Below are 115,343 nucleotides of genomic sequence, written 5' to 3' on the forward strand. Positions count from 1 at the left end.
AGGCCCGGTCGGTCAAGAAGAATTTAACTTTTATTTCAATGATCTCTGAGTGTTAACCCAGTGTCGCTACATCTCTGCAGCGCGGAATCGGAAAGTATGTAATTCCCGTTTAGAAGTCAACCGTTTTGTGACCGGTCAGTCATAATAAACTCTCGGAGACGCTGTGCCGTTAAGGCGTTGCTGACCCGAGAAAGAGGTTCTATGTAAAACGCTGCTCCACGTCAATAGGTTTCTGCGTTATTATGGATATCTATTAGGATTTGTTTTGATTAGTTTGGTTCATAGCGATGTAGGGGGGATGCCTCCGGCGGCTTGACCCCTTTTGGGAAAAGGGGTCAAGGCTCCCAAAACTTTTTAATGGGGGGGGGAAGGTGTTATATGTATAGATTGTAAAAGAGGTTAGTTACTATCTATTTATATGGAGAATGCTATTAGAGTCAGCTCGCAAGCATTAATACAGTGTATATACACAAGACACTACCAATCTCTTCCCATATATAATGATTCAAATTCAGAATTGAGCAAAAAAAAGAAGCGGCCTAAACCGCTTCTTATTAAATAGCTACTAGAGAGACACTTTTATATGGCTCTGCTTACTTAGTTTCACTTCCAAGCAACGTATCAAGTGCGTCAATAGCCTGAACAGGATTCACGCTCACACTGCCTTTTACTTTAGTTTCAGAACTCTTCTTAGTCCATGTATTGCCATTGACTGATTCACTAGAGGAACCACTCTTACCCGTCACTCCACCGTGTATAGTCGGAGCGGCACCAATTGCGGCAGCTTTGGCCGCATCCTTAAGAAAAGTATCAGAGTTCATCTGCGCAGGCTGAGCGGTCTGAGTATCTGAAGGAGATGATGTCACCATAGATGTCGATGCCCCATTCCCTAATATATCCCAACTTCCGCCACCGGCCCTACTTGCCTTAGCATCGTACATGGAACTGTGGCCCATTGAGGTCATCTTTAAAGAAAAGGCTCTTGTCGGAGCCGTATACCCGGGAACAGTACCATGCGCTTTCATAAAATATTGAATACCTGTTTGAGAATTTGTCCAACTAAACTGAGAACCCGTTTTTAAAGTCTCAAGCACATAACTTATTTGCTTACGGTCTGTGGCGGTGAGGCTTTGCATGTCAGGAGCTAGTGTGCCTGTTTGATCTAGACGAGCCTGAGGAGTCATAGGAACAAGTGTAACTGCAACAGCTGAAGGAGAGAGAACATACGCTTCGCCAGTATCTTCTTGCCTATCAATGGAGTTCACACCACTGCTAACGCCCCACGCAGTTTTATCGCCCATCATCATAGATGAGGTATTCATTCCTGACGAAACAGCTTTCATCAAAACCTTTTCCTGCTGGTAAACTCTTTTGATTATAATATCCTGTTGGCGGTACTGATCTTTTTTGAAGGTCAAAATATGATCCGCGTTACGCGCTAGACTGACAGTGCAGGGGGCGACACACGCTTCCTTACCATCAGCAAGGACAGTGGCGCCCATAGGATTAGATGAAACAGGAACTGACTGCATTGCAATCTGCGGCGCGCACCCTGAAATAAATCCCGCCATCATAACAGAAACAGCTAAGCTCTTATAAAATTTCATATGACCTCTTGATAATTGTATTAAGACCAATATACCGAAAAAAGGCGTGGAAAGCCACGCCTTAGATTTTACTTAACTACCGATTTGATCTGATTGCCCTCTCCAAGGAGAACAACCTTTGGCTTATGAAGGCCGAGTTCATCATCATCAAGCCAGGTGTATGTACATATGATAATCTTCTGACCTGCCTTACCCTTGTGGGCAGCAGCACCATTTAAACAAAATTCACCCTCAGTACCCTCAATGGCATAAGTAGTGAGTCTTTCACCATTATCGATATTTAAAACATCCACCCTTTCAAAAGGGAGAATTCCTGCTTTTTCCAGTAAATTAATATCAATAGATATAGAACCTTCATAGTCTACATTGGCTTCCGTAATAGTAGCCCTATGAATTTTAGACTTTAAGAGACAGCGACTGCCCATATTGTCCTCCTTGTGGAGAATTAAAATTGATAACCAAGTTGATTAGCGGGTATCACGCAATTTTGCACTTGGCAATTCAATAACGCAAGACTCAAAAAAGTAGCGCCGTTTTTATTTACCCCAAAAAAAAAGCCGGATAAGTCCGGCTTTAAAATATCGCTTGGTAAAACTACGCGCGGGAGAACTTTTTCTTCAAAACAGCTAAGAGTGACAGTCCCCCTCCCAGTAGGAGAAGTGCCCCAGGAAGAGGTGTCGGGGTATTAGATATTTCCCCCTGAGTGAAAGACCAGCTCTTGCCTTCGTAAAAATTTGTCCCTGTTAACACATCTGAACCTGCAATCTCTGCCCATTCAACAGAAAAATCAGTCTTCTTCGGTGTATCGAACTTAATTTCAGTAATAACATCATTCATACTTGCAGTTGCAGGCCCGGAAAAAATTATACTGCTTTTGGAATCTCCATCATATGCCCAAGACCATCCTGCAGCGGAGTGCTTATCAAATGAGACTTCTTTGATTGAAATATCTGGGTTAGTAACCCATATCTGCATAGCCTTTACGCCACTACCTTCATTACCCCAGCCTTTCGCCGTGATCGAAGAAGCCTGTGCAATGGTCGCCAACAACAAACACAAAGTGAGTGCCGCAACCGAAATTTTTAATAAATTCTTCATATCTTACCCCCTCCCAAATCAATAAATCAAGTTAACGGATCAGCCACCACCAACAGCAGGAAAGACTCCGACCCTATCTCCATCCGCCAACCTTGCATCAAGCTCCGCTGAAACTCCATTTACAAAAACTATTTTAACTTCGTCTAAGGGTATTCCGACTTTCTCAACAATATCTTTGATAGTTTCACCGTCAGAAATCGGATAATTATTCGCATTCTCAGGGCTCTTGTCAGCAAAAGTAGCATAGCAAAGAATCTGTATATTCATGATACCCCTTTAAATAACTATGTTTTATTTAGTAAAAAGAAAAACACTTACGCTAAGCACGACAAGTCCGTCATGAAAGCGACAGCATGCTTTAAACCTTGCAAAAATCAAACCATCCGAAACAGAGGGTGATTTTTTTCGTACAACGGTATTTATCACTAAAGAAAAAATAAGAAGATGGCAATAGTCCACTTTCGAGGCAAGACAAAAAAACCAAATAAAAAGCCCGGCAAGGTAAACCTTGCCGGGCTAAATCAAGCTTAAAAAACTTGTACTGAATTCGATTAAGCAGAGAATGCTTTTTCGAAGTTAGGTACAACCTGTTTTTTACGGCTCATTACGCCTTCGAGGTACACGGATGTGCCTGCAGGTGCAACGCCGAATGCTTTTTCAACAACGGAAGGATCATCAGAAACGATAAGCATTTCAGAACCTTCTTTCATGATGTCGGTGAGAAGCAAGAAACAGCTATGACGTCCGTCAGCTTTAACTTTTTCAAGTTCAGCGTAGAGGTCAGCTTTGATGTCATCGAAAACGGAGAGGTCAACAACTTCAAGCTGGCCAACACCAATCTTGTTGCCGGACATATTGAAATCTTTGTAATCACGGAAAATGAGGTCGTTCATGGAAGCACCTGCAACAGCAGATTTAACATTGAACATTTCCATTCCGAGAGCCATTACATCAGAAACGCCAGCGATCTTAGCGAGTTCTTCAACTGCTACTTTGTCAGCGTCAGTTGTTGTAACAGACTTGAACATTACGGTATCACTAAGGATAGCGCAAAGTACGATTCCAGCAATGTTTTTAGGAACTTCTACATTGTAGAATTTGTACATTGCATTGATAACAGTACCGGTACATCCTACTGGCCATACCCACATTTCGAGAGGGTTGGAAGTAGTAACGTCACCAAGTTTGTGATGGTCAACAACTGCAACAACTTCACCTTTATCAAGGTTGTCCATGGACTGAGCTAGGTCAGAATGGTCAACAAGGATGAACTGTTTGTCAGTAGCGTCAGTCATGATTGCAGGAGCAGCACAACCGAATTTTTCTAGTACAAACTTAGTTTCAGGAGCGAGTTCGCCCTGAGATACTGCTTCTGTAGCTTCTTTAACTTTAGACCAGAGATCAGCGACAGCGATTGCAGATGCGATAGTATCAGTATCGGGATTTTTGTGTCCAACAGCATAAATAGTCATAATAAAATTCCTCCTAAGAAATTTGTAACGTAATTGAGATTGTGTTTTCTATCACAATCTTTTTATTCTGCCAAGTCATACTAAGCCAGCAAGAATAATGAAGCCGAAAAGAACTACGCCAAATACGAAAGTAGCGTAAGCTTTACGCAGTCTCAGAGCTAAAAGCCCACCAAGACTGGCGGCGATCCATAAATAAGACCATTGCATCTCCACAGAAGTGACAACGCCACCCCATTTGTGAAAAAATATACGAAGTACATAATGAAGGATGACCGTACTTGTCCAGAAAAAAAGCCACGATGTTGTCAATGTTCTTAAAATAGATCGCGCAACTAGCTTCTGAGGCAGATTATCACCCACTTCTCCCTTCCTCGCCCAGTTCAATAAATCGTTATAACCACGGTTATGCCACTGCCTCAGGCCGTACTCGAGCCATGCTCCGAGCTTAGCCAAAGGAAGACAGGCCAGCAAAATAACCATAATCTGCGGAGCCTCGGTAAAACCAAATGAAGTGGTCAACGCTAGAGCTGCGACAGTTGAAGCTAGAATATGAGGGGGAATATATGTTCCGGCAGGTATGTTATCCAGCCAGAATAATTCAAAAAAAACAGCAATCTTTAAACTTGTTGCATAGTCTCCAGTAAAAACACCCCAGATAAAACCAACAACAAGCGGCCTTTCAAGAAGTCCGATATTTATTGAAAATCTGAACAGACAAAAAACTGCAAAAAAAAACCGATCACCGCAGTCCATACGGGGAAAGGTAGAGCGAAAGCTTGCAATAGGTTCATGAGAACCTCACTTGCACGGGATCATTTGGTACGCATCTAAAGTCTAATTCTATCCCTTTACCTTTGAAATAATGTAAACAAGATTCGTCATCAGAACTTAGGGCGACACTTGGAGAAATTTGTTTTTTACCAGGGCCATAATGAATGTTGCCTATATTGACTGAGCTAAATTTAAATCCAGCCTCAAAGGCTTTGCGAACATCTTCGCATGAAGAAAAAAGAATAATCGTGTTTCCAGCACTGGAGCAGCCACCGAGCGACATGACCGTCTCTGACAGGTCTTCAACTGTTGAAAACGAACACGTAATAGAATGAGGAATTGCAAGTGACATTATTTGTTGCTGTAAAGCATCACCAGCCACAGCATCATTAGCAACAACGATATGCTTAGCATGAGTATACGGCAGCCATGTTTCAATGATCTGCCCATGCACAAGTCTATTATCTATTCTGACCCAAACCATGCTTAACCCTTTGAAGTTCGTTTTCGAAGCATTTCACCAGCAACAACAATACCCTTAACGCCTGCTCTGCTTATTTCTTCGGCCATTATCTGCAGAGATTCAGTGCGTTTCTGGAGAGCCTTTAAGAGCATTGGCAGACTCACGCCGGTGATAACTTCCATATCATCACTTTTAAGAAGTGAAAGACTTAAATTGGTAGGCGTACCACCGAACATATCTGTAAGAATTAAAATACCGGCACCGGTATTAACTTTGGAAATATTTTTTTTGAGCTCTTTAACAGCAACATCTATCTCTTTGGTACCATCGACGCTAAGAGGCAACACGTTATCCTGAGGACCAACAATCAACTCGGCGGCCTCGATTAGTGCCTTGCCGAAGTTTCCATGAGTTAAAATCACTATTCCGACTTTATTTGCTTCCGTGTCCATTGATATTCCTAATATTAACGTCCGCAACTAAAGTACGGCCTTATTCTAAATTTATATGCTTATGTTCAAGATTTGCAGAGTACCCACTATTCTTGAGTGTGGCAAATATGCGTTCGGCCACTGCAACCGACCTATGACGACCGCCAGTGCAGCCGACAGCTATTGTCAGTCGATATCTTCCCTCTTCTGCGTATAGAGGAAGAATATACTGAAGGAAATCTAAATATTTCTCAATAAAAATAGATCCTGTCTTTGACCCTAACACGTAATCAGAAATGGCTTTATCTTTGCCAGACAAGGGTCTGAGTTCCTTTTCAAAGTAAGGATTAGGTAAGAATCTTAAGTCCATAACCATGTCCGCTTCCGTCGGAACATCGTGTTTAAACCCAAAAGAAATAACATTAACTCTAAGACCGGAAGCACCTTCAGTAAGCTCAGACCACTTTTCCTGAATGCGGCGTCTGAGATCATGAATCGAGTAAGTGGTAGTGTCAATTACTAAGTCGGAAGCTTTGCGAAGAGGTTCAAGAAGTGCCTTCTCCTCTTCAAGAGCCTGCTCAAGACCAAGTTCTCTTGATTCGAGAGGATGAGGCCTGCGAGTGGTGGCGTAACGCCTGACTAATTCCGGCAATCTTGCTTCAAGAAAAATGAGACTCGGACAAACTCCGCCTGAACCTAGTTCCATACAGGTGGACTGCCATTCACCAACGAAATCTTGTTGCCGTAAATCCATACCAAGTACAAGTCCTCGATAATCGTCATCCTTTCCTGTAAAAAGCTGAACGAGCCTAGGCAACATACTTGCCGGAAGCCCGTCAACGCAGAAAAAACGTAAATCTTCGAAAACTTTTAAAACAGTAGATTTACCTGCACCAGATAAACCACTGACAACTATAACGGGAAATGCGCCATCTCTATCCACCTAATCCCCCTCCACTACGGCCTCATTAAGTAAGATTGAGCAGACCAAGCAATTCTTGCTGGTCCTTCGCGCCCTTGAATGCATCTCTGAATGCTTCATCTTTTAGTTGTCGGGATATCTGAGCAAGAACTTTTAAATGAGTTCCTGTCCCTTGCTCGGGGGCCAGAACCATAAAGAATATGTGACAAGGCAGCATATCGAGGGCTTCGTAGTCAATTCCACGACCACTTCTACCAACAACCACAACTATCTCATCTAAACACTCTAATTTACCGTGGGGGATGGCAATGCCATCCCCTATACCGGTAGTTCCGAGTTTTTCGCGACTCATGAGGACCTGGAGAGCTTCTTCGACATCAACCTCAAGCCCTTTGGCTTTAAGAGTTGAAACCATTTCTCTCAGAACTCCGCTCTTATCAGAGCTAGCGAGTTCATAAACAACAAGTCCCTTATCCAAATTATCATTTATTATCATCAGTTAGTATCCTGGATCAATCAATCCAAAATCGCCATTATTGCGACGGTAAATAACATTTATAGCTTCGGTATCAGCATTTCTAAAGACGAGGAACTCACTAGTAAGAGTCTGAAGCTGCATTGCGGCTTCGTCTACAGACATAGGCTTTGGCACAAAGTGATCAGTCTCAACAATAGTAGGTTCGTTATTCTCTTCTTCTGGCTCAGGGTAACTAAGAACGTCCATACGAGCAGGAGCTGTGTCCCTACGCCTGTGACTTCTCATCTTTTCGCGCATGCGTCTAAGCTGCACTTCAAGCTTATCAAGAACCAAATCCACGGTAGAGTACATATCTTCAGAGGCTTCGTAGGCCGAGATATGAATGTTATCAGTGCTTAAGACCACTTCCGCAACGTGCCGAAACTTATCTACTGACAAATTTACCTGAATATCAGTATTGTCCGGGTTTGTTATAAACTTATCAAGCTTACCAAACTTAGCGTTAGCGTATTCCTTCAAGTGGTCAGAAGCGTCAAAGTTCTTAAAGGTAAATGCAACATTCATACGGAACTCCTTGAATAAAGGGTGAATATGCTCTCTACTGAACTGCTAGAATACTTTTTTCCTCTTCGATGAGGACAGAATTCCCATTGCAGTCCGGTACTTAGCTACAGTCCTTCTGGCGATGTTGACCTCAAGTTTGTCCTTGAGCGTCTCGGCAATTTTTTCATCACTCAGAGGTTTTTTACTGTTTTCATCGCCGATCAACTGTTTGATCAGAGCCTTAACCGATTCGGACCCGACCTGAGAACCATCATCAAGTCCGAGTGCACTATTAAAGAAAAATTTAAGTTCATAAATCCCATGTGGAGTCGAAACATACTTACTGGTAGTTATTCGACTAACTGTTGATTCATGCATTTCAATATCTTCTGCCACCTCTTTGAGAATAAGCGGTTTAAGCTTGGTGACACCACTTTGAAAGAACCCCCGCTGAAACCTTACAATGGAATCCAAAACCTTATAAAGTGTACGCTGCCTCTGATAAAGACTCTTCATAAGCCACTGTGCAGATCTCATCTTATCCTGAAAATACTCTTTATCTTCACCCTTGGTTGACGCCAGAGTCTCTACATAAAAAGAATTCATCTGCAACTTTGGAAGACCGTCCTCGTTTAAGACTATAACAAAGTCTCCATCATATTCATACACATATGCATCCGGACTGACATAGAAAGAATCTCCCCCTGAAAAGCTTGCCCCTGGTAGAGGATCAAGAGTCTGCATCAGATCAAGATAACTCTTCAGGTCCTCCATACTGAGCTTAAACTTTCTTGCGAGAGGCTTATACCTTTTCTTCTCCAGATCTTCCAAATGATCTTTGACAAGAGAAACCAGTATAGGATCATCATCAAGCTTCAAAACCTCAAGCTGAATCAGTAAACATTCCTGAGGAGTACGAGCTGCCACTCCGAGAGGATCAAATCTTTGTATTCGAGAAAGAACATTTTCGACATCTTCGATTTGAGCGTAACAGGTTTCGCAAATTTCATCCAACCCTATCCGCAAATATCCGCCTGCACTGAGATTACCTAAGATACACTCACCAATGACCACTTCCTTCTCAGTAAAATCAGAAAGACACATCTGCCATGCGAGGTGTCCCTCGAGAGAAGTCTGCTTTGTTAGTCTAGCCTCAAAAGACATCCCCTCTTCCTGAGATTCAGACTCGCGAGTGCCTGCCTGCTTGGAAGTACTCGAAAACTCACCGAGATAATTCTCCCAGTCAGCATCACGTGAAATTTCTGCTTCTTCAGCAGTGGCAGTGCCGGATTCAGCATCCGCACTGTCTGTGCGTTCAACAGCTTCGGCTTCTTCCAGTATCGGATTTTCAAGAAGCTCCTGCTGAACAGTATCGAGCAGCTCCAATCTGGAAAGCTGCAACAACTTAATAGCCTGCTGCAACTGAGGTGTCATCACCAGTTGCTGCGAAAGCTTGAGTTGTTGTCTAAGTTCCAGTCCCATAATTCTGTGCCACCCTATGATACAATTAAAAGTATCTTTTAAACTTTTTAAACCGCTGAATAACGTTCGCTCAACAAATCTTTAAAAAAAATATTATTTAATTGGATTTGTTCTTGATTAAAGTATGCCACACTCCAGAAACCCATGCAAGAAATAGTACAGATTTATCCGTAATTTCAGGATATTTTAATCTTATGCAATGTACATGAAAAAACTGTACCAATGTTCGGGCTTGCTGTAAATCAGCAAACCCAAATTTTATGAATCGTGAGTATATTTATAAAAAAATAGGGAGAAAATATGGAGAAGATAAGAGAGAAAAAAGGGAGGCAAAAAACATGAAAAAGCTAAGCTGGACGGAGTGATCAGAGACTAAAACTATCCCCTAGATACAGCCTGCGAGCTTTCGTATTTTTAACGATATTTTCAGGTGCACCATTAAGAATAACACGCCCTTCGTATACCAAATAGGCTCGATCACAAATGGATAAGGTTTCGCGCACGTTGTGATCGGAGATCAAAATACCGAGCCCCATATCTTTGAGGGAGGAGATTATGTCCTGAATTTCAATAACGGCAATAGGGTCGATACCCGCGAAAGGCTCATCAAGCAAAATAAATTTGGGGTCATTAATCAAAGCTCGAGCAATTTCAAGCCTGCGACGTTCACCACCGGAAAGATAAAGCGCTGTCTGGTCTGCAAGGCGCAATATGCCAAGCTGATCTAGAAGCTCATCTGCTCTGTTGCCGATTTGTTTACCGGATAATCCAGTATGCTCGATAATTATTTCAAGATTTTTGCGAACAGAAAGTTTCTTGAAAATTGAGCTTTCCTGCGGAAGATAACTAATGCCGTGTCTTGCTCTTTCATGCAAAGGCCAGCGCGTAATCTGATTCTTATTGAGGTACACATCACCGGAAGTGGGCTTCACAACACCGACAAGCATATAGAAAGTGGTAGTCTTCCCTGCTCCGTTAGGACCAAGTAGACCAACAACTTCACCTTCTTTAACATTAAGGCTGATACCACGGACAACTTCTTTCTGCCCGTAGTTCTTAACTAGCTTGGTGGCTATTATCGAAGACATATAATTCCTGTAGAATTGAACATTAAATTACTATGGAGAGACATTATTAGGTGTATAGAAAATAGCCTCTACAGGCTTATTACCACCGACAACTTCTGAACGGTTATCTTTGAGATAGAACTTAATAAGTTCGCCCTGCACAAGATTAGGACCATCCTTAAGCTTCGCGTTACCTTCCATATATATGATAGAATCAGCTACAACATAGGTAAGCGTATCACATGAACCCTTGCGGTTATTCATTACAACCTTAACCCTGCCGTTAGCCACAATTTTTTTAATTTTATCCTGAGTATCTTTAAGAGAATCTCCACCAGCTCTAAGGTGTGCTGTAAGAGTATCAGAAGTGAGAGTAACTTCAAGACGGACAACCTTTACGTCGCCGGAAAAAGTAATGCGGTTCTTATTCTCACTGAAAGTCATTTTCTTAGAAGTAATCTTGATAGGCACATCGTCTGAAGCGCCCGCCACGCGTGCCTTCTTGGGTTTATCTTTTTTAGCTTTATCAGGAGCTACAATCGTCAAATATGCTTTGTATACATACCCGATAATCTTAGCCTCGCCCCCGGAAGTTGCGCCACCTTTATAAATCGGAAACCACTTCCCTTGAACTGGACCTACAAGCACAGCCTGCCCTACTTCCAGCTTATCCACTATAAGGGATTTTGCATTGGGCTGAGACCTTACATTAAGTACAGCCTCAGAATACATCGTACTGGTTACGATAGGAGCATTAAGAACATCTTCCATAGCTTCATCCATAGAGGCTAAAGCAGTAGCACGCTCTTGAAGTTCGACATCCTTCTTTTCAGCGGCAGCGGCAATATCAGCTTTGCGGGTATCTATTCCCGCCATTTTTTTCTCTTCTAAATTTTTAGGGTAGGCAGCTAAAAACGGCCCCCATGCATATCCCCAAACAGGTGTACCTTTCTTAACTATCGTATCAATACGATAGAGAGCGTACATTCCGCCTTTCTCTTTGCCTACCTGCGCTCTATGCCCGGGATTAAGAACCCCGACAGCTTTAGAACTTGCAACAGGCTTCTGAATTACGCTCACCTTACGGACAGCATACCGCACTCTTGCATCTTTAGATTTAAGATCTACAGAGCTTTTCTTTACAAAACCGAGTGCATCACTTTCAGCAGTAACAGGCTTATCAGCCTTGAAAATTGCATACCAATCGCCGCGCAAAAAGCCGACTTTTATCTTACTACCTTCATCCAAAGTTCCGGCAACAGCCGATTTCGATGATCGCTTAGCACGGTAATCAAGTTTACTGCCAATATACCTAACATCACCCCAGTCAACGACAGAATTACCCTGCGCAGCTGAAATTACTATTTTCTTTGAGATATATCCTACCGGTTTTTCAGACAAATCTGACGAAGCAGGATAAACTCCGAACCAGCCGCCTTTTTCCTTGCCAACTAAAAAGCTTTCACCCGGAGATAAAACCCATATAACAGGAGCTTTAAGCGAAGCGCTTTCTCTGACATTCGCGATAGATTTAGTGTTTTTGAGATTTGCTTTATCGTCGCAATAGGCAGCAGAGCTTAAAGAAATAGAAACAAGGAAAAGCGCTACACCGAAAAGTGCAGGTGCAATAGATGCAGAGAAACTGCGAAACAAGGAGTCTTTATCAAATATACTAATCAAATGTATGCTCGCTTCTATTGTGGCATTACCACCATATTCGGTGCTATCAGGGCTTCCATACCGTCTTCGATCATTATTTCTCTAGTCGCCAGATCAACTTTAACTTTTTGAGAAGTTATGTAGATCGTGGGGCTTTGCACTTTGACATTACCTTCAAGAAACATCAGATTTTCTTTAGACTTAAAGTCCAAAGTATCAGCTTGAAGTTTCATATCTTCGTAATCGCCTTCAACATTGTCCCACAACTTCAAACCTTCACCCTTCTGGCCAACTTCACCATGAAGAGCGCGGATAAGAACTTCTTTTCTATCTCGTCCTAAATAATAAGTGACCCGGGGTTTATCCGCTATAACCAGACCGCTGTCTTGATCATAGTCGGCACTACCAGCGCGAAGTATCCATTCGATATCGCCTCCAGTGCCCTGTATCAATTCAATCTCTTCAGCAGAAATATCAGATTCGCTACCGGCCCCCAAAGGAGGCGGTTCAACGAATTCCCGTACCATATGAGGATACGGCGCAAACTTGCTCCCAAGCATTGTGCCGACAACAAGCCCCGCACACAGCACTGCAAGTAGGATTAAAACAGAGCGAATCCGCCCCATCTACTCAGCCCACTCGCGCCAAATATCTTCAAGAAGTCCCTGACTTTCCAGTAAAAAAGAAATAGCTTCTCTGACCGCGCCATGACCACCGGGCTTTTTAGACACCCATTTGGCAATGCCGATAATCTCAGGTTGAGCGTTGCAGACAGACATAGGAAGTCCGACTTTAAGCATCACGGGAGCATCAATCCAGTCATCGCCAATATAAGCAACCTCTTCCGGCTTCAGTCCTTTTTCTTGAATAAGCTTTTCATAAAATGGAACTTTATCGCGCTGACCAGGATAATATTCGGTAATACCAAGTTCTGTCACACGAGACTCTACAGCTCCGTGATTCAGACCAGTTATAACCGCAAGATCAAGCCCCGCCTGTTGCGCGAATTTGATACCGAGACCATCCTGAACATTAAAACGTTTAGTTACGTTACCGTCATGGTCATAGTACAGACCACCATCGGTAAGAACTCCGTCAACATCCAGAATAAGGAGTTTAATCTTTGCAGCTAATTCATCAACACGCATAATCAATGCTCCACGCGGCAAGTAAATCTTTAATGAGATCTTCAGTTCTATCTAAGGGCCAGCTGTTCGGACCATCGCAAAGAGCTGTGTCAGGATCGGGGTGGACTTCCATAAATACACCGGAAGCGCCAGCTGCAACAGCCGAGCGAGCCAAGACAGGAACAAATTCCCGCTGTCCACCGGATTTACCATCAAGGCCGCTTGGAAGCTGCACAGAATGGGTAGCGTCAAACACAACAGGACATCCGAGATCTTTCATAATGGATAGACCGCGCATATCAACCACTAGGTTGTGATAGCCAAAGCTTGATCCACGCTCGGTTAACCAGATGCGTTCATTACCTGTGGAACGGATTTTACCGACCACATGGCGCATATCCTGCGGCGCAACAAACTGTCCCTTTTTAACATTAATCACGCGCCCTGTATTTCCAGCGGCAACCAGTAAATCTGTCTGCCTGCACAAAAATGCTGGAATTTGCAAAACATCGGCAACGGCAGAAACAGGCTCAGCCTGCTCAGGAGAGTGGATATCGGTAACGATAGGTAGACCGGTCTCTTCTTTAATGCGAGCCAGCCACTTAATACCTTCATCAAGTCCCGGACCTCTAAAGGATTCCACGGACGTTCTATTAGCTTTGTCAAAAGAACTTTTAAATATAACCGTCAAATCAAGACGCGAAGCTATATCCGCAAGAACTTTTGCCGCTTGCATTGCGACATCAAAACTTTCAAGCGCACAAGGACCCGCTAAGATAAACGGGCCTTGTACACATTTGTTATATAATTCATCGGGGGTCAAAATAAATTACCTCCCTGTATTTCATTCTTTCTATCAAGAATACTCTTATTTGTTGTCGCGAGAAGCTTTAATGAAGTCTCTGAACAACGGATGGGGATTCATTGGAGTTGATTTAAATTCCGGATGGAACTGACAACCAACAAACCAAGGATGTTCCGGAACTTCAACGATCTCAATAAGAGTCTCATCAGGAGATGTTCCGCTCAGCATAAGACCTGCTTCCACAAACTTCGCTACGTAACCATCTTTATTGAACTCGTAACGATGACGATGACGTTCCTGAATTTCAGCCTTGCCGTAAGCATCCATAGATTTGGATCCTTCAACAATCTTACAAGGGTAAGCGCCGAGACGCATGGTTCCACCCTTATCGCTATCTTCGCAACGAGATTCAGTTTTCTTAGTGCGGTAATCGTACCATTCTTTGATCAGGTAGATAACGGAATCAGGGCCATCTTTATCGAACTCTTCAGAATTCGCATTAGTAAGTCCCATAACGTTTCTAGCGTACTCAATAACAGCACACTGCATGCCCAGACAAATTCCGAAAAACGGCACTTTGTTTTCACGAGCGTACTGAATTGCAGTAATCTTACCTTCAACTCCACGAGAACCAAATCCGCCAGGAACGAGCACTCCGTCAAGTCCTTTGAGCTTTGCTTTAACATTCTTAGGAGTAATTTCTTCAGAATTAACATAGCGCAATTTAACAGCTACTTCATTAGCAACTCCGCCATGAATCAGCGCTTCGTGCAAGCTCTTGTAAGCTTCCTTCAGGTCAACATACTTACCGATAATACCGATTGTAGTCTCACCTTTTGGATTATTGAGTTTGTAATTAAGTTCTTTCCAAGGCTCAAGATTACAGTTCTTTGCAGGTAGCTTGAGCATGATAGCAATCTTCTGATCAAGTCCTTCCTGATAAAATTTCAATGGAACTTCATAAATAGATTCAACGTCTACTGCGGTGAAAACTGCGTCGCGGTCAACATCACAGAAAAGTGCGATTTTGCGTTTGATGCTTTCTTCCAGCTCAACTTCACTGCGGCAAAGAATGATATCAGGATGAATACCGATGCTGCGGAGTTCCTTTACACTGTGCTGTGTAGGCTTAGTCTTAACTTCGCCGGCAGCTTTCAGGTAAGGAACAAGTGTCAAATGAATGTATAAAACATTTTCGCTTCCCAGTTCAGAGCGGAGCTGACGAATGGCTTCAAGGAAAGGCAGTCCTTCGATATCACCGACTGTGCCGCCGATTTCGATAAGTGCGACATCTTCACCTTTAGCAACGCCAAGTACAGCTTGCTTAATCTCATCAGTAACATGAGGAATAACCTGAACAGTACCACCAAGGTAGTCACCACGACGTTCTTTAGTGATGACAGAATGGTAAATACGACCAGAGGTAAAGTTGTTGTTCTGGTTAAGCGGAACATCAAGGTAACGCTCATAATGACCTAGATCGAGATCAGTCTCAGCGCCATCGTCCGTCACATAAACTTCGCCATGCTGAAAGGGATTCATGGTTCCGGGGTCGACGTTAATATAAGGATCAAGCTTCTGAATTGTAGCTGTCAGCCCTCTGGCTTTAAGAAGTGCGCCGATTGAGGCCGCAGCCAGACCCTTGCCCAGAGAGGACAAAACGCCCCCGGTAATAAAAATAAACTTGGTTTTCATGATGCTCCCATCCAAGATGGATTGTGTATTTTAAAATCTCGCTGATACATAAAACAAAATGCTCAACGTATAAAGTCGTATTTAAAAAAAAAGTAAAAAGGCGCCATCCCAGTAAACACCCCGTATTCAGGCGTATCCGACATCAATTAATTGTGTTAGCGGTACGTCCTGAGGAATATAGGTTGTTGACGGAAAGCGACCTCGCAATTATGTTCCATTCTTCGAAACACGGACAAACTAGTCTCTGACCATTTCGATTGTCAACACGTATAGATAAAAATGAAGGAGAAAATATATGGCCGACGTCAAAGTTCTAGTCATTACTGGCTATGGAACCAACTGTGAACAGGAATCAGCATACGCTGCAAAAAAAGCAGGTGCGGATCAAGTTGATATTACTTTTTTCTCTGACCTAGCCGCAGGCAAAACTAGTCTCGAAGGATACAATTACTTAATCTTTCCAGGCGGTTTCCTAGATGGTGACGATCTCGGAGCAGCTCAGGCAGCAGCCCTTCGTTGGAAGCATGCACAGACAGCAGACGGTCATCCATTGGTTGATCAGATCAAAAAATTCTTTGAAGATGGCGGAATTATTCTCGGCATCTGCAACGGATTTCAGCTTCTTGTTAAACTTGGATTACTTCCAGCCGTCGGCGGAGAATACTTCACACGTCAGGTTTCTCTTAGCCACAACGATTCCGCAAAATACGAAGATCGTTGGGTTCATCTTAAAGCTAATCCAAATTCTCCATGTGTTTTCACCAAAGAAATCACCACCCTCAACGTGCCAATTCGTCACGGTGAAGGAAAAATCATTCCCGCTGATGATGCAATGCTAGAAAAGATTGTCGAAAACAACCTGATCGCACTCCAGTACGTGGATGAAAAAACTCAGGAAGTAACTCTCGAGTACCCAGCCAACCCGAATGGTTCACCACTCGGCATCGCCGGACTCACAGACCCTACAGGGCGCATCCTTGGCCTTATGCCGCACCCTGAAGCGTTCAACCACGTCACCAATCATCCTAAGTGGACGCGCGGCGACGTGCCTACTCTCGGGCTTGCACTGCTTGAAGGTGGCGTGAAATACCTTAAGTCTGTTTAAATAATTTATGTTCAGAAAAATGGAGGGGGAATTTATATTCTCCCTCCTCTTTTATTTTTATGACGAATCCTGACGAAATAATCATTCGCGGCAAACCTCCTGTCGAGCCTCCGCAAGGTCAAACTTGGCGAGCCATGATGGATGTTGCCATGCGGCAAGGATTCGAAGCGCGCAGTAATGATGAAGTACCAATCGGCGCAGCACTATTTTCGGCTGATGGCGAATTACTTGGCACAGGAAGCAACAGTCCTGTGAATGATCAAGACCCCACCGCCCACGCAGAAATTAAATGCCTGCGCTCGGCCTGCAAGAATCTGGACAACTACAGACTACCACACGGCACAATCTTAGCCGTAACCCTCGAGCCATGCATAATGTGCCTCGGTGCAATAATTCACGCGCGCGTAGCAGGGATAGTTTTCGGAGCTGCAGACACTAAAGCGGGCGCAGTTGTTTCGAACCTAGAAGGAACGGAACTCCCCTTCGTTAATCACAAATTTTGGGCATTAGGCGGAGTACGCGCCGATGAGTGCAGGACTATGCTGCAAAGTTTTTTTATGCAGAGACGAAAGTAAAATTTGCTTGCGTGCCGGATAAAGAATGGATATGACTACCACTTCCCCAAGGCTGGAAGTCCTTTTTCAGCCATTACATATATTAGGAAAGGTAGCGAAGTCCGGCCGTAACGCGCTCGACTCGAAATCGAGTTAGGTGTCAAAGCCTACGTGGGTTCGAATCCCACCCTTTCCGCCAGTTTTTATAAGGGCTTAGGTGTTAAAACCTAAGCCCTTATCTTTTGGAAAAACACTTATATACGTGATTTAATAGGTGATTAATAAAAAAAAGCACCTATTTCCACCCTATATTATTCTTCTATTTCATTATTTTTATATTTGCACTTTACGATTAATGACATTATTATGAACCATTATGACTACAAACGATAACAGGATTATTCGAGGTGATATCATGGGAACATTAAGCACAAGTTTTCGCACTAGCCCAGAAACTCTTTCTTCTTTGGATATTATAGCCAAAGACCTTGGCAGAAGCCGTAATTGGGTGCTCAATAAAGCCGTTCAGGACTTCCTTGAACATCAGGCATGGTTCAAGCAACAAGTTCAGGAAGGAATTAAAGCTGCGGATAATGGAGAATTTGCTACAGAAGAAGAAATGACAAAACTTTTCAGCAAATTCGGGGCTTAGCATGCCCAAGTGGACTAAGCCTGCCCAACAAGATTTAATATCTCAGCTTGAATATATTCAACAAGAAAATCCCGACATTATAAGCCGCATTGCGGCACAAATTAAAAAAGCGACAAGTGCGCTAGACAGTTTTCCGCAACTTGGCCGCGATGGATCTGTAGAAGGTACAAAAGAACTAATTATCCCGAATCTTCCATTCATATGCGTATACCGCTGGCATAATGATCAAGTTGAAATTTTGCGTTTTTTACATGATCGGATGCGGTGGCCTCTGTAGATAGTGAAGAGTTTAAGCAACTCACTCGACTCGAAATCGAGTTAAGGGTCAAACTTACACCTAAATTCCCACCCACAAAAAAAAGCCTGAACGCCCAAAAAGACGCTCAGGCTCTGCTAAAATCATATACCTCCCTCAAATTGTCGACCTGCCTTAACTCTATCCCTCGGAGAAACTGACAACCTAACTATTAGGCTGACATATTCAAGATATCACTACCTCGTAACTGATCTTACTTCCTATCCCAAACAATAAAGCGCACTTGCCATATACTGACAAGTGCGCCCATTTCATTCTCTACAAATACTTTTTTGATTTCTATAGCTATTAATAGATTAGCGAACCAAAACCTCTACCCGTCTGTTCTTGGGCTGACTATGTCCATCCGGTGTTGGTATAAGTGGATTTTCCTCGCCATGAGAAACAGTCTGGATTTGATCGTCAGGAATACCCTGTTTCATTAGCATCTTGCTTATTTTCTGTGCGCGCCTAAGCGATAGGCCGTAGTTGTAAGTATTATCGCCTACAGCATCAGTATGGCCGATAACGGACACATCTGTGGAAGAGCGATCTTTGTAGGCTTCAAGTATTGCTGGTAGCAGTTTTTTAGATTTGGGCTTCATCTTGGTTGAATCGTGATAGAAATAGAGCAAAAATCTTTCTGTGCGTTTGGGCTGAGCAGCCAAAGCTCCCGAAAAAGTTTTTTCAATCTCACTTTCAGACATAACGTACGACTGCGGTTTAGTGCCGACAGCTTGATGCGGTTCATCAAGCACCACAGTCTCACCATCATGCATAGTAACAGTAACTGCTCCGACATGACCATCGAGGTCGGGCAAAAGCACTACAGTCTGTCCGCAACCAGCCAAGAACAAAGTACATATAATAAGTAGTAATATTTTTTTCATAATTTCACCTAATCAACCTTAACTAGAAATCTGGTGCCACGAATACCGATAGTAGCAAGAGGAGTTTCAACACTCATTCTCTCCGGAGCAATCTTTGACATCTGCCCGGTTATGAACTGAGCGGTTCCTTTACCGACATTTGCCAAAAACGCCATAGCATCATCTGCGGGATTAAAGACAAACTCATCAATACGGACTTCGGTTTTAGGCCCTAAAGAAAGAATAGTGTCATCACGAAAAATAACTCCGATCGAAGAAGAAGACGCAGTAACAAGTGTATCTCCTTGATACAAATGATCCCCAACTGAGGCCGAAGTTCGCGCCTTGTCACGAATAAGGTACGCATCACCGGAAACTGTTTTTACTGACCCAATAAAATCTACTTGAGAGGCGGTAGGAGCAGTCGCAACGGCTCCCGCACTAGCGACAACAGCAAGAACCATCATTATAAGCATTGCTAATAATACACGTCGAAAAATCCTGATTAATCTCATACGATCTCCTTTTCACTTTAATCACAAAAATGATAATTTACTGTTACATAGTAGAATATCTAAGTAAACAATATAAACTTTCGCATTTATAACATAACTATATCTAGGCTGTAATCGCATGAAAAGTTGCAACACTTAGCAACTAAGTATAATTGAGATTCTCATAAACCACAGTTCAGCCAATACATCAAAAAAAGGAGCTATATAATGTCACCAACTAAAGTAGCCGTTATTACGGCAGGCGGAAGCGGAATGGGCGCTGGAGCAGCTAGAAAGTTAGCGTCAGAAGGATATCAAGTAGCGATTCTTTCTTCATCTGGTAAGGGAGAAGCTCTGGCGAAAGAGCTTGGCGGGCTCGGTTTCACAGGATCTAACAGATCTCCTGAAGATATTTCAAACTTTATCAATGCTGTTATGGAAAAATATGGCCGAATTGACGTAGCCGTGAACAGTGCTGGACATGGCCCTAAAGGTGATATTCTCGAAATGAAAGATGAAGACTGGATTGCCGGTATGGAAGTATACCTGCTTAACGTCATTCGCGTAGTCAGGCTCGTTACTCCGATCATGCTTGAACAGGGTTCAGGCTCAATAGTTAATGTTTCTACATACGCTTGCTTCGAGCCGGAAGCACTATTCCCGACCTCAGGAGTATTTCGCTCAGGACTGGCCGCATTCAGCAAGCTTTTCGCAGACCAGTACGCAGCGAAGGGAATCCGGATTAACAACATCCTTCCCGGGTTTATCGATAGCCTTCCCGAAACAGATGAACGCCGTAATCGCATCCCTATGGGCCGCTATGGCAAAGTTGAAGAAATCGCTGAAGCTATTGCCTTCCTCGCATCTGAAAAATCCAGCTACATAACAGGGCAGAACCTGCGCGTAGATGGCGGAATTACTCGCTCAGTTTAAAGAAGCCCAAGCGCAGTGCATTTAAAAATCTATTTCTCATAATAAAACGAGGCCGGATTAAGATCCGACCTCGTTTTTTATGTAAAAGATATTAACGACACAGTAATTCTCTTTTAATATGCCAAAGATAATAGTATGAAAAGAGATCAAAAACACGGAGGAAGTTATGAGTATTACTAAAGACGAGGTTCGAAATCTGTTCAGCCATCTTGAAACCGGAGATGCAGACTCCTTTTTCAATCACGTAAGCCCTGATGTTGACTGGACTGTTATGGGAACCCACCCACTTGCAGGTCGTTACACCAGCCTTGAGATTTTTCGTCAAAAAACATTTAACCGTTTGGCCCCATGTTTAACAGCTCCCATCAGGCTTTCTCTGAAAACTGTTTTCATTGACGGGAACACAGCTATTGTTGAATTGATAGCAACATCTCAAGCCTTGCAAGGCTGGGATTTCGACAACAAATACTGCTGGATTATCGAGTTCGAAGAAAAAACAATAATTCGCGTACGGGCATATCTCGACTCAAACATGGTCGACCGCTTAATTGCAGAAGGCGAGGCGGCCAGTGAGTATTACTATAGAGGCTAGAGCCTTGCTTTCAGGAAAGCGATCAATTCGAGAAGTGGCATTGGCTTACCAAATAGATATCCCTGCCCCTTTGCACAGCCGAACTTGCGAAGCATTTCTGCCTGCTCTTCTGTCTCTACACCCTCAGCAACGACATCAAGTCCTAGATTGTGGCTCATATTAACCACAGTCTGAACAATCTGTGCGTCATCCTTATCATGCGTAATATCCATTACAAAAGAACGATCAACTTTTAAAGTCGTGAGCGGGAAAGTTTTGAGATACGCAAGAGAGGAATACCCTGTTCCAAAGTCATCAATGGACAGTGAAAAACCCATTGCTGTAATATTATTCAAAGTATCCACAGTCTTATCAATGTCGTTCATAAGCACGGATTCTGTTATTTCAAATTCCAGCATATTTGGATCGGCATTACAGGAATTGACGACTTCTTTTACGGTCTGCAAAAGATTTTCCTCTTGAAACTGCCTTGCAGATAGATTGATAGAAATCATCAAATCATGTCCGCCCTTATTTCTTATTTCATGCTGATCCATGCAGGAGTGTTCCATGACAGTGCGCCCTATGGGAACAATTAGTCCTGTTTCCTCGGCAAGTGGAATAAATTCCAAAGGCGATATAACCTCACCATCTTGGCGAATCCAACGAACCAAAGCTTCAAGCCCTATGACATGACCTGAATTAAGATCAACCTTAGGCTGATAATATACAACAAATTCTTGCTTCTGCACGGCTGTACGAAGAGCATTCTCCAACTGAAGGCGACGTTCCACACGGTCATGCATTTCCTGGCGGAACATGTGATATCCGTTCTTCCCTTCGCCCTTTGCCTGATACATCGCCATATCTGCGTTTTTAATCAGTGTTCCGGGATCGTCTCCGTCGTCAGGAAAGACAGTAATACCGAGACTGGTTGTAACATGAAGTTCATTTCCATCGATTTCAAACGGAGCAGAAAAAGCCATTAGAAGGCGTTTGGCCTGATTAATCAAATGGCGCTCATCTGTAACATCTTCAACCATAATGACAAACTCATCTCCACCAAGTCTTGCAATGGTATCCTGTTCGCGAAACACATTAGAAATTCTAGTGGTGGTACGCTGTAAAAGGCGATCCCCTAAAGCGTGCCCAAGTGAATCATTAATCGTTTTAAAATTATCCAGATCTATAAAAAAGAGTGCAATGCGTGTCTCGAGACGTTTAGCATGCGCAATGGCAATCGTAATACGATCGAGCAAAAGGGCACGATTAGGCAAGCCTGTTAAAGCATCATGATGAGCCTGAAACTGAAGTTGTTCCTCTTTGCTCTTCATCTCGGTTATATCATGGAACACAGCTACATAATGAGTAGGCTCACCGGAAGAATTGCGGATAGCACTAATGCTGAGCATTTCAGGGTAGGATTCACCATTTTTGCGCCTATTCCAGATTTCGCCAACCCAATGTCCGTCAAGTGCAAGCTTTGACCACATCTGATCATAAAAAGACTTATCATGCTTATCGGACTTTAAGACACTAGGATTCTTGCCGATAACTTCATCAACTTCATAACCAGTAATGGTCGTAAATCCGGGATTAGCAGCGACGATGTTACCCTTAATATCTGTTATTGAAATACCCTCTAGAGCATTATTAAACACTTCTTCAAAAAGGCGACGTTGATATTCTGATTCCTGGCGTATTCCGACTTCAACATTGAGATTTTTCTCGACAGTGTCCAAATGATCCATAAAAGCATTAAATTTGCGGGACAAAATACCAATCTCATCTGGAGCACTGTTCTCAGAACGGATTGCCATATCCCCTTCTGCAGCCTTGGAAAAAAGTCCCACAAGCCTTTCTACCGGACGTGTAATACTTAATCCGAGCACAGCACTTAAGGGTAAAGCAACAAGCAGAGACAAAAACACTGAGATAAGTACTAAATAAATAATATTATCTAGTGGCTCATAGATTTCATCTGCATAGACAGAAGCGGCTACAATCCAGTCCATCTCAGGAAAATATTTAAAAACGGCTATTTTGTCACGAACCACATCACTGTCAAGATCCTTCCATTCATAATATAATTGCCCACTCTTCTGCTCATAAATATCCCGCATAAAAGAGTAGCCAAGAACATCTGCGTAATTACTGAAATTACCTTCAACCCATGGATGAAGAATGGTTTGACCATTTTTACCTACAATAAAAATGTAACCACTTTCTCCGAGCTTGATCTCCGCAATTTGAGAACGAAAGTCGTCAACATCAATAAGAGAATCAAATTCTTCACGATAAGACGAGGCAGATATAATCCAATCCCACGGCTTAAAGTAGGTCATATAAAGAGCTTTAGGCCTGGTTTTAGATTCACCGGGATTCGCCCATTCGTATTCTAAATAGCCTGTCTTTTTAGCAATCTGTCTACGGACAATATCCCTGCTTGTCAGGTCTTGAAGCTTCAAAGCTTCACTGGGATGCACCTCAACACGTCCGTTGCTATTGAGGCAATAGACATACCCAGTGCGGCCAATTGGCTGGCTGGATAAAAGTTTTTCCGCGGTTTCTTTAGCATCTTTCTCAGTTATCTCACCACGCTCATATTGATTATATAAAGATGTAACAATATCATGGTTTTTCTCAGCAACAGCACGCAAATAATTGCGAACTGAAACATCAACAGCAACCTTGATCATGTTGATCGTCGTCGTTGTCGTATTAGCCAGTTCTTCCTCAATGTTATCCTGAATAACACTGCGCACTAAAGGGTATATGGTCGACCCGCAGAGTATCAGAGAAAACACGAGCAACATACTGAACACAATAATCAGACGTGCTTTGATTCTAAAACGGGAAAGAAAATTATAAAATTTCATAAGTTCACTATTATTTGAGATATTTAAAAACATCTATAATCATATATTGGAATCAGTAAGATACATCAACAACGAATAAACCTGTAGTTATTTATACACCACAAACATATAATAAACAGACAGCAATGTAACTAGGCAAAAGATAATAACACAAAAATAACACTATGATAAAGTTTCATTAACTATTCTAACAACAATCCTTGACACCTATAGCTGTCAGGCATATTTTTTTGCCCCGCAAGACCTGCGTACACTTGAAAATATCAGCTTAAACGCTCCACCTCGAGCCTGACTCAATTTAGTCTAACTTTGGAATAATACTCATGCCCAATTTACTGTTATTGGCACTCCTCGCCACATTCCCTGCAATGTCTACAGACATGTATTTGCCAGCAATTCCAACGCTCCAAAAGATCTGGGGGATTAGCTTGGTAGAGGCGAACGTATCATTAGTAGCCTTTTTTCTGAGTTTTAGTGGATTCTTACTAATCCATGGTCCACTTTCCGATAGGGTCGGGCGTAAGCCTGTTCTGTTGGGAGGAATTACCATTTTCATAATTGGCTGCCTGCTCTGCTCCACAGCCCAATCAATTACATGGCTTGTTGCAGCACGAATTATCCAGGCGGCAGGTGCGGCTGCGGCCTTCACCCTATCACTGGCACTATCCAAAGATCTTTACGAAGGACCGGAAAGACAAAAAATTCTGGCTTGGGTAGGTGTTATTTTAGCTCTTTCTCCAATGCTAGCACCTACTCTAGGAAGCTGGCTGCTTCTGGTCGCATCATGGCGTTGGATTTTTGTGTGTCAGGCTATTCTGGCTGTGATTTCGTTATACGGATCTTTCAAGCTTGAGGAGCCCCTCAAAGTTAAAACTCGTGGAGGAGTTTTTGCCGTTGCCTCGCGTTATTTAATCTTACTCAAAAACACACGATATCTAGTATACACGCTGTCTTTTTCACTGATGACACTTGGACACTTTGCCTTTATCGGAGGCTCACCTGATATTTTCATCACGGGATATGGAGTTTCGGCTCAAGCATTCGGATACTACTTCGGGCTAAATGCTTTGGGATTAATGCTTGGCTCTTTCACATGCTCTAGATTTTGTGGAGGCTTGAAACCACTCCAAATACTGACCATTTCATTATCAGGGATGCTTGTAGCTGCCACATTTTTAACCATCGAAGGCGGCTCTTCACCCATCTGGTTTGTAGGACCAATGCTAGTGATGTCTTACCTTCTTGGGCTGAGTCGTCCAATCAGCAACAACATGATCTTGGAAGAAGTGGATCAAGACGTAGGCACAGCATCATCATTTCTGACATTCACCATTTTCATAATAGGTGCAGTGTCGATGCAATTCATAGCATTCGACTGGTCAAATAAACCTGCTATGATAGGGAAACTAGCACTCATAGGTGTCTCAATACCCTTAATAACAATGTGGGCAATGAATGTCATTACCCGTAGAAGAGTATTAAAAAGCAATAAATAATACAACGCGAATGAACACTATATCCCCTCGGATAAACGTGGAGACTAGCGCAAGACAAGGTTTCTAATGAGTTTTGTGTAATCCTAGAACCGCTGCTTAAGTAAGCTCGAGATCTAGCGTAGAGGACATATTTATCATTGCAAAAAGAAAGATAGCATCCTGCCTGTTTGTTAGTCTGCGGCAAAACACTAAAAAGAATTGGTGAAAAAACTGTGGTAGAAAAACGGGGAAAGGCTTAATTCGTGAGAATTTGACATGAAATAGAAATAAGGAAGGGAGTGGTCTAGGCGACTGCTCCTTTTTTTATGAGGAATATCGAGCTGCTTGTTTTACTGTCAGTTAAATCGGTTCATCCGGTTCAGAGTTAATCAATGAACCGGATGAACCCGCTTCTAACTTCTGACCAGACATTTAGTCCGCCACCGAGCCATCGTCTACGATATCAACAGCTTCGCCCTTTTCAGCTTGGCTTGCTTGTTTCTTCGCTAACTGGCGTTGTTTCTTTTCTTCTTTCTTTTTCGCCTTCGCTAAATCCTTCTGACGTTTTTCAAACTTATAATTGCGATTAGGTGGCAATGAACTCTCCCAGTAAAACATTTTGGTCTATAGACCGAAAACGCCCGCCTCCCATAAAGAGAGACGGGCGCTGTACCAACTAGTGTTTAACTAAAAACTACCAGCGTGGACGCTCTTCACGTGGCTTAGCTTCGTTAACCTTAAGGTTACGTCCGCCGAAATCTTTTCCGTCCATGTTCGCGATAACTTCGAGAGCACCGGAATCGTCCATTTCAACAAAGCCAAATCCGCGAGGACGGCCAGTTTCACGATCTTCGATAAGATTGATAGAAATTACTTCACCGTAAGCTTCGAAAGCGGAACGGATTTCATCTTCAGTAGCAGACCAAGGCAAGTTTCCAACATAAAGTTTTTTAGACATTATATATTCTCCTAAAAAATTGTTTGAGAGCTGACACTTTCGCACCAACAAAAAAAAAGAGCAGTGTACAAGATGCACATTGCTCCTCGATATACCTGTTTTATAAGCTAGCTTTGGTCACATTCGGACCACGCCTCCACGGGCGTTGCTTGCGTCTAGAAATCTTAAATCCACCAATGCGGAACAAATGTCAAGACATTTAGTTTTTATTTATGATTTTTCTACTTATAATCTCTTTTAGTTTTTAGAATTCAATTTAATTTTTGCGCGAAACAACAACGTGATAACAATGTTACATTCGCTATAAAACCTAACTAAACCTTGATCTGACGCGGGAATAGGAATAGGACTTTAAAAAAACAAGGGGATACAAAATGCCAATATTGACCTGGAAAAACGATTACTCTGTTGGAGTAAAAAAAATAGACGACGAACATAAAACTCTTATTGATATGATCAACAAAGCTTATGATTCTGTTGAAGCAATGAAAGAAGAAGAAATACTAGCTGAATTAGTCGATGAAATGCGTAATTATGCCATGACCCATTTCGCGACAGAGGAAATGTACATGAAACATCATAAATACCCTCACGCAGAAACACACAGAAAGCAGCATAATGAGTTCATGATTCATGTAGCTTCTACCGACAACCTGTTATCCTCGGACAAAAACGAAATAGATCCTATAAAGGTCTTTAAGTATCTTGCAGACTGGCTGCGAAACCACATACTTATTACTGATAAGAAGTTTGGCGCGTTTTTAAATGAAAAGGGACTAGAGTAGATTTCATGGTAAAATTTTCAGAGAATATTCTTCTCGCCCCTGAGAGTGAGCAAGTTTGTTACTGCTTAAACATCACAAAAGGACAGATTCAGCATGCTATAGCTGGTGGAGCTGACACCTTAGCTAAAATTAAGGGCGCCACAGGGGCCTGCTTAGCTGCCAGATGCAAAGAAATGAATCCACGCGGACGGTGATGCTCAATAGAGATAAATGAGCTCCTAGGTGAGGAGACTACTTCCCTGCACGAATTATAAACAAAGAAAGGCGCGATCATAATGACCGCGCCTTTCTCAAATCTATTTTAAATAAACTTTATCTTCCGTTCTTCCAAGTTTCCCACTCTTTCTTGCTAAGCTTGCCATCTTTATTCAAATCAGCTTCACGCATAATACGTTCTGCATTCAAAGGATATACATTCACGATTTCGGAACGAATTATTGTTTTGTTTCCATCTTTATCTATATCAACAAATCCTCTGGTGAAGCGAACTCTTTCCAATTGGTAATGCATGGCTTTAGCCTTTCTACCGCTTTCCAGATAATAAAGAGACATAGTCTGCTTGCCGGTAATTGTTCCCTGAGTATACCCTTCTTCGCCTTCAGCGAAATAAAGTTTAACTCCATCCTCATCAATAACCCCACAGAAAGGTTCGGTTAGCGCGTTATCTTTCTTATCTGCAAACCAGATTTTGTAACCGGAAAAAACAGCATCTTCCTGTTTATTAATAACAAAGACAGCTTTGTTATCGCTTACATCTCCGTCTTTAGTGATCATTTTTACGATTCCGCCCCATGTTCCGCGGACTTCAGGATAATCAGCAGCAAACGCATAAGAACTAAAAGCCATTAAAACTAGAGCTACAAGGCTGCAACAAATCAATTTTTTCATAATGTGAAAACTCCATAAAAAGTTAAATATTCAGCAGATACTTAAACTTATTCTGCAAATACAACGCTCAGTCAAGTACTTATAGATTTTTACCCCATAAAAAAAGCGGCATCTCTAAAGAGAGGCCGCTTAAAAAAGTACTTACAGTTCGAAATTAAAGGTGCGAAACTACTTTACCTAAAAAGTCCTTCAACCTCGGATTTTTGGGATTGGAAAAAAAGTCGTCAGGAGTCCCTTCTTCCTGAATTACGCCTTCATCAATAAATATAACCCTGTCAGCCACTTCTTTTGCAAAACCCATCTCATGAGTCACTACAACCATTGTCATGCCCTCCTTAGCGAGTTTTTGCATAACATCAAGAACCTCACCTACTAACTCAGGATCAAGAGCGGATGTAGGCTCATCAAAAAGAATAACTTTAGGTTGCAGCGCAAGGGAGCGAGCAATTGCAACACGCTGTTTCTGTCCACCGGAAAGTTGATCTGGATAATTTTCAGCTTTATCTTTTAAGCCTACCTTATCGAGAAGTTTGAACCCAAGTTCATCAGCATCAACCTTGTTCATATTGCGAACTTTAAGAGGACCTAATGTAACATTCTCCAAAATAGACATATGCGGAAAAAGATTAAACTGCTGAAAAACCATACCGGCCTCAGCTCTAACTTCATTAATATTGGTCTGCTTATCCATAATGTCATGGCCGTCTACAGCAATAGAACCCGAGCTAGGCACCTCAAGCTTGTTTATGCATCTCAGCACAGTCGACTTACCAGAACCGGAAGGCCCGATAATACAAACGACTTCACCGGATTTTACATGAAGATCAATTCCCTTAATAACTTGTAGATCGTCGAAATTTTTATGTAAATTTTTAATATTAATCACAACATTATCTCCGGGAGGTGTTCAGCTTTTTCTCAAGCATTTTCATACCTTGAGCGATTGAAAGAGTCATAACAAGATATACACAGGCAACGGCAAGATAGACTTCAAAAGCCCTGAAATTAACAGAAGTAATTTCCTGACCAGTTCGCATGAGTTCGCCAACACCAATAACCATTAATAATGAAGTATCCTTCAAGCTGATTATAAACTGATTACCCAGGGGTGGAATCATGCGTTTCAAAGCTTGAGGCCAAACAACGTAGAGCATTGTCTGAGTTCGGGTAAGCCCGATTGAACGCCCTGCTTCAACCTGACCGGGATTAATCGACTGCACGGCACCACGTACGATTTCAGCAATATATGCACCTGAATTAACAGCAATAATTACAATACCGGCGGTAATAGGTGATATCCTAACCCCGATTGCCATAGGCACACCGTAATACAGAAACATAGCTTGAACCAGCATAGGAGTTCCACGAATTGCTTCAACATAAACTCCGGCAAGCTTTCTTACAACCAAAGACCGGGCTAGTTTCATTAAGCCAGCTAAGCTTCCAAGGATAAACCCGAAAAAGAGCCCACCAACGGCTATCTGAACTGTAAGTTTCAAGCCACGCATAAGCATAGGGAAAGTGTCCCAAAATACTGAAGTTTCAAATACGAATGCCATTACTTCCTCTGTCTTTTAAAAGAATAAGAGGCGGCAAAAGCCGCCCCTGAATTACAATGAAACCGAATAATTTATTTAGGTTCTGATCCGAACCACTTAATGTAGAGTGTACGGTATTCACCGCTATCGCGAAGGCTTTTCAGAGCAGTGTTAACCTTAGCAACAAGTTTGCTTCCTTTAGGAAATGCGATTCCGTAAGACTGTCCCTGATATAAAGGACCTACAACTTTAACCTGTCCTTTAGATGCTTTGCGGGCAAAGTCACCAATAACAGGGGAATCAAACATTACAGCATCAGCACCGCCAGCCATGAGTTCCATGAACATAGCGTCACTGTTAGGGAAAAGCTTAACTTCTTTAGCTCCGCAATTTGCTTTTACAAAGTCAGCAGAAGTTGTTCCAAGTTTAGTTGCAACAATTTTGCCTTTAAGATCTTTAATATCTTTAATGGAGTTTTCATCGTTTTTAACAAGAATGAGCAGACCAGCATTATAGTAAGGATCAGAGAAATCTACAACTTTGGAACGTTCAGGCTTAATTGTAATACCTGCGATACCAACATCAACCTGATCCGACTGAAGGCCAGGAATAATTCCGTTGAAATCCATAGGCTGCAAAGTATATTCTGCACCAATCTTCTTAGCAATAGCATCCCACAATTCTACATCAAAACCAGTATGCGTTCCAGTTTCAGGGTCTTTGAATTCGAAAGGGGGAAAGCTAGTATCACAAGCAACTATAAGTTTATCAGCAAAAGCTGATCCTACCATAGCTAAGGTAAGCACAGCAGCAATGATAAGTGACAATAATTTCTTCATGCAACCTCCAAAAATGGCGCAAATTAATAAATGGACCTTCATTCTACAATTACGAAGGCAATCAGCACAACTCGCATATTTTCAACAAATAATACGTAATCGTTATTTTATAGCACTTTTAATTCAAGATTTCAAGATTTCAGAATATTACGCCAAAATATGAATTTGACAAAAGAATCATTTTTGTCGTGAAAATATGTCTTCAAATCAATTCTAAATTTGCAAATTCCTACTATATATAATAGGAACCGACTTAAATAAGTTCTTTTGCTTCATTTAAGCAGCAAAAGACAGACAATGTGAGTAATTGAATCCTTCTTTAGTGCACTATTTAAGACAATATCAAAAGAAAATGACATTAATGTAGATTTCACACTTTAGTTTACAGCCATTTTCAACGTTTTTGTTAAATTCATCTTACTGAGTTACTCCTAATTAGCACCAAGACACTGTTTTTAAAGAATATAATTACTTCGGCACACTCTCTGCTATATTCTAAACAAATTTTTGCTAATTAAGTTTCCATTCTCTGTGCAACCAGAGATTAATTTTAAATAAGATCAAGGAGCTTTTTCAAAATGAGTTCAAACCAAACTCGCCAGAGCGCAATTTCAGCTGTAACTAATTATACCCCACCAGCCACTCCTCTTAACTTTGCAGAGCAGAAGCCAACAGACCTATTCGGCTGCAATGTTTTTAACGACGTAGTTATGCAGGAAAGACTTCCTAAAGACGTATATAAATCACTCAAAAAAACCATCGACGAAGGACAGAAAGTTGATCCTTCAATAGCTGATACAGTTGCAAATGCGATGAAAGAATGGGCTCTTGAAAAAGGTGCAACTCACTACACACATGTATTTTACCCACTCACCGGGCTGACTGCAGAAAAACATGACGGTTTCCTAACACCTGATGGAAAAGGAAGTGCTATTGCTGAATTCGAAGGCAAGCTTCTCATTCAGGGTGAGCCAGATGCATCCAGCTTCCCTAACGGCGGACTACGCACAACTTTCGAAGCGCGCGGATACACAGCATGGGATGTAACAAGCCCAGCTTACATTCTTGAAAATCCTAATGGAACTTTCCTCTGTATCCCGACTGCATTCATCTCATGGACAGGCGAAGCTCTTGATAAAAAGACTCCTCTCCTTAGATCTAATCAGGTTGTAAACGTTCAGGCTCAGAGAATTTTGAAAATTTTCGGTGATGATTCAGGAAACCGTGTTGTATCAAACGCAGGACCTGAGCAGGAATATTTCCTCATCGACAGAAACTTCTACTTTGCTCGTCCAGATCTCCAGCTTGCAGGAAGAACACTCTTCGGCTCAAAACCTGCTAAAGGTCAGGAACTAGACGATCATTACTTCGGTGCAATTCCACGCCGCGTTCTATCCTTCATGATGGATGCAGAAAACGAACTGTACAAACTCGGAGTACCAGTAAAAACTCGTCATAACGAAGTTGCTCCTGGACAGTTCGAACTTGCTCCTCTTTACGAGCACGCAAACCTAGCAACTGACCATAACCAGATGATCATGACTACTCTGAAGAGTACTGCTAAAAAACATGGTATGGCTTGCCTGCTTCACGAAAAACCATTTGCTGGAATTAACGGTTCCGGTAAACACCTTAACTTTTCATTAGGTTGTGCTGGTCACGGTAGCCTCTTTGATCCAGGCAAAAACCCACACAAAAATGCTCAGTTCCTGATCTTCTGTGCTGCTATCATCCGTTCAGTACACCTACACAGCAAACTTCTGCGCGCAGTTGTTGCTTCTGTAAGTAATGACCATCGTTTGGGTGCTAACGAAGCTCCTCCAGCGATCATGTCTATCTTCATGGGATCACACCTCACAGAAATATTCCAGAAAATAAAAGAAGGTAATTCCCCTACTCCTACGAGTTCCGGATTCCTTAAAGTTGGCGTTGACACATTGCCTCCGCTTCCTAGAGACGCAGGCGACCGTAACCGCACCAGCCCATTCGCTTTCACAGGCAACCGCTTCGAATTCAGAGCTGTTGGTTCTAATGCATCTATCGCAGGACCTCAGGTTGCAATCAACACAATGCTTGCTGAATCTCTCGACTTCATCGCAACTGAACTCGAATCAGTAACCAAAGGTGACCAATCCAAACTCAACGAAGCTGTTCAGAAAGTTATCAAAGACATCATGGACAAACATGATTCTATCCTCTTTGATGGCGACGGTTACTCTGATGAGTGGCATAAAGAAGCAACAGAAGAACGTGGCCTTCCAAACCTTCCAACATCAGCAGAAGCAATTCCAGCTTTAACTGACCCTGCAGTCATTGAACTTTTCACTAAGTACAATGTATTCTCCAAGGAAGAGCTAGAAAGCCGCGAAGAAATCTACCTTGAGCAATACAATCAGGCTGTTGTAACTGAAGCTGCTCTTGTTGTTAAACTTGCTAAGACTCTCATCTTCCCTAGTGGAGTTCGCTACCAGAAAGAACTTGCTGACACATGTGCAAGCATGAAAGCAATCGGCGTTCCATTCACTACTGACGTACTTGAAGACGTAACTGAAAACCTGAGAAAAATGCAGGCTGCAATAGTTGCTCTTGAGAAAGTCATGGAAGAAAACACAGCAGAAGATCAGGGTAAAGAAGCAACTTACCTATGCTACACAGCATTGCCAGCAATGCTTGAAGTACGTAAATATGCTGATTACCTCGAAGACGTAGTAGCTGATGACCTATGGACACTTCCTAGCTACTCTGAAATGCTCTTCATCAAATAATTTACGCCCCTCATTCCACAAACTAGAAAGCCCTGCTCTAATAAAGCAGGGCTTTCTGTATTTTAAGCTACTTCTGAGAATAACCACAACCGTTGATGGATCTATCAACCCTACCCACGCAGCAAAACAATTTCACTCATACTGCGACCAAATAAATCATTTCATATTTTGTATGACAGAAGCGATCTTAACTGATTTTTCTCCAAAATCATTCTCGAGCCGCTCCAGATCTCGTTCAATTATTTTCGAGACTGCGGATTTTGAATACTTCGATTCAAGTTTAAGTATGTTTCCTTCTCCGCTACCTCTTGAGCTAGAATTCTTGAAAGCTGCCGCACCTGTTTTACGCTTATGTAAAACCTGTAAGCTACCCTGATAAACAGCCGTTTTACCCGCAACTGCTAACATAAAATCATGGTCCACATCATCATACTGCGTGGGAGAATATCTAAGATCGAAATCTCCAATCTCCGCAAGAACCGATCTTTTAAATAGATGAAAACATCCTGTAACGGAGACGCACGGCCTGCAATAGTCATACTGTCCATAATCAAGATCTTGATTATATGGATCAAGATATGAAAATTCAAACTCACGCGTTTTATCTTTAAAGCCCTTTTCTGTTTCGCGCAGATGCAAATCGGCGTGCTGAATAATTTCTTTTTGGCCGTCATTAACAACCTTGCAGCCCCATACACCAGCATCAGGATAATTCGCAACAGCATAACTAAAGTAGGTCTGCCAATCTTCAGGGATTACAGCATCATCATCTAAATAGGCAATATACTCGAAGCTCTTCATTTCATCTAAATTTTTCAGCCAGTTTCTAGCTGCCGGAGCACCAATGTTCACGGGCAAATCAATTGCAGTAAAACGTGAACCAAGTTTATCATGCCATGATTTTAACACTTGAGAAGTATCGTCAGAGCTTCCATTATTGAGAGCAAAGATATGGACATTATCAAGAGGAGAGGCGGCGATTGACGCAATTGATCTATTAACGTCGTCGGATTTGCCATAAGTATAAAGGCACACAGCAACAGTGCCGCTTAGCACATCACTGCCGGAGCTGTGCAGTACTTTATCATGCACATTAAGCCACGTGTTAACCTGCCACGGACGTGCTCGCATGCGGTCCCGCCACAAAATAAGAGCCTCTTCCCTGCGCCCCATACGATCAAGAGCTTCCGCAAGTCGCAAAAGACTGTCACCGAGAATTAAGGTATTACCCGAGACATCGGCATAAGTATCCTCTGCACGTTGATAATCTCCAGTACAAAAAGCAATATCACCACAATATTTATTTTGAATGATCTTCATAGCAGAAGGCCAACCTCTGGAAATCGCTTCCTGAGCTATGTCATATCGTCCTGTAAAAAAAGCAAGGTCAAGAAAATGGGACAACCAGAAAACATTTTCAGGCTCCCGTACTGTTTTCTGCCCCAGATAATCAAGAAGCTTTTCCTTATCATCAAGAGCTATTATGCGTTTCAAATAGCTTATGTTCTCAGGAACAATATTATTTGATGAAACAAAAGACATAGTGTCTACCAACTGATCAGGCAAAAATTTAAGTTTCTGATTAATGGACAGAAGATTGGTTGCAAGCTGTCCATCCAGAGGACTAGATTCCCACGCTGCGAGAAGAATATCTATACCTAGATCTATAAGTGACCCGTTAGCTTTTCCTGTTTCAGCAAGACTTAAAACCCTGCTGGCAGTATCCATCAAGTGAGGCTTTCCATGGCCAGACACTAGCAACCTATAACGAGTTGCGGTATCAAGAAAATCCCAAAAACTACCTGTCATACTGACTCCTTACCCAAAGGTCTTCCGCATTTTATCTAAAAGTTCCATCAGCCTGTGTTCATATGTATGTTCAGCTAAAATTCTTTTCCTAGCCGCACCGCTTACCTTCTTTCTCATCTGTGTATCTTTAAGGCATCTTTCCATGATATCTGGAATATCTTCAACACAACTGTAAGATATAATTTCACGCTCAGGCTCAAAAAGATCATCCATCTGTTCGCGATGGTCTGTAAGAACGAACCCGCCACACGATGGAACATCAAAAATTCGCTGGTTAACCGCACCTTTCATCTGGCGACTGGTGCAATTAAAACTGACATCAGACATCGCATAAAAGATGGGTAAATCGGCATAATAGTCCAGCGATGCAAGATAGTTCCAGCCCCCCTTCTCCAAAAGGCTATGCCACCCGCTATCCCCGACAATAAGCGGAGAATACTTGATAATAGCATGAATGCACGACAACCGATACTGACGAGTTGCTTCCCAAGTAATCAAAGCCTCGTAAGACAATTTCTGCTCGTCAGTTGCAAAATTTTCCATCTTTTCCAGAATATCGGGATGGCTGTTCTTCAGAAATTTTTCCACTGAGATATCATTCGCTGCACCGAACTCGGAAGCAAGCCCTGTGTACCCAGCTTGCATATCTGAAGGAAGACGAGCTTCCTTAAAAGCCTTCGAAACAGCCTCAACCATAGAGTTTCCGACAAAGGACACTTTGGATCGCCACTTCTCATTTGAACCAAGCCCCGTCTTAAACCTATGAGGGTCAGTTGCAAGCGGCAAATAAAACACATTATCAAAGCCCTTCTCACGCATGATCGACAAGTTTCCAGCATCATAAGTAAAAATAGAAGTAAGCTCAGCTGAAATATTTTCGTACCGGTAAAGAATGAGCTGCGGATTATCTACAAACCATGAGGCGAGCGGCAACTTTATCTTTAACAAAAGGTCTGTAAGCTTACCTTCTCTGTCCACACCAAAATGATTAACCGTAAGAGCAAAATCAGGCTTGAAATCCACAACGGCTTTCAATAAATCTTCAACAAAACCGTCACGAACAGTACCCCCCATGCCAATTTCAACACTACGGTAAGATACACCGAGACGCTCAAGTGCAGCTGTTATTTCTCCCGTCAAAAAATAAGGGCGGTTAAAAAAAAGAACTCGGGGTTTTGCATTATTAAATTTAGGGTAATCAACCTGCTCCCAGAAGTCAGGAACCGGGTCAGCGCTTTGCATAGCCTCAACATTGGCCGCAATCATTTTATACCAATCAGGATCAAGGCGCATGTACAATGGTATTTTTATTATCTCAAACGAAGCTCCACCATTGCAACTCTGCCACGCTTTAAGCTCGGAAAGAACATCAGCGGGTTCACCATCAAGCCATAAAACCTGAGGATGATCTTTAAAACTATCCGCTCCTGTCAGGGCCGAAATATCAGGTTCATTATCTACAACGGCAACAGGTCCACGCTCGAGAAGCTTCGCAATACAGATTCCTAACCCAGCACCAAACAGCACAGGAAGCACTAATGGGTCACTCTCTACCAGACAATTCGGAATGAGCGAAAGTTCCCGTTCAGTACCCTTGCGCCCCCAGAGATGCCAAACCTTCCCTTCGGTCAGAATTCGTACGTCCGTGAGCACCTTTGCGTCGGAGACTGGTTCCACTGTATATGATCGTTTTGTCATAATGATTCATTAAGTCATTTCAGTTAGGTGTGACAATGGCTGAATTACATTTTTCCAATTTGCGGTCATTTCATGCACGAAATACAACTTGCCATTAACAAGAATATCACTATCGTACTTTACCAGTTTACTTAAATACAAGCAGCACGGATAAACAAATGACCAATACACAGAACATCACAATTTCGACAAACAGCAATAAGCAGAATATAGATATGGATAGTTGGGAAAGGCGCGAGCATTTCAACTTTTTTCAATCATTAAAATCCTGCCAGTACGCTGTTACAGTACAACAAGACATCAGCAAATTTTGTGCTTACAGACGAAAGATAAATTCAAATGATAAGATCATTCGCTTTTCTGATGCTCTATACTTTTTTGCGACAAAAGCAGCTAACGCCATACCAGAATTCAGAACTAGAATGGTAGACGGAAAACCAGTCATCTTTGACAAGGTCCACCCTGCCTTCACTTACATTCCCAAAGGCAAAAATCTACACGCAAACTGCCTAGCTGAATATTCTGAAAATTACATAGAGCAAGCAAAAAATATCGAAATTTCCAGAGCAAATGCCGACAAAAACCCATCGTTAACTCCGAAAGGCGGAGATAAGCAAAACCTGCTCTACTTCAGCATCGCTGCGGGAATATCATTCACTGCAGCCACCAACCCATGGGGTGACTGCAACGTAGACTCTGTGCCAAGAATATTGTTTGGACAAACAACAAAAACTGTCGAGGGAAAAGAAACTATTCCCATCTCAATAGAGCTACTTCATAGCCTAGCAGACGGAAAACACATCGCCGACTTCTTAAAATTGTTCAACGCTATGTGCATAGACCCCGAACAATATCTAAATATTTAATATAAACGCCCCCCATCCCAAACTACTAAAAAGTTTTGGGAGTCTCGACCCCTTTTCCCAAAAGGGTTCGAGCCGCCGGAGGCATCCCCCAAATATTATCTTTTCGGTACCGGGGTACCATTTTCTTTCATATCTTTAATCAGTAGCTCACGCATACGTATTGCAACGGGACCGGGCCTTACATCGTGAATCGGCTTCTCATTAAACCGAACAACACCGACAGCATCAATCGTCGTTCCACAAACTATGACTTCTTTTGCCATAAGAATTTCATCTTCAGATATTGCACAATAATCTACTGGAACTTCATCAGCTATAAGCGTGATTGCGCGCAGAAGTGTAGTTCCGGCAAGAGCATTGGTGAACTCGGGAATTAAAAGAGTTCCATTACTGTCAACTATACACACATTTTCTGTGGCACCTTCAGCCAAAAAGCTCATTCCATCGAAGCAAAAAGGTAAATCGAAACCTTTCTCTATCGCTTCGCGTTTCATCAAAACATTGGGCAAATAATCAATAGATTTAATCGTAGCCAAGTAAGGCTGCTTTGCTGGAATTGAGGTTTTAAAAGCTGTAATGCCTTTTTTATACCACTCATCCGATTTGGTACTAAGTTTTGTAACGACTATATATAATGAAGGAACTGGACATTCGTAAGGGCTGATACCAAAGCCACCGCCACCGCGTCCCAAAAAGACTCGGACCACACCAGAATCACATCCAGATGCTCCGCATACATCTAAAATAATATCTGAAAGTTCATCCCACGAACATGGTGGCTCAAGGAAAATTGTAGCCGACGACCTTTTCATTCTGCGTAAATGCGGCTCAAGCTGATATAACTTTCCATCCACAAACTTCATAGCTTCAAAAACACCATCTCCGCGATGAACAAGATGATCGTCCCAAGGCATAAGCATCAGTTTGGGATCAGTACAAATAAGTCCGATCCTATGCTCGTAAAAAGCGCAAATAGAATCTGTCCCTGCCCGCATGGATGAAAGCATTGCATCAATATACTCTTCGCTATTAACTTTTTTAATCAACGTAAGCTCCGTAAATATTATTTGTATCCCCTCAAAAGTGTTTATTAACTTACAGAACAATGGAGCATCTCGGCAAGGGATTAGGGCATAAAAAAAAGGCCGTCCTTCGATTTTTCGAAGAACGGCCTAACTTGAACTAGTAAAAGCTGATTTATACTACGCGAACAAGGTCGCGTGCAATGAGAGTCTCAGCAATCTGCACGGTGTTAAGAGCTGCACCTTTGCGGATGTTATCAGCAACAACCCAAAGATTAAGGCCATTATCGATGCTTTCGTCTTCGCGAATTCTACCAACGAACACGTCATCTGCGCCTGCACAGTCGATAGCCATCGGGTAGTGACTCTTCTCAGGGTAATCAATAATGGTGATACCCGGAGAATTTGCAAGAAGATTTCTACAATCTTTAGCGGATAGCTTTTCTTCTGTTTCAATGTTTACAGCCTCGGAATGACAGAAGAAAACGGGTACGCGTACTGTTGTACAAGTAAGCTTGATGGAATCATCACCCATGATCTTTTTAGTTTCATTCACCATCTTCATCTCTTCCTTGGTGTAATCATTATCAAGGAAAACATCGATTTGCGGTAGGCAGTTGAAAGCAATCTGGTGCGGGTAAACATCAGACACAATTTCTTTACCGTTAAAGAGCCTGCTAACTTGAGTTTCAAGTTCCGCAATAGCTTTCTGACCTGAGCCGGAGACAGCCTGATATGTAGAAACAACCAAGCGCTTGATTGTAGCTTTATCATGAATAGGCTTTAGCGCTACAACCAACTGAATTGTGGAACAGTTAGGGTTAGCAATAATACCGGGATGCCAGTCGAGATCTTCAGGGTTAACTTCAGGCACAACGAGTGGAATCTTTGGATCCATTCTCCACGCACTGGAGTTATCTACAACAACACATCCGGCCTTAGCAGCGAGAGGTGCAAATTTTTCTGAAGTTCCGCCACCAGCAGAAAATAGCGCTAGATCGAATCCTTCAAAAGAATCTTCTTTAAGCTCAACAACGGTTAATTCTCCTCCCATGTATGAAACTTTCGTTCCTGCTGAACGGGAAGAAGAAAAAGGAACAACTTCAGATGCGGGAAATTGTCTCTGCTCAAGAACTTTAAGCATTTCACGACCAACCGCCCCTGTAGCGCCAACCACTGCAACTCTAGGATTTTTAGTACCCATCTGTGTTTCCTCCGTATTTTTGATCTGAACCTCAAAGAGTTATCAGATTTAATTTTTAATATTAACGATCAAATAATGATCTGGTCCTAACAAATATCCGAAAAGTCAGGGAAACCTTACTACTTCTATCTATTATAATTTCAAGGCCTGCCCAATTTCAAGGCATGCTTTGGCTCTATTCAAAGTATATAAATGGACACCGGGAGCTCCTCCGTCAAGAAGTCCTTGGGCCTGCTTTGTAGCATAATCTATTCCAAGACGGTAAACAGCGTCATCTCCGCCCTCAGCATGCGCTTTTTCAAGAGCACTAAGAAACTTTCCTGGAATAGCAGCACCGCAAAGTGAAAGAATAAATTTGGCAGACTTAAGGCTCATAATAGGGAGTACGCCTGGAACTATAGGAACATTAATTCCCATTTCAGTAAGTCTGTTACAGAAGTCAAAATACATTCTGTTATCAAAAAACAACTGTGTAAGGATGAACTGTCCGCCCTCATCAACCTTATATTTCATCCACTCGAAATCTTCTTTAATTGAAGGAGATTCAAGGTGCGCTTCAGGATAGCCGGCAACGCCGATTCCCATACCCGCATGATTATCTTTTACATAAGTAACGAGATCAGAACCATGCTTAAATTCTTGATCACTAAAATCAAAACCTTCAACATTGGCTGGAGCATCCCCGCGCAGAGCAAGAATATTTTCAACACCTGCTTCACGCAGCGAATTAATGAATTCGCTTATATTTTCTGGACTTGCACCAACACACGTCAAATGAGCTAAAGGCTCAATACCTGCATTCTGCTTCATCTGTTTAACTATTTCAAGAGAGTTGTCTTGCGTTCCGCCTCCAGCTCCGTATGTAACGGAAGCAAAAAGGGGATTCAGCACTTTCAATTTCTCTACTACTTCAAAAAATTTAGGCCAAGATTCTTTATCTTTAGGCGGAAAAAATTCTAAGGAAATAAACGGTTTATTTTTTTCAATCAAATCAACTATTTTCATGCAGTCTCCTTGGCGAGGCAACGGCGGACAAGCCCCTTTCCCTTTCTTTCAATAGTTCAAGTATCTCATAATTAACAGGTAAAAATTTTACATCAACTACATTATCAAGTTCAAACCAGTCAAACTTTTGTTTTTCCATAGATGTAACTTTTCCTGAAAAATCCCATATATCAAAGAAATTTAATTTAACCGTGTATTCTGGATATTCGACAATCTTATCCATCCAAAAATCATACTTAAGAGGCGTAATACCAAGCTCTTCCTGCAATTCACGAACAAGCGCATCAGCTAAGGACTCACCCTGCTCCACTTTGCCACCGGGAAACTCCCACCAGCCCGCATAATCTTTGCCGATTGGACGCTCAGCAGATAGAAAAAGACCATCTCTCCAGATAATCCCTGCGACAACGGATATAGGAGCGCGCTCACCCATGAAAGCTAACCCTCGTCCAAAATCTCTTTTTTACGCACTTCAAGCTCAGCAATTTCTTCTTCCAGCTCAGCCATCTGCTCCATTAAGCTCTCAGACCATGAGCATGCTTCAGAATAATTTGAATTAAGCTCAATGGCCGCCCCCGGATTATTATATAATGCAGGATCATTCAATTTACCTTCAAGCCCGGCCTGCTCTTCCATAACTTTTTCAAGATCCTTCTCAAGCTTCGCATATTCCGCAAGGCGCGGTTTCAGATCTTTATAAATAGCATTACGGATATCAGCCTGTTTCCGTTTTTCTTCTTTTGAAAGTTTACGTTTGGCAGGCTTATATTCTTCCACAACTTCTTTCGATGCAGGACTACTGGTACCAATTCCGGCAAGCGCATTTTTGCGATGCTTGTCATAACCTTTGAAGGTCTGGAAAACTTCAACTCCAGTATCGGTTAATGCCCAGATTTCTTCTGCAATTTCCGTAAGAAGATGACGATCATGCGCTACAAAAAAGATTGTCCCGTCATAATCCTTAAGTGCAGAAATAAGGCCTTCGCGGCTTTCGAGATCAAGATGGTTAGTAGGTTCATCGAGAATCAGCAGATTCGCTCTTGATAGAAATAAACTTGCAAGTATAAGCCTGTTCTTTTCACCACCGGAAAGCGCTGAAACCTTACGTTCGAAATATTTTTGACCAAGCAAGAAAAGCCCGAGCACGCCTTTAAGCTGCTCTTCAGTAGTGTCAGGATCGCAAAGCCTTCTTATTTCAGAAAGAGCGGTAGCTTCACTTCGCAGAATTTCACTCTGATGCTGGCTAAAATATGCAAGACTGGTATTCTGACCAATGGTCGCGTACCCAGCATTTGGCTCCAATTGCCCGAGGATGACCTTTAGCAAAGTTGATTTACCAGCTCCGTTAGGCGCGGCAAGTGCAACTTTTTTACCACGGAACAACTGAAAATTAAGGATCGGCCAAAGTGATGGACGTTTGCCATCATATGAAAATTCCAGATCAACAACGGATATGGCAGCCTTATCACCGCGAGATGTACGAGGCATATTAAACGAAAGAGTTCTACCAGCGCGATGGCTATCAGTTTCAAGCTTAATCTGTGCAAGCTCTTCTTCGAGCTTAACTACTTTTTTAAGCTTAGACTGAGCCTGTGCGGCCTTACGTGCCTGAGCTTTAAAACGGTTAATATATGAATATTCGCTTTCAATTTTAGCGGATAATTTCACAGCTTCGCGAGATCTCTGAGAAGCATTCTCCGCGCGCCATTCCAAAAATTGTGTAAATGAACCACGCCTGACTACAGCTTTCCCTGCTCCCAAGTACAAAACGTGCGTACCTACGCGGTTAAGGAAAACAAGATCATGCGCGACGTAAACAACTACGCCCCTGAAAGAAAGCAAGTAGCTTTCAAGCCACTCGACAGCTTCAAGGTCAAGATGGTTAGTAGGCTCATCAAGCAGAAGAACATCGGCCCCTTGCAACAAAACTCTGCCTAGCTTGGCCCTTTCGCGCCATCCACCACTAAGCTCTTCAATCTTGCTGAGCATACTGTGCTCAGAAAAACCAAGTCCTGTCAGAATTGTGCGAGCTTTATGTTCAGGGTTATATCCGAACTGATTTTCGAGGTCGGCCTGACGCTGCGAAAGCTTCTCCATTAATGCGTGATCTTTTGTAGCCGCGGCATGTTCCCAGTCTTCCCAAAGAGTATTCCATGATGGCAAAGCGGCAAGCACCCAACTAAGGAGGCCATGCTCGAGATCTTCATCAGTAAATTCCTGAGCGACATATCCGACACGGGCATTTTTTGAAATGGCAAGAACGCCCTGATCCGGTTTGATCTTTCCGGCTATAAGCTTGAGGAGCGTAGATTTACCACATCCGTTAGGACCAGTTACAGCAAGCCGCGTTCCGGCAACAACTTCAAACGAAAGATCATGAAACAGATCTTGACCGCTATAAGATTTTCCAAGGGATGATATAGTAACTTTAGGCATTGACTCTCCGATTAGGGGATTTGGCTGAAAAAAGCTGAGAAATTTGTATAGTACTCATGGCATATCGGCTTCAATCAGCAGTCGCCCTTCAAATATGTATAAAAACAGATCTCAAACTAGGTCATGGTTAAGCAGGGCAAAATATATGGATGCGCGAAGGAAAGCAAGGTAAATGGTGCCATATTGGCTAGCGAGTCAACGATTTCAAGGGATTCTTTCCGTTTTGAACGCCAAAATTGTCAAACTTTCTATATTTTGACCTTACGGCAGGTCCAGAGTATGGACCAAGCATGAAAACATGGCATGTATATCTACTGCGCTGCAGCGACAATTCTCTGTATTGCGGAGTAACCACCGACCCCGAGCGCAGACTCGCTGAGCACAACAAAGGTGGCAAAAAAGGGGCTAAATACACCCGCGCGAGGCGACCAGTCGCAATCGAAATTGTAGAAGAACTGCCAGACAAAAAGTCTGCCTATCAACTCGAATACGCTGTAAAAAAACAACAGGCTTCACAAAAAGTGGCCTTCTTAAAAAAGACGGCCCTTAAAATGCGTGAAGAGTATCAACCGGACGAAACCTAATTCGCAATTAATCTTAGCGAATAAAAAAATAACAATTTTGAAGCACTACGTGCTTTTTAATAGATGATTTCGTCTCCGACGGCCAAAGGGGTACTACCCCTTATGGAATCCCATTTAAGGGGAGGGTTAGAACCTTTTTTGCGGAGCTAAGGAAATCGCCATATTTTAAAAACAATTTTCACTAATTTGAGTGATCTAAGCCGATTTCAAATCAGCTTACAGCAGAAGCCGTAAGCAGCATCAACGAAAGATATTGCGTCTTCTCAGGGACATCATCGATATCTTCGTAAATGGATTCGCCGTCCAAGCCCAAACGCGTATAAAATTTAACATCGATATCTGGAATTTCTTTCACAGTTTTACGAAGCTCAGGAAAATTACGGTAAGCTTTCAAAATGACAGCATTATCTACCGTAGCGAGAGTTTCCGCAAACTTGTCCGTATCCGCAACGCCTGATGTCAGCAGTAGATCCTGCCCTGATTCAACAAGCACCTGACATGACCTTGCAGCAGCAGCCTGATATGATGTTATACCCGGCACAACTTCGACTTCAATTTCAGAGTACATTCTGCGCAAAGTCTGGAGCATATAGCCAAAAGTTGAATAGATCAGCGGATCTCCAAGTGTAAGAAAAGCCGCGCTTTTTCCGTCAGCGAGATAAGTAGCAGCAAGCTTACAATTCTCATCCCACGCAGCCTGTAAATCCGTTTTGTCACGAGTCATAGGATAGCCAAGTTTTACAACTTCACATCTATCATTCAAATATTCTTTAGCGATCTCTAGCGAATGCGAATAGTCATTCTTGGTGGAACACGCGGCGAAAACCACATCTACTTTTTCAAGGGTGCGTACAGCTCTCACTGTCAGCAAATCAGGATCACCGGGACCAACACCAATACCATATATTTTACCGTAATTACTCATTAATATACTCGTTTTAAGTTCACTGATTAAACAGTGACAGCAAATGTTTTGAAGAGATTCACTCTAATTATTACTATATAAAAAATCGGCCAAAGTTTCCACAGCATCAACATTGCGTGGGCCGGGACGAGAAAATACAGATTCGTCTACCTCCAAAATCCTACCAGATCGAACTGCCTTAATCATTTTAAAATGACCACGCTCAGCAGGCGGTACAGGAGATTGATTCATGCGGCCGGACTGGTAAACATAATTTTCAGGATCGAGCCGAAGAAGTTCTTCTTCACCCATGCGAACGATCTTTTTGTTATTCTTTACACAATTGAGCCCGCCAGCTTTTCGTATAATATCCGATACAATCGAACCTTTTCCTGCAGCCAAAAGATTCGGGTAACGAATCTCAAAGAACACCTCAGGCTTATCGTTAATATCGGTGTACTTTTCTTTCACTTTATCAAGACGCATAGCCATGGACTGCACAAGCTTTTCTGCGCGCTTAGGCTCTGCGGTCAAAATGCCGATTCTGTGAATCAGGGAATACAACTCGTCAAACGAGGTCACCTGAAACATAGCGGTCGGAATACCCCGCACCTTTAACGGCTCTAGCGGCGCCTTGGCTTGCGAGCGCCCCGCCATCTGTAAAACTAAATCAGGGTTTAAGGCGACAATAAGCTCTGGATTAGGGCGCATGTGAGTTCCTATGGATGGTAGCATCACTATCTTTGCAGGATAGTCATCACCGGCTGTGCGGGCAACTATTCTGTCACCTAAATCCATCGCAAAAAGAATCTCATTAAAAGATCCGTAAAGTGCGACAATCCGCTTTGCTGGCCCCTTAAGCACAACCTTATCCCCGAAGTCATCAATCACAGAAATTTCTGCAAAAGCCAAATTACAGGGTAAAATCACCAGAAGGAGAAAAAAGGACTTGAGGAACACCAAGTTCCGGATGTTCAACAATTGAAACAGATGTTTTATAAACATTCGAAATATTATCCTTCGTAATAACTTCCGCAGGTGGACCGTCCAGCACAGCTTTTCCCTCTGACAAGAACACAAGACGGTCAAAATAAAGTGATGCAAGATTCAAATCGTGGATCACGCAAATTATGGTCGCGCCCTGTTTATTCAGCGTTTTGAGCATATCAAAAAGCTCAATTTTACCGGCAACATCAACTCCTGATGCGGCCTCATCAAGAACCATTATTTTCGACTGCTGTGAAACTGTACGAGCCATCAAAACTCGCTGAAACTCGCCGCCCGAAAGTTCAGATACAGGACGATCCGTCAGATGGGTAATTCCAACCCGCTGAATAGCTTCGGCACAAATATTCTCATCGTCATCATCGTATCCGAAAAAACCTGAACCATGCGCGTATCTGCCCATCATAACCATTGACTTCACAGTCAGCCCGAAAGCAGGTTCAACCTTTTGCGGAAGGACAGACATAATTTCAGCAAGCTCACGAGGGCGATAATCCCGAACATCTTTTCCGGCAACCTTTATCTTTCCTGATAAAGGATTCAAAACCCCCGAGATAGATGAAACAAGAGTAGTTTTGCCGCTCCCGTTAGGCCCGAGGACAGCTGTCATCGTTCCTTCATAAAAATGTAAATTCATATCGCTGAGGACTTTGCGCTTGCCATATCCGGCAGAAATATTTTCCACACCGATCATGACTTTGTCCCCCTGAATCCGCCCCGTAAAACTATGCAGAAAAACGGTCCGCCTAGAAGTGCTGTCACAACTCCAACAGGCAATTCTTCGCCGCCGGGAAGTAGTGAGCGGGCAATAACATCTGACCACACAAGAAGCAGTCCACCGAGCAATGAGGATGAAAGGAGCAAAGGCCTGTGTTCCGCTCCCTGAAACATACGAACCAAATGAGGAACAATCAGTCCCACAAATCCGATAATTCCAGAAACAGCAACAGCCGCTCCCGTCAACAGCCCCGATCCCACAAGCAAATATAATCTAACTCGGGACACATCCATACCAAGATGACGTGCCTGAGTTTCACCGAGTGACAAAATATCCAGTTCACGAGAATAATAAATGATTGGTATCATCCCAAGAATAAAATACGGTAGAAACAGCGCAACGTGATCCCAACCGCGCCCTTGAAAACTGCCCATTATCCAAAAGACAATGCTTGTCACGGAATCTTCGTCCAGCGACTTAAGCAAGGAGATCAAAGCCGAGAGGAAAGTCGCAACGACAATCCCAGCAAGCACCATAGTCTCACGGCGCAAACTGCCGCCGATTCGCCCGAGCATAAGAACCGCACCAAGAGCCGCCATAGCACCCGCAAGAGCTGCCAGCGGTAGAAAGAGCGATCCGAACTTAAGCCATAGCCCCGCCCCGAGGACGGTTGATCCAGAAAATATAGCTAGACTTGCGCCAAATGCGGCCCCGCTACTAACGCCTAATGTGAAAGGGTCAGCCAATGGATTTCGCAAAATACCTTGATATACGGTTCCGGCAACAGCAAGCGACATACCCACCAAAAAAGACAGGCATATTCTACTGAGCCTTAAATCTGTAACTATAAAAGATAGCGACGACTTCGTACTTTCCGCATCTCCGAAGATCGCAGATTTGAACACGCCAAAAACTTGCTCAACCGACGTATCATATGCACCAAACAAGCAGGCGGCAAAAATAGAAACAGGGACAAGAGACAAGAGTACAGCAACAGCCTTAACTCTCCTTTTTTCCAATGTTTCCATATTTTACCGCCCCTTGAATTAATTCAGCTTAAGAATCTAGATTTTTAAAAGCTACTTTAAGATGATCGACCCAGATATCTACGACCTGCGGGAGTTCTGCACTACCTTTAAGAACAGGTACGCATTTATAGCCAGCTTTGGTCAACTCTGACATCCAAGAATCAGCCTCGTCACCAGCCATGTCGTTACGTGCATGGTCACCAGCAACAGACATATATGGTATCAGGTAGACTTTCTTAGCCTTGCTTTTGGCAAGTTTATTTTTGACATCATCAAGAGTAGGAGAACCTTCAACGGTTCCTACAAATATTTTAGGGTCAATGTTTGAAAAATAATATTGAGATCCAGGATAGTAAATATTGGCACTATGATGCGTTCCATGTCCCATTAGAACAACAGCATCTTTAGCTTTGCGTTCTTTAGGGATATTGGCAGCAATAGCTGTCGCTGTTCGAACCATATCTTCATCCGAATAAAGAAGAGGCTTGCCAACAGTAACCTTAGACATCCCCTTAGGCATGCCCTCAAACCTTTTAGCCGTCTCAAGGATGCCGAAATATTCTTTGCCGGGAATGGTGTGCAATGACTGAACAGCAACATGCGTGAAGCCGTCATCCATCATTTTTGAAAGGGCCGTCACAGGCGAATCAATGACACGCCCTTTTTCAGCTAGTACCTTTCGAATAATGGCAGATGAAAATGACCACCGTACAGGAACGTCAGTAAAAGACTTTTTAACAGCGGCATCTAAGTTATCGAAAGACACCTGCGCTTCATCCATAGTTGATCCAAAAGCAATCAGAAGAATGCCTTTCTTAACAGCCGCAGGTTCGCCATGTCCGGCGAGAACAATTGAGGGAAGAATGAGTAGAAAAAGAAGGATAAAAGCAGAAAGTGCTTTTTGTTTAACCCCAAAACGATACTGCATAACAGTCTCCATTTATTTGGGGGCTTAAAATAAAACAGCCCGCACCTACACATGCAAAGCACGCGTAGCTATACGGATTTTTCAATAGATAAAAGCCCCGTTATCTATCAAAGCATAGCATATCATCAGTGTTGGCAGGTCTTCCGACTTGTCCCATCTTACCCGGCCTTCCCGAAATAAAATTTCAGTGACACGCTAAGCCTGATTAAAATCGGCTACGGGGTTCAATTATATAGGACTCACGGCGGCGGGTCCGCTCCTGATTTAAACAGGATTCCCTTTTAAGCTCGTAAGAGCACCACTGAAAAAATTGATATTCGTGATCTCTCCTGCTGTCAATGCCGAGATCAATATTCGCAGCAATAGTTATTGCCGATTCCTATTTGAAAAAAAATCGTTTATAAATAATTCTAACGGTAACATCCTACAGAACTTAGCTGGATGCCTTAATGCAAACAAGTCATAAATACAACTCATTCTTTAAGTATGACAGCATCATAATACCCCAAAATAAAAGGACAAAATGGACACTTCTCTGAAAATAATTGGATATGTACAATCGGACTTTAAAAAAAGATCTGATACGCCGAGACAGGGAGATGAAGGTGGAATTGTTGCGACCTTACGGATTGAAGAAGAATTTTCTGATGCAATGGATGGTCTCAAGGTCGGGATGGAGATCGTTTTACTGACATGGCTGCATGAAGCGGACAGAAACTATTTAAAGGTACACCCACGCGGCAATGAATCAATCCCCATGCGTGGAGTGTTTTCTACACGTTCACCTGATCGCCCTAACCCCATTGGTATGCATCCGGTAACAATTACGCACATAGAAGGGCAAACTATCAAAGTTACGCCTTTAGAAGCAATAAACGGAACCCCGCTACTGGATATAAAGAACGCATAAAAGCCCTCAAAAAAAGGGCGCAAAAAAAAGGAAGAGAAATTTACACTACTCTTCCCACGGGGCCGTCTATATTAGAGCGACCCCGCGTGGGGAATATTTTAGCGATATTCAAACCGCTAAAATCTACCGACTAGTACTTAACGAGGACGGTAAGTAATTCTGCCGCGAGTCAAGTCGTACGGAGAAAGTTCAACCGTAACTTTATCACCGGGCATTACTCTGATGCGGAATTTACGCATTTTACCAGAAATATGTGCCAATACTACGTGACCGTTTTCGAGCTCTACTCTGAACATAGCATTCGGGAGTGCTTCTTCTACGGTGCCATTAACTGCAATGCCTTCTTCTTTTGCCAAAATATTTTCCGTGTTTTAAAAATGAATACGAGAAGCCTGCTAACGCTTAAGTAACAGCAGGCTTTATTATTGATATTTCCGTATATCGGAAACTACTATCAAGACTGTCTTTAGGTATAATTCGGAAATGGCGAAAAAAGTTTTTCTCACCAGCACAAAGGGGCTTTATACCAAATCGCAACGAATTACCAGCGCAAATATTTAAAGGAATCTACCAAAACACCGTGAACATTAAAACAGCTAATACTAATATTGACAGACTTTTCCAATTCTACAAACCACTTGCGCCCTTTTATAACAAATCCCTATACAGACAATCTATGATATTAAGCTGACACTAAGCTCTCTAATAAGTCATGTAGCTTGCATAAATAAAATAGAAAAAAGAATAGCCCGCAATAAAAAAGTGAATGGATCATCTTTTTATTGCGGGCTAAATTTAAATCAAACTAAATCAGCTGGACTATTTTTTAAGCCAGCTCATCATTTTGCGAAGATCAGCTCCAACGACTTCAACCGGATGCTCTGCATTAATGCGGCGCATTGCGTTGAAATGAGCTTTACCAGACATATTTTCAACGATGAATTCTTTAGCAAATTCACCCTGCTGGATTTCTTTGAGGATCTTTTTCATTTCTTTACGGCTTTCTGCGTTAATGACTCTTGGTCCGCGAGTAAGGTCGCCGTATTCAGCTGTATCACTGATGGAGCTGCGCATGTTGGATAGACCACCTTCATAAATGAGGTCGATGGTCAATTTGAGTTCGTGCAGACACTCAAAGTATGCGATTTCAGGCTGGTATCCAGCTTCAACCAAAGTTTCGAAACCAGCTTTGATAAGCTCACTTACACCACCACAAAGAACTGCCTGCTCACCGAAAAGGTCAGTTTCAGTTTCTTCACGGAAGTTAGTTTCGATAACACCTGAACGAGTTGCGCCAATACCTTTTGCGTAAGCAAGAGCGATATCAAAAGCTTTACCGGAAACGTTCTGGTAAACAGCAGCGATTGCTGGAACAGCTCCGCCTTCAGTGTATGTGCGACGAACAAGATGACCCGGTCCCTTAGGAGCGATCATGATTACGTCGTTGTCATCGTTAGGAACGATCTGGTCAAAATGAATATTGAAACCATGGCCGAAAGCGAGGATATCACCTGGCTTTAGGTTAGGAAGAATGTCTTCCTTATAAATAGCACCCTGAACTTGGTCAGGTAGAAGAATCATAATAAGATCAGCTGCTGCTGTTGCTTCTGCTGCACTTACAGGCTCAAAACCATGTTCTTTTGCTAGCTCGTAGTTAGCTCCGCCGGGACGCTGTCCAACAACAACCTTAACGCCTGAATCACGTAGATTCTGTGCGTGTGCATGTCCCTGGCTACCGTAACCGATGATGGCTACAGTTTTGTCTTTCAAAAGGCTTAAATCCGCATCATCTTCGTAATAAACTTTCATTTAAATCTCCTAATTTTCGCTTTCCTTCGGACACGAAACCATAATAGTTTCCCAGCTAGTTTTAACACCCGATTAAAACCTGCCGGAGAGCACTTCTATGCCGAAATAATGATTGAAATATAATTAAGCTTGCAAGGCTCGCTTCATAGCGACTGTACCTGTACGGGCAGTTTCCTTAATACCAAATCTAGCCAGCAGATTAATCAAAGCTTCGATTTTACCGTGGTCGCCTGTTACCTCAAGGGTCAGCTCGTCCACGCTTACATCAACTACTTTACATCTGAATATATCAACTATGCGCAGAATTTCTGCACGCTTAGCGTCTTCGGCATTAACTTTAAGCATGACCATTTCTCTCTCAACAGCTTTTAATTCTGTGAGATCAACTACCTTAATGACCGTAACCAGCTTTCTAAGCTGTTTTACAATCTGCTCAATGATCTGTTCATCACCGACAGTAGTTATAGTCATGAGGGACACGCCCTCTTCCAGAGTGGGAGCAACATTAAGGGACTCAATGTTGAATCCACGTCCGCTAAACAACCCAACGACCCTGGATAGAACTCCCGGCTCGTTTTCAACACTGACGGACAGAGTATGTCTCATTATTCTATCCTCCTAAACGAGCAACATGTCGGTTAAAGAAGCGCCTGCGGGAACCATCGGATAAACATTTTCCTCTGGATCAACGCGAACATCGATAATACAAGTCTTCGGAAGAGCAAAAGCTTCCGTAAGAACAGGTACGACATCTTTCTCTTCAGTAACCCTGAACCCTGCGGCACCGTAAGCTTCAGCTAATTTAACGAAATCAGGCTGAGCATCCATACAGGTTTCGCAATAGTTCCGATTATAAAAAAGTTCCTGCCACTGACGAACCATGCCGAGATAGCCATTATTTAAAATAACGATTTTAATCGGCAGATTGTTACAGACAGCAGTCATCATTTCCTGAATATTCATCTGAATAGAACCGTCCCCGGCAATATTCACTACGAGCTTATCGGGGAACGCCATTTGTGCACCGATTGCGGCAGGAAGTCCATACCCCATCGTTCCCAAACCGCCAGAAGACAGAAAAGATTTTGACTTTTTAAATTTGTAAAATTGAGCAGCCCACATCTGATTCTGACCAACTTCAGTAGCGACAATAGCGTCACCTTTGCTGATTTCATATATCTTTTCAACAACATACTGAGGCTTAATGTGCTTGCTACCTTTCTTATAACGCAGCGGATGAGTCTCAGACCATTGCTGAACCTGACGAACCCAGACAGCATGATCTTCTTCAGCTTTTACAGCATCCAAGTTCGGTTCCATTTCAGCCTTCAGAGCAGAAAGGGCGCTTTTACAATCAGCAACGAGAGGAACGTGAACAGCTACATTCTTCTGAATTGAAGTCGGATCAATATCAATATGAACAAGAGTAGCTTTCGGGGCAAAAGTATCAACTTTACCCGTAACACGGTCGTCGAACCTCGCTCCAATTGCCAGAACGAGGTCCGCGTTATTGATTGCCATGTTTGCGGCATAAGTTCCGTGCATTCCTAGCATTCCGAGCCAAAGTGGATCGTTGCCCGGAAAAGAACCCAGCCCCATGAGAGTTGCCGTCACTGGTATGTTCAGACTCCTAGCGAGCCAAGTAAGTTCATCCTCTGCTCCGCCGCTTATAACCCCGCCACCAGCATAAATGATAGGTCTTTCGGCCTGCTCAATCAGTTTGGCAACCTTTTTAATCTGCCCGGTATGCGGCAAAAGATTCGGGTTATAGCTTCTAAGAGACACATCTTCTGGCCAAACGAATTCAGCCTTGGTCTGCATTATATCTTTCGGAAGATCGACCACGATAGGTCCGGGTCTTCCAGAACGGGCAAGATAAAAAGCCTGTCTTACGGTGAAGGCTAGGTCTTTAATATCTTTGACCAAATAATTATGTTTAGTACAAGGACGCGTAATTCCGACAATATCTACCTCTTGAAAGGCATCATTACCGATTAACGGAGTCGGAACCTGTCCGGTAAAACAAACTACCGGAATTGAGTCCATGTATGCAGTGGCAATGCCTGTAACAGCATTTGTAGCACCGGGACCTGAAGTAACGAGGCATACACCTACGTCTCCAGTTGCCCTAGCATAACCGTCTGCCGCATGGACAGCACCCTGTTCATGTCTGACCAGTATGTGCTTAAAAGGATAATTAGGGATTTGGTCGTATATATCAATTATCGCGCCGCCGGGATAACCGAAAACAACCTCAACACCCTCTTTTCTCAGACATTCTAAGAATATCTGAGCACCAGTGAGCTCCATGGCTCTTCTCCCTATTATTTATACTTATCGAGTGACAATTGTAATTTTGTTTTACCAGCCAGCTTTTTCTTTTTAAGCTCTTTCAGCTCTAGAGTTTCAGTCTCGTTAAGAAAGCCTTTCTTTTCCATCTTATCAATAACCTTGTTCAGATCAGTGTGCTGGTCCCATAGACCTTTAATTTCTGCATCCTGATCAACCAATGTCTTAATCAAATCTACGTCTTTAGCTTCCATTTGAAACTCCTATACAGAGGTTTGCATATTCAAGCGTCAGCGGAACTTTCCAGTCTAACGCGGTTCAACATAGTAACTACACCGAATTAGAAAGTCCCGAGGATAGACATATATTCAAGTCACGGTTCTTTCTAATAATGGTTCTCACTTAGCCTTTTTGAAAAATTTAAGTTTAGCTTCGATGGCTTCAACTTTTTCAAGTTCAGGACTGCTAATCTCAAGTGTCTTAAGATGAGACTCAAGAACAGCCTTTAGCTCAACTTCAAACCTCGTTCTCTGACGTTTGAGTTCATTAATATCTTCATGAATTTGAGCCAAACGATTATGAGCCTGCTGCAAAATAACTTCCGCCCGCGAATGAGCTTCGTTAATTATGAGTTCAGCTTCTTTTCTAGCAGTCGTTTTCAGGTCATCTATCATCTTTTGGGTCGTCATCAAAGTATCGCGTAAAGTTTCTTCACGCTGACGAAATTCACCAATGGAAGAATCGCGCCGTTCAACCTTCTTTAAGAGTTGCTTCTTTTCGTCAGCAGTTACGCCGAGAACTTCCGCAAGCTCAGCCAAAAGCTGATCCACTTCACCTTTAGAGTAACCAAAAAGCGATTTTGAAAACTTTTTGTTAAGTAAATCTATCTTTGAAAGACTCATCTACTACCTCCGGCGGCTACATTCCATATGCAAGTCTAGTCAAATTACCTACGAGGGCAATATCAAGCATTTGGAGAGCCAGAATAACAATGATTGGAGACAGGTCTATTCCACTGATAACAGAGAACGGTATGTAGTGCCGGACTTTTGCAAAGACAGGCTCTGTCGCACGCTGTAAAAAGCGGACAATCGGATTATAAGGATCGGGGTTTACCCATGAAATAAGGGCCGAAATGATAACTACCCACATATAGAGATTGAAAACAATCCCGAGAACTTTAGCTACAGCAAGAATCACGTAATCCATTTATCGTACTCCTAAAGGGACATAAAATGTAGTATTGCACTAGCATTCTTAATTACAAATTGGCACAGCAAGCCCTAAGAATCAACACTTTTTAACCTTTTAGAATAAAAAGATCTTAGCCCGACAACTTGAATTTAAGCATACTAAAAATCACTCACACTCAGTCCAAACATTATTTTTTGCTTTTTCCAGTAAATTTCTTAAAACCCAATAGTCATTTATATAAATAGACGCATTCAGTTTAGGATTTCCATAAGCCCAAAACTCAACTCCTGCACTGGATGCACACTTCTCATCTACCCATGTATCACCAATGTAAACAACATCCTCACGCTTCATGTCCCATTTATTTAAAATATAATGGACACCATCTGGATGAGGCTTCGGATTAGGCAGTAATGTAGAGGTAACAGTCGGCGCAAAAAAACTTTCAACATTGAATTTCTGCAAAACAGTTTGTAGAGAATCTGTTCTGTTTGTATTAATTGCCATGCGTATCTTATTATTTCTCAGCCACTCAAGAAGCTTGAGCAGGCCATCTTCCAGAGAAATATAATCAAGAGCCTTAACAAGCTCAGGAAGCTTACGAAGCTCAAGAGCCTCTTCATAATACTCTTCCGGCATAACATGCTTCAAGGACTCAAAAACAGTATGAGCATGAACAAAAAGTTCTTCTTCTGCGTCCATAGGAGGAAGATCGAAATTCTTTTTGAACCAATTATAGTACCATTTATTCGCTTCAAAGGAACTAATCAGCACACCATCACAATCAAATATGATTCCTTTGATATTTTTTAGAACCTTAGGCGGCGTAACATCACTTAAATGTATTCCTTCCATCTAAAAAACTCCTTAACCTTGCTATAATTCAGATGCAGCAAGTGCTACAAGGAATTTACGATCAAGCCACGGCTTCTCTTCAGGTAAGCGGGAAAGGCCCATAAGCTTCCAGGCTTTATCTCTTACAAAAGTAGCCTTCTCTGGTAAAATCCCTTCCTGTTCATAAAAATCAAGCTCAAGATCGCGCCAGATTGCCACAGCATCTGCATCGCTAGTTACCAAAACGGAGTTTTCTGGCAAAAGAACTGCAAATCCCTCAAGAACTTTCTGCCAAGGAAGCACCACGCGATCTCCCACCTGAACAGGTGAATGTGAAATTAATCCACCAATAGCCATCGCATGCTGATCTGCCTGATCATCTTCATCCAGTCCGATACTTTCGCCGAAACCAGACCACTTTTTATTCAGCCCATTCTCTATTTCGGCAAGCTCTAGCTGTTTTTCTTCGTAAGCGTAAACAAGGGCCAAGACAACTTGGTTCTGTACAAGCTCAGTTCCTGTTTCCTTCACTTCTGGAGTACTGGAAATTAGCGAATTGAGTTCATTTTCAATGGCTGATGATCTTTCACCGAACTGATCTTTATCACTCGATGCAGGCATGGCGAGCATTTTGAACATTTTGCCCATACTTTCACCGTAACTTACAAAATCAGCGATCATACGTTTACAAAGCTCAGGCTCGACAGGAAGATTTTCAGGCCTGAAAACAAGAGTATCTTTAGACTGCTCCCTATCAACACCTGGATCAAAAAGTAGTGCGCCTTCAACTTTTTCAACAATAAGCTCTTCGTGCATTTCCGGGAAATATATCAACATAGCAATTCTCCATCGGTAAAGATGTTACTTTGAAACTATTCTGTATCCGAAATAATCTTAATCGGCTTGAATTTTTTACAAACTCCCTCACATTCAGGTAGCTCAAGCAAACATATATCGTCATGCCCGTTAGAACACAAAGGATATGTATCTTCTCCCTTTAAAGCGTCCTTCTGACACCCTCCAGAAGAAGCCCTGTGTTCGGTAATTCTACGGTTCCATAAATCAGTTACAACTTCAGCGCTCAGTTTAAAAGCTTCAGCCTGCCGTAGAAGTTTATCGTATTCATCTTCAAGGCCTCCTAAAACTTTACAACGCCAAGCAGTATTATACCCGGGGTTCAGGAATTCTTCGTAAAGACACCTGCCCTTCTGATAAAAATAGCACATATGCCCAGGCAATTTCGAAATTTTTGCCAATGTATCCCTCTGATCCATTCTTTCAGTTTCACAAAATATTTATTATCCAACTTTTCAAAAGACTTATTTACCCAGTTTAACTTTGTAAAGAGTAAAAAATCAAATTATTCCTTTCTGTTCAAATGATTAAAGTCATTCTTGACCTTAGTGCCTAGCGCGTGTAAAAGTTCTCTACCGTCTAGCATTGGAGGAAAAAATGTTTGGATTAGGAATAACAGAAATTCTCTTGATTTTGGGTATTATTATCCTGATATTCGGAGCCAAAAAACTTCCTGAAGTGGGAAGCGGATTAGGCCGTGCGATTCAAAATTTCAAAAAGGCCAGTAGTGAGTCTGAAGAAATTGACGTAACTCCGTCTAAAGACAAAGACAAGGACGCTTAAAAAGCTTCCTTAGCTCTGCCTAAAAGACCCCGTTTTGCTTATGCGAGACGGGGTCTTTCTAGTTTTTAAAGTTCCTTTCAAAAAACATTTTAAAACCTTGTCTCAAATAAATAATACCTGAAAGCAGAGTAAATAAAGCTACCACCCGCTCCATCACTGGCTGTACACCTGAAAAATTGAAATCAAATACGAAACTGCACAGAATCAAAAAAATGAATAACAACTGTAAAGTCGTTGTTAATTTACTGACTAACAATGGCTTAATTTTATTATTAACATTAATTTCTAAAAATTTGAGTAAAAACAAACCACCAACAATTACTATATCACGGGAAATGACTAGAATAGTCAGCCAGCTCGAAATGAAGCCTTGCGACGATAGGCACAGGAATGAAGTGACAATCAGGATTTTATCCGCGAGAGGATCAAGCATCGCTCCAAGTTCAGAGCGTTGGTTAAGAACTCGTGCCAGAAAGCCATCAAGGGCATCAGAAAAGCCAGCAACCATGAAAAGAAACCATGCCAAATAAAAATTATGACCCAGATATGCAAAAACAAAAATAGGGGTCAACAATATTCGGGAAACAGTTATCAAATTAGGAATGGTCCAGACTTTCTGTTTCGTCACGACTCTCCTATTTTACTTCTCTTCGCTAAGACCATCTATTCTGTATGATAATCCACGCGGAGGAAGAAAATCGTTTAAATAACTTTTCAAAACCCACTGGTCTGAAACTTCTAGAGACCAGCTTGCAGAGACCGCTGTAGGTTTCATCTCAACGTCAAGTAGCTGAACTTCCTGCACTGCTGAATCCCATGATTTGAGCAATCTGCCAAATTCACGGACCCCGTCAGGATTAAACCAACCATTAACAACTAAAACGGCCTTCGGATTCATAGTATCATCTGCACGGGCAGATTCATAATATTTTGTCCACAATCTTCCCCATACGGATTCAACAGAATTACCGGCTGATTGCCAGTTTCCGTTTGGAGAATCGAGACGCCCACTAAAATTTTTCTTGCCAACCTGAGTAATCTTGAGTGTCGCAGCTGACGGGTCTACAGTTCCCACTGCAACTTCTTGCACTGCGTATAAAGACTTTAAATCTTTAACTTTAGCATCGCGAGCGGCTTGATCTTTAGTATTAAGCTTATATGCTCCGTTAGATATTACAATTGTTGATTTAACAACTTTATCTGCAGAGGCAAAAAAGCCCATCTGCCTGAGAGAATTACGCAATGCCTTTCTGTTGACATTAACATCAATCCGAATGGTAACTCCATCGTCATGATATTTAACATCCATATCTTTATAGCCAGTTATAAACGACTCATAATTACTGCCGAACATACTCTTTAAAGCATCGATTCTATCAGAGGAAAGCGTAACAGGTATCATGCGTACCGATTCAGCTAAAAGAGCCTGAGCAAAAGCCTGAGAAACAGCTTCTGCGCGCAAGTCCTTGGTAGAAACACCTTCTTCTCCAGCTTTGAAAACTTGAACTTTAACAGCTCCGGCCGGAACAGCTAAAGCAGTTGTTATCATCAAGGCACAAAGAACAAAAATCGTTTTTTTGATATATTTTGAAAAGATCAAATGATTACTCCGATCTGGAAATTACTGTTGCGAGGCAGGTGAAGTGCCTTCATCTACTATTGAATCTTCCTGCAATCCTGAATCATTCACAGAAGAGCCTTGCCCCCCCTGGACCGAACCTGCGCTGACAGCTCCACCGATAACAACATCAGGGGTAACGACTTCAACTTTTGGAGCATCCATCATTATAACAACTGAACAATTGTCGGTAACGGATTTTCGCTTCAAAACAGATCTAGCCCTTGCAGCATCGGCAAGAGACAAAATAACATTTCCCCGAACAGTTCCATGGGTGCTTACAGGCTTCACAACCAGCGGAGTGTTACCGACACGTTCACGTAAGCGGCTAAAAGGAGTATCTGTAACAAAAGCTACCAAACCGTTTTTTAGAACGGCCTCCCTGCTCACTACAAATGGACCATACACTCCAATGCCTTTTCCATCATAAATAACAGGTAGCAAGACTGGAGCTATATCCATTCCACGCGCATCTACAACAATTCCAGTATAAGAAGATGCGCTGACAGCAACTGCTTCCTCACCATTGGAATTCAGAGAATTATCATTCTCTCTGCTATCCGATAAGGTTGGTGGAATTCCTGAAAGAAACGGTAGTGTCGCTGGAATAATTATGGACGAAAGCTCTCCGCGAATATGAGTAGAAGCTATAACTTTTACCATTCCGTCGGCTGTGTCCTGAGTACTCAGCAGTGAATTCTGCACAAATCCTCGAAGAAGAGCAGATCCCTTCATCTCATCTTTAAAAGCATCATAAACTATATCTTTACTGTTAAGACGTAAGTTTAAAATAGAATCAAGAAGAGCTTTACGGGCTTTTATACCACTCTGACGAACAGCCAGTGCTTTAGTCCTCTGGGGGTCGATGGTGTCCTGCATGGGCAAAATTTCAGATGAAGAGGAAATCAAACCAGATCCCCAGTTAATAGAAATACCATCCTGCTCAGAGATATACCCACTGCTTGAGCTATCCGCACAGGCAAAAGTAGGTATTGCAAGAAGCAGCAAAAACACCAAAAATGAATATAATCTCATTGTTCTTTCCATTTTTATATTGCGGCAAGCCGCTACATCCATTGAATACAACTAAATGCCATTTACAAAAGGAGGCTTATCCTTCCTTCTTATTTTGCGCAAGCCACGAAGCCGCAAACTCTACGGTTTTGCTGGGTTCATCGGGAGAAAACCAGTGTATGTCTTTCTCACGATTAAACCATGTAAGCTGTCGTTTTGCATAAGCTCTGGTATTTTTGGCCCAAATCAATTTAGCTTCATCAATATCAATATCACCCTTAATAAATGATAATAATTCACTACATCCGATGCCTGTCCAGCCCGGCGCACTTTCGTCTGGGCATATTTCCCACGCACGGCGAGCCTCATCGATTGCACCATTTTTAAGCATTATATCAATGCGCTTGTTCAGTAGCGGCGTCAGTACATCCAAATCCAGCTTTATCCCAATTTTCAAAAAGACGTATGGGGAAGGCGGAACTTCTCTATTATGCCACCATGTAAAATTTTTACCTGTCCCTTCATAAACTTCCAGCGCACGGCCGTTTCGCTGTTTATTATTCGGGTGAGTCTTCTTGGCGTACTCAGGATCAACTCTCTCAAGATCTGCAAATAAAGCGGCAGATCCTTCTTCCTCAACTCTCTGCCGTATACGGGCACGGATCTCTTCAGGGATATCCGGTATTGGAGCAAGTCCGGAAGTTAAAGCCTTTAAATACATACCAGTGCCGCCAACAAGTATCGGCAACTCACCTGAAGGGGTTTGGTCAATCTTCTCATTTGCCATATCTACAAAGTCAGCAACAGTTGTCGTTTCGGTAGTCGGCAAAAACCCATACAATTCGTGCGGACAGACAGCCTGCTCCGCAGGACTAGGCTGAGCTGTGATAATCGGAAAGTCCTTATAAACCTGCCGCGAATCAAAATTGAGAACTCGCGCAGGGAAACGTTCCGCCAAGCCAAGCGATGCAGCAGTCTTTCCAGCTCCCGTAGGGCCGAGAATACAGATTACTGGTCTGCGCTGAGACATATCTTATTTACCTACCGGAGCAAGTCTGACCATAACTTCATCGTAGATCTGTTTTGGAATCAAACCTTTTATATCTCCGCCATTTACCGCAACATCTTTTATAATAGATGAGCTTAAATACATCCATTTGTAATCAGTCATAAGGAAAACAGTCTGGATGTCATTATCAAGGCGGCGATTCATAAGAGCCATCTGAAATTCATATTCGAAATCTGAAACAGCGCGAAGCCCACGCATAATTACATTAGCAGGACTTTGCTCCACATAATGGACAAGCAGTCCGCTAAACGGCTCTACATGGACACGAGGTTCATTTTCAAAAATGCGTTTAACCATATCCACACGTTCATCAAGTGAGAAGCAGCAATTCTTTGAAGTGCTGCCCGCCACTGCGACAATTACCTTATGAAAGGTCTTAAGACCGCGCATAACAAGGCTGAAATGTCCGCGAGTGAAGGGATCAAATGTTCCCGGAAATACTGCTGTAAGTTGTTTTACTTCTGCCATAATAATATCCTTGTCTGACCGTAAAGCTTGTTCACTAGAAGTGTCAGCTGCTCTGTAAATTCTGACTGCGGTGGATCTACCAACTCTTCAACTTCTGCGAGTAAAAATCCATCTTCAGCCAACCAGCCGTTTTTCAAAGCGCAATCAAGAGCTTTCGGTAAAAGATCAAATCTATAAGGGGGATCGATAAAAATAAGTTCATAAGGTTTTGGAGGCGGTCTTAATAACACTTTAAACAAGTCCGCTGAGTAAACCTTGTATTCTGATCCATCGACGCCAAGATCTTTTAAATTAGTCTTGATAAGAGATGCGGCCCTTGCGTTTTTCTCAACAAAACATGCATATGCAGCCCCTCGGCTGAGTGCTTCAATTGCCAAGCTGCCGCTTCCGGCGAACATATCTGCCACGCGTAAGCCATCCCAATCAATGCCGCGAGATTCGAGCATAGAAAAAACAGCCTGCCGCACCTTGGATGTAGCCGGACGATATCCTGGCCCACTGGTGGTTTTTAGTACCCGTCCGCCATATTTACCACTTGTAACTCTCATGAATCTATAGTTCCGATATCAGTTCAATAACCTGACGGTTAATATCAAGAAGTTTATCTCTAACCTCAGTCTGGCTGAGGAATGAATGCGACTTAACTCTATCAAGGCGCTTTCTGAACTCTGTAAACAAGCCTTCTGAATCTTTAAGCAAAAATTCCCAGTCAACTTCCGGCTGAATTGCTTTACCCTTGAGAATAGGTTCCATATCTCCAAGAGGAGTAAGCATTAGCTCTTCACGATAGTCAGCAATATGAACCTTAAATCCAAGTTCTTGCTTAATTCTTGCGGAAAGGACTTTTTGCCCTTTCGGCTCACCGTGAGTCAAAATAACTTTCATGGACGGACTATCGAAATGCTTAAGCCAGTCGATCATTTCATCCTGACCAGCATGACCGGAGAATCCATTGATGGTAAATATTTTGGCTTCAATCTTAAGTTTTTCACCGAATATAGTTATATCTTCTGCACCATTAACAACTCTACGTCCCGGACTACCAACCCCTTGATAACCGACAAAAACGACACTAGCGCCCTTTTTCCAAATATTATGTCTGAGGTGATGTTTAATACGACCGGCATTAGCCATGCCGCTTGCAGAAATAACAACCGCAGGACCAGATGTATTATTGATGGCCTGTGAAGATTCAGTATCAAGAGTGAATTTCAAATTCGGCAAGGACAGTGGGTTTTCACCGTTCTCCATAAGTTCTTTCGTATCAAGATCAAAAAACTCTGGGTGGTTTCTAAAAATTTCAGTAGCCCTGATAGCAAGAGGACTATCAAGGTAAACAGGCATGTCTTTGGGAAGTCTTCCTTCCTTATACAAGATGAAAAGCGAGTAAATCAATTGCTGTGAACGTTCGACCGCAAAAGCCGGAATTACAACCTTTTCACCGTGTGAATAGCTCCATTTAATGGCCTCAGCCAACTCATCCAAGCTATTCGAAGAATCCTTATGATTGCGATCTCCATAAGTCGATTCCATCAAAAGATAATCCGCTTTTTCAACAATTGACGGATTACGCACAATAAGCTGGTCTTTATGACCAAGATCACCAGAAAAGACTACTTTAGTTGTATCCTTTCCCTCTTTTGACCAAAGTTCGATAAATGCAGAGCCTAAAATATGTCCGGCATCTTTATAGCTAACTGTGACCCCTTCAGCTGGCTCAAAATGTTCTCCATACTGCACAGTCCGCATTAACGGAGTTGTAGCAATAGCATCTTTCTGCTGATAAAGAGGATTTATGAGAGCTATCCCTTTGCGAAGTCTTTTTCTATTTGCCCACTCTGCTTCCATCTCCTGAATATGCGCGCTGTCCAGCAGCATAATTTCAAGCAGATCGCGCGTCGGCTGAGTCATGTATATAGGCCCGTCAAATCCGGCTCTTACAGCCGCGGGCAAAAGCCCGGTATGATCGATATGGGCATGAGTAATTAATATAAAATCTAGCTCTTTAGGCTTATAATCAGCTATTGAGCGGTTGCGCTTTTCAATCTCAGCGTTACCTTGATGCAATCCGCAATCAACGGCAAATCTGGCATTCTCTGTCTCAACAATATAACAAGAGCCGGTAACTGTTTTAGCAGCACCCATAAAAGTAATCTTCATCAGACCTCCGTATGAAATTCACCGTTAATTCTAAGCTTTTCGCACTATCATTATAATTCTTTTTTTGGTAATTCGTATGCACTGTTACATGCACCAATAATGGATTTCAGGCAACTGTTCACAATAGTCTGCCTATATTTATAACTACTTTATGAGGGCGACATGCACAAATCAAGACAATACGTAATTGATGATCTCTCCATGCAGGAATCCTGGAGACTCTTTAAAATAATGGCTGAAATCGTTGACGGTTTCGAAACCATGAGCGAAATAGGCCCTGCAGTTTCTATGTTCGGTTCTGCCCGTGTTGCTCGTGATCACCCATTGTATGCTCAGACTGACCACTTGTCCAAGCTACTAAGCCAAGCTGGGTATTCCGTAATCACAGGCGGCGGCCCCGGTTTAATGGAAGCTGGAAATAAAGGTTGTTTTGAAGCTGGCGGAGAGTCCATCGGGCTGCACATCCATCTACCTTTTGAGCAGCATTCCAATCCGTACCTATCTATTAAGAGTGACTACAATTACTTTTTCATTCGCAAAGTTATGTTCATTAAGTATGCTATGGCTTACATCGCAATGCCTGGCGGATACGGCACCCTTGATGAATTAAGCGAAGCGCTGGTTCTTATTCAAACTAAACGTATCAAGCCTTTCCCTATCATCCTTATGGGAACAGAATTCTGGGGCGGATTGGTTGAATGGTTTAAAACTCGTTTGGTCGCTGACGGATTCTGTAATGAAGAGGATCTAGATCTTTTCATCGTCACCGATTCTCCAGAAGAAGCCGTTGCTCATATTAAAAAGCACGTAATCATCTAGCAAATCATATTCCTGTCAGCAGGAAACGAGTACCAATTGCAATCTACTGATCAGAAAAAAGCATACATCTACGGATTTTCCGCAGTATTAATCTGGTCTACAGTTGCCTCCGCGTTTAAAATTGCACTATCCTACATGGACCCGTTGCAATTACTATTTTACGCAGTGGTATTTTCCACACTGACTCTCTTAGGTATATTAATAGCACAAAATAAAGCCGGGCAGATTGCAAAAATGAGTATGCGCCAAATACTCAAATGCGGTCTGCCCGGAATTTTAAATCCCTTCCTATACTATATAGTACTGTTCAAAGCATACGACCTGCTTCCAGCTCAGGAAGCACAGCCACTGAATTATACATGGGCAATTACTCTCTCTTTACTTTCTATCCCGCTTCTTGGGCAAAAGCTTAACGCACGCGAACTTATTGCAATATTTATCAGCTACCTAGGCGTGGTTGTAATCTCTACTCACGGCAACCTGCTCGATATCCAATTCAGTAGCGGCCTCGGAGTATTCTTAGCTCTTTTCAGCACCATAATCTGGGCATTGTACTGGATTTACAGCACCAAAAGTAAAGCCGATCCGCTGATTGGACTATTCCTAAATTTTTGCCTAGGCCTGCCTCTTGTTACAGCCGTAATGCTAATCTTTTCCGGGCCACCACCAACAGAGCTGCCCGCAGTTCTATCAGCCGCATATGTCGGCCTATTTGAAATGGGGATAACCTTTGTACTATGGCTCAAAGCTTTAAAATTGACTGAAAAGACAGCCAAAATCAGCAATTTAATTTTCCTATCCCCATTCCTGTCATTAATACTCATTCATTTTATCTTAGGCGAAGAGATTCTACCGTCAACAATGTTCGGCCTTCTATTTATAGTTGGCGGTAATATTGTTCAGCAAACTGGGAAAAAATAAACCTTCTGCAAAAAGCACTAGACGCACGAAAGGCCGGGATGGAGGGATCCCGGCCTTACGTGCTTAAGGAGTAATGAGAAGGAATGAAGACTGTATATTTTTTTCGAGCTTAAGACAGACGACTTTGGGGGTTGCAGGCTGTCTCGCTCAGGTTAATAAGCATATAGCATCAAGCGTGCCAAAACATTATTCTCTATAATTACATATACTTACAAAAAAAACATTAAGACGTGCACTTATTAGTGCACATATAAATGCACAAACACCCTGCACTTATGTGCAAATAGAGTATTTCAACATTGCACATATATTCGATCTCATATTTTAAGATTCCGTTTATTATGAAACATAAGCGTTAATATTGCGATACCCCCTATACTTTTTACAATTAAAGTATTATATTTAAAATATCTAAACAGGTAATTGGAATGAAAGATTAATAATTATCCGAAAACCAGTTACAAAAATGAGTATTAAAAATACTTGGAGAAATATGCATAAATCACTTTCAGACGCTTACTTACACCCCGAAATAATTGAACAAATAGAGCATGCCTGTAAGAAACTAGATGTTAATAAAAGTTTGTTCCTTAATGTTCTACTAAAAGAACTTTTTTCAAAAGCTAACCCTGAAGACCTATTTTACAATAGGGTAACGGTAACCAACTTGGTCGCTAAAACCAGTAAAGTACTAAATAAAACGGATGAAATTTCGCACTAGTTAATAATTTTATTGAATCAAATCAAAATTAGTTTCGTTCTTTAGTGCAACAGTATACTGTTGCTTTTTTTTGGACTTTTGTTGAAGTGCTATCATCAAGCCAGCTTACACAAGAAACTTTTGTGCCATTTCGTAACCATTCAATACTAGTTGACGCCAATTCACCTCTACTTTATACGGTTATTGAACTTATTATGTTTCTTTAACCATATATGAAGGAGAAAATGATGCGTAAATTAATATTGAATGGAGCATTACTGATGATCTCGATTCTTGTAGCAGCACCATCTTTTGCAGCTGAGAAAATGAGCGGTGATTTAGTTATTTTTCATGCTGGAAGCTTAACGGTTCCTATGGCAGAAATGGAAAAAAACTTCGAAGCGATGCATCCGGGCGTTGATATTAAAAGGACAGCTGGCGGTTCTACTAAAATGGCCCGTCTTATATCTGATAAAGGTCAAAAAGCTGATATCATGGCCTCAGCAGATTATGTTGTAATTGATAAAAACCTTATTCCCGAGTTTGCCGATTTCAATATCCGCTTTGCAACCAACCAGTTAGTTCTTTGCTATACAGACAAAAGTAAATTCGCATCTGATATTAATGCTGACAACTGGATGAACGTCCTCCAGAGACCAGGTGTAGTATGGGGACATTCAGACCCAAATCTAGATCCATGCGGTTACAGAAGTGTCATGGTTCTTCAGCTTGCTTCCAAATTCTACAATCAGCCTGACCTCTACGAAAAGCTTATTTCTATCCGTAAAGATGAATGGGTTCGTCCAAAAGCAGTTGAACTTATCAAAATGCTAAAAGACGGAAAGATGGATTACGCATGGGAATACCTTTCTGTAGCTGTACAGCATGATCTGAAATACGTGAAACTAGACAAACATATCAATCTTTCAGACTACAAATATAACAAATTCTACGCTCAAGCTAAAGTAACCGTAACTGGTAAAAAACCAGGAACAACCATTGTGCGTAAAGGTAAATCAATCACCTATGGCATCACTCAGTTAAAAGATGCACCAAACAAAGCAGCGGCAACCGCATTTCTGGATTACATGTTGTCCCCAGAGGGCGGCCTTAAAATCTTGAAAGACATGGGTCAGCCACCTTTCGTTCCAGCAATCATTCCTGAGAAAGCAATGCTAAAGTCTATGCCTAAATCTTTGCAGAAATTGGTTGAAGTAAAATAGCCATCCATGCAAAAGAAACGCTAGTTATTTATACCTAACACATTTGGGCCACGTCTCTGACAACCGCCCTTCGCAATATAAAAACTAGTATTAAAAGTATTACAAAGAGAAAGCCGGGTGGTAATTATACCATCCGGCTTTTGTCTTAATCAAAGTAAGAGTAGTGCGAAGCTAAACTGCATGGGTCACTTTGAGATTGGTCCAAAGCTTCTTGATGGTTCGAACGTTAACCAGCAAATAGGTAGAACCAAGTGCAACCGCTATAAGTTCACGGTTAAAATCAAAAGCGTTCATTATCACAAAGGATATTGCAAGAAGCCCTTGTAGCCCGATAAACCCAGCCTGAACCTTGCCAAGCCACCTAAGGCCAAAGAGATGCCTGCACTGGAAGTATCGAAGAAGGTTTATGAGCGCATTAGATACGCAAAACGCAAGACCTGCCCCGCTCACGCCAAAGCTGCGGTAAAATATAAAACACAATGCCGCGTTCAAACATAAGCCAGCTACGGTATTAATAACTTCTAGTTTAGACTGCCCCGAAAGAATTAAAATGTAACCCACCGGCCCAGTATAACAATTAAAAATCTGGCCTAGTAACAGAAACAGCAGACAATTCGTTCCTACCAGATATTCAACTCCAAATGCCGCCATTATGTAATCAGAATAGAGTGCGACACCTGCCAGAAATAGAAATGAAAAAAACGATAGCGAATGGGTAACATCGCCATACAGATTCTTGATGGATTCAAAATCTTTTTTTGCATAGGCGGAAGAAATTTGCGGAGCGTAAACGCTGTTGAAAGTATAGAGTAAAATAGAAATGGACATGGCTACCTTCATGGCCGCCACATACACAGCTGAATCCACAACAGAACCTATGCCCCCAAGGATGAGCGTGTTTATCCACATCAGAGAATTTTGCGAAAAAGCAATTATGAGCAGAGGAACCGAGTAAACGAGCATATCCTTTACTGTCACCGGCCCTGTGAAAGACAGGTTAAACTTCAATGAATATGTTTTTTTAGTCGAATAAAATGAATATGCAAAAGATATAAAGAAAAGGACGGATACAGCCGAAATAAAGTTAAGAACGCTAATATCCACCACGTATGAAGCTCCTGCAATAAGAAGCATTCCGAGGGGTAGCATTAAATTTTCAACTAAAGTTATACCGGACATGTCTCCAAGACTTTGCCGAAAATAGATATTAATCTTTGCCAACGACCAAAACAGAATGACTGGAGAAGCACAGAGGATATATTGGTAATTATCAGGAGTTTTAAAAACAAGATTGGATATAAAACTTGAACTAAAGAAAATAACAATCAGAAACAGTCCGGCGAAAGTCCCAACTATAGCCTGTGAAGCTGTCCACAAAAAAGACAGATTTTGCGGGTCATCATTTTTGAGAACGGGAGCATATTTCAAACATGAGTTACCTATTCCAAGTTGTGCAAATTGTGCACACAGAAATGCAAACGTATATGAAATAAAGAATAGCCCAGAACCATAAGCTCCGTACTTTTTTGCCAGAACGTAAGTCAAAAGCAACGCCCCGACACCTTTCATTGCCTTAGCGAGGAAAACCACTATTATCTTGGTCAGATTTGAGTGATTGTTATTCAAATCTTTTGCCTTTAATTTTTTGAATCAAACTGCGATCAACAAAAGTATAATAAAAAATATTTCTCGCTTTCAACCAAATCCAATGAGCAGCATGCCTGACGAGCAAACAGAGAACACTACTCCGGATGACATCCTTGTTACTCACCAGTTCGTAACCATTTTCTACCAAATCTTTGCGGCAAATCTGCTCATAGACCCAGATTTCTTCGTCACTTAGGGAATTCATCCATTTTACGGTAATGGATTTGTCCGGCGCGCTTTTTACATTGGTATGAAGGTGGATCTGCTTTTTACCTATCAATTTATGATAGTCCTGCTGACCGCCTGTAATCTCTCTACCACCAGTACTTATCCCGATAACATCAAATAGTTGATCGATAATTTGAGCAGTATTCACGACCAGATCTTCAAACCGAATGGTAATTAAGGGCTGGTCTGCAAGCCTTCTGAATTTCTTTTTCCAATCAAGGCTCGCCTGAAAAATATTATTGGACATTTTCATTCCAGTCACAGAAACCATATCAAGCTTGGAATTATAAACAGCGCGCCCATCTCGTATCAAATTAATAAAATATGGAGTTTCATATATGGAAATCAAGCTCTTTAAATGAATATCTAATCTAGGACCTTTAACAACCACAAGCTCAGGTGAAATTTCTCCCCTCACTTTCAAATATCCAGAAATTATGGAATCGAACACAGACCTATAACTTAATGATTCCAGATCATCCAAACGTGCGCGGAGGCTTTCCCGAGAAACACCCCACTCGCAAAACTGTGGTTCTGAATAAACTGTCTGCAAAATTTCGTCCACGGTGAGCGCTTTTTCATCTTCGAAATTTTCAAGAATAAGCGACATGAATCCACTTTCCTGAGTTACAAGAACACCGGAATAAGAATTTAGCAAAGATGAAAGTAAGGTCGACCCAGACCTGCTGTCGTATATTAAAAATGCATATTTCAAAGTTCACTCGCTAAGGCTAAATATACCACGTTAAATTTCATCAACAGTCAAAGAAGAAAAGTTTATCTTGAACCGTCCGGATTTAAAAACAACGATAGCTGTATCTTGGGCACGATTATACTCTTCCACCATCTTGTTTTCTGCGCAACCATTCACAGGCCTTCCTATGATTGTGAGCATGGAAAAAGGGGCCGATCCACTCATTTTGCTCAAGTAGTTCATCCCGCCACGTGGGATGTCCTTACCCATCGACTTGGTCAAAATGGAGAACCTTTTAAACGATAAATCTCCGCCGCCATTATCTAAATTAAGGGCATACCCTTTGCCGTAATCAAGGCACAGACCATCTCCGAATTTCCTAGCTTTTCTCGTGACGTGAATGGGATAGCGCACCTCAAAGTTACCGAACGGCACAACCTTATCACGGATAATCATCTCCGCTCCGCCAATAACAATCACAGTCCTTTTCCACGATTTAGGCCTGACATTTTTAGGATAATAGCCCGAAAGTTCAGCTTCTACAGCTTGAAATTTATCTCCCGACTTAAACTTCGGGCGGATTGTCTTACCCCTGCCCTTTTTATAATCGAAAAGCTCAAACCACGTTCCACCTTCACCCAACTGACCAATCTTATTAAATGTCAAAACATTATGGCTGATTGAAAATTTCTTCAAAACATAACCATCGTCTAGGACAAGTCCCTTCCAGCCAAGCCAGAATCCGTAATGACCTTCGTCTGGATGAATATGCGAACCAGCGTAGATGTTTTTTGACTGCGCTAAAAATCCTTGCGGAGCTCCTGCTTTGAAAAGTGCCAGAGAGGCGTCATCCTTCCATGAAGAACGTGAGAGCAAAAGCCCAAGATTATCGAACCACGCAAAAGTAGGAAGACCATCAGGTGAAATCGGTTTTACATCTGGACTAATCCATACAAAATCCTGCCAAAGCGAGGATCTGCCGCGCTTAAGACCTTCCACTTTGGTAGCAAGCCACTGTGCATGACCGTCTTTAAAAATAGATGCCAGACAGCGCAAGATAACGGCTGGTCCTTTATAATCAACCATCGGAGAATCGGCATAATCCACATTATATTTGAATCCGGGCAAGGAGGCATAAAGTCTAAATTTTGCGGTATTCTTAAAGAACGGGCTGGATTCAACTTTTCCCATTCCTTGTGCGGGAGCCACCGCCATATAGTAATTCAGTAACCATAAAGTACCATAGCTCCAATATCCTACCCCCTCATGTGATGATCCATCTGGTGATAACAAGGGTAGGACTACATCGAAATTCTTTTCGGCAGTATTAAGCCATTTAACAGACCTTGAATCCTGACCATATAGAGCAACTCCGGCAACAGCCAAGGCGGCAGTGTTAACGTAATTGTGGTTTTGTAACAATCCGCGAGACTGCGCCCACCAGATATCTTTTTTCTTGAGATGATTATAAAAAATTTCGGCATGATAACCAATTGCGTCTCGCGCCATAAGGCGGAGAGCAGAAGAAAGGTCTGCATAGAGCCAGTCGTACGCAAGCGAGACAGCGAACAGCGAATGAGCCGCACCGATATCATTATTATCGCCCCATTTTTCATCTGAACAGAACGCCCTGAGCAAATCCTGTGCAGTTAAAAGGCTACTACGATCGCCAGTGATTACATAATGGAATGCAAGATTAACAAGACCATCAGCAGGGCGTCTTAAAGTATTGCTATTAAAACGAACCAGATTGTTAGGAACACGGTTACCCACCAGCCCTCTAGCCCTGACAGCTACATTGCGAATAAAAGAGGAATAAGGGAGATCACCTTTTAGACTGCGAAGAGATTCCAGCTTAGCTTTATTGAAATAAAGTCTGGGACGTTCTTTAAAAACAGAATAGTTAGCCGCTCCGCACGTAACGGGTATCGCGCTAAAAACAAGAAAACAGAACAAGGCTATAATCGAAGACCTAAGCCGCATACTCCCTCCTTGTTTTATTTAATAGAAGTGAGTCGCTTTACAGTCTTGATGATTCTAACAAGTGTACGTTTTACGATATCCATTGATTTTTCAAGACTGGCAACTCTTCTCTGTATATCTTCAATATATTCAGCAGTTACATCGCTATCATAAGTGTCTACTGTTCCGGGCATAATAAGCAACCCGTCTTCAATGCGCTCTTTCGCAAAATTTTCTACAATTTCTGCAGTAATAGGCTTTATGTCATCAGCAAAGCCGAAAATAAGTGATCCTTCGCAAACAACATTTATATTGCGGGGTACGCCATATGAATATTCAAATATTTTCTTAAAAGCTCCATCAGTGAAAACAGTTGAAGCGTCATCAACTCCCCCCTGGCGTAGGCGGTAGCAGACATAATCATTAACTTCCTGCTCACGCAGTCGTCCAAGATGAGCGCTGACAACAATGCGCTGTACGATCTGGCTGTAACGCGCTCTTCTGAGACGGGAACGGAAACCGGACTGTCCGACCATCAATATCGAGATAAGATTTTCTTTGCCGACCTGCAGATTTGAAATCATGCGAACCTGCTCGAGAGCGTCGTCGCTTAAGTTCTGAGCTTCATCAAGCACCAGTAAAACTTTTTTCTCATCCTTAGAAAAGACTTCAAGCAGGTAATCTTGCAGTGCAGCCATGCATGACGCAGGAGTGGGATTGTCCGGCACGTCACCTTCAAGCTCGGTAAGCACCATTTCCACGATAGAATCACCAGCCACAGCAGTATTAAAAATTACGCCGACAATTGTGTCTTCGCACCTATCCACAATAAGCTTGTAAATAATGGAAGTTTTGCCTGTTCCGGCATCACCTGTCAGCAAAATAAGGCTGTCACCATTCATCAAGCCATACTCAATATGAGTAATGGCCTGCTGATGCCACTGACTTAAGTAAAAAAAGTCGGGATCAGGCAATATATTAAAAGGCTTTTCATTTAAACCATAAAATTCACGATACATTTTAATGCCACCTACTCTGCATCAAGACTTTCTTTTTCGGTCTTGTTCAAAACAACTCCGACTACATTGCGCCCTTCAAGAAGATTCATAGCTTTTTTAACATGTTCCCGCGATGTTTTTCCTGCTTCAACAACTAATATTATGCCGTCAACATAGCTGGAAAAAACCAGAGCATCAGGAGCGTGCAACAAATCAGGACAATCAAAAATAACATAGCGATCGGGATAACGTTCCTTCATTTCAATAATAAGCTCTTGAAGTTTAGGAGAACCAAGTATTTCAGTTGAACCTCTAATAGGTTCACCAGCCGGAAGGAATGATAATTTATTGATACCCGGTTTAATCATAAGATCTGGAACAGGCACATTGTGCAAAAGATAATCTGTAAGACCTCGTTCTACTTCAATTCCCAAATACTTATGGATTGAAGGTTTACGCATATCAGTATCAACAAGAAGTGCAAACTGATCAACTTCACGGGCAAGACTGATCGCAAGATTAATAGAGGTGATGGTTTTCCCTTCACCCGGCATTGCACTTGTAACCATAAGAACATTATGCCCTTTTTTCTTTGTCCGGTGAAGAATCTGAGTCCGGAGAAGATTATAGATATCGGTAAAAACGGGACTGCTATTTTTGGTCAAAATTCTGTTTTTGGCAAGACTCATCTCATCAAGAACCAAGTCGTCTCTAAAGAAAGCTTTTGGAACCATGCAAGCGTTACTCTCGTCACCTACACGGCAATAAGCCCCTTCACTATCAGCAGGAATGTCAGTTTCACATACAGGTTCCTCACTGCTCTCACCGACGCATTCTTCCACTTCAACTGGTTCATCATAAGAATCACCTTTAACAATCCAGCTTTTCTCTTCTTCTACCCGTTTGTTTCGTTTGGCTTTTTCAACAGCCTTGAGCAGCTTGCTCATGATGACTCCATATATCTATTAAAAATTCAAAACTATTTTTCGCATAACTTTTATAGCAATGACATCGAGAGGCATATAAAACAGGTGTATGCCCACAACTACGACAGCACTAGTGCAAAGAATTACCATGACAATAAACCATTTCCTACGCACAATAGCCTTCGCTTCTGCGGCGCTTTCCCAGTAAGGAACTATCGCAAGAATCGGACACTTTACAATATCGGACAAATCCTCGGAGCGGCGGATAGAACGATCCATAAATTCAAGAAAAGTCCCGATCCCAATACCAACACCAATTGACAAAATAAAACCAACCAGAACCAAAGCAAGCCGATTAGGCCTGATAGGTTTTTCCGGTACTATCGGCGGATCAATTAAAGTGAACCTTTCCGCAAGCTGACTCTGCTCAAGCCCCTTGGCTTCTCTAGCGGACATCAGTCTAGTATTCGTTTCCTGATACTTTCTCTGGGCGTTATCGTAGTCTCGTAATAGAACTTTATATCCCTGCTCAACCTGAGGAGTATTAACAACTCTGCTCTGATATCCCACATATTTATTACCAAGTTCAGCATGTACCCGCTCAGCTTCAGCTATCTCAAGTTCAGTCGACGCTATCTGGGTTTCAATCTGTATATATCCTGGATTATCAGGTATATCTCCTGCTGACTCAAAAAGCCTCTCCTGCATAGATTCTTCTTCCAGCCGTTCATTCAGCGCGTCAATCTGCTTTCTGAGCATCACAACTTCTGGATGCTTAGCAGAATACTTCTTCCTTAAAAAAGAAAGTTCACGTTCCTTAGAATCAATCTCGTGCTGGACAACATCTAAATTAGCAACAGCATCAACCTCTTTTTCAAGAGCATCTATCTGCCTTTTAAACGAGACTACATCAGGGTGCCTATCAGAATATTTGGAGGTAAGTGTAAGAAATTCTCTACGCAGTTTTTCAAGCTCTTCTTTAGAAGTAGCGTAACGCGTTCCTTCATTTGATACTATTCGAAGATTCGGATCTATGCTTGCCCTCTGCCCTTCAAGATACACCTTACGGTTTTTAAGAGAGGCGACTTGCTCCTGAACCTTATCCATCTCACGCTGCAACCTTTCCATGCTGTTCATATTATGAACAAGAAGCTCTGGTAACTCATTAACGTGGCTTTCTTTAAACTGCGCAATACGTGATTCAAGTTCAAGAATTTCAGAACGTAATTCGGCCTGCTGAAGCTCAAGAAAATCAAAAGTGGACGAAGCTTTCTCTTCACGTTCTTTTAAGTTTTCTTTCAAATATAAAGAGGTCAGAATGTTGGCTACCTGCGCAACTTTCTGCGGACGGCGTCCTTCATATGACAAAGTAAAAGCAACAGTTGCACTGGATGGACGACCAGAATACTGGTTTGTAACTTCAGCAGTAATAGGCTCAAGACTGATGTCTTCGCGCATCTTAAAGATTATTTCTTCTGTAGTATATTTACCGACCAAATCGGGATAGAGATCAAATTCTTTAATAATATTGAGTAAATTACCATGGCTCAAAACAATCTGCGAAATGGACTGCAACCGCTCTTCTACAAACCCTGTAACTGTAGTCTGAACCAGATCTTGTGGAATATCCTGATCTTCGATCAAAATTGTTGCAGTAGATTTATACACCGGCGCTAAAATGAAGGCTAAAATAACCACCATAAAGAACACAACAGCAGCCGGCACAAGAAACTGATATTTCCTGCGCTGCAACACATCAATATAATATGCAATATCTGAACTTTGTTGCATCTAGAAAAAACCCCTTAATTTATCTCAGTCGGGAAGGAATATGTAAGTCCAACCCATGTTTTAGCTCTTTCATTTGTTTTATGCGAAATCTCATTTTGACCATAATTGTAACTAAAAGCAAAAGAAGCTTTCCAGTCTTCTTCAAAAACCCAGTTTAATACAGACTGTGTGAATATTCCTGAAGACTTATGCTTACGTCCGGCAAGCACCCCTTCAGACTCAATCATCCAGTATGTATTGATCATGTCATATGTCAAATATTCCGAAAATTCATAACGATAATAAAGTTCTGCCTGATCCAGCACTTCATTTTCGCCATATCGACCAGGCCTGACAATCCTTTCGATTGCGGGCACTATTGAAAATTCAAGTTCTCGGTAGCCAAGCTCAAAGCGGAACTGATATAATAAATCGACGTCATCACCTGTAGTTTCATCACTCGAGTAGTTAGACACCGTTACCCCGGGCCCCCCTTTAAACGACAACGACAGGGCGGAGGTAAATTGATAATCTATTCCTAAAACACCTTGAAAAGAAACCTGATCACCCTGTAAACTATCTATCTCTCTACTGAAATGAGTATATGTATTCATAGCGCCAAGAAAAAGAGTTGTACGCTCGTCGCGCAGCGCATGCCCCCAGACCCCGCTTAAAACATTACTCAAGTAATCGGAATCAACTGCTCTCTCATAATCAGTCTTATCTGTATTAAGAGCAAAATTTATATTATCCCTCTCACCCACACGCCAATTAATTTGAGGATTAAAGATGGTAGTGAGAATAATAGTCGGGTCAAGAGTGACACCACCAGCTTCAAATGTGTTCTGGTCAAGATTGTGGCGCCTGTTATGCGTAAGCCGGACCTCGCCATCAACTTTCGGGCTAAATTTGTATTTCCCTGACATACTTAGGTTATAGTCATATCTATCCAGATCTTTATTGTTAAGATATGTGCGATAAATGAAATCACCTCTGAATTTAAAACTACCATCCTGACCGATAACATCAAAAGTAAGCGCAGGCTTAATTTCTGTAACTAAATCCTCAATATCTTTGTAATCAACATTACTGTCATAAGTTTCTATCACTGATATGGAAGGTTTAGCCTTAACCACAGTTCCAGAAAGACCAGCCGCCCGCTTAGGCGTAGTGAAAAAACTTACATCTTGAGCCGCGCGTTGTTGTTTAGCTGCCGCATTCCCATCCGGCATTATGGAAACAGAAGATGCCGCAAGGGGATCATTAACACTTCCAGCAACATAAGTTCCCTGTGCGCTCCCATCCTCTACGTCATTAGCGATATTTGGGTCAGCATTATTTGAATCTGTCGACAGAGCTTTAACATTATCGGTATCTGCAACATCCGCTTCGGCTAAAACATAATAAGATTCAACATCAGTGAGAGCAGTTTCACGCGGTGCTTCTTTATCAAAAACAGCCTTATAAACAGGCCCTTCGTCAACAACATTTTCAACAGATTCCGCACGAAGCACGACTTTAGCAACAGGACGCTTCGGTTCGGAAACGTGATTATCAAGCTCGGCAACTTGTACAAGTTTAGCCCGCTTCTCAACAATTTCAACAGGCTGTATTACAGGCATTCGGACACGCCAAGACGATTCCTCCTGCTCAGCGAGCACACCGCATACAGGAATCAGCAAAACGCTGAAAACCAGTATACGCATAACTCTAAGAGCAAAATTTAACATCTCTCCCCCACCAGATAGAAACCAGAGAAAATTAGCTCTTTAGAACCCATTCGAAAAAAGACAAACTAAGGAACAATTACTGTGTCACCGGGCTTAAGAGACACGTTCTGCTCCAAATTTTCACCATCAGCAAGTGCATCATAGTCAAAAGTCACAACTGTCTGAGTTCCGTCAGGAAGTTTGCTTATAACCTTGATATTTCCCGAAGATGCAAAGGGACTAAGTCCGCCTGACATGGCAAGAGCTTGAACAACGGTCATATCCTGACCGAGAATCAGCACTTTCGGGTTATTAACCTTGCCCATAACGTAAACCTTCGGACTCTCAACCTTGCGAAGGATGACAGTTACCGGAGCATCGGGAACAAACTCAACTATGCGTTTCTTAACTTCTTTGCGGAGCTCCTCAACAGTCAATCCGCCAGCCTTAAGATCTCCTGCCAACGGGAAAGAAACGCCGCCATCAGGACGCACAACAACTTCGCGAACAAGCTCTTTATCGCCCCACACAGAAATTTCGACAATATCCTCAGGGCCGAGCCTATAGCCGTCTTTAGCGCCATCCTGAGCAAAAGCACACTGTTGCCCGATTACAAAAGAAGTCATCAATAATATAAGCCAAATTTTTTTAAAGATACTCACAAGCCCTCCTTACAGGAACTTCTGAATTAAAAATTAGATTATTCAATAAAACTTTTTTCTTTGAGATGCTCTAAAATCACCGAAAGAGATTCTTCAATAGTCTGCACATCCGTATTAACCACAACATCTGGATGTTGCGGACTTTCATATGGATCAGATACACCTGTAAAATGTTTTATGGTTCCCTTTTTAGCTTTAGCGTAAAGCCCTTTCGGGTCTCTCGTTTCAAGGACTTCAAGAGGACAGTCAACAAACACTTCAATATATTTTCCGATGGTTTGCCGATTTTGCTCTCTTACTTCTGCATACGGAGAGATCATTGCAACTATAGCAACAACTCCGTGCTTATTTAGTAATTTTGAAAGAAAACCTATACGCTTTACATTAATATTACGATGCTCTTTGGAAAAGGTAAGATCCTGCGCAAAGTTATTGCGTATGACATCACCGTCCAGCAGTTCAGCAGGGATACTTCTTTTAAGAAGTTCTTCGTAAAGCCTTGAAGATAAGGACGTTTTCCCAGCTCCTGAAAGACCTGTAAACCATAACGTGAAACTCATCACCCCTCCAAAATATAAAAATTATTGGCGCCACGCTAACTTAAACATTGTTTTTAAAATAATCTCTATATCTAGAAAAAAAGACCAATTTTGCAAATACTGGATATCGCATGAAATTCTTTTCTTCATATCCTCGTCATTATGAATTTCACCCTTGTATCCGTTTATCTGCGCAAGTCCGGTAATGCCCGGTTTTGAAATATGACGAAGCATATACCCCGGAACGTGACTTCTATATTCCTCATTCATTTTAACAGCATGAGGCCGGGGTCCGACAACGGACATACTCCCTCCAAGCACATTAAAAAACTGAGGTAGTTCATCAAGACTGTTTTTCCGAAGAAAAAGGCCAAAAGAGGTAATCCGAAGGTCGCCCTCAGTAGCTGGAATGAAATCATATCCATCTTCAAGGACTTTCATTGTGCGGAACTTGTATATTTTGAAGGGTTCACCTTCTAAACCATAACGCCACTGCTTAAAAATGACAGGCCCCTTCGATGTGAGCTTTATACCGATAGCGATTGCCAGCATCACAGGACTGATCAGCATCAGGATCAACGAGCCTAAAACTAAGTCCTCACACCGCTTTACAAAACCACTTAACCCTTGGAACGGCGAAGAACGCATAACAATTGCAGTCTTCCCCGCAACATGAGCAATATCAGCACCCATTAAATGCTTAAAAATAGACATGTCAGGAAAAAAATAAACTTGAGCAGTAGAATCTTCAAGGTCTCTAAGAACCCGGTTTAAGAGGATTTCTTCACGCATGGGCAACGTTAGATAAACTATTTGAATATTATTATCTTTAACGAACTGAGGGAGATCGTTCAACGCTCCTAGACAAGGGAAAGAGCCATTACAAACAGAGCTGGTGCTGTCAAAAAATCCTTCTATACGGACTCCGGCCCACGGGTTCTCCTTAATCCACTTGGCAAGAGAGGAGGAGATAGGTCCACTGCCGGCGATAACAGCACTCTTATATCCCCTGGGTTCGAGAAGCAGTCTAAACAGTATTTTCTTAACAAATACTCGCTCCGCACATAAAAACAAAGGCCATATAATTATCCAAAGCAATATGACTCGCCTTGAATATATACTAGAAACTTTAAAGAAATAACCAAGCATAAGCATTGTTGCGAAAACCAGAAAAACACCGATAACAATACGATTGCACTCGGATACAATGTCAGAACTTGCCCAGTCTTTATATACGCCGATCATATGAAAATTAATAAAAATACAAGAGCTGGCTGCAACTATAAGCAAAGCAATTTCAGTAGATTTACCCACAAAAGCTTCAGGCCAGAAATTTGAATATAGCAAAAGCAGAATACCCACCCCTAGGGCAGCATCCATAATCCTGTGAACAGGGACCAGCATACCAGCAGGAATTCTGAATTTAATATTCATTCCCCCTCCTGAATAAAAACAGTTTATATAATAATTTAACCTAAATAATCAGCAAAGAAAAGACATCACAATTATGCGCTAGAAATTCAATTATAATATCCAAAGAAAAAGGGGAGGCTGCAATATGCAACCTCCCCGAAAACGGCGTAAATACGAAGAAAATTATAGCTTTGAAAGGAGCTTCTCAGCCTCTTTCCTTTCTGGGAAGTCATCCTGAGTTTTCAGCATCTTAATTAAGATCTTTCTACCTTCAACAGCCTCCCCACGCCTCACATAAACTAGAGCCTTATGAAATTGCGCCGCGGTAAAATCCGGTACTATTTGAAGAGCGGTATTAAGAACATGCAAAGCCTGCTCATACTCACCTTGCAAATAAAGTATGTATCCTAAGGTATCCAAAGATTCTGGACTCTGACTGCTTGCGGCTATCTTAGCAAACTTCAAAGCCTCATCCATATCCGCACTGCTCTCTGCAAACTGAGTTGCCAGAAGGTATGCTAGGTTATTGGCGGCAAGCTGAAATCCTGGATCTTTTTCCAATATGCCAGAATAAGCTTCTCTTGCTTTTTCAAAATCACCCTTTTGCTCATAAAGCAATCCAAGTATAAACCGTGGAGCGGGGTTTTCTTCATCTTGCTTCACAACCTTTGTAAATTTAGAAATACCCATGGTTGTTTTTCCCGCTGAGACATACAAGTCTCCGATGCGCATATATGGAAGCATCCAATCCGGCGCAAGCTCAGTGGCTCGGAAATAGTTATTTTCTGCATTCTTAAAATCATTCCTGCGGCCGTAAACTCCACCCTTCAACTCAAATATACGAGCATTATCAGGATATTTTGCCAATAATTTATTACAAAAATTTATTGCTGCAGTATATTTATTCTGCGCAAGCAAAGCTTCAACCATACCCTGAATTGCCACTAAAGAATCAGGAGACCTTTTAAGAGCTGCTGCATAATATTTTTGAACAAGGCGCTTCTCTCCTTCCTTCCCCGCCAACTCTGCCAACTTCAAATATCCAATTGGAGATTTCGGAAATTTTTTCGACAGATTAACAAAGGCCAATTTGGCAAGATTAATATCTCCCTTTATTGCATAAACATCACCAATGGCGGCGCGGATATTAATATCATCAGGAAGCTTTTCTTTTAATCGCTGCAATTCCAGAATGGCTTGCTGCCAGTCCTTTCGATCAAGATATGCATTTATAAGAGTCTCACGGGCAACCCTATACGCAGGGTCAAGGTATATTGCTTTCTTTAAATTTTCTATAGCAATACTCATCTCATCGTTGGATATATGAGCTTTTGCCAGCAACACGTAACCCGGGGCGCTCTCTGGATTATCACGAAGAACCTGCCTGAACTCAGAAACTGCCTGCTGTCCTTTACCTGCAAGGAGGTATATCTGGCCTCGTAGATAATGGGCTTCTGCATCTTTAGGATTACGTTCAATAACAAGATCAAGCTGTTCTAAAGCGTTACTCGATTCATTCATGTCAAGATACAGGGTCGCAAGCTTTTTGCGATAAGCAACATTGTCTGCGCCTTCAGCATCGATCTCTGCTCCAGCAAGAAGAATTTTAATAGCCTCGCCTTGTTGGCCTTGCGCAATATAAATACCGGATAAAGCCGAATGAAGTGGGAGTGATTCGTTATTTACCAGCAAGCCGTCCTTGAGAGTAGCAATAGCCTGATCGTTCTTGTTAAGTGAAACCAGAAGTCTGGCATATAAAACACGGTAATCATCTTTATCAGGGAACCGGCTTACAAGACCTGCCATGAGTTCTTCCGCTTTGGCAGAATTCCCTATTGCAGAAAAAGATTCCGCAGCAAAAAGAACAAAGCGCGGTTCTTCGTTTCCAGCTTTAAGGAGTTTTTGGACATATATTTTAACCTTTTCAGGCTTGTCCACTTCCCTATATAGAACAGATATTTTCATTAATAATGAAGTATTAGATGGGATTTTTGCAATTCCATCAGCAAGAACAGACTCAGCTTTTTCTTTCTGATCCTGATCATAATAAAGATTGCTCAGGGAAAGATACACATTCGAGTTATCAGGAGCCTCAGCGAGAGCAATATTGAGATTTCGCTCAGCTTCTACATACTTTCCCCCATCCATGAGAACTGCTCCAAGAACCAAACGAGCTTCAATATTCGAGGAATCTACATTAAGAACCTTTCTTGCCATGTCGCCGGCACTATCATATTCACGCGCAAGTAAATAAAGCTTGCTCATCTCAACCTTTGCTTCAAGTAGATCAGGAGCAAAATCAGTAGCGTACTTAAAATTAATGAACGCACTCTGGAAATTACCTTCTTCCAAGGCAAGCTTTCCGAAAAGAAGTCTACACTCTCCGCATTCAGGATCAATAGACAGAGCATTTTTCAACTCAAGTCTGGATTCAGTGAATTTCTTCTGATTATAGTATTCCACAGCTTTGTTGTAAAAATCATCACGCCTTTTCTCACATCCGGTAAAAACACCCAACGTGAAGACAATTATCATTAGTGGAATTATATATTTCCGCATTTTTATCCTCTGAATTTATTTTCTTCTAAGACACTTCAAAATTATAAACACTTTTAATTTGGAATATATGGATCTAAAATCATAGAAAAATTACTGATGAATGAATTCATAACCTTCTGTGCATGCTCAACTGTTTCATCTTTATTTATTAGGATCTCAAGGCGAACAAGAGCACCGTCCGTGCGATGCATTTGAACAGCATCCAGTGCAAGATAGACTTTATTCAGATATTCGTCTGTCATTATGCGCCCCCTCTGCTGAAACCAGTACAGAGCTAGCAACCTTGCTCCGGGCTTTTCAAGTATCAACCTTCGCACCTTAAACTTTCTTCCCACAGCGGGATCAGCAGGAAGATCTTTAGACGAAGACAAATCCCACCCGCCACCGCCAAGAAGACAACTGACAGGGTTATGAGCCGCCCGCTGAGGTTCCTGATAATCATAGTAAGATGCTAAGACTAAAATTTTCCTACCGGATTTCCGGTCCACAAAAAATCCCGAAAGATAATCATCAGCTCCCAGAGACTCGAGTATATTATCATCAAAATACTGTCGTTCTCCTGTAAATTCTCCAAACTGCATCGGGAAATTATCAAAGTTCGTCCGTTCGGGAATAATCCTTGTAGACAAAAATTTACCATTCAAAATAAAAAGGCTTCCAAGTAAAATAGCCATAATAAAAATATGTAGAGCCGGACTGGATTTAGATTTATCATATAATTCAGAAGATGATTCTGAGTAACGGACAGGTTCTTTTGAACCAAAAATATTCAATATTAAACTGAGTAGAACAAGAAGCGCAATTGAAAGAAGGTAAATTGCTATTCCGGAAGCCTCATGGAAAAAACTCTCCGCAGTTTCAACCGAAACATTGCGAGCAATATATCCGACAATAGCAATGCGCAAAGCGTTAGTTATAATAGCTGTAGGAACGGTCGCTAAAAATACCACAAAACGCTGCCACCCACGATTGCTAAACCAATAGCCAATCAGAATACCGAGTAATATCGTTGGAAATAAAAAGCGCAGCCCACTGCATGCGTCAACCACATGAAGCTTTATCATTCCCAAATCAATAACGTTACCTTCTCTGTAAACCGGGATATCGATAAACTGCATCATGCGCACAGAAAAATCTGAAGATAGGAGCCGCAATTTAAAAGTCAGCATGCGGTTAATAAAAGGTGGCGGGGGAACGGCAAAAGCTAAAACAAGCAAAGGAAAAAAGAAAGCCTTCATTGACTTTAAGCCAAACGCAAATAAAACTAGAGCTACGATGGATAACCACATGGAGACAAATACAAGAGCATCAATTGACGCGATTTTTCCTAAAAAGAAAAAAACAACAACTCCAAGTAGTGCCAGATAACCAGTCTTGAGCGAAGGCTTGGTGACCTTCGGGAGCATATCTCTTCTCTGCCACGCAACATATATTGCAAGCGGAACAACAAGCCAGCAATAAGAATAATCGTCATTACTCCAGCGTCTTATCAATGCTGGAAATGAATCGAAATAAAGTACAATCCACGCTGCTACAGCAGATATAAATGAAACAAGAGCGGTCACTTATATATTACTCCCCGGTACCCGGCCTTTAATAGTGTAAATATCTTTGAACATAGTATACTTCAATCGTTGGATTAATACATATCAAAAAAAACTTTAATCAGAAACAACAAATACTTATGTTTTAAATCCGCCCATAAACAATTTCCGCGATCAAACAAGAATCACCTTCAATATAAACGTCAGCAATAATTGTTACACTTGGAACCTTTACACCGAACTTGCGGGACACATAACCAAAAGGAGGAGTACTCTCTCCTTTAAGCATCTGCAAGGTAACAGCTTCACCAAAGTGCATTTCCATGGACACACCTGAGTTGGTGACGATAACTTTATGAGGGCCATCAAAAACAACATTACAGTCTTCGCTAAAATGCCATAACTGCTCAACTGAGTGTGCGCTTTTACATCGCAAATGATCCTGCACAACTATCCGCTGGCCAAGCTTATCAAGGGAAACGGTTCTTTCATGAATTACGGGATCACTTAACCGTTCATACCCGTTATGTTTACCTCGGAAAGTTTCAACATCGCGGTCAAAATGAACCGTTCCTTCGACCTCGGCATGGTTTTTCCATAGGAAACTGCCACCTATTTCACTCTGATTAAGACCATCAATACGCACGGTATTATGCGCAGATGTTCCTCGGAAATAATCGCGCCATTTATCGTTCCCACTGTAAACATAAGTCCCCGGATCAACCAGAAATTCACGTCCGGCAAGTGACATATAAATAGACAAAGCATCCGCATGTCCGTGAGCAGCTAGAGCACCGTAACCAAGGGGACCGGCATCAGCTACGATAAATAGTTCTGATTCAGTTCCAAAACTATCTCCGAGAATGAAATACCCACCACCACGATACTCGCGGCAATTAAGTGGAGATTTAGTTTCGCCCTGCGCAGAAGGTTCTCGAACGCGCCCCATAAGGCTCATCGATTTAAGATCGTATCCGCCAGACTTTTGCAGGAAATCATCTCGAGAAAACAGAATTCCGCCTGTTGCAAGTAGAGATTTAAATGGCTGGAATTCATCATACATCCCTAGCCCTGTTACTATGCCATCATCAGCGTCACCTATCATGGGAACATTGCCTGAAACATCCATGAGCGAGCTTATGAAGCCAATCATCTTTTCAATAGTTTTAAAATATTTTTGAGTAAATTTATTTTTGTCGGCTAAATACGCTAGTAGTAAAAAATCAATTACAAACTGCTGATACGAAGTGGTCTGTTCACGACCAACACCATCATCAAAAACCTGCGCACTGGATTCAGCCTCAAGGATATTTAACGCAGTTGCTTCCCACCTTTCGCACTCTTCCCAAAACGGCCATGTTTTGCAGGAGGTAAAAACACCGGCAGCCTCACCTATCAAATGATTATTTGCTGACGATCCTTTAGAATAAAACCCGTTGATGAAGTGGAGATGCTGATAGATAGAATCCAGCCAGCGGGTTCGAAACAGTTCACCGTCTTTACCGTCAAAGATGGGAGAATTTATTCCGCCAAGATACTGCCAAGCAAGGGACCAGTTAATAAGCCTGATTCCAATCTCTAAAGAACTACTCCAGTGTACGCCCCTCATATAAGGACATTCATCTAGCCAAGATTCCACCATTGATCTTATGGACCGCAGATATTTTTCATCCCCCGACACATGCCAAGCACGCGCAAGGGGTACAATCTGCAAAAACCTTGAAAGCTCCCACAGGTATTTTACATCACCGCATAAAGACTGATCTTTAAATTTTAACCTCTTACCAAAACTAAGCGGACTGAGTTTTCCTGTAGATGGATCTCTATTCCATTCAGGTGTCACGCATGGCACCTTATTCTCAAGAGCAAAGAGATTCATCCCTTCGTTCAAAATCTGATCTGCCGAAAAAACAATCAGCTCCTGTGCAGAATCAAGCCCATCCATAGGTAGCCAGCAAGAACTTGCTGATCTCAAATCAGCACGCGCAACAACTTTTGCAGTCATAAAGCCGAAACGTTCTGCAAAAGTGCGAGCTTCGGTTCTGAAACGCCACAAGACCTCGTTCGGCCTCATTGCCTTTAGCCTGTTCAAAAGCCATATTATTTTATTAACAGTCATCGTACGCCTACTTATGGATGGCACATATTAATAGTCGTTAAATTCCTGAGCCTCACTTTTATCTGAATCCTTAGTATAGTCATAGATGGGCAGTTCAATATATGCGAGCACAGCATAATAAATCTGTCCAAGCCCAAACCTGGTAATATAACTATTACTTACGAAATTCATGAAATTAACAGCGAGAAACAGGGCAAGAAAAACGTATTTTTCCTTACCCTCAAGTTGTCGTATCTTTCGAAAAATACATAGCTGCATACCAAGGTAAATAATAAGACCGACAATTCCGGTTTGCATCATAACTTCAAGAAAATCGTTGTGACTATTCCAGACATCCCCGCCACCAACAGATTTGCTTTCATGAGTCTTTCTATTACCTACGCCAACCCCTGCAAGCATTCCATCCAGAGGAAGTTTAGAGAATTCGTTAAGGTTGTGTTTCCAAATATAAGGTCTCCCTGAACCGAAGTTCTCAGCCTTATCGCGCCCCTTTGCAGAATCGACCATATCAAAGAAAATTGTATATAAAACAGCCGCAAATATCATACCCAGAATTCCGAGTATTCCAGTAAGGATTATGAGCATCCGCTTGTTTCGTTTGAACAAGTAATAGTAAACAAAAATGAACATGCCGATCAGAGAAGTACGCACATAACTCTTATACAAACAGTATAATGCCAGCGTTCCTAATACTATAAAAAACAGAAAAAGAGCCTTCCGCTGGCGAAGATGCTTAATGGTCGGGTCCATTGAACACACAATGGTATATATAACCATCAGCATAAGCAAAAAAGCCATGCAATGACCAAGATTATGCGGATTTACATACACACCTTGATAGCGATGAAGCCCAGTCCAGTACAAAACTTTATCCAGACCCATGCCTTGAGATATAAGCACTGCACTAGCACAAACAGGTATAAAAAAACCATAAATCATAAGCAATAATAGTCTGGTGTATTGCTTTCGTTGAGTAATAACATTCTTCATCACTATATAAGTAAAGAATGGAATAGTGAATTTAGCTACATCTTTTATATTTGATTTATCTATATAAAGTACAAATATAAAAAAACACCAAATAATGAAGAACATTATAAAAAAATCGACTACAGAAATATTCAGCTTTTTGGAGACAACTACACGTAAAATAAAAGCACCGATCAAGATAAACGTAGCAAAAACGGCAAAAAATTCGGTTATATTCAAACCGAAAATAAGCCACCCAATGTCGATGAACATGATTGGGCGTAAAAAGAAAAAAAGTGATAATAAAAAGGTCATTGTACCTTGCTCTTGATCTGTCTGTATAAATCTAAAATGCGGTCACATACTTTAGCTGATTCGAAATTATCTTTTGCGTAACTTTCAGCGTTTTTAGAAATTAATTTCATGCGATCAGTGTCACCAAGTAATCCATCTATTGCAGAAATTATACTGCTTTTAGAGACAGTTTCAAGTATAATCGCTGTTTCATCCGGGATAACAATATCAGCAATCCCGCCAGCAAGAGGGACCACAGGAGCAATACCCGCTGCCATGGCTTCAAGAAGCGAAACAGGACACCCTTCCGAATAAAAAGTGGGCAGAATGAAAATGGATGATTGTTCAAAAGCCTTACGCTTCTCAGCTCCTTTTATATAGCCTGGGAAAGATATATTTTCTATATTTTTAGCCCTTACTAATTCTTCAAGCAACGTTTTATCAGGACCATCACCAGCCATAATCAAGTGTAAGTTTTGATGTCTTTTGAATAAATCTTCGAAAGCCTCAACAAGCTCAAAAACGCCTTTTTTACGGACAATCCTCGAAAGAAATAAAACTGAATTACGAGCGGTTATGTCTTCAGGGCTGCTCGGTACATCAGCTTTGTTATACATAGTCGTAAGCACTACGACTTTATCTTCATCAATCCCAATATCAATAAGAGATTTACGGTACTTACTAGATAATACGACGATTAAACCGGCGCGCCTAAGCATGCATAGTAGAAACTTTCTACCGATTAAATTTGAGGTCAGTTTTTGAAAAAAATCTGGATCCCAGCCATGAAAGAATAGCAATATTTTACCCGAATATCCGAGCAGACAAAAAAGCATGAAAACAAAGAATTCTTTCACAAATGAACGAACATTGAAGGATGGATTTACATGAATGACATCAAAGCTCTCTTTTCGAGTCAGTTTAAAAAAATTAAACATATCAAGTAGAGGCTGAACGTACGCCTTAACGCCGACCTGCCCGACTCTGCGCCCAAGTGCGCCATGTGATACGTCTATCTTTCCCGTGAATTTTGAAATTAGCAACTGCGCAGTCTCAACTACACCGCCTATATGCTTAAAATCCTGAGAAATAATTAGAACTCGTAAAGATTCATCATTCAAATGACCTACCTCCTAACATATGCATACACCCCGACTACATGAATCGAGTTCAACATTCCACTTACTTATAAATCCTGAACCAACTCAATATCTTAAACAGAATGTAACGAGGCAGTAACATTCAAAGAAATATTATATGTAGTCTGCACGAAATAAGACACGAAAGTTCAACGCCGAATATTAATAAATTAAGTACAATTTATAAATGAAATTCAATTCACGGTTACTCTACCATACAATGGAGATTCTATCCCATGCTACAACTTATCAAGAAAAAATCTGATTATTTCAACTTCCCTTCTGACAGAAATAGAGATTTTTTCGAAGGTCCGGGAATAGGCAGTTTGATTCAAAATGTTGGCAGTCTTAATATCCTATATTTTGCAATACAAGATTTCCCGACTCTATTTGAAATGTATGGAAGGGAATGGGCAACATCCCTTGAAAACCAAATACGTGTAGCAATTGAAAATGAAGGGTACCTGAGATTACAGCATGATGAGTTTCATATTTTCTCGTTTAACGCAGGGGAATTTTTCTTACTCGACCCCAATGATTGCAGCAAAAAACTGGCACTGGACGAACTTGCCTACCAGTTTAAAGTGAATATAGAAAATTTGGTGAAAAGTGATCAAATCAGTCTTACTGGCAACACCATAACGTTAAATAGCGGACATTCATCATTTCGCGCCTCGCACACAAATAACAAGCTATGGTCTGGCTTCTTATCCGCCATCGGCGAAGCACGCCTTGAAGCACAGAACAATGCGGATCTTTCAAATCTTGAACTTAGCAAAGAATTTTGCGAAATAATAAAACACAGCAGAGTTAACTGCCACTATCAACCAATCGTGAACCTTGCTGATAAAAGAATTCATGGCTGGGAGGCTTTAGCAAGAGGACCTCGCAACTCACCTTTCCGCTCACCGCTTACCCTTTTTGATATGGCCGAAAATATTGGAAAGCTTTTCCAGCTTGAAAGAATATGCCGCGAGTCAGCAATCAGCTCTTTTGGTGAATTTGACCAGCAGCAAAAATTATTTTTAAACATTCATCCCCGCACCATTGTTGACCCTAATTTTTCCTCAGGTGAAACTAAAATTTTATTAGATAGATGGGGTCTTAAACCGGAAAACATCGTCTTTGAAATAACAGAGAGACATAGCGTAAAGGACTTCAAAACTTTCCGTAAAACTCTCGACCATTACCGCAACCAAGGCTATTTAGTCGCGATTGATGACGCAGGAACCGGATATTCAGGACTTTCATCCATCGCTGAGATTAAGCCCGATTACATCAAACTTGATAAGTCTTTTGTGGACAATATTGAAACGAGTCAGGTGAACCGTGCAATAGTTGAAACATTTACTGACTTTTCCGAAAAAATCGGCGGAAAACTATTAGTTGAGGGAATAGAAACTCAGTCACAAGCAGTCGCCATGATCGACATGGGCGTTCATCTCGGACAAGGCTATTTCTTCGCTAGACCCGCGCGCACAAAGCCAGACCTAACGAATGAAGCTATGAAAATTCAGAAAACTCCAGAGCTACGCACTGACACAAATATCTGCGGCATACCCGTAAAAAATCTGGTCAATAAAGTAGGTGCTGTAGAAATAGATACCCCTGTGCCTGTCGTTCAAAACATATTTGAACAAGGCAGTGGCGTCAGCAGTGTGGCTGTTGTCAAAAACAATGTTCCGTGCGGGTTGATCATGGAATATCGTTTAAACAAGCATCTTTCCGGTAAATTCGGTGTAGCGCTATATTCCAACAAAGCGATTGCCTCAGTCATGGACGATTCTCCGCTTACCATAGACCTCGAAACTTCGGTAGAAAACGTATCAAAGCAAGCTATGGCGAGAGAAAGAAAAAAAGCCTACGACGACATCATCATTACCAATGAAGGTAAATTATTTGGGGTAGTTTCAGTGCAAAAATTGCTCGATACCCTAGCTCATGTTCAAGTTGAAATGGCAAAAGGGACAAACCCGCTCACAGGTTTACCCGGCAATCTCGGAATAGAAAAAGAGATTGAAAGGCGCATGGAAGACAAGGAAAACTATTCAATTATTTACGCGGATCTCGACAATTTCAAAGTGTACAACGACACCTATGGCTTCAAAGGCGGAGACAAAATTATCCTGCTCATCAGCCGCATAATCACATGGGCAACGGCTAAATATGGTTCTGACGTAACCACTGATTTTATAGGACACATCGGCGGCGATGATTTCGTACAGGTGATTTCACCCGAAAAAGCCGAGAGAATATGTCTGGCGATTACACGATGTTTCAAGCGAATTGTCAAAACAAGCTATAATGCAAAAGATAGAGCCAATGGCTGGATGGAAGGAAAAGGCCGCGACGGCGCAACAGCTAAATTCCCGTTAGTCTCCGTGTCGCTGGCAATACTGGACTGCACTCCCGAGCAATCTCTGCTGGAAATAGGCGAACAGGCCGCATCACTTAAAAAGTGGGCCAAATCTATAGAAGGGAACTGCTGGGTGCGCGAAAGACGTCAGATTTAATATTCAACAAATCTCAAGCTACAATAAATCTTAGTTTACAGTAGATCTCAAGCTACAGTAGATTCTCGTCGAATATCTGCTTTATGCGATAACGCAAATTGGTGAATCTTTTTCCGGCTGTGATGTTGTTAAGCCCAATGTGAAATGCCCGTTTGCTACCTACCAGAACCGCCAGCGTGCGCGCTCTGGTCAGTGCAGTATAAAGCAGATTTCGTTGCAGCAATAAATAATGCTGTGAAACAATCGGCATAACGATAGCGGGATATTCACTACCCTGCGACTTATGCACACTAATCGCATAAGCAAGGGACAGCTCATCTAATTCGGAAAACTCATAATGAACGATATTACCATCAAATTCCGCGGTAAGCTCATTTTTTTCGCTGTCGATGTATACAACACGCCCGAGGTCACCGTTAAAAACTTCCTTATCGTAGTTGTTACGCATCTGTGAAATTCGATCACCCACACGGAACTCGACAAAGCCCCGCACTATCGGTTTGCCGCGCGCGGGATTGAGTCTGTCCTGTAATATAGAGTTAAGTTTCTGCGTTCCCACATCACCCTTGTGCATAGGTGTCAGCACTTGAATGTCGGTCATAGGATCGAGATCATAACGTTCAGGAATGCGCTCGCAAACAGTCTGCGCAATCATTTCTTGGACTTTCAATGGAGATTCTTGCGGTATCCAGAAAAAATCTGCTTCAGGCGCGTCTGCAGGATGCCCTAATGGAAATTGTCCATCATTAATTCTATGGGCATTTACTACAATATAACTTTCTTGAGCCTGTCTAAAAATATGACTCAGAACCGCGCTAGGCACTTCCCCGCTTTGCAATAAATCAGAAAGAACATTACCCGGCCCAACTGATGGAAGCTGGTTCACATCCCCCACAAAAATCACCCGACATGTAAGCGGAACAGCACGCAAAACCGACAAACACAGCTGAGAATCAAGCATTGAAGCCTCATCCACAACCAGAACGTCCGCCTTAAGCTTCTGATCTTCATTGTAATAAAAACCGCCGCTATCAGGAGTATATTGCAACATACGGTGAATTGTAGAAGCAGATCTGCCAGTAGCTTCTGACAATCTTTTAGCAGCTCTACCCGTAGGCGCGGCAAGCTTAACCTTAAGCCCAAGCTCGCTAAGTGTAAGCACCACAGCACGGGTGATGGTAGTTTTACCAGTTCCCGGTCCACCAGTAATAATAAAAAATTTGTTTACGCAGGCCGCAAAAACGGCTTCACGCTGCTCAGCCGAAAGGTTAAACCCAAGTTCCTTTTCAACCTCAGGTAAAGTCTTCTCAACCTTCTCTTTACTTACAGGTGATGGATGACTCACAAGGCCATGTAACCTCTTACAAATTTCGCTTTCAAATCTGTAAAAATGCATCAAAAATACTGCCTGATCAATATCCTGATCAGGAAGAGCTTCTACTCTAATGCGCTTCCTTTCTTCAAGAGCTTGAATGCCATCATCGACCAAGGTAAGATTCACGCCACCAAGCATCTTTGAAACGTCTTCAACAAGCTTATCACGAGGGCTAAACATATGCCCGCCCCGCTCACTTACCGAGAACAAAGAATAAACAATCGCGGCCTCAATTCGCTGAGAAGAATCCGCCGCAAAGCCCAGCTTAAGAGCCATAGCATCTGCCGTCTTAAAGCCGATACCACGGATATCATAAGCAAGTTCATACGGATTATCGGTAATTCTTTTAACAGACTGCGCGCCATACAAATTGAAAATTTTAGTCGCGTAAGTAGGAGGTACATCGTGCGTATGCAGAAATATAATCAGATTCTTTATTTCGCGCTGACTCTGCCAAGAATCCACAATATCCGCTAATTTCTTCTTGGAAATACCTTTAATCTTAAGCAGCTTTTCCGGTTCATCATCTAATATATCGAGGACTTCCACCCCGAACTTTTTAACCATGTCGGTCGCAATAGCTTCCCCGACACCTTTGATAGATGAAGACTTTAGGAATCTGATAACACCGGCTTCGGTCGCAGGACGAATGCGTTCATGATAATCAGCTTCAAACTGGCGACCAAACTTAGCGTGCTGTTTCCAGCGGCCCTGAAATTCGGCAGTTTCACCGGGCGTGAGTTGTCCAAGGCACCCGACAACAGTAATCTGCGCTGGTTCATCTTTTGAAGATATACGAGCGACAGTATAGCCGTTCTCTTCATTATGATAGACAACTGTTCGAACTTCACCAGTTAAAGTGTCCGACATCCGGTTTCCTTTTCGATATTGCTATATCAAGCTTATCAGTAGCAAGTTTGTCCATATCGAAGAAGAATCAGCAATATGAATAGAAATTTGTGATTAAAAACTACAACTTTTGGCGATATTCAAGAGCCTGACGCAAGGTTTCTTTATCAGTATGTTTAACCTCAGTTCCAATTGGAATGCCCTGAGCAAAACGGCTTAATGAAATCTGCGAAAATCTATTTTGCACCATATTTTTTACATAGGAAGCCGTGGCTTCGGCTTCGACAGTAGCACCGAGAGCAAGAATCAACTCAGTAACCTGACCCTTAGCAAGGCGATCTTCAAGCTTATTAAATTCTAAATGCTGCGGAGAAACTCCATCAAGCGGAGAAAGAAGGCCGCCCAAAACCAGATAATAGCCGCGATAAAGACCCATCTCTTCAATTGCAAGAAGGGAGTCCCACTCAGAAACTAGACAAAGTTTATCCCTTTCCCTACCGGGATCAGAACAAATACGGCAAGGGCAAGATTCCGTAATACTTGCGCATTCTTCACAAATACAAAGACTTTCACGCAAATCAATAATGCTCTTCCCAATGCCAGAAACCTTTTCTTTAGGCATCTTAAGCATAGTCAAAGCAATTCTTAGAGCAGATTTAGGACCAAGACCCGGAAGCTTAGACAACTCCAAAGCCACCGCCCTTAAAGGACCCGGTAAATTTTCCACTTGCTACCTCTATATATGGACTGTGCTTGCTAATGCCTCCGGCGGCTTAAGAACCTTTTTGAAAAAAGGTTCTTAAGAATCTCCAAAAACTTTTAACGGGCTAGCACTTAAGATTCTTTGGACTGGACAATTTACTTTCATGCCTTCCCCCCCCCCTCGATAAGGTTTCCAAAGGGGATTATCCCCTTTGGTGGGGGTGCAGGGGGCAAAGCCCCCTGCTCGCCGAAGGCTATAAAACTTTATTACATCATGCCTGGGATGTTCATGCCGCCAGTGATCTGGGACATTTCTGATTCCATCATGGCTTTTGCTTTTTTGTTCGCGTCATTCACTGCGGACATTACTAGGTCCTGAATCATTTCTGCATCACCGGATTCGATGACTGCTGGATCGATTACTATGGAGAGAACTTCGGATGAACCGTTAACTGTTACGTTAACCATTCCGCCACCAGCTGAACTTTCAACTTCACGTTTTTTCAGATCTTCCTGAAGTTCAGTCATTTTACGCTGCATAACCTGAGCCTGACGCATTAAGTCGTTCATACCTTTCATTATATTTCTCCTTTTGAAATAAATATCATTTTATATACTAACATCGTAAAGAATTACACATCCCTACGAGGATCCACAGAAATAATGGACGCGCCAAACGCATCAATCACGCGCATGACATCTGGATTGGCTTCGACCTCAGCACGGAGCTGTTGTCTGCTCTTTCGTATTCCTTTGCTATTTACGGTGACTTCGACCTCAATATCAGAACCGAAATATTCTGCTGAGAGCCTATTAATAGCTGTAAGGGTATCACGAGTGCTAATCTGATTCTTATGAAATGGGTTCGCGCAAGTCAGCACAAACTTACTGTCAGTGACCAGACCTTTACACTTGCTTAGTCCGGCAACTGTTCCATTGGCACCGCTGTCGACCACGTACTTCATAAACCCTTCAAAGTCACGCGGACCATTCATGGCGGGGGTTGGAGTAGGCTCGGTCGCAGCTGGATCTGGATTTTCAGATTCGCTAGCTAATGGCTGATTGTTTGCTGAATATGACTCAGGTTCGGTTGGCTCTGAACCGCGATATTCGGCAACAGGTGCATTAAATTCTTGTGTAGGTTCTGATTGCGAGGCGTCAGGTAGTGAGGAATCTTCTGATCCCATTTCGCTTGTAGCTTTGCCACCTGCCGGACTTCCGGATTCACTGCGCCCCATAGGACGATTGGAAGTCGGAATCATGCTTGTTTGCGTAGAACCGGACTGCATTCCATTTTGCTGGGCAGGCGCGTTTTGCCAAGGTGGCGTTTCCCCAGACGGAGGAGCAGAATTTTGCGGCATGGAAGCTGGTGCGGGCCGCGGATTCGTAGGAGGAGCAGGTGCCGCTGGAGCTGGAGCTGGAATTGCGGCTCCGCCAGCATTTGCTAGGGCTCCTGCTCTTTCCATTGAAATAAGATCTGACAGGCTAGCCATATTCAGCAATAAAAGCTCAAGTGCCATAGCAGGCTCTAAGCTAGTCATAACTTTGCGCTGACCATCAACAGTCATCTGCCAACAAGCATGGACGAATGAACGTTCAAAAGTTTGTGCCCAGTGCATGAATTCTTTTGCTTCTTCCGTGGAAAGATCAAGTAGCGGAATAGCACGCTCTCCCGACTGACCAAGAAGAAACATATTGCGCCAGCATGAGCTTAATTCGCGGATAAAGAACCCAAGATCTAAACCGCGATCAAGTACCTGCTTCACAACTTCGCCGACAGATACTAGGTCCCGCGCATGAATAGCTTGCATCAAAGTGAAAAATACATCTTTTCCTGCAAGGCCCAAGATAGATCTAACATCGGCTTCAAGCAGTTTTTCACTGCCTAGCGCCAAGACCTGACCGAGCAGAGACATGGAGTCACGAACACTACCCGCCCCTCTTTTTGCGATAAGATCAATTGCTCCGCTTTCGAATTCAACTTTTTCCATCTGCAAAATATTAGCGAGATGCGCGACAAGTTCCGAAGTTGAAAGCATCTTAAACGCATAATGCTGACATCTACTAATGATGGTTGCCGGAAATTTATGTGTTTCCGTTGTAGCCATTATGAAGGTGGCGTGGGAAGGCGGCTCTTCAAGAGTTTTCAGCAGCGCATTAAAAGCTTGAGTGGTGAGCATATGGGCCTCATCTATGATGAAGACCTTGTAGCGAAACTCAATGGGAGCGTATCCTATATCTTCTTTAAGGCGGCGTGCATCATCAACCTTACCATGTGAGGCGGCATCGATTTCAACAACGTCGACGCCGATTCCGGCTGTAATCTGACGACAGTTTTCGCACACGTTGCATGGTTCTGCGGTTGGTGCATTAACGCAGTTGAGTGCTTTAGCAAAAATTCGGGCAATAGTAGTCTTGCCGACTCCGCGAGTTCCGCTGAAAAGGTAGGCAGGTGCAATTTTATCCTGCTGTGCTGCGCGGGATAAAATAGTTTTGACTGCTTGCTGCCCCGCCACGTCAGTAAAGGTTTGCGGGCGATATTTTGCTGTCAGATTCGATGTACTCATTATGCAGGTAAATCCGTATGTGGTTCCCATATATTAAAAACGTCCGAGACTCGGAACCGACAGTCCCGGACGCGTGATAAAAGCTATATCTCGTAGTAATTCAACCATTTGACGTATTTCTCATTTCCGCCTTTGACTGCATTAAAATATTCTGTTTGAAGTTTCTTAGCAATCTCTCCGCAGCTTCCTTCGCCGATAATCCTGTTATCCACTTCGCGAATAGGAGTTACCTCAGCAGCGGTTCCGCAGAAGAATGCTTCGTCAGCAATATACAGCTCATCACGAGTGAATAGCTGCTCCACAACCTCATATCCGAGATCGCGTGCAACTTCCATAAGACTTGCGCGGGTTATGCCGGGCAGTACTGATGTGAGAGGAGTCGTCTTAATAATATTATTTTTTACGATGAAAATATTTTCGCCGGTAGCTTCAGAAACATACCCTTGAGTATCAAGCATAAGAGCTTCATCATATCCATCAGTAACAGCTTCGACTTTGGCAAGAATAGAGTTAACGTAATTACCACAGGTTTTAGCCTTAGTCATCATTACATTAACATGATGGCGATTAAAGGAAGAAGTTTTTACTCTGATCCCTTTTTCAAGCGCTTCGTCTCCAAGGTACGCACCCCAAGGCCAAGTGGCAATAGCTACCCGGATAGGATTTGAGCCGGGGTGAACTCCCATAACTCCGTCCCCGATAAAAACGAGAGGACGTATATAACCTTCTTTAAGCCCGTTAACCTTAAGGGTCTCAATAATTGCTTCTGTAATTTCTTCGATGGTAAAGGGGATTTTAATACCGATAATTTTTGCGGAATCAAATAATCTTACCACATGTTCTTTAAGTCTGAAAACAGCAGATTTGCCATCCACGCAAACATATGACCTTATACCTTCAAAGACACCTGCACCGTAATGCAATGTATGAGTCAGCACATGGACCTGAGCGTCATCCCAATTAACTAGTTCACCATCAAACCAAATTTTTTCAGCTTTCTGTACCATGGGTACCCCTTATCTTGCTTCATTATTAAAACCCGGCAACACAATAAAAATTCCTTAAAGCAATAATAATCACTTTTGGGAATAACGGGAAGAATGAAGCTAAAAAAAAGAGGGTCCAAGGTCAAGAAGGATCAACTAAAAGTATATAACCTTCCTTAAAAACGTATGGAAGCTAAACGCTGATTATAGAATTCTGCGCATCTCCATATGGAGTATCCTCTACCCCATCAGCTGAGGAATCATTAAACCAAATGCTTTCTCCGGCAAGATAGCGAAACTCGTAATTACGCCCAGTTTCCAAATCAACTGTTACAGTGTAATTCCCGCTCTTAAGTTTCTTCATGGGAGTTGAGCCTATATCCCAGTCATTAAAATCACCAACTAGATAGATAGTTTCACCATTTTCTATCTGAGATTTAGGTACTTCAAAGCGTACCTTACAAACAGGTTTAGTTTTCAAATACTTTTTAGAAATAGCCACGAGATACTCCTTTAGCTGACAACATTGTTATTCAGCGGAAAAATACGATATAAATATACTCTTACCATTAATACTGATTTTTTTTATATGTCAACATGATCAATAAAAAACACAATTAGACGACACTTATTTTGCACCTCAATATTCAGCAAAATAACAGTTTCACCCACTTATATTCGCAAATAGCCTCTATTTGCGACAAATCCCCCTACCAATATTGCTAAATACTTAACAATCTGGGCCATTATTAAATATAAACTGCTATACATATTAGCTTTGACAGCAATCAGAGGCACGGTTACAAATGCATATCAAGTTTTACTATATTTATTTCAGGAGTACCGACCATGGATAAATTTCCAAGAGTTCACAGGCTGCCCCCCTATGTTTTTGCCAAAGTGAACGAATTAAAAATGCAGTTACGCCACCAAGGCGAAGACATTATTGATCTGGGTATGGGTAACCCGGACCTCCCTACACCTCAGCACATTGTAGACAAACTATGTGAAGCGGCCCAAAAGCCTGTCAATCATAGATACAGTGCCTCAAAGGGAATCAAAGGCCTTCGCAGAGAAATGGGCGCGTGGTACAAAAGAAGATACGATGTTGATTTAGACATCGATCAGGAAATCGTAGTTACCATGGGCGCCAAAGAAGGGCTGGCGCATTTAGCACTGGTCATGCTTTCCCCTGGTGATGTCGTTTTCGCCCCCGATCCATCATATCCTATACATCCTTACGCCAGTATCATTGCAGGCGCGGATGTTAGAACAATACCAATGGCTCATGACAGAGACTTCTTTGAAGATCTCGAAATGGCAATGCGCCAGACATGGCCAAAACCGAAAGTATTGATTATTAATTTCCCGCATAACCCGACAGGTATCACTGCAGAAATTCCTTTCTTTGAAAAGATTGTAGATTTTGCTAAAGAGAATGACCTGCTGGTCATTCATGATCTGGCTTATGCTGATTTTACTTTTGACGGATACAAGGCGCCAAGCTTCTTGCAAGCACGTGGTGCAAAAGATGTTGGAGTAGAATTCTTCTCCTTATCCAAAAGCTACTCAATGCCTGGTTGGCGTGTGGGTTTCTGTTGTGGTAATCAGGAGATGGTACAGGCTTTGACCCGTATTAAAAGCTATCTGGATTACGGACTGTTTCAGCCCATTCAGATTGCAGCGTGTGCCGCTCTAAGCGGACCGCAGGACTGCGTTCGCGAAATGATGGACATCTATCAGGATCGCCGCGACGCATTATGCGAAGGTATGCAGCGCATCGGCTGGGACGTAACTCCTCCAAAAGCAACGCAGTTCATTTGGGCTAAGATTCCTGAGCAGTTTAAACACTTAGGTTCAGTTGAATTCTCAAAATTACTCTTACGCGAATGTAAAGTCGCTGTTGCTCCGGGGCTCGGTTTCGGTAGCTACGGAGACGACCATGTGCGTATGGCTTTGGTAGAAAACAGGCAGAGAATTAATCAGGCTGTTCGCGGCATGAAAGATTTATTCGGCTGCTCTTCTTAAAAAAACAAATTGCTGTATTTCCGGCTGTTTTATCGCAGCCGGAAATACAGCTTAAGATTCCAGTGAACGTCATAAAGAGGTATAAATGCAGACAGTCAAGTTAGCCATTGCAGGGTTCGGCACAGTCGGAACCGGTCTTGCCCGGATTATTGAAGAAAACGAAGATATTATTCTCGCCCGCTCAGGCAAGAAGTTTAATATAACGTCCGTTCTTGTCCGTGATCTCAAGAAGCAAAGGGACTACCTCCCAGGCCCTGATGTAAAATTTACTAACGATGTAGATGAATTCACATCAGGTTCAGACGCTGACATTGTTGTTGAACTAATGGGCGGCATCACGCTTGCGCTTGATATAGTCAAGAAGGCTCTCGAAGCCGGCAAGCATGTTGTTACTGCAAACAAACACCTCTTAGCGGAACACGGAATAGAATTATTTGAAATAGCCAAGAAGAATGGAGTCGGGCTCTACTATGAATCTAGTGTTGCCGGCGGCATCCCCATTATTCAGGCGATAAAAGAAAGCCTTGCTGCCAACCGCATCAAATCCATAGTCGGAATCCTGAACGGAACCGCTAACTACATTCTTTCCGAAATGAGCACCAACGGACTTGAGTTCGATACAGCTTTAGCTCAGGCGACAGAATTGGGATATGCAGAAGCAGATCCAACCTTCGACATCGAAGGCATCGATACAGCTCACAAAATGGTTGTGCTGATCCGAAATGCATATGGTAAAGACTACCCTCTCGCGGACCTTCCGGTCGAAGGAATCACCAGCATAGAAGGACAGGATATTCGGTTTGCCCGTGAGCTTGGATATAGAATAAAACTCATCGGACAAGTACGCGATGTGGGCGGAAAACTAGAAGCTGGAGTATTTCCGGCACTTGTTAAATACACCCTGCTACTTGCCAGAGTCGGCGGAAATTACAACGCTGTCAGAGTTGAAGGTAATGCTGTAGGACCCGCATTTTTCCACGGTCAAGGCGCTGGCTCTATGCCTACCGGAAGTGCCGTACTAGCAGACATAATGGCTCTTTCCAGCTCAAAAACTCCCGACAACACAGGCTTTAACAACAGCCCCATCGAGAAGGCCGAAATTCTGCCGCCAGAATTGGCATCTTCCGAATACTATTTCAGATTCTCTGTTGCTGATAAAGCAGGAGTTATGGCTGAAATTTCAAGAGCCATGGCTGACCATAATATTTCAATAGCTCAGGCAGTACAAAAAGACGCGCCTTCCGGTGCGAATATTCCGATTGTCTTTACGACTCATAAAGCATGCACAAAAGATGTTAATGCAGCTCTTAAAGAAATCGACAAGATGTCTTTCATCACTCGCGAAACTTTAAGCATGAGAATCCTTCAAGGATAATGGAAAATAAATGAAACTGCTTTTTCTGATAGCTGACGGCATGGGCGGATGGCCCATCAAGGAACTCGGCAACAAAACCACAATGGAAGCTGCGCATACACCTAATATGGATATGCTTGCTAAAAAAGGCATTGTCGGAAGATGTAGAACAGTTCCCGCAACTATGCCTCCGGGATCTGATGTTGCGAACATGTCTCTTTTGGGATTTGACCCTGAAAAATTTCATACAGGGCGCGGACCTATTGAAGCGGCAGCGCAAGGTCTTAAACTGAATCCTGACGATTTGGTATGGCGTCTTAATCTAGTAAATCTGTCTGATATCAGCGCAGACGGAACTATGTATGATTATTCAGCAGGTCATATTTCAACTGATAAGTCAGTGCCTTTGGTCGAAATGCTTCAGAAAGAGCTTGGCAATGATGAATTCACATTCTACCCCGGAATTCAGTATAGACACTTGCTTGTCCACAAAGGCGGAGCTAAAAAGCTTGAAAGCAAGCTTGCGATAAATCCACCCCACGATATTACTGACAAGCCCATCAGCGCAGACATTGAAGAATATGGCAAAAGCCCGCTAATGACCAAACTTTTGCAGGACTCAGCCAAGCTTCTGAAAAACAACGGAACCAAAGCTGTCAGCATTTGGCCTTGGGGACAAGGAACGCCTCTGCTTCTGACTAATTTCGAAGAGAAGTATTCCATGAAAGGAGCTGTCATATCCGCTGTTGATCTCATTAAGGGACTCGGTAGAGCTTCCGGCCTTGAGGTTCTCGAAGTTGAGGGTGCAACAGGACTGGTCGACACCAACTATGCAGGAAAGGTGGAAGCAACTCTTAAGTTCTTAGAACATGGAGACTTTGCGTTTGTTCACTTAGAAGGCCCTGATGAGTCAGGACACATGGGAAGTGTAGAAGATAAAGTTAAGTCCATTGAAAGGTTCGATGCTCAAATCGTCGGGCCATTACTTAAGAAATATCCTGTGGATCAGGCATCATATTTGATTACCTGCGACCACTTCACTCCCATCGAAACGAAAACTCATGACGCAGCCCCTGTGCCATTTATACTTGCAAGTAAAAAGTGCAACGGCAGCACAGGTCTGGATTCATTTTCAGAAAAGAATGCTAAATCTACGGGTGTAATTCAGGATAAAGGGTATGAACTCATGCAATGGGTTATTGACCTTACCAGCTAACGTATATGCCAATAAAAAAAGAATTTCCTACCCCAGATGCGTGGCTTGACCATAGTGTTTCCTATGGTGAAACTGACGCAATGGGAGTAGTTTACTACGCTGAATATTTGCACTTTTTTGAAAGAGCGCGCAGTTTATACATTCGCGAAAGAGGCATGAGCTATTCTGTTGTGGAGGAAAAAGGAATTTTCCTGCCAGTCAGAGAGGCTTCATGCAAATATCGAACTCCAGCCCACTATGACGACATGTTAAATATTCATGTAGGTATTAGAGAATGGAAAAGAGCTTCGATGATATTTGTGTATGACATCTACAAAGATGACCGGACCACTTTTGTTGCCAGCGGGTTCACTGAGCATGCTTGCGTAAATTCAGATGGGCGTCCGGTTAGAGTTCCAGAATGGCTTAGAGAGATTTTTTAAACGAAATCCAATTCCATACTTTTTGCCTAACTTGAGAGGACGTATTTTCCAGTATGAAAGTAACTAACTTTCGTGCTCAAAAATTGTGTTTTCAAGTCAATAAACGATACTACTATTAACCAAATAACAAAGACTAAATAATGTACTACGACGTTCACACCCACGCATTTCATCCTAAAATTTCTGACAAAGTATTAACCCAGCTTAATAACCATTACGGAATAAAGCCTGTCGGAACGGGACTAGTTGAAGACTTGCTGAGGCGAGCAGATAAAGCGGGTCTCGATAAAGTAATCATTCATACTGCAGCAACCGAACCTGCGCAGGTTATACCAGCAAATAACTGGTCTATTGATCTGCAAAAAAACGATTCTCGCGTCATGGCTTTCGGAACAATGCATCCTGATTTCGAAGATCCTGAGAAAGAATTTGCGCGTCTTGAAAAAAATGGGATTAAAGGATTAAAATTTCACCCTGACTTTCAGGGCTTTTTCATGGATGAACCTAAATTCTATAAAATTCTTGAAATGATTCAAGGAAGATTCATCACGATGTTCCATGTGGGAGATAAACTTCCCCCTGAAAAAAATCCATCATGCCCTATCAAGCTAAAAGGCATACTACAAAATTTTCCAAAACTTACAGCAGTTGCAGCCCATATGGGTGGATATCAACACTGGAAATGGTCTGCAGAATATCTAGCTGGAAGCAACGTTTACATGGATACTTCAAGCGCAATTCCATTCATGGACGATAAAGTCCTTCATGAAATAATGAAAAAACACCCGCGCGAAAAAATCCTTTTCGGCAGCGATTATCCGCTTTTTGATCCAGGTGAATCAATTAAAGAACTTCAGTACAAGCTGAAACTTACCGACACAGAGCTTGAATTCCACCTAAGCGCAGCAGATAATATGCTGAACTAAAATATTTATTTTATGTTGTTCCCTTCTCTGAATTGGAGGGAACAACACTTATGATTGAGCACTAGTCTTTAGCAGCATATTTCCCCATGCACTGCACCACTATGTGGTGAAATGGGCGAATTAAGTTGAAATAAAGAGGCCCAGTCCAATGGTTAAATTTAACTATTGTGAAAGTATGAAAATCTGTTTTACCAGAACCAGTCGGTTCTGCAACTACGCCGAGATAACCGCTAAGGTGTTTATCTTTAGCTTCGCCTATCCAATAGTGATCTGCATTGAAATCAACCGAAGTAAAGAAATCAACCTTACCGCCCGCGTTAAAATCAAGCTCTTTCTTCTTAGAATTTTGATGATCTACCACATCATGTTTTAGCTCCATAATTTTGGCGACGACTCCACGTATTTTATACAAAAAAACAAGCCATGTAGGTTCATAAGTAATCAGTCTTTCGAGGAATTCATTCATTGGACGATTGCTGCTGAAGGCTTTGGAGTCTACATAATCTGCACCATGCGCCAGATCATTTAGCACAGGTATTGTCTGAAATAGCTTATTAGAATCATTCATATATTCATCCTCTACCGATTTAGTTATTTTAACCAATTACATTCCATACAACTCTTCTTTCATCAGTTTTATGAGCGCATCACGATCATCTCCTAAAATTGCAGGAGCAATCATTCTTGTCCCAACAAAAAGGGAGTAACTAATGCGTGACAAAAGATAAGCCCTGGCAGAATCACCCGAAACGTCTTCAAATATGTCATATAAATAGTTCATCCGAATTGCATCAACCTTCTCTAGATATCGCTGCGCTAATGAATCACGCTGCGCCCAAGACCTGATGCTGGTTTCCGGCCCATGTGGCAAATCATTAGCTCTGTCTACGATGGCATCAAAACGCTCAACGGCTGTTTTAGATACTGCGTCAACCTGATTCATACTTCCAATAGTCCACACTTCCACCCAGTGAGTGAGCATACGTTCCAGATAGTCATCACGTCCTTTGAAATGATGATAAAAAGACCCTTTAGTCACGTTTAAATGTTTACATAGAGCATCAATCGTCAATTGCTGAATACTATGCCTAGCAAGCAATTCTAAGCCTGCATCAAGCAAATCAGCAGCACTGTGCCGGCTGTTTTTAACCGTTCCAACTTTTAATTCATCCATATCAGTCAACTCCACTTATTAAGCACCATACGGTATGGTATGTTTATTAATTATAAAGAATATAGTCAAGCGTAATTTTTGATTCACGATAAAACAAGAAACGCCTGCTGGATAAATCCGGCAGGCGTTTCTAAATAACTAAGCTAATTCGATTCGTTTATCGAAATCTCTTATTTTGCAACTCTAGGTACAACCACATGACAAGCATTGTTTGCACAAGGAGCTAGCTTAAGTTCAGCTTTACCAGCCTTGTTCATTTCAGCATGACACCCGCGACAACTGCGGTCACTATGCAAGGTGTGGAAAGCTCTAAAGTATGACTCCGTGTCACCTTTACTTTTCAACTCGTCGTGACAACCTTCATCAGCACAACTCTTCACAGGACTTTTACCATCCCAAGTGTGGTGACACTGCACACAGGAAACATCCTGATGGCTGAAGTGAGAGAATTTAACCTCAGAAAAACGAGTCTTATTAAGACCCTCAGGGCGATCAAACTCTAAAGTTACAGGAAAGCTTACAGTCAGGTCCGCACGGACTATGTCAGCTTTATCGGAAGAGATGTTAGCAATCTCTTCGCTTAAATTATTGGCGGTTGTAGCATAAACAATTACCATAACGGCAAAAACAACTGCTATCCCTACATACAAAAAATTAGTCTTCATTCTATTCCTCCTCAAGAAAGTTGTAACTTCCTACTCAAAATCAGGGATTATTTCAATAAAAATGAGGATAAGCACATACCACGCAAATGACTTTCCGTACAATCTTAGCAACTATATAAACATATAGAGAAAAATTTAACACATATTAATTAAAAGTTATAACAAATTTAATCAACACCTTTCAAATGCAACACTTTAATTCAACATCATTTTAACCATACAGCACACTAAAAATACATAATAACAACTGCTAAACCAGTAATTAAGCATTAGGAATTAATACATACTCGTCACAATAAAACAAATTCACCTTTAATTCTTAATTAAAAGATATAAATATTTTTCTAAAAGAATGCCAACCCCTTTTTTTGTCAATAATAGACAGCCTTAAAACCGACTAAACCACATAATAAAGACAAAATTGAAATTTAACAAAAAAAACCCTCCATGCGAAACATGAAGAGAATTCGTGATAATCTATATATTAACCGTTTATTCGCGAACACCAGCCATCAAGAGACCTATGTTATCGAGCTTTGCAATGTCAGTCACAGGAAATTCATCCATAATCTGCCCACAATACATTACAGCTACTCTATCTGCCAATTGAATGGCTTCGCTCAAATCTCCCGTTACAAGCAGTATTCCGGCCATTTTGCGGGCTTCCAGCAACTTGTTCCAGACTTCCTCTGTAGCGGAGATATCAAGACCCTGCGTAGGCTGCTCAGCAACGATAAGATGAGGCTGACGATAAAGCTCACGGGCCAGAACCATCTTCTGAAGATTACCGCCGGACAATTGCCATGCGAGGGCCTGAATTCTACCAGGGCGAACGTCGTACTCTTCAACAAGTTCTTGAGCTACTTTTGCTGCCTTATCACGCTGAAGAAAAGGTCCGAGGGTAAACCCCTGTCCGGTTGTCAAAAGCAGGTTGTCCACAAGGTCCAGATTTCTAGCTGTAGCAAGATCAAGCCTATCCTCGGGAATGTAGGACATGGAATTATTCCAAGTCATCTCCGCAAAGAATTTGCGCCACGGCTTATTCATAATAAAAATTGTATCTTTCGGAGGCTTGCGAAGCCCGCTAACTCCCTCAACAAGCTCTTGCTGACCGTTTCCCGCAACTCCGACAATAGCAACGACCTCGCCTTTACGGACATTCAAATTAATGCCACGCAAACCGATTCCGGTCATATTCTTAACTTCGAGAACCTTCTCGCCTATTTCCACTTCTTCTTTAGTCACTTCAAGGAGAACTTCTTTACCAACCATGCGACAAGCAAGATCGGCCTTCGAAGTAATTTTCTCACGCGAAACTTCATCGTCGATCTCGCCACGACGAAGAATAGCAACTTCATCAGCTATCGCCATTACTTCTTCGAGCTTATGGCTGATGAAAACAACTGACTTACCAAGCCTAGTCATTGCCCATAACGCTTCAAAAAGACGGAAAGCTTCGCGCGGGGTAAGAACGGCTGTAGGCTCATCAAAAATTAGAACGCGACTTTCTCTGTATAACAGCTTTAAAATTTCTACGCGCTGCTTCTCGCCCATAGAAAGATCAGATATACGAGCTGTAGGATCAATTTCGAGTTCGTAATCTTCGGCGAGTTTGCGAACTCTGTTATTCATCTCACGAGGATTAATGAAGAATGAGCCTTCTTGTCCAAGAAGAACATTCTCGGCTACCGTCATAGTCTCCACCAGCATGAAATGCTGATAAACCATCCCGATCCCGGCTTTAATGGCATCCTTCGAAGAAGTGAATTCTTTGCGCACTCCATCGACTTCTATATACCCTTCATCCGGCTTGAAACGTCCGGCTAGCATATTCATCAATGTGCTTTTACCTGCTCCGTTTTCACCAAGCAAAGCTTTAATGCGACCGGGGTACAGATCAAGTGAAATATCGTTATTCGCAACAACTTTGCCAAATCGCTTGGTTATACCTTTTAAAGATATGAGCGGAGCGGCATCAGCGAATCCTGTAGCTTTTTGTGAGTCAGGGCGGGTTAGATCTTGCGGTCCTTTCATAGTGTCCACCTATCCTTCCGGCTCGATATTAATTCCGAGGTGTGCAGGAGCATTCCCCCCGCGTCCTCTGACAGCAGAGAAAATAAGCACGAGAATCGTAAGTGCATAAGGTAGCATCAGCAAAAGTGAAGAAGGAATATGGGTGCCTATAGCTTGAAGTCTAAGTTGGAAGGCCATAACCCCACCGAAAAGGTATGCACCGAACACAGCTCTTCCGGGCCGCCAGAAAGCAAAGATAACCAAAGCAACCGCTATCCAGCCTCTACCGCCTGCAAGGCCGTTTGCCCAAAGGTGAGTATATGCAAGGGAAAGATATGCACCGCCAAGACCGATAAGAAAACCACCGCCAAGCAGTGCCATCCAGCGCAATCTTATAGATTTAAGCCCTGCCGCAGCAGCTGCGCCCGGCTTTTCACCTACAGCAGTAATAGCAATACCCAGACTGGTTCGGTTCATAAAGATCATGAAAATAAACGGAATGAAATAGCAAAAATATACTAGGGCATCCTGCTTAAAAAAGATTTTCCCAATATACGGGATAGACGAAAGAACCGGAATGGCGAATTTAGAAAAACCTGGTGCAGCTAAGCCAATAAACGGAGTCCCTAAAAAGTTGCAAAGCCCCACTCCGAGTATGGTTAGCGCAAGACCAGAGACAACCTGATTGCCAAGACATGTGATACAGACAAAGCCGTGAAGCATTGCCATCATGGTTCCTGCCAAGCCGCCACAAATAAATGCAAGCCAAGGATTTCCCGTTGTGTATGCCACAGCGAATGCAACAAAAGCCGCCATACTCATCATGCCCTCTACCCCTAGATTAAGCACTCCGCCCTTTTCGGTGAGAATCTCACCAAGCGTAGCGTACAAAATTGGAGTACCGGACTGCACAGTAGCGGCCAGCAGAGGAACTATAAAACTTTCCAGCATTTATATCACCCGATTAAACGTCAGATTAAGCATACGCTAAATCTTCTATTTCTTTCGTGTTATCTTATAAGTTACCAGCATTTGCCCGGCAAGAACGGACATAAGAATAAGCCCTTCCATAATCGACCCGAACGCAGCAGGAATTTGAAGCTCAAGCTGCATATTTTCTACTCCGATACGTAGTGCAGCAAGCAAATATGCAGAGATCGCTATATATAAAGGATGCAGCCTTGCAAGCCAGGCAACAACAATCGCGGTATAACCGTAACCAACCATAATACTTGGCTGTAGCCTGTTCACGACTGCGGATGTTTCGATACACCCAGCCCATCCAGCAAGTGCGCCGGAAATTGCCATAACAAGAATAGTAAGTTTTCCGTACGGCAAGCGGGAATATATAGCAACGCGCTGGCCTTCGCCCGCAACTTTTATATCAAAACCAAGACGGGTAAAGCGCATAAACGCCCACATACCGAGTCCCGCTCCGATACAAACGACAAAACCCCAGTGCAACCGACTATCGCCGATCTGCCCGATAACAGCTCCGCCTGTAAACTCCGGCGTAACCGGAAAGCCGTAACTTTTAGAATCTTTCCATACTCCGAAAACCAAATATTCCAGTAGCAGTATGGCTATATAGTTGAGCATCAATGTTGAAATGATTTCATTAACCTTTAACTTAAGCCGCAAGATGGCTGGGATATAAGCCCAGAATCCACCACAAACCGCGGCCGATAAGAACATTAAAGGCATAAGCAGATATCCGGGAAGGTCGGGAAAACTGAGAGCCGCCCAAGTCGCACCGATGGCACCTAAAGCAAACTGCCCTTCCGCTCCGATATTCCAGACCTGCATCCTGAAAGCAGTCGCAACACCAAGTGCACAAAGAAAAATAGGGATAGATTTTAAAATGGCATCTTCCAAAGCCCATGACGTACCAAAAGCTCCCTGCCAGAGAACAAAAAGTCCTTCCACAGCTGATTTGCCCTGCAATTCAAGCAGGAGAGCGCTTAAACCTAAAGAAAGAACCAGAGCGCCCACGACAATAATCGGGGCGCCCCAGCTCCAGGGTTCATCGCGCTTTTGTAATCGATAACCCAACATAAATTATAATTACTCAGTATTTCCAACGACGCCTTCGACAAACCATGACATGCCGAGAAGCTTACCGTCTTCCATTGTCTGTCCGGCAGGAACTACAACTTTACCCGCCTGATCTTTAATAGGACCAACGAAGATAGCGTTGTTACCTGCTTTGATTTCTTTTTTAGCAGCAAGAACTTTGTCCTGCACTTCTTTAGGAACCATAGAGCTGAAAGGAGAGATATCTACAACGCCCTGATCCATGCCCCACCAGAGAGACTCGTTACCCTGCCAAACACCGTCACGAACCTGCTCAACAACATTTGTGAAGAGAGGAGCCCAGTTCCATACAGCGGAGGTAAGGTGAGATTTAGGAGCAAGCTTGGACATATCAGAGTTGTAACCTATGGAGTATTTACCACGTTCCTGAGCTGCTTCCTGAGGACCAGGAGAATCCTGATGCTGAGCAATAACATCAGCGCCCATATCAAGAAGGCTGATAGCTGCGTCTTTTTCAAGACCTGGATTATACCAAGTTTTGGTCCATACAACGCGAACGGTAGCCTTAGGGTTAACAGCCTGTGCACCGAGAGCAAAAGCGTTGATTCCGCGAATTACTTCAGGAATCGGGAAAGCAGCAACATAACCGATGACGTTATCTTTAGTCATCATACCGGCAACCATACCTGTAAGGTAGCGAGCCTGATACATACGACCGAAATAGTTGCTCATGTTAGGAGTGGTTTTGAAACCGGAACAATGCATGAATGCAACATTAGGGAATTCCTTGGAAACTTTGACCATAGGGTCCATGTAACCAAAGCTTGTTCCAAAAATTACATCGTACCCTTTACGTGCGAAGTTAAGAACTACGCGCTCGGAATCAGTTCCTTCAGCAACGGATTCAACGAAAGAAGTTTCAACATATGGAAGTTTATCAATAGCAATACGACCCTGATCCTGAGCGTATGAATATCCAGCATCAGCAACAGGTGAAACATAAACAAATCCAACTTTAAGTTTATCTTTTTTCTCAACGTCAGAACAAGCAGTCACCATTATTACGAACATTGCCGCTACGATGACCAGGATCATTAACTTACGCATTATCTACTCCTTAAGAATAAAAAATAAACCGTTCATTTAACAACAAAAAAACACCTTGCAAACAAAAAAGAAAATGCGGAACTACCTTCCGGGAGATAAACTTCCGAAAGTTAGTCGACACCAAAAACCCCACGTAAACCTGAAATATAATTAAGATTTATAAAATCTTAGCAACAATTTAGTCGTCCTGAGAAACTTTCACAATAGGTTTAGCAAATTGTGTTTCGCTATCCCAGGGAAATAAAATCCAAGTATCCTGACTCACTTCAGTGATGAAAGTATCTACCAAAGATCTGCCTTCCGGCTTAGCATAAACAGTAGCAAAATGGGCTTTAGGCACCATTTCTCTAACTAATTTAGCTGTCTTACCCGTGTCGACAAGGTCATCTACGAGAAGCCAGCCTTCGCCATCACCTTCAAAACCTTTAAGCACAGTAGATTTCTTTTCTCGCACTTTCCAGTCATATGTTGAAACACAAACTGTGTCGATAAGCCTTATATCAAGTTCGCGCGCTAGGATAGCAGCAGGAACAAGTCCCCCGCGGGTGATTGCCAGAATCCCTTTAAAAGGACCAAGTTCAAGCAAACGCCATGATAAGGCTCTGGAATCTCTATGTAATTGATCCCATGAAATAGGAAACATTTTTTTATAATTGTCTGCCATTGCAGTTTGTCCTTTGATTTCACTATAAAAACGTACAGTCACTTAGCCATAATCAATCGTTTTGCTGATTTTACAGTCAGCCACGCGATTTTTCCTAGCCCATGGAAAGTATCAGGGCAACATAAAAAATATCACATTATACAAATCATACATAATATTTTTAATTTTACATAATCGAACAGCAAGGATAATAAGACTTCGTAAACAGATGAAACTTCTTTTCCAACAAGTTATATCAAGGTAAAGCCAGCCAATGAAAAACAACGAATCCATAGGTATCCACCGCGTAATAATTCTACCAATACTTTTTTTGTTAGCTATTTCTGCATTTTTTCTATTTCACACGACAGTTGTTGAGCAACAACGGCTTAAAACTGTGAAACAATATTTGGAAGATATTCGTTCTGATGCTTACAGGATCGCAGAAAAAGAGACATCATCGCAAAAATCTTATGAGACTGGACGGCTGACTTCTCTGATTGAAAAGTTAAAAAACATTAAAGAGGACAGCCCTTTTTACAAAACTATCAATTCAAAAAAGTTGAATCTCGTTGATTCGGCAGACTCGTTCTTAAAAGCATCTGCACAGTTAGGCTCAACTCCGCCAAATCAATCTTTGTCCGCCTTAACGCATAATTTGGACAAAGCAATTAGCGGAGCACTGGTCAGCCTAAATGATGAACCTAGAGCTTCTATTCGCAGTAAGGTAAAAATAGAATACAGCCTGATAATTTTGATTTGTATCTTCGTGCTCATCCAATATTTTGTGGTTCAATCATATATGAAGGGAAGATTGGAAGAACAGAGTCAGGAACATGAAGAATCGAATGCTCTTATCAAAAAGCTCACTGAAAGAGACTCTCTTACAAATCTACCCGGTAGGAAAAAATTCTATACAGAGGCGGACCGTGAAATTGCTTCAGCCACAAGATACAGTTCGGACCTAACCCTGATTAAAATGGACATTCACGGTTTCAAAGAAATAAACCAGAAACATGGCCAAAAAGCAGGTGATAAAGTTCTCTCCAGATTTGCACGTCTTGTACGGAAAAATCTTAGAAGGCCTGACAGTTTCTTTCGTGTTGGCGGTGATAAATTTGTAATTCTCGCCCCCCATACTACCATCGAAAATGCTGAGCACTTGACTGTAAAAATTAACAAGCTATTAAAAATGGATAAATTAGCTAGCGCAATTCACCTTGAAATTAATACAGGTATTGCTTCTTGCGAAAAGAGCGACACGTCTGAAACTCTTATGAAAAAAGTTGCAACGGCACTCAAGTCTTCAAAAATAAGAGGTGCAGGATCGGTCGCAATTTATGGACAGTCAGAAGAATAACATTAGGCGGTAACAACTATGAATAAATACAAATATCTTTGCTTTTACATCGCACTTCTGCCACTACTTTTAAGTCTTGGAGCTTGCGCAAAAACCACAGTCGAAACCAAAACTAAAATGGAAATGAGTGGAGGACGTGTCGACAAAACAGAGTTTATTCCTCTGCGCGACTTCTTCAAAAATCCGGTAGCAAGCGCGTTCTCAATTTCTCCTGACGGCGCCAAAATTGCGTGGACGGCTCCTTGGCAGGACCGCATGAATATATTCGTTAAAGATATATTCAGCGGAGAAACAACTAGAATAACAGCCAGCACCGAGCGTAGTGTTTCAGGGTATTCATGGGTTGGTAATAGCCATATTATATACGGGCAGGACACAGACGGAGACGAAAATTTCCACACCTACTCCGCCCCGATTGACGGGGGAGGAGCTGTGGATTTAACCCCGTTTGAAAATACTAGAACGGACCTTGTGGACGAACTGGATCACGATGACGAACATATTTTGATAAGCATGAATAAGCGCGACCCTCGTTTTTTTGACGTGTTTAAACTGAATGTTGTTACTGGGGAACTTACGCTCGAAGCTGAAAACCCGGGTAACGTCACGCACTGGATAACAGATCATGCGGGAGTGTTGCGGATAGCAATCATAGAACAGGGCGGCAATGATATCGTCCTCTATCGCAAAACTTCTCAGGACGAATTTTCTCCCATAAAAACACTAGATTTCAGAACTACTTTTTCTCCCCTGCTTTTCGACTTCGATAACAACAAATTTTATGTCGTGACCAACATAGATAGAGATAACACCGCTATTTATCTCTATAATCCCGACAACAACGAGCTTGAAACAATGATCTTCGAGCACCCAGAAGTCGATGTCAGCAATTTAATCGTATCCAAAAAGAGAAAAGTTGTGACTGGAGCCGGATACTATTCCGACAAGCACCATTACGTATTTTTTGATGATGAACGGGAAGAAGTTCAGTTAGAGCTTGAAAAGTTACTTCCAGAGTACGAAGTTGTCGTCACAGACATTAGCAAAGATGAAACGAAAATGATTGTTCGTACCTATTCCGATAAAAGCCTCGGAGCAGGATATCTCTACGACATCCCAAGTAAGAAGCTTGAAAAGATTGCGGACGTAAGCCCGTGGCTGGATGAATCACGCATGTCCGCTATGAAGCCTGTATCCTTCACTTCGCGCGATGGCCTTACAATTCACGGCTACCTCAGCCTGCCTATTAACGGCCCTCAAAAGAACCTGCCAGTTGTACTAAATCCGCATGGCGGTCCATGGGCTCGCGATCATTGGGGATTCGATCCACAGATTCAGTTCCTTACCAATAGAGGGATTGCAGTAATGCAGGTCAATTTCAGAGGGTCTACAGGATACGGAAAATCGTTCTGGGAAAAAGGGTTCAAGCAATGGGGCCTTAATATGCAAAACGACCTGACTGATGCGGTCAAATGGATGGTTGATTCCGGCATAGCCAACCCTAAAAAAGTCGCGATATACGGAGCATCTTATGGCGGATACGCAACTTTGGCAGGGCTGACATTTACGCCGGATGTATACGCTTGCGGAATTGATTACGTAGGCCCGTCAAACCTTTTCACATTGCTGGAGTCACTGCCGCCTTACTGGGAACCCGCGCGTGAACGTTTTTACGCAATGGTAGGCGATCCAATCCGCGACAAAAAGCTGCTAACGCAAATTTCTCCCGTTTTTCATGTGGACCAAATAACCGCCCCACTCTTCGTGGCCCAAGGCGCAAATGATCCCCGCGTGAAACAAGCTGAGTCTGACCAGATAGTCAAAGCCCTGCAAAAACGCGGTGTTGCGGTAGAATATATGGTTAAAGAAAACGAAGGCCACGGTTTTATGAATCAGGAAAACAAATTCGATTTTTATGAAAAAATGGAAGTGTTTTTAAACAAGCATTTGTTGCAGTAGCAATCCTACCCCCGATAAGAAAACAACTTCCGCAAAATTTTACGGACATTATCAGAGAAGATCTTTTCACCAATAAGTTTGCCAGCCGCTTTCTTATTCATTTCCGACATGGTCGGATATGGATGAATTGCTCCGGCGAGTGTTGCCAGCCCGACACCGCCATTCACTGCGGCAACCCATTCTCCAAGAAGTTCTCCAGCATGTACTGCGGCAATCTGCACTCCGAGCGGCTTTCCTCTACGGTTAAGGACAATCTTAATACGCCCCCTCGCCTCTCCTTCTGCAAGTGCGCGATCACTACCCGAAAATTCTTCAATCACCGTACTATACTTAATGCCCTGCGCTTTTGCGGCAGATTCATTAAGCCCCACACTTGCAAGTTCTGGGTCTGAATAAGTACACCACGGCAGCCATTTATAATTCGCCTTGCGAGGCAAATGCATAACAGCGTTGGCAACAATTATTCCGCCCTCATAGCCCGCCGCATGGGTAAAACGATACTTGCCCGTAACGTCACCCGCCGCATAAATATTTTTGACCGAAGTGCGCATTTTGGCATCAACATCAATTCCAGCCTTGGTGTGCGCTATACCGATTTCATCAAGTCCCAGCCCATCAATATTAGCTTTGCGCCCCATAGCGACAAGTAGCTTCGCGCCTTTTATAACTCGCGGAGTACCGGATTCTTCGAGTTCGACCTCGACTCCGCCAGCACTTTTTTTAACTAGAGTAACTTTAGCTCCCAAAACGAATTTGACACCATCTTCCATCATGCCCTGCATGACATACTCAGCCATATCCGCATCTTCTTTACTCAAAATATGGCTGCTGCGCTGAATAACAGTAACTTCGCACCCGAGCCGCTGAAAAGCCTGCGCCATCTCAACGGCAATCGGGCCACCGCCAAGCACTACTAATGACGAAGGAAGATCCTGCATGGAAAAAACGTCCATATTAGTGAGGTAAGGTACATCATCAAGACCAGGAATTGGAGGAGCGGAAGGGGACGATCCAGTGGCAACAACCCACGATCTAGCGGAAACGGTTTTACCGCCCATCAGTACTGAATACTGTTCAACGAAAGATGGTGATCCGAAACGCACATCTACTCCAAGCGAATTGAACCGTTCGACAGAGTCATGCTTTTGAATCTCAGAAACTACGGATGAAATACGATCTGAAACT

At 42.3% G+C, this 115,343-nt stretch carries 112 protein-coding genes, 1 tRNA gene and 1 riboswitch (1 of these 114 running past the window's edge); of the genes, 27 read left to right on the top strand and 86 right to left on the bottom strand.

What is annotated here, in order from left to right; all coding sequences use genetic code 11:
* Positions 1-593 precede the first annotated feature (593 nt).
* The 18 genes from BR06_RS0100005 to BR06_RS0100095 form a co-directional block, all read right to left on the bottom strand.
* A complete protein-coding gene (locus BR06_RS0100005) occupies positions 594-1,607 on the bottom strand; it encodes a PEGA domain-containing protein (RefSeq protein ID WP_031478876.1) in 1,014 nt (337 codons plus the stop codon).
* A 68-nt stretch (positions 1,608-1,675) separates the two neighbouring features.
* Positions 1,676-2,032, bottom strand: a complete 357-nt coding sequence (gene panD / locus BR06_RS0100010; protein WP_031478878.1) for an aspartate 1-decarboxylase — start codon at positions 2,030-2,032, stop codon at positions 1,676-1,678.
* Positions 2,033-2,201: 169 nt separating this feature from the next.
* Positions 2,202-2,705, bottom strand: coding sequence for a hypothetical protein (locus BR06_RS19090; protein WP_034602693.1), 504 nt, complete (start codon positions 2,703-2,705; stop codon positions 2,202-2,204).
* A gap of 39 nt (positions 2,706-2,744) precedes the next feature.
* A complete protein-coding gene (locus BR06_RS0100020; protein ID WP_031478880.1) occupies positions 2,745-2,972 on the bottom strand; it encodes a MoaD/ThiS family protein in 228 nt (75 codons plus the stop codon).
* 284 nt (positions 2,973-3,256) lie between these two features.
* Positions 3,257-4,177 carry a manganese-dependent inorganic pyrophosphatase gene (locus tag BR06_RS0100025; RefSeq protein WP_031478882.1) on the bottom strand — a complete coding sequence of 307 codons (921 nt, stop codon included), beginning with the start codon at positions 4,175-4,177 and terminating at the stop codon, positions 3,257-3,259.
* Positions 4,178-4,252: 75 nt separating this feature from the next.
* A complete protein-coding gene (locus tag BR06_RS0100030; protein WP_051676845.1) occupies positions 4,253-4,930 on the bottom strand; it encodes a PTS sugar transporter subunit IIC in 678 nt (225 codons plus the stop codon).
* A 34-nt stretch (positions 4,931-4,964) separates the two neighbouring features.
* Positions 4,965-5,432, bottom strand: a complete 468-nt coding sequence (locus tag BR06_RS0100035; protein ID WP_031478886.1) for a PTS sugar transporter subunit IIB — start codon at positions 5,430-5,432, stop codon at positions 4,965-4,967.
* A 2-nt stretch (positions 5,433-5,434) separates the two neighbouring features.
* Positions 5,435-5,863: a PTS sugar transporter subunit IIA gene (locus BR06_RS0100040; protein ID WP_031478888.1), complete on the bottom strand. Its 429-nt coding sequence runs from the start codon at positions 5,861-5,863 to the stop codon at positions 5,435-5,437.
* 40 nt (positions 5,864-5,903) lie between these two features.
* Positions 5,904-6,785: an RNase adapter RapZ gene (gene rapZ, locus BR06_RS0100045; protein ID WP_031478890.1), complete on the bottom strand. Its 882-nt coding sequence runs from the start codon at positions 6,783-6,785 to the stop codon at positions 5,904-5,906.
* Positions 6,786-6,810: 25 nt separating this feature from the next.
* A complete protein-coding gene (locus tag BR06_RS0100050; RefSeq protein WP_031478892.1) occupies positions 6,811-7,260 on the bottom strand; it encodes a PTS sugar transporter subunit IIA in 450 nt (149 codons plus the stop codon).
* Between the two features lie 3 nt (positions 7,261-7,263).
* Positions 7,264-7,806 carry a ribosome hibernation-promoting factor, HPF/YfiA family gene (gene hpf, locus BR06_RS0100055; protein WP_031478894.1) on the bottom strand — a complete coding sequence of 181 codons (543 nt, stop codon included), beginning with the start codon at positions 7,804-7,806 and terminating at the stop codon, positions 7,264-7,266.
* Positions 7,807-7,851: 45 nt separating this feature from the next.
* On the bottom strand, positions 7,852-9,267 hold the full coding sequence (gene rpoN, locus BR06_RS0100060) for an RNA polymerase factor sigma-54 (protein WP_031478896.1): 1,416 nt from the start codon (positions 9,265-9,267) through the stop codon (positions 7,852-7,854).
* Between the two features lie 365 nt (positions 9,268-9,632).
* A complete protein-coding gene (gene lptB / locus BR06_RS0100070; RefSeq protein ID WP_031478898.1) occupies positions 9,633-10,355 on the bottom strand; it encodes an LPS export ABC transporter ATP-binding protein in 723 nt (240 codons plus the stop codon).
* Between the two features lie 30 nt (positions 10,356-10,385).
* The gene (locus BR06_RS0100075) at positions 10,386-12,014 is read right to left on the bottom strand and encodes an LptA/OstA family protein (RefSeq protein WP_031478900.1); all 1,629 of its coding nucleotides are present in this window, start codon (positions 12,012-12,014) and stop codon (positions 10,386-10,388) included.
* Between the two features lie 14 nt (positions 12,015-12,028).
* Positions 12,029-12,619, bottom strand: coding sequence for an LPS export ABC transporter periplasmic protein LptC (gene lptC, locus BR06_RS0100080; protein ID WP_031478902.1), 591 nt, complete (start codon positions 12,617-12,619; stop codon positions 12,029-12,031).
* Positions 12,620-13,141, bottom strand: coding sequence for a KdsC family phosphatase (locus tag BR06_RS0100085; RefSeq protein WP_031478903.1), 522 nt, complete (start codon positions 13,139-13,141; stop codon positions 12,620-12,622).
* On the bottom strand, positions 13,131-13,943 hold the full coding sequence (kdsA, locus tag BR06_RS0100090) for a 3-deoxy-8-phosphooctulonate synthase (RefSeq protein ID WP_031478906.1): 813 nt from the start codon (positions 13,941-13,943) through the stop codon (positions 13,131-13,133). Before kdsA ends, BR06_RS0100085 begins: the two co-directional genes overlap by 11 nt.
* A gap of 45 nt (positions 13,944-13,988) precedes the next feature.
* Complete coding sequence (locus tag BR06_RS0100095; RefSeq protein WP_031478907.1) at positions 13,989-15,620, bottom strand: CTP synthase; 1,632 nt, start codon at positions 15,618-15,620, stop codon at positions 13,989-13,991.
* A gap of 295 nt (positions 15,621-15,915) precedes the next feature.
* Here BR06_RS0100095 and BR06_RS0100100 point away from each other — a divergent pair, with 295 nt between their 5' ends.
* The 5 genes from BR06_RS0100100 (at position 15,916) to BR06_RS0100120 (ending at position 18,208) form a co-directional block, all read left to right on the top strand.
* Entirely contained in the window at positions 15,916-16,725 is an 810-nt protein-coding gene (locus BR06_RS0100100) for a phosphoribosylformylglycinamidine synthase subunit PurQ (RefSeq protein ID WP_031478908.1), read from the top strand.
* A gap of 59 nt (positions 16,726-16,784) precedes the next feature.
* The gene (locus tag BR06_RS0100105) at positions 16,785-17,300 is read left to right on the top strand and encodes a nucleoside deaminase (RefSeq protein WP_084153987.1); all 516 of its coding nucleotides are present in this window, start codon (positions 16,785-16,787) and stop codon (positions 17,298-17,300) included.
* 85 nt (positions 17,301-17,385) lie between these two features.
* Positions 17,386-17,478, top strand: a tRNA-Ser gene (locus tag BR06_RS0100110).
* A 216-nt stretch (positions 17,479-17,694) separates the two neighbouring features.
* Positions 17,695-17,931 (top strand): CopG family ribbon-helix-helix protein, encoded by a 237-nt coding sequence (locus BR06_RS0100115; RefSeq protein WP_031478912.1) that lies wholly within the window; start codon positions 17,695-17,697, stop codon positions 17,929-17,931.
* 1 nt (position 17,932) lies between these two features.
* The gene (locus tag BR06_RS0100120) at positions 17,933-18,208 is read left to right on the top strand and encodes a type II toxin-antitoxin system RelE/ParE family toxin (RefSeq protein WP_031478914.1); all 276 of its coding nucleotides are present in this window, start codon (positions 17,933-17,935) and stop codon (positions 18,206-18,208) included.
* Between the two features lie 335 nt (positions 18,209-18,543).
* Here the strand turns inward: BR06_RS0100120 and BR06_RS0100125 are convergent, their stop codons facing one another.
* Positions 18,544-19,116, bottom strand: coding sequence for an OmpA family protein (locus BR06_RS0100125; protein ID WP_051676846.1), 573 nt, complete (start codon positions 19,114-19,116; stop codon positions 18,544-18,546).
* A gap of 8 nt (positions 19,117-19,124) precedes the next feature.
* Positions 19,125-19,610 (bottom strand): FecR family protein, encoded by a 486-nt coding sequence (locus BR06_RS0100130; protein ID WP_051676847.1) that lies wholly within the window; start codon positions 19,608-19,610, stop codon positions 19,125-19,127.
* 207 nt (positions 19,611-19,817) lie between these two features.
* On the opposite strand from BR06_RS0100130, the gene BR06_RS0100135 reads away from it, so the two are divergent.
* On the top strand, positions 19,818-20,522 hold the full coding sequence (locus BR06_RS0100135; RefSeq protein ID WP_031478920.1) for an SDR family oxidoreductase: 705 nt from the start codon (positions 19,818-19,820) through the stop codon (positions 20,520-20,522).
* 166 nt (positions 20,523-20,688) lie between these two features.
* On the top strand, positions 20,689-21,114 hold the full coding sequence (locus BR06_RS0100140) for a nuclear transport factor 2 family protein (protein WP_034602695.1): 426 nt from the start codon (positions 20,689-20,691) through the stop codon (positions 21,112-21,114).
* On the opposite strand, the gene BR06_RS19095 is transcribed toward BR06_RS0100140, so the two are convergent.
* A complete protein-coding gene (locus BR06_RS19095) occupies positions 21,111-23,972 on the bottom strand; it encodes a bifunctional diguanylate cyclase/phosphodiesterase (RefSeq protein WP_034602748.1) in 2,862 nt (953 codons plus the stop codon). The two genes, BR06_RS0100140 and BR06_RS19095, sit on opposite strands and share 4 nt — an antisense overlap.
* A 323-nt stretch (positions 23,973-24,295) precedes the next feature.
* Here BR06_RS19095 and BR06_RS0100150 point away from each other — a divergent pair, with 323 nt between their 5' ends.
* Complete coding sequence (locus tag BR06_RS0100150; protein ID WP_034602696.1) at positions 24,296-25,468, top strand: multidrug effflux MFS transporter; 1,173 nt, start codon at positions 24,296-24,298, stop codon at positions 25,466-25,468.
* Positions 25,469-25,879: 411 nt separating this feature from the next.
* Here BR06_RS0100150 and BR06_RS0100155 read toward each other — a convergent pair whose 3' ends face one another.
* Both BR06_RS0100155 and BR06_RS0100160 read right to left on the bottom strand, forming a co-directional pair.
* Complete coding sequence (locus tag BR06_RS0100155) at positions 25,880-26,044, bottom strand: hypothetical protein (RefSeq protein ID WP_235727632.1); 165 nt, start codon at positions 26,042-26,044, stop codon at positions 25,880-25,882.
* Between the two features lie 97 nt (positions 26,045-26,141).
* Entirely contained in the window at positions 26,142-26,405 is a 264-nt protein-coding gene (locus BR06_RS0100160) for an RNA recognition motif domain-containing protein (RefSeq protein WP_031478930.1), read from the bottom strand.
* 374 nt (positions 26,406-26,779) lie between these two features.
* Between BR06_RS0100160 and BR06_RS0100165 the strand changes: the two genes are divergently transcribed.
* Positions 26,780-27,190 (top strand): bacteriohemerythrin, encoded by a 411-nt coding sequence (locus BR06_RS0100165; RefSeq protein WP_031478932.1) that lies wholly within the window; start codon positions 26,780-26,782, stop codon positions 27,188-27,190.
* Between the two features lie 5 nt (positions 27,191-27,195).
* On the top strand, positions 27,196-27,384 hold the full coding sequence (locus BR06_RS19100) for a (2Fe-2S)-binding protein (protein ID WP_034602697.1): 189 nt from the start codon (positions 27,196-27,198) through the stop codon (positions 27,382-27,384).
* A gap of 118 nt (positions 27,385-27,502) precedes the next feature.
* Here BR06_RS19100 and BR06_RS0100175 read toward each other — a convergent pair whose 3' ends face one another.
* The 4 genes from BR06_RS0100175 to glnH all read right to left on the bottom strand — a co-directional run bounded on the left by BR06_RS0100175 (position 27,503) and on the right by glnH (position 30,455).
* Entirely contained in the window at positions 27,503-28,078 is a 576-nt protein-coding gene (locus BR06_RS0100175) for an EF-hand domain-containing protein (protein ID WP_031478934.1), read from the bottom strand.
* A 154-nt stretch (positions 28,079-28,232) separates the two neighbouring features.
* Entirely contained in the window at positions 28,233-28,964 is a 732-nt protein-coding gene (locus BR06_RS0100180) for an amino acid ABC transporter ATP-binding protein (protein WP_031478936.1), read from the bottom strand.
* A gap of 4 nt (positions 28,965-28,968) precedes the next feature.
* Positions 28,969-29,637 (bottom strand): amino acid ABC transporter permease, encoded by a 669-nt coding sequence (locus BR06_RS0100185; protein ID WP_031478938.1) that lies wholly within the window; start codon positions 29,635-29,637, stop codon positions 28,969-28,971.
* A 71-nt stretch (positions 29,638-29,708) separates the two neighbouring features.
* Positions 29,709-30,455 (bottom strand): glutamine ABC transporter substrate-binding protein GlnH, encoded by a 747-nt coding sequence (gene glnH, locus BR06_RS0100190; protein ID WP_031478940.1) that lies wholly within the window; start codon positions 30,453-30,455, stop codon positions 29,709-29,711.
* A gap of 578 nt (positions 30,456-31,033) precedes the next feature.
* Here glnH and BR06_RS0100200 point away from each other — a divergent pair.
* The gene (locus tag BR06_RS0100200; RefSeq protein ID WP_031478942.1) at positions 31,034-33,220 is read left to right on the top strand and encodes a glutamine synthetase III family protein; all 2,187 of its coding nucleotides are present in this window, start codon (positions 31,034-31,036) and stop codon (positions 33,218-33,220) included.
* Between the two features lie 156 nt (positions 33,221-33,376).
* On the opposite strand, the gene BR06_RS0100205 is transcribed toward BR06_RS0100200, so the two are convergent.
* A complete protein-coding gene (locus BR06_RS0100205) occupies positions 33,377-35,029 on the bottom strand; it encodes a glycosyltransferase (RefSeq protein ID WP_031478943.1) in 1,653 nt (550 codons plus the stop codon).
* Between the two features lie 9 nt (positions 35,030-35,038).
* The gene (locus BR06_RS0100210) at positions 35,039-36,727 is read right to left on the bottom strand and encodes a CgeB family protein (RefSeq protein WP_031478945.1); all 1,689 of its coding nucleotides are present in this window, start codon (positions 36,725-36,727) and stop codon (positions 35,039-35,041) included.
* A 158-nt stretch (positions 36,728-36,885) separates the two neighbouring features.
* Between BR06_RS0100210 and BR06_RS0100215 the strand changes: the two genes are divergently transcribed.
* Entirely contained in the window at positions 36,886-37,593 is a 708-nt protein-coding gene (locus BR06_RS0100215) for a CatA-like O-acetyltransferase (RefSeq protein WP_031478947.1), read from the top strand.
* Between the two features lie 95 nt (positions 37,594-37,688).
* Here the strand turns inward: BR06_RS0100215 and BR06_RS0100220 are convergent, their stop codons facing one another.
* The 5 genes from BR06_RS0100220 to BR06_RS0100240 form a co-directional block, all read right to left on the bottom strand.
* Positions 37,689-38,639, bottom strand: coding sequence for an aminotransferase class IV (locus tag BR06_RS0100220; protein ID WP_031478949.1), 951 nt, complete (start codon positions 38,637-38,639; stop codon positions 37,689-37,691).
* Between the two features lie 151 nt (positions 38,640-38,790).
* Positions 38,791-39,819 (bottom strand): aspartate-semialdehyde dehydrogenase, encoded by a 1,029-nt coding sequence (locus tag BR06_RS0100225; protein ID WP_031478951.1) that lies wholly within the window; start codon positions 39,817-39,819, stop codon positions 38,791-38,793.
* A gap of 132 nt (positions 39,820-39,951) precedes the next feature.
* Positions 39,952-40,824 (bottom strand): methylenetetrahydrofolate reductase [NAD(P)H], encoded by an 873-nt coding sequence (metF, locus tag BR06_RS0100230; RefSeq protein ID WP_031478953.1) that lies wholly within the window; start codon positions 40,822-40,824, stop codon positions 39,952-39,954.
* Entirely contained in the window at positions 40,811-41,257 is a 447-nt protein-coding gene (locus BR06_RS0100235) for a (deoxy)nucleoside triphosphate pyrophosphohydrolase (protein WP_051676848.1), read from the bottom strand. Before BR06_RS0100235 ends, metF begins: the two co-directional genes overlap by 14 nt.
* 5 nt (positions 41,258-41,262) lie before the next feature.
* A complete protein-coding gene (locus tag BR06_RS0100240) occupies positions 41,263-43,260 on the bottom strand; it encodes an ABC-F family ATP-binding cassette domain-containing protein (protein ID WP_031478957.1) in 1,998 nt (665 codons plus the stop codon).
* Positions 43,261-43,550: 290 nt separating this feature from the next.
* Between BR06_RS0100240 and BR06_RS0100245 the strand changes: the two genes are divergently transcribed.
* A complete protein-coding gene (locus tag BR06_RS0100245; RefSeq protein WP_031478959.1) occupies positions 43,551-43,844 on the top strand; it encodes a GIY-YIG nuclease family protein in 294 nt (97 codons plus the stop codon).
* 211 nt (positions 43,845-44,055) lie between these two features.
* On the opposite strand, the gene cobI is transcribed toward BR06_RS0100245, so the two are convergent.
* From cobI to BR06_RS0100270, 5 genes are all read right to left on the bottom strand, one after another.
* Entirely contained in the window at positions 44,056-44,769 is a 714-nt protein-coding gene (gene cobI, locus BR06_RS0100250; RefSeq protein WP_031478961.1) for a precorrin-2 C(20)-methyltransferase, read from the bottom strand.
* A 63-nt stretch (positions 44,770-44,832) separates the two neighbouring features.
* Positions 44,833-45,660, bottom strand: a complete 828-nt coding sequence (locus BR06_RS0100255; RefSeq protein ID WP_235727633.1) for an ABC transporter substrate-binding protein — start codon at positions 45,658-45,660, stop codon at positions 44,833-44,835.
* Position 45,661: 1 nt separating this feature from the next.
* Complete coding sequence (locus BR06_RS0100260; RefSeq protein WP_031478965.1) at positions 45,662-46,447, bottom strand: ABC transporter ATP-binding protein; 786 nt, start codon at positions 46,445-46,447, stop codon at positions 45,662-45,664.
* The gene (locus BR06_RS0100265) at positions 46,444-47,499 is read right to left on the bottom strand and encodes a FecCD family ABC transporter permease (protein WP_031478967.1); all 1,056 of its coding nucleotides are present in this window, start codon (positions 47,497-47,499) and stop codon (positions 46,444-46,446) included. The genes BR06_RS0100260 and BR06_RS0100265 overlap by 4 nt, the downstream gene beginning before the upstream one ends.
* 28 nt (positions 47,500-47,527) lie before the next feature.
* Positions 47,528-48,427 carry a sirohydrochlorin cobaltochelatase gene (locus BR06_RS0100270; RefSeq protein WP_031478969.1) on the bottom strand — a complete coding sequence of 300 codons (900 nt, stop codon included), beginning with the start codon at positions 48,425-48,427 and terminating at the stop codon, positions 47,528-47,530.
* Positions 48,428-48,543: 116 nt separating this feature from the next.
* Positions 48,544-48,745, bottom strand: a riboswitch (cobalamin riboswitch).
* A gap of 205 nt (positions 48,746-48,950) precedes the next feature.
* On the opposite strand from BR06_RS0100270, the gene tsaA reads away from it, so the two are divergent.
* On the top strand, positions 48,951-49,337 hold the full coding sequence (tsaA, locus tag BR06_RS0100275) for a tRNA (N6-threonylcarbamoyladenosine(37)-N6)-methyltransferase TrmO (protein ID WP_031478971.1): 387 nt from the start codon (positions 48,951-48,953) through the stop codon (positions 49,335-49,337).
* A 137-nt stretch (positions 49,338-49,474) separates the two neighbouring features.
* Here the strand turns inward: tsaA and infA are convergent, their stop codons facing one another.
* The 10 genes from infA to BR06_RS0100325 all read right to left on the bottom strand — a co-directional run bounded on the left by infA (position 49,475) and on the right by BR06_RS0100325 (position 56,719).
* On the bottom strand, positions 49,475-49,693 hold the full coding sequence (infA, locus tag BR06_RS0100280) for a translation initiation factor IF-1 (protein WP_015337399.1): 219 nt from the start codon (positions 49,691-49,693) through the stop codon (positions 49,475-49,477).
* A 463-nt stretch (positions 49,694-50,156) separates the two neighbouring features.
* Positions 50,157-51,146 (bottom strand): ketol-acid reductoisomerase, encoded by a 990-nt coding sequence (gene ilvC / locus BR06_RS0100285; RefSeq protein ID WP_031478975.1) that lies wholly within the window; start codon positions 51,144-51,146, stop codon positions 50,157-50,159.
* Between the two features lie 123 nt (positions 51,147-51,269).
* Complete coding sequence (ilvN, locus tag BR06_RS0100290) at positions 51,270-51,752, bottom strand: acetolactate synthase small subunit (protein ID WP_031478977.1); 483 nt, start codon at positions 51,750-51,752, stop codon at positions 51,270-51,272.
* A 12-nt stretch (positions 51,753-51,764) separates the two neighbouring features.
* Positions 51,765-53,456, bottom strand: a complete 1,692-nt coding sequence (gene ilvB, locus BR06_RS0100295; RefSeq protein WP_031478979.1) for a biosynthetic-type acetolactate synthase large subunit — start codon at positions 53,454-53,456, stop codon at positions 51,765-51,767.
* A gap of 14 nt (positions 53,457-53,470) precedes the next feature.
* Entirely contained in the window at positions 53,471-53,689 is a 219-nt protein-coding gene (locus tag BR06_RS0100300; RefSeq protein ID WP_031478981.1) for a DUF465 domain-containing protein, read from the bottom strand.
* Between the two features lie 144 nt (positions 53,690-53,833).
* The gene (locus BR06_RS0100305) at positions 53,834-54,337 is read right to left on the bottom strand and encodes a DivIVA domain-containing protein (protein WP_031478983.1); all 504 of its coding nucleotides are present in this window, start codon (positions 54,335-54,337) and stop codon (positions 53,834-53,836) included.
* Positions 54,338-54,353: 16 nt separating this feature from the next.
* Positions 54,354-54,644: a YggT family protein gene (locus BR06_RS0100310; protein ID WP_031478988.1), complete on the bottom strand. Its 291-nt coding sequence runs from the start codon at positions 54,642-54,644 to the stop codon at positions 54,354-54,356.
* A 150-nt stretch (positions 54,645-54,794) separates the two neighbouring features.
* Positions 54,795-55,484 carry an HAD family hydrolase gene (locus BR06_RS0100315; RefSeq protein WP_031478990.1) on the bottom strand — a complete coding sequence of 230 codons (690 nt, stop codon included), beginning with the start codon at positions 55,482-55,484 and terminating at the stop codon, positions 54,795-54,797.
* A gap of 21 nt (positions 55,485-55,505) precedes the next feature.
* Positions 55,506-56,300: a hypothetical protein gene (locus BR06_RS0100320; protein WP_031478992.1), complete on the bottom strand. Its 795-nt coding sequence runs from the start codon at positions 56,298-56,300 to the stop codon at positions 55,506-55,508.
* Between the two features lie 35 nt (positions 56,301-56,335).
* Positions 56,336-56,719 carry a hypothetical protein gene (locus BR06_RS0100325; protein ID WP_031478994.1) on the bottom strand — a complete coding sequence of 128 codons (384 nt, stop codon included), beginning with the start codon at positions 56,717-56,719 and terminating at the stop codon, positions 56,336-56,338.
* A 196-nt stretch (positions 56,720-56,915) separates the two neighbouring features.
* Between BR06_RS0100325 and BR06_RS0100330 the strand changes: the two genes are divergently transcribed.
* A complete protein-coding gene (locus BR06_RS0100330) occupies positions 56,916-57,101 on the top strand; it encodes a twin-arginine translocase TatA/TatE family subunit (RefSeq protein WP_031478996.1) in 186 nt (61 codons plus the stop codon).
* Between the two features lie 58 nt (positions 57,102-57,159).
* On the opposite strand, the gene pgsA is transcribed toward BR06_RS0100330, so the two are convergent.
* From pgsA to BR06_RS0100365, 7 genes are all read right to left on the bottom strand, one after another.
* Complete coding sequence (pgsA, locus tag BR06_RS0100335; protein WP_031478998.1) at positions 57,160-57,729, bottom strand: CDP-diacylglycerol--glycerol-3-phosphate 3-phosphatidyltransferase; 570 nt, start codon at positions 57,727-57,729, stop codon at positions 57,160-57,162.
* A 12-nt stretch (positions 57,730-57,741) separates the two neighbouring features.
* Positions 57,742-58,701: a hypothetical protein gene (locus BR06_RS0100340; RefSeq protein WP_031478999.1), complete on the bottom strand. Its 960-nt coding sequence runs from the start codon at positions 58,699-58,701 to the stop codon at positions 57,742-57,744.
* 21 nt (positions 58,702-58,722) lie between these two features.
* Positions 58,723-59,754: a hypothetical protein gene (locus tag BR06_RS0100345; protein ID WP_156952625.1), complete on the bottom strand. Its 1,032-nt coding sequence runs from the start codon at positions 59,752-59,754 to the stop codon at positions 58,723-58,725.
* Positions 59,755-59,830: 76 nt separating this feature from the next.
* Positions 59,831-60,763, bottom strand: coding sequence for a tRNA (adenosine(37)-N6)-dimethylallyltransferase MiaA (gene miaA, locus BR06_RS0100350; protein ID WP_031479001.1), 933 nt, complete (start codon positions 60,761-60,763; stop codon positions 59,831-59,833).
* A gap of 3 nt (positions 60,764-60,766) precedes the next feature.
* Entirely contained in the window at positions 60,767-61,270 is a 504-nt protein-coding gene (gene coaD / locus BR06_RS0100355) for a pantetheine-phosphate adenylyltransferase (protein WP_031479002.1), read from the bottom strand.
* Positions 61,258-61,818, bottom strand: a complete 561-nt coding sequence (rsmD, locus tag BR06_RS0100360) for a 16S rRNA (guanine(966)-N(2))-methyltransferase RsmD (RefSeq protein WP_031479003.1) — start codon at positions 61,816-61,818, stop codon at positions 61,258-61,260. The genes coaD and rsmD overlap by 13 nt, the downstream gene beginning before the upstream one ends.
* A gap of 4 nt (positions 61,819-61,822) precedes the next feature.
* Positions 61,823-63,430: an MBL fold metallo-hydrolase RNA specificity domain-containing protein gene (locus tag BR06_RS0100365; RefSeq protein WP_031479004.1), complete on the bottom strand. Its 1,608-nt coding sequence runs from the start codon at positions 63,428-63,430 to the stop codon at positions 61,823-61,825.
* 162 nt (positions 63,431-63,592) lie between these two features.
* Here BR06_RS0100365 and BR06_RS0100370 point away from each other — a divergent pair, with 162 nt between their 5' ends.
* From BR06_RS0100370 to wtpA, 4 genes are all read left to right on the top strand, one after another.
* Positions 63,593-64,249, top strand: coding sequence for an LOG family protein (locus BR06_RS0100370; protein WP_031479005.1), 657 nt, complete (start codon positions 63,593-63,595; stop codon positions 64,247-64,249).
* Between the two features lie 36 nt (positions 64,250-64,285).
* Positions 64,286-65,170: a DMT family transporter gene (locus tag BR06_RS0100375; RefSeq protein ID WP_031479006.1), complete on the top strand. Its 885-nt coding sequence runs from the start codon at positions 64,286-64,288 to the stop codon at positions 65,168-65,170.
* Between the two features lie 493 nt (positions 65,171-65,663).
* On the top strand, positions 65,664-65,891 hold the full coding sequence (locus BR06_RS0100380; RefSeq protein ID WP_031479008.1) for a hypothetical protein: 228 nt from the start codon (positions 65,664-65,666) through the stop codon (positions 65,889-65,891).
* Between the two features lie 227 nt (positions 65,892-66,118).
* Positions 66,119-67,093 carry a tungstate ABC transporter substrate-binding protein WtpA gene (wtpA, locus tag BR06_RS0100385; protein ID WP_031479009.1) on the top strand — a complete coding sequence of 325 codons (975 nt, stop codon included), beginning with the start codon at positions 66,119-66,121 and terminating at the stop codon, positions 67,091-67,093.
* Between the two features lie 171 nt (positions 67,094-67,264).
* Here the strand turns inward: wtpA and BR06_RS0100390 are convergent, their stop codons facing one another.
* From BR06_RS0100390 to BR06_RS0100460, 15 genes are all read right to left on the bottom strand, one after another.
* A complete protein-coding gene (locus BR06_RS0100390; protein ID WP_031479011.1) occupies positions 67,265-68,719 on the bottom strand; it encodes an MATE family efflux transporter in 1,455 nt (484 codons plus the stop codon).
* Complete coding sequence (locus tag BR06_RS0100395) at positions 68,712-69,683, bottom strand: sulfotransferase (RefSeq protein WP_084153988.1); 972 nt, start codon at positions 69,681-69,683, stop codon at positions 68,712-68,714. Before BR06_RS0100395 ends, BR06_RS0100390 begins: the two co-directional genes overlap by 8 nt.
* A gap of 30 nt (positions 69,684-69,713) precedes the next feature.
* Positions 69,714-71,645 (bottom strand): DUF4962 domain-containing protein, encoded by a 1,932-nt coding sequence (locus BR06_RS0100400; RefSeq protein ID WP_031479015.1) that lies wholly within the window; start codon positions 71,643-71,645, stop codon positions 69,714-69,716.
* 14 nt (positions 71,646-71,659) lie between these two features.
* Complete coding sequence (locus BR06_RS0100405; RefSeq protein WP_031479018.1) at positions 71,660-72,643, bottom strand: ExeA family protein; 984 nt, start codon at positions 72,641-72,643, stop codon at positions 71,660-71,662.
* An 11-nt stretch (positions 72,644-72,654) separates the two neighbouring features.
* Positions 72,655-73,569, bottom strand: coding sequence for a polysaccharide biosynthesis tyrosine autokinase (locus BR06_RS0100410; protein WP_031479019.1), 915 nt, complete (start codon positions 73,567-73,569; stop codon positions 72,655-72,657).
* Positions 73,570-73,587: 18 nt separating this feature from the next.
* Positions 73,588-75,339, bottom strand: coding sequence for a GumC family protein (locus BR06_RS0100415; protein ID WP_031479020.1), 1,752 nt, complete (start codon positions 75,337-75,339; stop codon positions 73,588-73,590).
* 14 nt (positions 75,340-75,353) lie between these two features.
* Entirely contained in the window at positions 75,354-77,048 is a 1,695-nt protein-coding gene (locus tag BR06_RS0100420; protein ID WP_031479021.1) for a porin family protein, read from the bottom strand.
* Between the two features lie 65 nt (positions 77,049-77,113).
* Positions 77,114-77,689 (bottom strand): polysaccharide biosynthesis/export family protein, encoded by a 576-nt coding sequence (locus tag BR06_RS0100425; protein ID WP_031479022.1) that lies wholly within the window; start codon positions 77,687-77,689, stop codon positions 77,114-77,116.
* A gap of 38 nt (positions 77,690-77,727) precedes the next feature.
* Positions 77,728-78,249, bottom strand: a complete 522-nt coding sequence (cysC, locus tag BR06_RS0100430) for an adenylyl-sulfate kinase (RefSeq protein ID WP_031479024.1) — start codon at positions 78,247-78,249, stop codon at positions 77,728-77,730.
* Between the two features lie 21 nt (positions 78,250-78,270).
* A complete protein-coding gene (locus BR06_RS0100435; RefSeq protein WP_031479026.1) occupies positions 78,271-79,662 on the bottom strand; it encodes an undecaprenyl-phosphate glucose phosphotransferase in 1,392 nt (463 codons plus the stop codon).
* A gap of 162 nt (positions 79,663-79,824) precedes the next feature.
* Positions 79,825-82,200 (bottom strand): tetratricopeptide repeat protein, encoded by a 2,376-nt coding sequence (locus tag BR06_RS0100440; protein ID WP_031479029.1) that lies wholly within the window; start codon positions 82,198-82,200, stop codon positions 79,825-79,827.
* A 53-nt stretch (positions 82,201-82,253) separates the two neighbouring features.
* Positions 82,254-83,765 (bottom strand): VPLPA-CTERM-specific exosortase XrtD, encoded by a 1,512-nt coding sequence (gene xrtD / locus BR06_RS0100445; RefSeq protein WP_031479031.1) that lies wholly within the window; start codon positions 83,763-83,765, stop codon positions 82,254-82,256.
* A gap of 124 nt (positions 83,766-83,889) precedes the next feature.
* Positions 83,890-85,863 (bottom strand): heparinase II/III family protein, encoded by a 1,974-nt coding sequence (locus tag BR06_RS0100450; protein WP_031479033.1) that lies wholly within the window; start codon positions 85,861-85,863, stop codon positions 83,890-83,892.
* A 27-nt stretch (positions 85,864-85,890) separates the two neighbouring features.
* Positions 85,891-87,147, bottom strand: a complete 1,257-nt coding sequence (locus BR06_RS0100455; protein ID WP_031479035.1) for an O-antigen ligase family protein — start codon at positions 87,145-87,147, stop codon at positions 85,891-85,893.
* Positions 87,144-88,247, bottom strand: a complete 1,104-nt coding sequence (locus BR06_RS0100460; protein WP_031479037.1) for a glycosyltransferase family 4 protein — start codon at positions 88,245-88,247, stop codon at positions 87,144-87,146. The genes BR06_RS0100455 and BR06_RS0100460 overlap by 4 nt, the downstream gene beginning before the upstream one ends.
* 254 nt (positions 88,248-88,501) lie before the next feature.
* Between BR06_RS0100460 and BR06_RS0100465 the strand changes: the two genes are divergently transcribed.
* Complete coding sequence (locus tag BR06_RS0100465; protein WP_031479038.1) at positions 88,502-90,778, top strand: GGDEF domain-containing protein; 2,277 nt, start codon at positions 88,502-88,504, stop codon at positions 90,776-90,778.
* Between the two features lie 52 nt (positions 90,779-90,830).
* Here the strand turns inward: BR06_RS0100465 and recD2 are convergent, their stop codons facing one another.
* The 6 genes from recD2 to BR06_RS0100495 form a co-directional block, all read right to left on the bottom strand.
* The gene (recD2, locus tag BR06_RS0100470; protein WP_031479040.1) at positions 90,831-93,023 is read right to left on the bottom strand and encodes an SF1B family DNA helicase RecD2; all 2,193 of its coding nucleotides are present in this window, start codon (positions 93,021-93,023) and stop codon (positions 90,831-90,833) included.
* Positions 93,024-93,123: 100 nt separating this feature from the next.
* A complete protein-coding gene (gene recR, locus BR06_RS0100475; protein ID WP_031479042.1) occupies positions 93,124-93,729 on the bottom strand; it encodes a recombination mediator RecR in 606 nt (201 codons plus the stop codon).
* Between the two features lie 242 nt (positions 93,730-93,971).
* A complete protein-coding gene (locus BR06_RS0100480; RefSeq protein ID WP_031479044.1) occupies positions 93,972-94,283 on the bottom strand; it encodes a YbaB/EbfC family nucleoid-associated protein in 312 nt (103 codons plus the stop codon).
* A gap of 53 nt (positions 94,284-94,336) precedes the next feature.
* Positions 94,337-96,271, bottom strand: a complete 1,935-nt coding sequence (gene dnaX / locus BR06_RS0100485; RefSeq protein ID WP_031479047.1) for a DNA polymerase III subunit gamma/tau — start codon at positions 96,269-96,271, stop codon at positions 94,337-94,339.
* Positions 96,272-96,354: 83 nt separating this feature from the next.
* On the bottom strand, positions 96,355-97,278 hold the full coding sequence (locus BR06_RS0100490; protein ID WP_031479049.1) for a branched-chain amino acid transaminase: 924 nt from the start codon (positions 97,276-97,278) through the stop codon (positions 96,355-96,357).
* Between the two features lie 172 nt (positions 97,279-97,450).
* Positions 97,451-97,759: an isoamylase early set domain-containing protein gene (locus tag BR06_RS0100495; RefSeq protein ID WP_031479051.1), complete on the bottom strand. Its 309-nt coding sequence runs from the start codon at positions 97,757-97,759 to the stop codon at positions 97,451-97,453.
* A gap of 347 nt (positions 97,760-98,106) precedes the next feature.
* Here BR06_RS0100495 and BR06_RS0100500 point away from each other — a divergent pair, with 347 nt between their 5' ends.
* The 5 genes from BR06_RS0100500 to BR06_RS0100520 all read left to right on the top strand — a co-directional run bounded on the left by BR06_RS0100500 (position 98,107) and on the right by BR06_RS0100520 (position 103,203).
* Positions 98,107-99,285, top strand: a complete 1,179-nt coding sequence (locus BR06_RS0100500; protein WP_031479053.1) for an aminotransferase class I/II-fold pyridoxal phosphate-dependent enzyme — start codon at positions 98,107-98,109, stop codon at positions 99,283-99,285.
* Between the two features lie 85 nt (positions 99,286-99,370).
* Complete coding sequence (locus tag BR06_RS0100505) at positions 99,371-100,660, top strand: homoserine dehydrogenase (RefSeq protein WP_031479055.1); 1,290 nt, start codon at positions 99,371-99,373, stop codon at positions 100,658-100,660.
* Between the two features lie 10 nt (positions 100,661-100,670).
* Positions 100,671-101,855 carry a cofactor-independent phosphoglycerate mutase gene (locus tag BR06_RS0100510; RefSeq protein WP_031479057.1) on the top strand — a complete coding sequence of 395 codons (1,185 nt, stop codon included), beginning with the start codon at positions 100,671-100,673 and terminating at the stop codon, positions 101,853-101,855.
* Positions 101,856-101,860: 5 nt separating this feature from the next.
* Positions 101,861-102,277, top strand: a complete 417-nt coding sequence (locus BR06_RS0100515) for an acyl-CoA thioesterase (RefSeq protein ID WP_031479059.1) — start codon at positions 101,861-101,863, stop codon at positions 102,275-102,277.
* A 140-nt stretch (positions 102,278-102,417) separates the two neighbouring features.
* The gene (locus tag BR06_RS0100520) at positions 102,418-103,203 is read left to right on the top strand and encodes an amidohydrolase family protein (RefSeq protein ID WP_031479061.1); all 786 of its coding nucleotides are present in this window, start codon (positions 102,418-102,420) and stop codon (positions 103,201-103,203) included.
* A 61-nt stretch (positions 103,204-103,264) separates the two neighbouring features.
* Here BR06_RS0100520 and BR06_RS0100525 read toward each other — a convergent pair whose 3' ends face one another.
* From BR06_RS0100525 to gpt, 8 genes are all read right to left on the bottom strand, one after another.
* Positions 103,265-103,771 (bottom strand): DUF2867 domain-containing protein, encoded by a 507-nt coding sequence (locus tag BR06_RS0100525; protein WP_031479063.1) that lies wholly within the window; start codon positions 103,769-103,771, stop codon positions 103,265-103,267.
* Positions 103,772-103,807: 36 nt separating this feature from the next.
* Positions 103,808-104,377 carry a TetR/AcrR family transcriptional regulator gene (locus BR06_RS0100530; RefSeq protein WP_031479065.1) on the bottom strand — a complete coding sequence of 190 codons (570 nt, stop codon included), beginning with the start codon at positions 104,375-104,377 and terminating at the stop codon, positions 103,808-103,810.
* Between the two features lie 170 nt (positions 104,378-104,547).
* Positions 104,548-105,042, bottom strand: a complete 495-nt coding sequence (locus tag BR06_RS0100535; protein WP_031479067.1) for a cytochrome c3 family protein — start codon at positions 105,040-105,042, stop codon at positions 104,548-104,550.
* 492 nt (positions 105,043-105,534) lie between these two features.
* Positions 105,535-107,076 (bottom strand): ABC transporter ATP-binding protein, encoded by a 1,542-nt coding sequence (locus BR06_RS0100540; RefSeq protein WP_031479069.1) that lies wholly within the window; start codon positions 107,074-107,076, stop codon positions 105,535-105,537.
* 9 nt (positions 107,077-107,085) lie between these two features.
* On the bottom strand, positions 107,086-108,006 hold the full coding sequence (locus tag BR06_RS0100545) for an ABC transporter permease (protein ID WP_031479071.1): 921 nt from the start codon (positions 108,004-108,006) through the stop codon (positions 107,086-107,088).
* A gap of 45 nt (positions 108,007-108,051) precedes the next feature.
* A complete protein-coding gene (locus BR06_RS0100550) occupies positions 108,052-109,110 on the bottom strand; it encodes an ABC transporter permease (protein WP_031479073.1) in 1,059 nt (352 codons plus the stop codon).
* 9 nt (positions 109,111-109,119) lie between these two features.
* Complete coding sequence (locus BR06_RS0100555; protein ID WP_031479075.1) at positions 109,120-110,196, bottom strand: BMP family ABC transporter substrate-binding protein; 1,077 nt, start codon at positions 110,194-110,196, stop codon at positions 109,120-109,122.
* 178 nt (positions 110,197-110,374) lie between these two features.
* Positions 110,375-110,860, bottom strand: a complete 486-nt coding sequence (gene gpt / locus BR06_RS0100560; RefSeq protein ID WP_031479077.1) for a xanthine phosphoribosyltransferase — start codon at positions 110,858-110,860, stop codon at positions 110,375-110,377.
* A 253-nt stretch (positions 110,861-111,113) separates the two neighbouring features.
* Here gpt and BR06_RS0100565 point away from each other — a divergent pair, with 253 nt between their 5' ends.
* Together BR06_RS0100565 and BR06_RS0100570 are read left to right on the top strand one after the other, a co-directional pair.
* On the top strand, positions 111,114-112,199 hold the full coding sequence (locus BR06_RS0100565) for a GGDEF domain-containing protein (protein ID WP_031479079.1): 1,086 nt from the start codon (positions 111,114-111,116) through the stop codon (positions 112,197-112,199).
* 18 nt (positions 112,200-112,217) lie between these two features.
* Positions 112,218-114,158, top strand: a complete 1,941-nt coding sequence (locus BR06_RS0100570; RefSeq protein WP_031479081.1) for a S9 family peptidase — start codon at positions 112,218-112,220, stop codon at positions 114,156-114,158.
* Positions 114,159-114,163: 5 nt separating this feature from the next.
* Here the strand turns inward: BR06_RS0100570 and BR06_RS0100575 are convergent, their stop codons facing one another.
* Positions 114,164-115,343, bottom strand: partial view of a dihydrolipoyl dehydrogenase family protein gene (locus BR06_RS0100575; protein ID WP_031479083.1) — the 3' portion only. It continues 254 nt past the right edge of the window; 1,180 of the gene's 1,434 nt are visible here — the last part of the coding sequence; its start codon lies off the right edge, out of view — the gene reads right to left on this strand; it ends in the stop codon at positions 114,164-114,166.

It is taken from the genome of Maridesulfovibrio frigidus DSM 17176, from assembly GCF_000711735.1.
In the GTDB taxonomy this organism is placed as follows: domain Bacteria; phylum Desulfobacterota; class Desulfovibrionia; order Desulfovibrionales; family Desulfovibrionaceae; genus Maridesulfovibrio; species Maridesulfovibrio frigidus.

Coding starts and splice junctions, on each gene's coding strand:
- BR06_RS0100020 (WP_031478880.1), bottom strand. CDS start 2,972: ATGAATATACAGATTCTTTGCTATGCTACTTTTGCTGACAAGAGCCCT.
- BR06_RS0100100 (WP_031478908.1), top strand. CDS start 15,916: ATGGCCGACGTCAAAGTTCTAGTCATTACTGGCTATGGAACCAACTGT.
- BR06_RS0100535 (WP_031479067.1), bottom strand. CDS start 105,042: ATGAAGACTAATTTTTTGTATGTAGGGATAGCAGTTGTTTTTGCCGTT.
- BR06_RS0100310 (WP_031478988.1), bottom strand. CDS start 54,644: ATGGATTACGTGATTCTTGCTGTAGCTAAAGTTCTCGGGATTGTTTTC.
- lptC (WP_031478902.1), bottom strand. CDS start 12,619: ATGGGGCGGATTCGCTCTGTTTTAATCCTACTTGCAGTGCTGTGTGCG.
- BR06_RS0100570 (WP_031479081.1), top strand. CDS start 112,218: ATGAATAAATACAAATATCTTTGCTTTTACATCGCACTTCTGCCACTA.
- BR06_RS0100525 (WP_031479063.1), bottom strand. CDS start 103,771: ATGAATGATTCTAATAAGCTATTTCAGACAATACCTGTGCTAAATGAT.
- BR06_RS0100150 (WP_034602696.1), top strand. CDS start 24,296: ATGCCCAATTTACTGTTATTGGCACTCCTCGCCACATTCCCTGCAATG.
- BR06_RS0100200 (WP_031478942.1), top strand. CDS start 31,034: ATGAGTTCAAACCAAACTCGCCAGAGCGCAATTTCAGCTGTAACTAAT.
- lptB (WP_031478898.1), bottom strand. CDS start 10,355: ATGTCTTCGATAATAGCCACCAAGCTAGTTAAGAACTACGGGCAGAAA.
- BR06_RS0100115 (WP_031478912.1), top strand. CDS start 17,695: ATGGGAACATTAAGCACAAGTTTTCGCACTAGCCCAGAAACTCTTTCT.
- panD (WP_031478878.1), bottom strand. CDS start 2,032: ATGGGCAGTCGCTGTCTCTTAAAGTCTAAAATTCATAGGGCTACTATT.
- ilvN (WP_031478977.1), bottom strand. CDS start 51,752: ATGAGACATACTCTGTCCGTCAGTGTTGAAAACGAGCCGGGAGTTCTA.
- BR06_RS0100130 (WP_051676847.1), bottom strand. CDS start 19,610: ATGAGATTAATCAGGATTTTTCGACGTGTATTATTAGCAATGCTTATA.
- hpf (WP_031478894.1), bottom strand. CDS start 7,806: ATGAATGTTGCATTTACCTTTAAGAACTTTGACGCTTCTGACCACTTG.
- BR06_RS0100565 (WP_031479079.1), top strand. CDS start 111,114: ATGAAAAACAACGAATCCATAGGTATCCACCGCGTAATAATTCTACCA.
- ilvC (WP_031478975.1), bottom strand. CDS start 51,146: ATGAAAGTTTATTACGAAGATGATGCGGATTTAAGCCTTTTGAAAGAC.
- BR06_RS0100215 (WP_031478947.1), top strand. CDS start 36,886: ATGACCAATACACAGAACATCACAATTTCGACAAACAGCAATAAGCAG.
- BR06_RS0100185 (WP_031478938.1), bottom strand. CDS start 29,637: ATGGCATTCGTATTTGAAACTTCAGTATTTTGGGACACTTTCCCTATG.
- BR06_RS0100270 (WP_031478969.1), bottom strand. CDS start 48,427: ATGCAGTATCGTTTTGGGGTTAAACAAAAAGCACTTTCTGCTTTTATC.
- BR06_RS0100305 (WP_031478983.1), bottom strand. CDS start 54,337: ATGAGTCTTTCAAAGATAGATTTACTTAACAAAAAGTTTTCAAAATCG.
- BR06_RS0100315 (WP_031478990.1), bottom strand. CDS start 55,484: ATGGAAGGAATACATTTAAGTGATGTTACGCCGCCTAAGGTTCTAAAA.
- BR06_RS0100400 (WP_031479015.1), bottom strand. CDS start 71,645: ATGCGGCTTAGGTCTTCGATTATAGCCTTGTTCTGTTTTCTTGTTTTT.
- gpt (WP_031479077.1), bottom strand. CDS start 110,860: ATGGCAGACAATTATAAAAAAATGTTTCCTATTTCATGGGATCAATTA.
- BR06_RS0100030 (WP_051676845.1), bottom strand. CDS start 4,930: ATGGACTGCGGTGATCGGTTTTTTTTTGCAGTTTTTTGTCTGTTCAGA.
- BR06_RS0100210 (WP_031478945.1), bottom strand. CDS start 36,727: ATGACAAAACGATCATATACAGTGGAACCAGTCTCCGACGCAAAGGTG.
- BR06_RS0100530 (WP_031479065.1), bottom strand. CDS start 104,377: ATGGATGAATTAAAAGTTGGAACGGTTAAAAACAGCCGGCACAGTGCT.
- BR06_RS0100410 (WP_031479019.1), bottom strand. CDS start 73,569: ATGAGCAAGCTGCTCAAGGCTGTTGAAAAAGCCAAACGAAACAAACGG.
- rpoN (WP_031478896.1), bottom strand. CDS start 9,267: ATGGGACTGGAACTTAGACAACAACTCAAGCTTTCGCAGCAACTGGTG.
- BR06_RS0100380 (WP_031479008.1), top strand. CDS start 65,664: ATGCATAAATCACTTTCAGACGCTTACTTACACCCCGAAATAATTGAA.
- BR06_RS0100240 (WP_031478957.1), bottom strand. CDS start 43,260: ATGCCTAAAGTTACTATATCATCCCTTGGAAAATCTTATAGCGGTCAA.
- BR06_RS0100480 (WP_031479044.1), bottom strand. CDS start 94,283: ATGAAAGGTATGAACGACTTAATGCGTCAGGCTCAGGTTATGCAGCGT.
- BR06_RS0100175 (WP_031478934.1), bottom strand. CDS start 28,078: ATGAAAAAATTGATTTGTTGCAGCCTTGTAGCTCTAGTTTTAATGGCT.
- BR06_RS0100140 (WP_034602695.1), top strand. CDS start 20,689: ATGAGTATTACTAAAGACGAGGTTCGAAATCTGTTCAGCCATCTTGAA.
- recD2 (WP_031479040.1), bottom strand. CDS start 93,023: ATGTCGGACACTTTAACTGGTGAAGTTCGAACAGTTGTCTATCATAAT.
- BR06_RS0100505 (WP_031479055.1), top strand. CDS start 99,371: ATGCAGACAGTCAAGTTAGCCATTGCAGGGTTCGGCACAGTCGGAACC.
- BR06_RS0100435 (WP_031479026.1), bottom strand. CDS start 79,662: ATGAATATTAAATTCAGAATTCCTGCTGGTATGCTGGTCCCTGTTCAC.
- BR06_RS0100545 (WP_031479071.1), bottom strand. CDS start 108,006: ATGCTGGAAAGTTTTATAGTTCCTCTGCTGGCCGCTACTGTGCAGTCC.
- BR06_RS0100205 (WP_031478943.1), bottom strand. CDS start 35,029: ATGACAGGTAGTTTTTGGGATTTTCTTGATACCGCAACTCGTTATAGG.
- BR06_RS0100105 (WP_084153987.1), top strand. CDS start 16,785: ATGACGAATCCTGACGAAATAATCATTCGCGGCAAACCTCCTGTCGAG.
- BR06_RS0100085 (WP_031478903.1), bottom strand. CDS start 13,141: ATGCGTGTTGATGAATTAGCTGCAAAGATTAAACTCCTTATTCTGGAT.
- BR06_RS0100245 (WP_031478959.1), top strand. CDS start 43,551: ATGAAAACATGGCATGTATATCTACTGCGCTGCAGCGACAATTCTCTG.
- BR06_RS0100300 (WP_031478981.1), bottom strand. CDS start 53,689: ATGGAAGCTAAAGACGTAGATTTGATTAAGACATTGGTTGATCAGGAT.
- BR06_RS0100330 (WP_031478996.1), top strand. CDS start 56,916: ATGTTTGGATTAGGAATAACAGAAATTCTCTTGATTTTGGGTATTATT.
- metF (WP_031478953.1), bottom strand. CDS start 40,824: ATGAAAATAGTTGATTTGATTGAAAAAAATAAACCGTTTATTTCCTTA.
- BR06_RS0100465 (WP_031479038.1), top strand. CDS start 88,502: ATGCTACAACTTATCAAGAAAAAATCTGATTATTTCAACTTCCCTTCT.
- wtpA (WP_031479009.1), top strand. CDS start 66,119: ATGCGTAAATTAATATTGAATGGAGCATTACTGATGATCTCGATTCTT.
- BR06_RS0100540 (WP_031479069.1), bottom strand. CDS start 107,076: ATGAAAGGACCGCAAGATCTAACCCGCCCTGACTCACAAAAAGCTACA.
- BR06_RS0100120 (WP_031478914.1), top strand. CDS start 17,933: ATGCCCAAGTGGACTAAGCCTGCCCAACAAGATTTAATATCTCAGCTT.
- rsmD (WP_031479003.1), bottom strand. CDS start 61,818: ATGAGAGTTACAAGTGGTAAATATGGCGGACGGGTACTAAAAACCACC.
- BR06_RS0100405 (WP_031479018.1), bottom strand. CDS start 72,643: ATGTATCGTGAATTTTATGGTTTAAATGAAAAGCCTTTTAATATATTG.
- BR06_RS0100500 (WP_031479053.1), top strand. CDS start 98,107: ATGGATAAATTTCCAAGAGTTCACAGGCTGCCCCCCTATGTTTTTGCC.
- BR06_RS0100520 (WP_031479061.1), top strand. CDS start 102,418: ATGTACTACGACGTTCACACCCACGCATTTCATCCTAAAATTTCTGAC.
- glnH (WP_031478940.1), bottom strand. CDS start 30,455: ATGAAGAAATTATTGTCACTTATCATTGCTGCTGTGCTTACCTTAGCT.
- BR06_RS19100 (WP_034602697.1), top strand. CDS start 27,196: ATGGTAAAATTTTCAGAGAATATTCTTCTCGCCCCTGAGAGTGAGCAA.
- BR06_RS0100225 (WP_031478951.1), bottom strand. CDS start 39,819: ATGGGTACTAAAAATCCTAGAGTTGCAGTGGTTGGCGCTACAGGGGCG.
- BR06_RS0100320 (WP_031478992.1), bottom strand. CDS start 56,300: ATGTTGATATATTTCCCGGAAATGCACGAAGAGCTTATTGTTGAAAAA.
- BR06_RS0100555 (WP_031479075.1), bottom strand. CDS start 110,196: ATGCGTAAGTTAATGATCCTGGTCATCGTAGCGGCAATGTTCGTAATA.
- BR06_RS0100095 (WP_031478907.1), bottom strand. CDS start 15,620: ATGAAAACCAAGTTTATTTTTATTACCGGGGGCGTTTTGTCCTCTCTG.
- BR06_RS0100345 (WP_156952625.1), bottom strand. CDS start 59,754: ATGAGATTATATTCATTTTTGGTGTTTTTGCTGCTTCTTGCAATACCT.
- BR06_RS0100025 (WP_031478882.1), bottom strand. CDS start 4,177: ATGACTATTTATGCTGTTGGACACAAAAATCCCGATACTGATACTATC.
- BR06_RS0100005 (WP_031478876.1), bottom strand. CDS start 1,607: ATGAAATTTTATAAGAGCTTAGCTGTTTCTGTTATGATGGCGGGATTT.
- BR06_RS0100040 (WP_031478888.1), bottom strand. CDS start 5,863: ATGGACACGGAAGCAAATAAAGTCGGAATAGTGATTTTAACTCATGGA.
- BR06_RS0100260 (WP_031478965.1), bottom strand. CDS start 46,447: ATGATCGGTGTGGAAAATATTTCTGCCGGATATGGCAAGCGCAAAGTC.
- BR06_RS0100365 (WP_031479004.1), bottom strand. CDS start 63,430: ATGAAGATTACTTTTATGGGTGCTGCTAAAACAGTTACCGGCTCTTGT.
- BR06_RS0100050 (WP_031478892.1), bottom strand. CDS start 7,260: ATGATAATAAATGATAATTTGGATAAGGGACTTGTTGTTTATGAACTC.
- coaD (WP_031479002.1), bottom strand. CDS start 61,270: ATGGCAGAAGTAAAACAACTTACAGCAGTATTTCCGGGAACATTTGAT.
- BR06_RS0100490 (WP_031479049.1), bottom strand. CDS start 97,278: ATGGTACAGAAAGCTGAAAAAATTTGGTTTGATGGTGAACTAGTTAAT.
- BR06_RS0100235 (WP_051676848.1), bottom strand. CDS start 41,257: ATGGGTGAGCGCGCTCCTATATCCGTTGTCGCAGGGATTATCTGGAGA.
- miaA (WP_031479001.1), bottom strand. CDS start 60,763: ATGTCTCAGCGCAGACCAGTAATCTGTATTCTCGGCCCTACGGGAGCT.
- BR06_RS0100370 (WP_031479005.1), top strand. CDS start 63,593: ATGCACAAATCAAGACAATACGTAATTGATGATCTCTCCATGCAGGAA.
- BR06_RS0100035 (WP_031478886.1), bottom strand. CDS start 5,432: ATGGTTTGGGTCAGAATAGATAATAGACTTGTGCATGGGCAGATCATT.
- BR06_RS0100160 (WP_031478930.1), bottom strand. CDS start 26,405: ATGTCTAAAAAACTTTATGTTGGAAACTTGCCTTGGTCTGCTACTGAA.
- cobI (WP_031478961.1), bottom strand. CDS start 44,769: ATGAGTAATTACGGTAAAATATATGGTATTGGTGTTGGTCCCGGTGAT.
- BR06_RS0100440 (WP_031479029.1), bottom strand. CDS start 82,200: ATGCGGAAATATATAATTCCACTAATGATAATTGTCTTCACGTTGGGT.
- BR06_RS0100450 (WP_031479033.1), bottom strand. CDS start 85,863: ATGACTGTTAATAAAATAATATGGCTTTTGAACAGGCTAAAGGCAATG.
- tsaA (WP_031478971.1), top strand. CDS start 48,951: ATGGACACTTCTCTGAAAATAATTGGATATGTACAATCGGACTTTAAA.
- BR06_RS0100550 (WP_031479073.1), bottom strand. CDS start 109,110: ATGTTGGGTTATCGATTACAAAAGCGCGATGAACCCTGGAGCTGGGGC.
- cysC (WP_031479024.1), bottom strand. CDS start 78,249: ATGAGTTTCACGTTATGGTTTACAGGTCTTTCAGGAGCTGGGAAAACG.
- dnaX (WP_031479047.1), bottom strand. CDS start 96,271: ATGAGTACATCGAATCTGACAGCAAAATATCGCCCGCAAACCTTTACT.
- ilvB (WP_031478979.1), bottom strand. CDS start 53,456: ATGGAGCTCACTGGTGCTCAGATATTCTTAGAATGTCTGAGAAAAGAG.
- BR06_RS0100125 (WP_051676846.1), bottom strand. CDS start 19,116: ATGAAAAAAATATTACTACTTATTATATGTACTTTGTTCTTGGCTGGT.
- BR06_RS0100515 (WP_031479059.1), top strand. CDS start 101,861: ATGCCAATAAAAAAAGAATTTCCTACCCCAGATGCGTGGCTTGACCAT.
- BR06_RS19090 (WP_034602693.1), bottom strand. CDS start 2,705: ATGAAGAATTTATTAAAAATTTCGGTTGCGGCACTCACTTTGTGTTTG.
- BR06_RS0100135 (WP_031478920.1), top strand. CDS start 19,818: ATGTCACCAACTAAAGTAGCCGTTATTACGGCAGGCGGAAGCGGAATG.
- BR06_RS19095 (WP_034602748.1), bottom strand. CDS start 23,972: ATGAAATTTTATAATTTTCTTTCCCGTTTTAGAATCAAAGCACGTCTG.
- BR06_RS0100265 (WP_031478967.1), bottom strand. CDS start 47,499: ATGGAAACATTGGAAAAAAGGAGAGTTAAGGCTGTTGCTGTACTCTTG.
- BR06_RS0100420 (WP_031479021.1), bottom strand. CDS start 77,048: ATGTTAAATTTTGCTCTTAGAGTTATGCGTATACTGGTTTTCAGCGTT.
- BR06_RS0100165 (WP_031478932.1), top strand. CDS start 26,780: ATGCCAATATTGACCTGGAAAAACGATTACTCTGTTGGAGTAAAAAAA.
- BR06_RS0100510 (WP_031479057.1), top strand. CDS start 100,671: ATGAAACTGCTTTTTCTGATAGCTGACGGCATGGGCGGATGGCCCATC.
- BR06_RS0100455 (WP_031479035.1), bottom strand. CDS start 87,147: ATGACCTTTTTATTATCACTTTTTTTCTTTTTACGCCCAATCATGTTC.
- BR06_RS0100415 (WP_031479020.1), bottom strand. CDS start 75,339: ATGCAACAAAGTTCAGATATTGCATATTATATTGATGTGTTGCAGCGC.